Origin of the sequence: Pseudoalteromonas denitrificans DSM 6059, from assembly GCF_900112265.1 — a bacterium.
GTDB classification, from domain to species: Bacteria; Pseudomonadota; Gammaproteobacteria; order Enterobacterales; family Alteromonadaceae; genus Pseudoalteromonas; species Pseudoalteromonas denitrificans.
Genome location: NZ_FOLO01000012.1, coordinates 1 through 108,768 on the forward strand (window position 1 = coordinate 1; position 108,768 = coordinate 108,768).

The following is a 108,768-nucleotide window of genomic DNA, read 5'->3' on the forward strand; positions in this document are numbered from 1 at the left end:
GTTCACGATAAATTGGCAGGCACAGATACGACAGAAACACGCTGGTATATTAGTTCATTAGACCAAAATGCAGAGCAAGCACTCAATGCGGTACGTAGCCACTGGCAAGTTGAAAGTATGCATTGGATGCTAGATATGACCTTTAGAGAAGATGAATCGAGAATACGTAAAAAGCAAGGTCCGCTTGTATTTAATGTAATGCGAAAGATAGCTATGGCACTATTCAAACAAGATACAACCAAGTCAGCTAGTATGGCGAGGAAAAAGAAAATGGCAGGGCTAGACGATGATTATCGCTCAACCCTGCTAGAATCTGGGATTAAAATGCGCTAGCCGTGTATTTTAGCCCTGATCTGGTTAATCTGACGGCTCGTTAAATCACGTTAGTGATGTTTACTAATTTATTGATTTCAAATAAGGATCAATTATGAAGCATAGTTATATCTCAATTACACTTTTGTTTTTAGTTTTGGGTTTCAGCAACCAAAGTTATAGTCAAGATAACTTCCCTGTACTGGAAGGCCCTTATTTTGGGCAAAAAGCACCAGGATTAACACCTGAGATTTTTGCAAAAGATGTTGTTTCAATTAATGGAAGGTACGAATATGGTATTTCGTTTTCACCTGATTTAGATGAAATGTATTTTTCAGTGCAAAATAAAGGTGAATCTGCTGATATTTACTTTTCAAAACTCGTAGATAAAAAATGGAAACCGATAAAAAAAGCAGAATTTACCAAAGGTAAAAAATCCGGTGAGATGGAGCCTTTTGTTAGTTTGGATGGTAAAAAAATATATTTTACTGCCTATAACTCTGACTTTACTGACACTAAAATTTGGGTCGCAAATCGCATAAACAATGGTTGGGGCAACGCAAGAAAGTTAAACTCACCTATCAACAACGAAGAAGTTTTTAATTCAATACTCGCGAAAAACGGAGATCTTTTTTATACCGACATTTTTAAATCTAAAACATACTATTCAGCTTTCAAAAATGGTCAATACCCTAAGGTTCAGGAAGTTGAAATTGAGTTTGGTATTCACGGATTTATTTCCCCATCCCAAGACTATTTATTGGTAGATGCACGAAACAAAGAAGACAAAAATAGAAAAGATAAAGATATTTATGTTTACTTTAAGAAAAAAGATGGAACATGGTCAAAACCCATAAATCTTGGAGATACCGTTAACTCTCACTTTGGTGAAACAGTTCCAAGCGTCACTCCAGATGGCAAATATTTATTTTTTAGTCGATATAACGAAGAAGGCGAAATAGCCAATTTTTATTGGGTGAGCACACAAGTTATTGAGAATGTAAGACCAAAATTGTGAGGCTTTAATTCAAATCATAAGTGATAAGTTTTAAGTGTGGCGTTATTTTAGAAATCATTCAAAGAAAAACTTAACCATTAATATGTAATTGGATTGAACTGATAAAGTGAATTCATGCTTGGCATAAATTATGGCTAGAAGTATTAATTGATTTAAATTCAGTATCACATTAAAAATAAAATATTTTTTCTGTTGTTAGATAAAAATCAGCAATAAATCAGAGGAACGTCATGCATTATAAACGCTGCTTGTTATTGTGTGTTTACTCACTTCGCTTTAATGCAATCAATTAGCCTTCAAGGAAGTTTTTTAACTAATAAACATAATAATAATTTTTTATGGGGATGTAATTAATGAAAATTAAACCGTTAAATAAAGTAAAAACACTACTTGTATCTAGTTCAGTGTTGGTTTTTTTGTCAGCATGTCAGGTTACTGAGCCAAGTTCATCAGTTACCTATTCACTTGTTTATGGATTTAAAGAGCAAAAAACAAGTAAGTCGATTTATCTTAGTGATGAAACTGGTCAGTCTCGGATAAAAATAGCAGACGTCACAGACAGTGACGGTTATCCTGCTATGTCACCTGATGGCAAGCAAGTTGCTTTTTACGGTAAATACGACAAACGCAGAACCTGGTCTATTCATGTTGGTAATATTGATGGCACTCATATGCAGCGTTTAACCAATACAAAGCATGTATGGGATAGTGCACCGGCATGGTCAGCAGATGGAAAAACCATAATTTTTTCTAGGGAATACAAAAGTACAGATGGACAGTGGCAAGAAGAAGTTTGGTTAATGAATGCAGATGGAAGCGAACAACGTCAGATAAAAGCGCTACAAGGACGTGCAGCGAAAATGATGCCTGATGGTAGAATATTATTTCAGTCTAAAGTTGGGCCAAGTCAAATTAGTATTGCTAATCGTGATGGTAGCAATGTGATTACATTAACCAATGATGATACTAACAATATGTCTCCTAAGCTTTCACCTAACGGTAAACACATCGCATACTTATCCAATAGAGATGGTAATCAAGAAGTGTATGTAATGGATATTGATGGCGCAAACCAAAAGCGCTTAACGATTAATAGCATTCAAGAGTGGAGCCCAGCTTGGTCACCCGATGGCACTAAGATCTTCTTTTCATCTCAAAGCACCCATGGCTTTTATGATATTTATAAAGTAAATATAGATGGCTCTTCAATGGAAAAAGTACTCAATAGTGGGTCACAAGCTTCAACAGTACATTACGTAGATAATACTTATTTGCAAAAATGAGTTGAATCAAATTAAATAAGGAAATGAAAGCGACAACAAAGGCAAAGGCTTAGAGTCGCTAATTTTCTATTAATTTGAAGGTGACTGGCTTGATAATGATTAATGGGTCTAGTCAAACCGAAAAAGGTAACCCTCTATTTTTATATCTGTCATTACTCGGCTGACAGTTCTCTTCGGATGATATCTGCGCCAGCACTTAAGGCATTTAGTTTGCCTCTTGCGACTGAACGAGATAAGGGGGCCATGCCACAATTAGTACAAGGATAGAGCTTGTCTGCATCTACAAACTTAAGTGCTTTGCGTAGCGTATCAGCGACTTCTTCAGGTGTTTCAACTCTATCGGTTGCGACATCAATGGCCCCTACCATTACTTTTTTACCTCGAATAAGCTCAAGCAGTTCAATTGGCACACGAGAGTTGTGACATTCTAATGAGATAATGTCGATATTAGATTTTTGCAGTTTGGGGAAAACGGCTTCATATTGTCGCCACTGTGAGCCCAACGTTTTTTTCCAATCTGTATTGGCTTTGATGCCATAGCCATAACAAATATGTATAGCCGTTTCACATTTTAGTCCTTCAATTGCTCTTTCTAAACACGCAATTCCCCAATCATTAACCTCATCAAAAAATACATTAAATGAAGGTTCATCAAATTGGATAATATCAACACCCGCAGCCTCTAAGTCTTTGGCTTCTTGATTGAGAATTTTAGCAAATTCCCAAGCGAGTTTTTCGCGACTTTTATAATGGTCATCATAAAGTGTATCTATCATCGTCATCGGGCCTGGTAGCGCCCATTTGATTGGCTTGGTGGTTTGCTGACGTAAAAACTTAGCATCATCAACAAAGACAGGTTTTTGTCGACTAACGGGACCTATGACCGAGGGGACACTTGCATCATAGCGATCACGAATTTTAACTGTCTTACGCTTCTCAAAATCAACGCCGCTGAGGTGTTCAATAAAAGTGGTTACAAAGTGCTGGCGTGTTTGTTCGCCATCACTAACAATATCCACACCTGCTTGTTGTTGCTCTTGTAATGACACACGTAATGCATCTTGTTTACCCGTAATTAATTCTTCATCTTGTAATTTCCAAGGTGACCAAAGTGTTTCTGGTTGTGCAAGCCAAGCAGGTTTAGGCAAACTGCCTGCTGTTGATGTAGGTAATAATGTTTTCATAATAAATGTCGTTGAACCTTAGAGTTAATTAAAGCGCGTAATTCGCTGACCATTGCTCAAGCACTGTTTGGTATGGTTTGATGAAGTGCTCTTGTGCAAATTTGCCTTGCTCAATTGCTAATTGGCTACGCTCTTCTCGGTTATAAACAATTTGTGTAAGAGAGTGATCTAGGTTCTTCAAATTGGGTTGATAACATTTTCCGGCTACCGCATTTGCATTATAAATCTCAGGTCGGTAGATCCTTTGAAACGTGCCCATCGTGCTAATTGTACTGATCAACTCAAGATTCGAGTAATCATTTAGTAAATCACCAAAAAAGTAGAAAGCTAAAGGCGCAACACTGTTTGGCGTCATAAAATAGCGAACTTGCAAGCCCATTTTTTTGAAGTATTGCTCAGTCAAAGATGATTCATTTGGTAGATACTCTACACCTAATACAGGGTGCTGATTTTCAGTACGTTGATAAGTTTTGTTATCTGAAACACTCAAACATATAACTGGTGGTTTATTAAAATACTGTTTATAAGCATTCGAATTAACAAAATACTTAAATAGTTTGCCATGCAGAACACCAAAGTCATCTGGAATGCTAAAGTGAGATTGATCTTTATTATGCTCTAGCAGTAATACACTAAAATCATAATCTCGCACGTATGAGGAGAAATTGTTTCCTACAATACCTTCAATACGTTCGTTAGTCTTATGATCAACAATGTTTGTTTTCAAAACTTCGATTGATGGGAAAGTTTCACCACTACCTTGAATATCCATATCAACAGAAATGATTTCAAGCTCAACGGAGTAGCGATCGCCTTTAGGGTTATCCCAATTAGCTAAAGCATTAAAGCTATTGTTAACCATGTTTAAAGCGTTGCGCAAATTCTGTTGGCGGCTTTCGCCTCTAGCCAAGTTGGCAAAGTTAGTTGTGATACGCGTATTGTCTGATGGGTGGTAATTTTCATCAAGGCCAATGCTCTTAATCGTAAATGTAAAATCTTTATTCATGGTGTTCTGGTATCCAATTCGCTTGTATAAAACATGAGTTCATTTTTTGCTCTTTATCGATTTGTGCCTAATGGCTTAAGCTTAAGTCTAAGAGTTGTTTATATTTATACGTTTATCGGTAGGTGAATAAAAACGGTTTAATTTCACATGAAACGTGAGAAAAATTCAAAAAAGCGTTTGAAGTCAAAAAACGGCATCAAATTTCAAGCGTAAAAACGTAAAGATGTCTAGATGGGTGTGTTTCGCGTATTTAAATATGTGTTTTCTTCATATAAAACATGAGTAATATTCAAGACTTATCATACTAAAAAGGGTAAATAGCTGTTAAATATATTGATATGATAGCCGACCAAATAATAAGAGAGATGATCAGAATGAATGAATTGCTGTTGTTGATTATATATTGTGCGTTATTAGGGAGTGGTGTTGGTTTTTTGGCTGGGCTATTAGGCATTGGCGGAGGGTTAGTGATTGTGCCAGTGCTAAGCAGTATTTTACTTTATTTAGAGATTTTACCTTCTGAGCAAGTCGTTATCGTTGCAATTGCTACTTCATTGGCGTCAATATTATTCACATCAACATCTTCAGCAATTGCCCATCATAAAAATGGCAATGTACCTTGGGATTTAGCCCCTTGGATAATGACAGGGGTTGCGCTTGGTGCACTTATCAGTGGTTTTATGGCAGCTCTTTTACCAGAAAGTGTTGTTCGTTTAGTATTTGCTGTGAGCGTGACACTCATTGCGCTGAAAATGTTTTATAGCAGCACAAAAAATGGCTCATCTGATGATCGTAAAATGCCAAACAAAGGTCTACTAACGATTTTTACTACGATTACAGGTGGGTTGTCAGCCATGATAGGTATCGGTGGTGGTGCAGTTTTGGTGCCTTTATTAACGTTTTTCTCACTCGATATGAAAAAAGCGATTGGATGTGCCTCTGCTTGCGGTATTGTCATCGCATTATTTGGTTCCATTGGCTATATCAGTTCAGGTATTAGTCATTTTTCTTTAGAAGATGGGTTTGCCGGTTTTGTATATTTACCTGCGTTATTAGGCATTGTTTGCACTTCTTGGTTTACGGCACCCTTAGGGGCCAAAGCAACACATTATTTACCCGTCTCAATGATCAAAAAAATATTCGCAGCGTTATTATTAGCAATGGCTGCGAATATGATTTTTAATTAAAGGCAGGGTTATGTGTTTGTATAAATAACGCTAGCTTCTCAATTGTTTTCTAAGAACTGTCTCGTCCTAAAATAATTTGACGGTGTTAATTAAAGACCAGTAGCCTTTGCTTCTGGTCTTTTTTGTGTATTTGGTTTAGGAGCTTTTTTACCTTTAAAATAACAATCCAACTGAGACCGTTATACTTGAATATTTTATTTCAATAAGGCAGCGATGAATGTCTACTTATTATTTGAAGCAAGTTTGAAGTAAAAAATGCAACTATTTTAAAAAATACGTTCGAATAGGCCCATTTAAACGACAATACGTCTAAATTGGGGCACTTTTCATATCAAAACTGATTAACTAATAAGTGAAATGATATGAAAATTTTTGAATGGGATGGCAATCGTAAGCAACTATTACCTTTACTTTGGATTTTCCTAACGGTGAATTATATCTATTGCGATGTATTTACTTTACACGATGCCAGTTATTTAGAGGCATTTTTGTCTGGTGAAGCTGGTGGCATGAAGATCACTGAAGCGTTTTTATTGACTTTTGCCTTTGTGATGCAAGTGCCTATGATCATGATCCCCCTGTCTAGATTCTTAACTTGCACACTAAACAAATACTTTAATATTGTTGCGGGTCTCATTACTACTTCAATACACGCCTACACGGTTAGCATGGGCGGCACACTTTATTTTATGTTCTTTAGTTTTTTTGAGATCTCTACCGGACTATTGATTATTTACCTAGCCATTACTTGGCAGCAAGATACCACAACTTAGTTTCAGAAATATTTTAATTTTAGTTTGAATAGAGGTACCAAATGATTACAAAAACCGAACAAAACCTTCAACAATTTTACGCCAGACTCGCAGGCTTTTCATATATTCTTTTTACCGTCGCAGGCTTTGTGAAAAACTTTTTATTGGATACCCGACTATCAGATATTTCGACTGCGCAAGTAAACAGTTTATTTGAAAACGAAATGCATTTTCGCTTAGGAATATTGGCAGAAGCTATCATGTTTCTTGGGGTTGTCATGGCGTCAATGTCATTTTATTTGGTTTTGAAGTCAGTTAATAAACCACTCGCACAAACTGCCTTGTGTCTTAGATTAGTCGAGATAATTATAGGCAGCATAGGGGCTGTGATCAGTATGGCAATGTTGGCACTATCAAATAAAACATATTTGATAGAAATGTTTGATTTGCAACAACTACATAACATCATTGTAATTGCAGCAAGTTTTAGTTTACCCGCATATGAATACAGTTGGATCTTTATGGGATTTGCCGGAATCATTACCTTTTATTTGTTTTATAAAATGCATTTTATACCAAGAGCTTGGTCAGTTTGGGGCATGATCACATACTCAAGTTTGATCGTGTATCCGGTCGCAAAATTGTTGATAGCTGATTTACCGCGCGAAGCCATGTTTGTACTTTTCCCTGGTGCACTTTTTGAACTGGGTGTGGGGGTTTGGCTGTTAACCATGGGAATAAAGATCCCAAATGATGGCGCCAATATGCCCGATAAATAAACAGCAATGAATAAAGAGTGCTTTGGCCTACTGTGCATATAAGTGGAGCCAAGCATTACTCGCCATTTACAGAGCTAACCTGGTATTAAGTGAGCGCTAAAGTGCGTGTAATTTTTTGTAGAATATTAATAGGCTTATTTGACAGTATGTGGATTCAACTGAATTTTAGTTTTATAATGGCAAGGAGTTATAAAAATTCTTATCTTTGGTAATCACATGGTCAACCTTTTTCCCACAGTTATATACTCCTGCATGATGGGAATGACAATATTCGCTTTATTAGAGGTTTTTAATAGGCCAAAAGAAAGGCAAAACCTTTTTCTTAAAGGTCTGCTGTTATTATTGATAATACATTTGGGCGGTGAGTTGTTTATCTATTCAGGTGCTTATGTTTATGCGCCAGGCTTAGCGGGCGCACAATTTCCGTTTAGAGTATTGCTTGGGCCCGCGCTCTATTTTTATGCTCATGCAACCATGTCACCCGACAAGGCTATAAGTAAAGGGGGGTGGGCGTTGGCTTTATCTGGGCCTATGCTGGTTTTGTTAGCGATGATCCCCTTTATTTTTATGATCAGCCCAGCAGAGAAGCTGGCTTTAGCAAATCCATTAACGAGAGATCCTGAGCTTTGGAAAATCGCTGTATTTACTTGTTTATTTACGACCTTGGTTTTTATTTCTTTTACCCTTTTATTTTTAGTCATGGCTTTCAAGCTTCATAACAATCACCAACAACAACTTTTAGAGCGCTTTTCTGATATTGAACAACGTTCATTAGCGTGGTTTACACCTATACTGGTAATTTGGGGCGCTGTGTGGTTAATGTATGCGGTCGAATTTTCTCTCGGTGCGCTGGGTTGGTTTTGGTTTGGCTCAGGTAAATTATTGCCAATTTTAGAGGTTTTTGCGTTAGCTATTTTTATACAAAAAGCATTAAGTCAAAAAGTACTTAACCAATCTGAGAAAGGCTTACCTCGTGCGAGTCAACCTAGAGCCGCTTTACTTAGCGCCGATAAAATGCAATTGATTGCCACAAAACTAGAGCGTGCAATGATCGATGATAAGTTATTTTTGCAAGATAATTTATCGCTAAACAAACTATCAGAATCCATTTCTGAAACTGAAAATCACATATCAGAAACACTCTCTCAATTTTTGCACACTAAATTTTTTCAATTTGTTAATGGTTTTCGAATCGAAGAAGCAAAGAGAGCTTTACAAGATAGCGACAAACTAATTACCAGTATTGCCTTTGATGTTGGTTTCAACTCTAAATCGACATTTAATACGGCTTTTAAAAAAATAGTGGGTAATAGCCCATCAGCGTATCGAAATTCACTACTCGATAATAAATAAAAATACTTTGAATGCATGTGTCCGAATAGACTTATTTGGAAGACATGCTCTGCGCCAACCAAAAAGATCTCTTTAACCATGAAATATACTCGTAACCATTGGCTAAAGAGATACTGTGATCTGATTCCCCCTCAAACTCTGAAACCCACATTTGATAGGGTACGGATATAAGCTACAAATAAGAATATAAGATTAATTTTTCTATTCATCTTATTACCATTCTCCCTTATAGATTTACACAATTGCATAAACATATTTTTGATATTGAACGCACTGTTTGTATTTATTGTTGTTATTTATTGTTGGCAAGAGACTAGGGGACACTTATTTAATGAGTATGAATTGGCAACGAGCAAGAACAGACGAAAATAAAAATGCGCGCAAAGAGGCTATTTATCAAGCGGCTTTTACGCTTTTTAAAAATAAGGGATACGATAAAGTGAGTTTTAACGCAATTGCTGTTGAAGCGGGTTTTACCAAATCCAACATGTATCGCTATTTTAGTTCCAAAGATGAGATTTTTTTGAAGGTATTTGCCGATTTATTCAAATTGTGGGCAGGTGATTTTAGTCAGCAATTACAAACACTTGAACAGGATGTTGCGGCAAAAGATTTTGCTGATATTTGGTTAAACACTATGTTGTCACAACCCAGGTTGTTAGATTTAATGCCCATTTTGTTTACATCTTTAGAAAGAAATAGCTCGTTTGAACAATTGCTGGAGTTTAAACGTTTGTCGATGAATTTGCTTTATCGCCTCACATTGGATATCACCAGAATTTATCCTGATATTGAAGGTGATAAGGCCTTTAAATTATTGAACTTAAGTTATGCAGCCACGACAAATTCTTGGACTGCAACCACCCAAAGTGACGCATTAAAAAAACTTTATCAACTTGATGAATTTAAGGCATTAAAACCAAACTTTAAACAAGATTTGACCACCTCAATTGAAATAATTATTCAAGGTTTAAAAGTAAGTAATTAACCCTACGGGTAGAGAGCAAGCAGCACAAGTATTCCGTTAGCTAATTATTAATTAGCTAATTTATAGAAATTAAATAAATACAGGTAAATATCATGGCACATCATTGTGCAAATACATTAAAGGTTAACGTATCAGCAGAAAAAATTTGGCAGGTTCTTGAGGATTATAGCGGTATTGAAAAGTTTGCTATGACGATTAAATCATCTGCGAGCGTTAATGATATAAGCTCAGGTTTAGGTGCAAAAAGATCGTGTACATTTAATGACGGTTCAAGTCTTGTAGAAGAAATTATTGAATACCAAATCGGGCAAGGCTATAAGATGGATATTTCTAATCACTCAATGCCACTTAAAAGCATGCAGGCTGAAATGAAAGTGAACGCGATTGATGCAAATAGCAGTGAAATTTATATGTCAGCGGATTTTGTTGTTAAAGGAGGTCCGCTTGGTTGGGTGATGGGGCAATTGTTAATGCGACCAGTTATGAAAGGCATATTTAAAAAAGTGATGACAGGTTTAGCATATCATAGTGTGACGGGGGAGCTTGTTGGTAAAAAATTACCCGCTAATGAAGCGTTAACTAACATAATTATCGCTTAATATATTATGCAAGATCTAAGGACGAGATCTTCAATAAGCTGATAAAGACATACATAATGACTGATTTAGTCTGTATGTCTTTATTAATACCTAATAAATGATATTGCTCTATTATAATTTAGCAACCGTGTAGTAAAGCTAAGTGTTAGAAAACATATGGAGAAAATTATTTTACTATTGTATCTAATGTATAAACTTACCTTGAACTCAAACACTTGTAACCAATTAACACATTAAGTATGTGACTTTATTTTTCAGGTTGTCAGTAATCAAATTTTGATAACATTAATGTGTTAAGCGAATGACGGCGCTTAAATTCCTAGCATAGACAATATGAGTAATGGCCTAACAACCTAACAACCTAACAACAATCAACACTGATGGGATTAGATAAAGTAAACCAAATAAAAATACACGCCAATTTGAATGAAATTCAAAATCATTCGAGTCGGCAATCGCTAATTTTGTCATTTAATATTTTTCAGCTATTAGCTAGCTGTCATGATATACAAAATTGTAAATGGTGTACTTGGTATTTCATCTGGTAGAAACGGTAAAGTGATAATAAGTCGCATTACAAAATATTCTGGTTTAAGACGACTGGGTAGCGCAAGAGAGAGTTTAACCTGCTAAGCCAAATGAATTGGCAAGTAATCTAAGGTGGATGAATTCTGTTTCTTTAGCCGGGTTAGGCGAAACAATAATTTCTTCAAAGACTTTATCATCATATAATCAAACATTAATGTAAAAATGAACTTTGTATTGTGCTCTTAATATTTCTATTTTTTGATAAATAGCTTAATAATCCCTCATATTTGATAATAATACAGACTACGCAATTCCATAAGCTATTAACTATAATTGCTGACATTATCAAAATGTTTTAGCTAATTTTCACACTAGTTATAGACGTTGACCAATCAATTAACCATTCTAAGGTAGTGATTATGTCAGTTGAAAATGTGTCATTTTTTTCTAGTTTAAAAGGGCGAATTTTACTTAATCTAATTTTGCCCACCATCACTATTACGATTCTCATTGTCTTCATCAATGCTGTTAATTCATTCTCAGCCGCTAGCGAAAAAGCCGAGCTTATATTAAGGCTTACTGTAGATAAGGTTGCTCTTGAAATAGAAAGACGAAATGCCAATGCAGTCAGAACAGCAAAATTAATGGTGTTGGCTCAAGAAGAGTCATTATTTGGTAATAGGGAGGGCTCTAGTGACTATGCCCGTAGGGTACTTATAGAGCATCCTGAATTTACCGGTGCATATTTTGGATATGAGCCTAATGCGGACCAGCAAGACAGCAAGTATACTGGTTCTGAATATGCGGATAAGCTCACAGATAAAAGTGGTCGTTTTTTACCTTATTGGTATAAAGATGATAAGAATAATTTTGTTGTAGCGCCACTACAAGATATGGAGTCTAGCCTTTATTATGATGGCGTAAGAAAGCTATACCAACAAAGTGGCAAACCTTTAGCATTAGTAACTGAACCTTATATTTATGAAGGAAAAATGATCGTTGAGCAAGTTTATCCTATCACCAAAAATGGCCAGTTTATTGGTATAGGAGGAGTTGATAGAGCATTAACTGATATTGAAAAATTACTCGATAATATTAAAGCAAAAACAGGTCGAGACTTATTTTTAATTAGTAAAGGCGGCCGGTTTATCGCAACAAGCCTTAAAGGTGTTGAGTTAAATACAAAGTTAATTTCACAAACGCCATACGCGCAATTGATTGGTGAATTTTTTAATAAAAGTGAGGATGGTGGTTTACGTTTAACTGAAGATCCTATCGTAAATGAGCCTTATTATTTTGCCAGTAAGCAGGTTGCTACAGGTCAGTGGTTACTGGTTATGAGAGAGTCAGAAAATCAAGTTCTGGGCCCCATAAAAGAGCAGTTAATGAAAACTATATTTATTGCCGCAGCTGGCGTACTTATTGTCATCGTATTGTCATTGTGGTTTATCAAATCGATTAGTTCTCGCGTGCAATATGCGATGTTAAAAGCTGAACATGTTGCTGTTGGTGACTTATCAGATCAGGAGTTGGACCCCTCGCAAATACATGATGAAATTGGCGCCATGGAAGAAAGCTTAGACAAGGTGACAAAATCGTATAGCCAAATATGTCAGCTTTGTGGCTCTATCGCCGCAGGGGACTTTAACGTAAAAATGGAAAAGCGCAGTGAACATGATTCCGTTGCTGACTCAATAAATACCATGTCAGAAAGGCGCCGGTCGATTGAAAAATCAGTAGCAGAGCGCTCTGAGCTTATTAACGGCAGTATTCAAAAACAAAGTGCAGAGATTGAAAATGTTGCTACGTCAATGAATCAGATGTCGGCAACAGTCAATGAAGTTTCCAGCTTAGCGACTAACTCAGCTGACAGTGCGCAAAAAGCCTTAAATTCGGTAAAAAGTGTTCAGGAAAAATTGGCTGAGGCGCTAGGGGAAGTACGAACATTATCAAATGAAATAGGTGCAGCCAGTAATGCTATTGGAAAAGTTGCTTCAAGTAGTGAAAATATTAACCAAATAGTGGATGTGATCAACATGATTGCCGAGCAAACTAATTTGTTAGCACTCAATGCTGCCATTGAAGCCGCTCGTGCAGGAGAGCAAGGTCGTGGTTTTGCTGTTGTTGCCGATGAAGTACGAAACTTGGCGGCAAAGACACGCGACTCTACCGAAGAAATTAACGAACTTATCCAAGAGTTGGAAGTTAATGTTAAAAGCTCGGTAAATATAGTTGAACAAGGGCTAGAGCGAACCGACCACAGCGTGAACAGCACTGAAGCCGCCAACTCTTCATTGGCTCAGGTAACAGAAATGATAGATAGTATTAGTCTACACATGACCCAAGTGGCTACGGCCGTTGAACAACAAAGCTTTACCTGTGAAGAAATTAATAAAAATATTACCGTAATACATGATGCTTCAACTCAGCTAACCAGCTTTGCGGCACAGTCAATTGAAGAAAATTAAAGGGAAGGGGTCAAGAGAACAAGAGAAGGGGTCAAAACAAGAGAGGGGGTCAAATCACTTGCTTCATAAAAGGGAAGGGGTCAAATCACTTGCTTCATAATACTCATTAAAAACACTGTTATATTATGAAATAAGACAAACATAAATACCTTGCTTTTTGCAGGGCATTTTTTATAAAAAAAAATAGACATATATGGACACGAACCACTTTGCAAGCACGATCGGTTTAGCTCTTGTAAAAAATACAAAATAAATATTTTATTCTTTTTGTTCGTTAACATTTGCTAATGTAATAAAAAAAATAGACATATATGTCTATTTTTATCGTGCTATTTCTACTTTTATTTCTAGTATTTACTGGAAAGGGATGTTGCTAGTTTCTATGAAATCATCTATCTCGGCATGGTTCATATTTTTGTTATTCATAAGAAAGTGTTCTAATCCTTGTTTGCATTTTTCTGTTGTTTTGGTTGTTCGAATTATTATTTTTTTTACATCCTCATTACCGAAACAATATCTATAATAGGGTATAAACGCTCCACCTTTAGATCTATAGCAGGGGTTTTGGTTGTAGTTACTATCAAAAGTAACAAAGAAACGATATTCATGTTCTTCTTTAAATGTTTCGTTTTTGAATAAGTACTTATAATAAATATATTGCGCTAACCAGACATCATCACACTCAAGTCTTTGCATGAACTCTTTAGTGTTGATTTGACAGTTATTAAGGTTCTCCAATATTTCAGGCATGTCACTTTTTAAGCGTATGTATTTTTCTTCCATGCGTAATGCCATACTTTGACTTACTTTTTCTTTTTCTTCTTCTTCATAAATACATGCTTCAAAGCCATGAGAGTGCCTTGATAAGCAGTAATGTTCACCTTTAGTCTGCATACCTTTGATTGATACACCTTCATCACACATAATGCCCCTAAATTTTTCAGGTGATTTAAAACCAATCGCGTAACCTTCTTCTGGTGGGCAATACCCTCTCCATTGGCTTAATAAGTCTTTTTTCTTTGAAAAAGAACATGTGTATGCTTCTGTTCTAGAATCTATGAATTTCAATAACTTTAATATTTCTTTATTTTTAATGTAGCGTTCAAGGTAGATGAGTACATCTATTCCTTCATTTGAATCATTTAGATATTTTGTGTGGGTTAACCACAACTCATTATTTGTTAGGATTTTTAATGCTGTCGATGCGTCGGTATAGTGATAATAAAGTTGACTCATTTTGCGCCTTTCATTTGGTAATTAGCTGATTAACTAGCGTTATTTAAAAACACTATCCCCTAGTAACAAAGAAACAGATATTAGCAAGCCAAAATAGCCAATATGGAAATCTGAAGTCTAGATAATAAAGCTCTTTAGTAATAGCCTTGTACTCGGATTTTATTATTTCGAAATACTGAGTTAGTTTTATTGACTGCTTTACAAGAACATATTCATTTTCTTTGTCATAGTATTTTAACTCCCATCTAGGTATGTGTAGTGGTCAAGTTAATTTGGCCACTACATACTGTAGTGGTACAGTATAATTTATCCACTGAAAATGTTACCTATAATTTTGCTTGAAATATTGTACAAAGTGATTTGGTTATTGGTAGTTGCGTATCCTTTATGGTCAGTTGGGCAGCTAGAAGGTTCTGATGCAGAAGGTCTATTTTTACCATTTGTATGGGTTATCCTTCCAATAGTCGTGGTGCCGTGGAAATATGTATTTAGAAAGTATATATACTTCCAAAAAAAATAGAAAATGTAGCGGTTGTCAGTACATAACAAACAAGGAGGTGTCGCGCAGTCGATACCTTATCTGGGCGAATATTAGTTATAGGTTCATTATTTATTTTCACTTATTATTTGAAACCAAGAAGTATATAAAATCAATTAGAAATTAGTAATGCAACTTAACAAAAGCCTTAATAGTAAACTCTTGGGGTGTAGCTATTTCTCTGTCTATTTAAAAAACCCCTTCATTAAATCAGTCATTTTTTGTTCGTTCAACATGAATCGCTGTGGCAAAATGTCGCAGTTATTTAAACAGGTATTTCATATTTTATTTTGTTAATTAGAATGCGCTCGACTCGTATATAATTATTTGGAATATGTTATGAATTTTTCGTTTTTATCGCATTCAATTGCTGTTGCTCTCCTTTTATCAAGTTCCCAATTAATCGCTGATGACATATCAACAAAATGTGTTGAAGAAAGCTGTTTTGAAGTAATCGTTATTAGTGCTGAACCTATGCAATCTCCTTTATCTACGGTTAGTGATCCAAAACAACCTCGTCAACCTTTGCCGGCATTTGATGGTTCTGGTTTCTTAAAAACATTGCCTGGATTTACAGTTGCTCGTAAAGGTGGCTCAGGGGGGGATGTGAGCTTAAGGGGACTGGGGGGATCTCGCATTAATATCGTTAATGATGGTAAGCAAATGGGTGGAACGTGTGGTGGACGCATGGATCCGCCAACCAATTATATATCTCCTGAAACTTATGAGAAAGTAGTGGTTATTAAAGGCCCTCAAACGGTAAAGTATGGCCCCGTTGGCAGTGCTGGTACTGTATTATTTGAACGTGATCACTATGGATTAGAAAAAGCAGAAACATCAGGCAGAGCAAGTATGACTTTTGGTAGCTTTGGTCGCAAAGACTACCTTGCAGAACTGACAACAGGTGATACGACAAACTATTGGAGCATTGATGTTAATGGCTCTAAAAGTGATGATTATGAAGATGGTGAAGGCAGAAAGATGCAGTCAGAATATGACCGTCAATCTGTGCATACTGCACTTGGCTGGACACCTGATGTAGATAGTGTTGTTGAATTAAATTATGGCTACTCAAGTGGTAGTGCAGAATATGCCGACCGTGGTAATAAAGCTAGAACTATTGATAATGAAAACATTAGCTTATTAGTAAAATCCAATCTTCAGCATGAGCAGCTTAAAACTTTAGAATTTCAAGTTTATGGCAATGAAAATGATCATATTATGGACCGTTTTGACCGACCAATAACTGACATTGACGCATTACCCACAGGTGCTAACCCGCGTCGAACTAATATTGGCGGCTATTTATGGTTGGATTTTGAGCTAGCAGAAAATTTTTCAGCAATGTTTGGTCTTGATTACCTTGATAGTAAACAAGATATGCGTTCAGGGAAAAGTCTTGATGAGTTAAAAATGGCTAGTTATACAGACCTTTACAGTAAAGAAAATATTGGTCTATTTATTGAGTCTAATTTTGATATTGCTAGTGGCACACTTTATTCAGGTTTGCGTTGGGACAAGTGGCAAACAAACTTATTAGAAGGGTGGGCACAACCCACAAAAGACAATACTCGAGATCAAGACTTGATTAGTGGCTTTGCTCGCTATGAAATGACTCTTGATGATCACAGTTGGGTTGCTGGCTTTGGTCGTGCTAAACGAATAGCTGATTACTGGGAAGTAATGAGAGCTGGAAGAATGCTGACACTAGAGCCTGAAACAACAGATCAAATGGACTTAGGCTGGATGTTGGAAGGGGATGTTAAGCTAATGGCATCAATCTTTTATGCCGATATCAAAGACTATATCTTAATTGATACACAAAGCAGGCCTTATGCGCGTAATGTTGATGTAACCTTGTGGGGGGGGGAAGCAAGTGCTGAAGTTGAGTTGCCCTATGGTTTATTGTGGGTGACAACAATTGCCTACAGTCATGGAGACAATGACACTGATAATTTGCCTTTAGGCCAAGTTTCACCACTAGAGGCGAAATTGGCACTTAACTATCAGAGCGAAGATTGGAGCTTTGGTGCCTTATGGCGTATCGTTGATAAGCAAGATCGTGTGAGTGTAGGTCAGGGTAATATTGTTGGTCAGGATTTAGGTAAAACTTCAGGTTTTGGGGTGTTATCTATCAATGGAGCTTGGGTTACGGCAAAAGATATTAAAGTTAGCTTTGGTGTGGATAATCTTTTTGATAAAAACTATGCCGAGCATGTTAGTAAGTCAGGTGGCGGCAATGATTTATTACCGTTAGAAGATAGAACCATACAAGTTAATGAACCAGGACAAAATTTCTGGGTGAAACTTGATTACCAGTTTTAATACAAAAAGCTGAACACCAAGTAATTTATGAGGCTCTTTTTTCTTTTGAATAAGGGCCTTATCTATTGTTAAGTTATGTCATACTTGTACCTTAATATTCCCAATTATTATTTACAGTTAATTTTAGAGGATCTCCCCTTGAAGAAGATGAATTTTAGTTTAGCTTTAGCTATTTTGATGGTTGCGATAACAAGTTTTGTTGCTGTGGCTGAAGATCATAATCATCACCATGAGAATAATGCAAAACAACTGAGTCTTAATAATGGAAGTAAGTGGATGATCGACAAAAGTTTACATACAGGCATGAGCCATATTAGGGAGGAAGTAATGAGCAATTTAAATGCAATTCATTACAATAACTTCTCAGACAAACAGTATGATGAGTTAGTGCCTGTATTGGAAAAGCACCTTACTTATATATTTGAAAATTGTAAACTTCCAGTTCAAGCTGATGCACAGTTACATATGTTATTAGCTAAAGTTATGCAGGGGATTAATAAGATAAAAAATACAGTAGACAAAAAGCAAGGAGCAATTTTAATTGTTCAGGCATTAAAGGATTATCCTACTTATTTTAATGATCCTAAATGGCAAGTTGTAGAACATTAGATTTTTAAAATTTGAATCCATTTAGTTGCAGAAGATAATATTTGGTTATTTTGCACTGTGAATTTGGGAAAATGAAGCTTGCTTGTCCCTAAATAAGTGTGACTCATTTTTTCATATCATCTGTTTGAGTTTGATTGATAAATATCGTATTTAAAGTTGCAAAGCTTTATGAAAAAAACACTACAGGGCACTCCTTGAGTTGCCTTTGTTACGCTAACCTCTATTAGACTTAATCGGTGTTATATTTGGGCCATTTATTACAAAAGAATGATGACCCACTTTATGATGTTTTTATTTAAAAATGCGCGTTAAAATTCAAAAGAGAGTTTAGCATGAATACTACGCCCTGCAGCAAGCAAGCTCTCTGAAGCTGGGGTATATGGTTTATCGGCTAGATTAGTACACTCAATTGTGAGCATCATAGTGTCATCTTTGCCAAAATTACGACCTATTGCTAAGTTGAATGTTCCCCAACCTGCATAATGTGTCACTACATTCGTATTTTTGTCTTGTTCTTGAGCGTCACTTGCAGCACGAAGATAAGTATCAAGCCAGTAATGACCTAAAAAATCATTTTCACCAAAGAATTTGATGCCAATTTTACCATATACGTCTGGAAGACCAACCTTATCAGTTGTAAAATTATTCATAGTGGTTTCACGATCAGACCAAGTTGCATTGGCGTATAAATTGACCTGTGAAAAATCAATAGAAGCATCAAGTTCTACACCTTTGCTGATTGCTTTATCTGCATTGATATAGATATCATCTTTTTCAGGACTAATACATTGGTATTGTTCATTGGCACAAGAAATTGTTGTTAAGTATTTATCGGCATCAGTATAAAAAGCGGTTGCATCAACCACAATATTTCCATCACGAAAACGATAGCCTATTTCATAGTTAATTGACTTTTCAGCTTCAAGTTCTGGATTAGGGTTAATATATGTTCCTGCAGCTGTAGCACCCATAGCCATTTGCAATAGTGTAGGGTAGCCATAACCTTGAGAGATAAGCGCTCTTATATTTTGATCATGAGTTATTGCATAGTTTGTAGCGAGTGAGCCTACAAGTTCATTATCATTACTTTTGCCTGATGTTAATCCGCGAGTTGAAGAAACTAGATCACTTTCAACCCAATAATGACGAGCCCCTAAGGTTACTAGCCAATTTTCATTTATATCCCACTCATCTTGAAAGTAAATTGCTTTTGTTGTGAGTGATGCTTCTTCAATATGATTTTCCTCAGTGACTTTAATTACAACGGGTTTTGGTTCAGGCATATACAGGGTCATTTGATTTTTATTGCTGGTTTTTTTATTTACATCATCTTTTGTATATTGCAGGCCCGCAATGAAGTAATGACTGTCATTTAAAGTGAAATCAAATTGTCCATTGAGGCCTAGGGTATCTAATTGTTCAGCTATATCTGTATTTACTTTCATATCAGCTGTAGTAGGTGGACGTAATTGCATATCAAATACTTCCATATGCTGCACAAATTGCCTATTAATCGTTTGCTGATATCCATCTATTTGTATTTTTTTTAATATTTCAGATATATGATCTATTTGATAAAAAGTAGCTAGCTTTTCTCTATCTCGTTGTGGCATATCTAAACTGAAATTGGGTATACCAGTTGCGATTTCAGAGTTCATATTGTACTGATCATAAGTCAGACCTATCGTCTGATCTTCAAAATTGTAGGCGGTATAAGCCATAATGCTATCATTAGCAAAAGCAGTGTCATCAAGCTCACCTGTGGGTACTTCTCTATTGTCATGTTTACTATCTGACCAAGATAATCGGTAATCAAAACCACCAAAAGCGCCATAAGCAGAAGCACTATATTGCTTACCTTTTGTTGCAGAATCATAACTTGTGGTTATGTTTGCTTGAAGTGGAGTATCACCTCCTTTTTTAGTAATAAAATTTATCACTCCTCCTAGCGCCTTTTGACCATACAATACAGAGCCTGTTCCTCTAATAACTTCAATTCGCTCAACCATAGTTGGGTCAAGCAATAGTGGTGCACCATATGTTGAATGGTCTGTAAGTTCTTGACCATCAATTAATATGGCTACACGACGAGATGACTCCCCTCTAATTTTAATTCGCTTCATGCCAGCAGTTGCAGCATCAGCAACTTCAACACCGGGTACATCACGTAATAAATCTGCCAAGTTGGCTGCTGAATTAAGCGCTATCTCTTCGCTGGTGATAACGGTAGATGATAGTGGGCTGTCCATAATTCGACGTTCAGTTCTTGTTGCTGTTACCGTAATCGTTTCAAGGCCAATCTTTTGAGCTTTTGAAGTTAAGGCTGTTGTTATTGCAGTGTCAGCTAGTGCTGGAAAAGTGAATGCTGTAAATACAGCTAAAGCGGTGAGAGATAAATGACATGATTTGATCACAGAGTTGTCCTTAATAGTAAGCAATACAAAACTAAACATGATTCATGATATTTAGTGTTAGGTATACGTAAGCAACTTTAAATGGTAATTGTTCTCACTACTATGTTCTGGATCAAGTTTCTATTATTTCATTTTTAATGCGATTGATTGGGCACATTTGCCATTTGATTATTGAAAAAACCTAATACTCAGTTTGGGAGTATTAGGCTTGCTATAAAGCGTGTTTAAATTTTAATTTAATTGTTTTAGTTGATTTGCCAGACTTAAAAGGTCAATGCCTTTGCTAATATCGAATTGCATAAAAGCGAGAATACCGTGCATTAAAATGAGAATGCGTTGATAAGCTTGTGGCTTTTGTTTTAGTTCTGTTTGTGCTGCTTCAAAACCATTGGCATCATATGTCATTAATAGTTCGATAGCGTGTTCTTCTGGCGTACGTTCTCTGGTTTTAGGTTGATAGCCAATTTCAGCAACTACTTTTTCAGCAAGCGTCCATACAGACCAAGGGTTTTGACCTGTGATTAGCTTGCCATCTTGCGTGACTTTTTCTAAATAGGTTGTGCCAGCGTTAAATTGAGCGCCCTGTGCTTTTAATTTATCTTCAAGTAAAAAAGGAAAAATCTCCTTTGCATCAGGAATTAAAAACAGCTCTTCATCATTAGTAAATCCACTGACTTTTTTGTTTGCAAGTAACATGTCTCCATTGTCTAAGGTTACATTTACAAGTGCTGAAGGGCCATGACATACAGCACTGACGACCTTGTTATTTTGATATAGTGTTTTAGCAATGTTTTTCACATGAGGGTTGTCGGGAAAGTCAAACATAGTGCCTTTGCCACCTACAAAATATACAGCCTCGTAATCGTTAGGGTTTATCTCTGCTAAGGCGATAGAATTTGCAACTTTTTGTTGAATAGATTGGTCATTTAAAAATGCATAATCATACGCACCCATGTCTTCTCCATCAATCACAACAGGTGGTTTTCCACCCTTTGGACTTGCGATATCAACGTCAAAGCCATTTGCAATGAATACCCAATAGGCTCTTGCAAGTTCAGTATGTTCATAGCCAGTGTCTTTGTCTTCGCCCATTTTATCTACGCTGGTAACGACCGCTAAGATTTTACCTCTATATGTTGGAATATCTTGAGTAATATAAGGTAAGTCACTTACTTGTGTTTGTTTTATTGCAGTAAAGTGGGCTTTTTCAGGTAATAAACTTTTAACCCAAGTTTTAGCGCCAAATGCTAAACCAACCAATAAAATAGTTAAGGTCACTAAGGTAAATATTATTTTCTTAAGCATGAGCAAGGCTCCTTTTTATTTTGTTGGAGCCAGTTTAAAAAACACTAAGTGAAATAAATGTGAAATGCTTATTTAAAAGGGCAGAAAACAGTTGGCTTTTGATTATTCTTCGCTATTATAGCCAACAATTTTAGCCGCTAATGGCGTTATGTTTTAAGATTGTTGATGTTGGGAGTTAATAAGTGAGATCAGAGTATGATTCATTTTAATTATGTGTATTTAAGTGTTTAGCCATAATCATTTTTACTTTCCTTTCATCAGGTCCCATATAAAAACTTTAATCAATCCAAGGAATGTATATCTATGTCTTTTTGTTCTTTAGGCTTATGTGATGAGCTACTGAAAGCTGTTTCAGAACAAGGTTATACAATGCCTTCACCAATACAGGTTGAAGCTATTCCTGCGGTGTTTAAACAACGCGATATGATGGCTGTAGCGCAGACTGGAACTGGTAAAACTGCTGGTTTTTCGTTACCTATGGTGCAGCTTTTGTCCGAGGGTGAGCGTCCTCAACCTCACTGTGTACGTGCTTTAGTGATTACGCCGACCCGTGAACTTGCAGCTCAAGTTGCTAAGAGTGTTGAAAACTATAGTCGCCATATGAATTTGCGCTCTGGCGCTGTGTTTGGTGGTGTTAGAATTGAGCCTCAGGTATCTTTTCTAAAAGACGGCATCGATGTACTTGTTGCGACACCTGGCCGTTTAGTTGATCTGTATAATCAAAAAGCAATTAACTTTGATCAACTTGAAATATTAGTTTTGGATGAAGCTGATCGCATGCTGGATTTGGGTTTTATCGATGATATTCGCCATATAAAAAACCTACTGCCTAGCAAGCGACAAACCTTAATGTTTTCAGCGACATTTTCACAAGAGATAAAATCGCTTGCAAGTAGCTTATTAAATAATCCTCTGTTAATTGAAGTGACTGCTGCAAATAGTACTGTAGATAAGATCAAGCAGAAAATATATTCAGTAGAAAAAGCACGTAAAAGTGAGCTATTAATTCACTTGATAAAACACAATCAATGGCATCAAGTTTTGGTCTTTAGCCGTACTAAGCATGGCGCTGATAATTTGGTATCTGAACTTGAAAAGGCAGGAATTACTGCAGCATCAATTCACGCTAATAGAACGCAACATGCACGCACCCTTGCTTTAGAGGGGTTTAAAAATGAAGATATCGCAGTATTGGTTGCCACTGATATTGCGTCTCGTGGCATAGATGTAAATCAATTGCCCTATGTGGTTAACTTTGACCTGCCTTATGTGCCAGAAGATTATGTGCACCGTATAGGTCGTACAGGGCGCGCAGGTAAACTGGGTTTAGCTGTTTCATTGTTCAGTATGGATGAATCTAAACAGTTACAGGCTATTGAGCGTTTAATTGAACGTAAGTTTGAACTAGAAACCATTGCAGGATTTAAGCCTAATAAAAAGGCAATAGCACAGGCCGTTGCTAAAGAAAAACATAAAAATTCTAATACTCAAAATCGAGGGAAATCGAAAGGAAACAAACCTGTAGATGACGAGTATGGTAATTTTGAGGCTGATCCAGAACCTCGCGGTCGCGGTAAATCTAAAGGACGTAAAAAGCTGAGGCGCTAAGTGATGTTTGTCTTGTTTTTCTTTATTGTTAAATAAATGCAATATAGGTAAAGTTTACCAATTATAAAGTATGGGTGGAAATGAGTAATTCAAGAGGCTTACTAGCGGTCAGTATTACTCACTTAATATAATTATTTATGCCAGAAATAAAATTGTTCACAAAATGTAGCTTGATCAAAAAGATTATTATTACTACCTGTATTGCTTTCATGTTGTCGTCATGCACCTACATGAAATATTCGGCTATTCAGGCGGAATATACAAAGCTTCAAATTTCTGAACCGAGCCAAGTAAACTTAAAGCATATGATAAATCAGGATACTTTTTTTATTTGGGGGAAAACAACAGCCAAGTCAAAGATATATTCTGACGTGCCTATGGTTATTGCTGCCTATTCTAGTAAATTCAAAGATAATGAACGAGTTGATACTATGTTCTTTAAAGGCACCGGGACGCATTACGGTTTAACCCTGCCTGAAGGCGGTTACACTTTGCTGATTTATGCCGATATAAATCAAGATCAGGTGTTTCATCCATCTGAAATCGTTGCAAAGAAGAAACTTGTTTTAAATACAATTAATTTCCCTGAAAAAACGGTTAAGAATATAGATTTCAAAATAGCGCAGAATTATAAGGTTGATTGGGCTGAAACTATTTTAATGCCTGACATTATTGAGATAGAGCGACCCTTATATTATCCTGCAGGAACCATTCGTAGCCTTGAAGATCCAATCTTTGATGAAAAAATGGCGACTATGGGCATGTACGATCCAGCTTCATTTCTCGAGTATGTGCAAACAATGTTTTATGCACTAAAAGAAGGTGTTGCACATAAAAACCCTGTTATTTTTGTGCATGGAATTGGGGGAAGTTCAAGATCATTTAAACCCATTATTGAACATATGGATAAAGACCGCTATCAAGCCTGGTTTTTTTATTATCCCTCTGGAGGAGATTTAGAGCAGTTAGGTGATTTTTTTTACAATATATTTTTGTCAGGAAAAGTCATACCGCTAGGAGATATGCCGATAATTGTGGTCGCTCATAGTATGGGAGGGCTTGTAGTTCGTGAAGCATTTAATAAATACCAAGGAAAGCCAAAAGAAAACAAAGTTGAATTATTTGTTAGCATTGCAAGTCCATTTGGCGGCCACCCGTCAGCCGCTTCAGGTGAGAAACATGGTTTAATTGTATTACCCTCATGGAAGGATTTAAACCCAGCTAGCCAATTTATAAAAGAACTTTATAAAAAGCCATTACCTAAGTCTGTCAACCATCAACTTTTTTATGCCTATAATAATTCTAGCACGTTAAAATTAGGTGAAAACAGCGATGGTGTAGTGCCTCTATCGAGTCAATTGTATCCGGAAGCACAGAGGCAATCTCATGAGCAATTCGGTTTTAATAGTAGTCATGTTGATATTTTAGAAGATGAGAAAATGATCACTCATCTGCTAAATAAGATGGCACAGGTGAAAAATATTTTTCCAGAATCCCATATAAAATTACTTAAAAATGGTGGTTTCGATATCAAATTAAGTGATGATTATAGTCCTGTGACCCGACATTTAATCAGTTATGCTGGCAAGTACCTTGTTTTATTAGTTAATGAAATAATCCTGCCTATTAATCAGGAGCAGAATCGCTACATACAAGCAGTTAAAGGTGAAATCGCTGCGACGAGAGATGTGGAAAGAGAGTTTATGCAGTTTATGAAAGAGTATCCAAAATTGGTAGAGGGTGTTCTTAAAGCACATGCTAATAAAGCCTTATAAAAAGAAGTAAGTTGACGATGTAAGTCAAAATCCACAAATATCATCTTATTAATATTTGTGGAAAACTCATTAGCCTTATATTACATACAAGTTAGAGGCGCTCTGATAATACTTTTACCATGATTATTCTCACCCAACTGTTCATTAAGTGATTCTAGTTCAACGCAAGGTATTGCGTTGTTACCTTCCAAATCAATTACATACGCTTGAGTAAAGCCTGATAATACAGAAATGTCCGTTATTTGATTGTTTTTCAGATAAAGGGAGTTTAACTGTATCAGTGAAGCTAACGTGGAAATATCATCCGTTTTTGTTTCTTCTAAACCTAACATAACCAATGATTTTAAATTTGATAAGCCATTAATATCACTAAGAGGATTCTTATCAAGTAGTAATTCATTTAAAGAAGTGAGACCACTGATCGCAGTAATATCACTAATATTATTTTCTGAAAGATAAAGAAATTTTAACGATGCCAATCCAGCGATAGGGCTTAGATCAATAATACGAGTACTAGCTGCATTCAGCTTGATTAAGTGAGTGAAATTAGCCAAAACATCTATATTTAATGGAAAAGTATTATTTACTCCCCGATGATTGTTATTTTTAATATTTAACGATGTTAGCGCGGTTAGATTACTGAGTATTGAGATATCATTAATAAAGTTATCGGCTATTGATAATTCGGTTAATGTTGTCAGATTAGCGATATTATGCAAATCATTTTCCTGAAGCAAATTAGCGGTGAGGCTTAAACTTTCTAAAACAGTTAAGTTAACCAGCGAGGAAATATCACGAATTTGATTATTTTCAAGAATGAGTAGTTTCAAGGATATATTGTTACTTATAGGAGCAATATCAACAATATTATTATTATCTAAGAGCAAATTGACTAAGCTGGTCAAGTCAGTCAGCGCTGAGATATCTTCAAGGCTGTAATTATGACCTAAGTCTAAAGTTTCTAATACTGTAAGGCTTGAAAAGTCGGTCAGAGTTTCAATTTCGTTACTAAATAGTCGTAATTCTTTTAATTGATTTAAATAGGATATAGGTGTTATATCATTGATTTTATGAAAATTTAAATTAAGTTTGGTTAATGAGTTCAGTTGCTCTATACCTGTTAAATCGACAATTTCGTTGCCTTCTACATGCGTGCAAAGCAGTTCATTCATTTCGCTGATCAATGTCCAGTTGGTTTTAATGGCCATTTCAGTGACGCAATTTTTTAAGTTATTATCAGTAAAAACTACTTCACTGATCAAATCAGAAGTTGTAGGTGGAATAGGCTGCTCATTGGGGGTATTTGAGCTTTTGCTACCACCACAACCATTTAGAAAAAGCACTGTGGTAAGAATAGCCGTAACAGGTGAAAATTTGAACATGTAAAATACTTCCTTATGTAATCTTACAATGAAGAGTTAAACTGACTATTTAAAATTCAGTCAGATTGTCGTTGTTTTGATAGTTTATAAATTTTAATGAGCAGATGAAGACTTAACATTCGAACTGGATTTTCTTATCCATAACATTTTGTTCGTGGGTAATAAGTCGCATCTGTATGTCGAAGAGTTTACCGTTTTGACAATGAGAATATTGTAATAAAATGTATAAATTAAGATACATACAAACGATAGGTTTTAATGTATGGCGATGGTTTTGTAATAAACTATTCCACATTTAAAGGGTATTATTTAAATATTTTATTGTCACTTATAACAATTAACATCATGTGTGCTGTTTTAGTTTTACCTGAGAGAAAATTTATAGAAGCTGCATTAAAGGATATGAACCTTGAAGAGACAGCTATTTGTTATCATCTTTTTCAACAGTGGCAACGCTTAATTTCTTCAATGAGCGCATTCGCTAGTGGTGAAGCAGGGTTGTTTTTCGAAGAGATTAAAACAACGGGTATTTGATAAGCATATTTTTCGGGCAAAATAGTCTTAAATAATCCTTTATCGACCCAGTAATTGGCGTAGTGATCAGGCAAATAACCTATAAACTTTCCAGATAATATTAAGTGAGCGATACCTTCATCATGATAGGCAATGGCACTATTTTGATAATTTAAACCGTCATTTCTGGTTTCTTTATCACGCATATAGTTACTGGTTATGACTTCGGCATCTTGTAGCAGTTTATTGACTTCAGAAGGTTTGCAGTCGAATAAAGGATGGTTATTAGCACAGTACAAAAAATTGTTTTCATTATGTAAAGGGTAATAATCTAGCCCTCGCAAGTGATGTCGACTTACCCCAATTCCCACTAAAGAACGTCCATTAACAACTGATGTTTCCACTTCTCTTGCTTCACACACGTTAATATCGAACTGAATGTTATCGCTTTTTGTTTTTAATGCGGCAATGGTACGCGCAACACCGCAGCGGGGATCGCTGACCATAGTATCAATGGTGGCTATGGTTACACGGCCAGATAGCTCATTTTTAGAACTTGCTACTGTCGTTGTAAATGCTTCGCATTGTTGTAATAGCTCTAAAGAGGCTTGATAGGTGACTCTTCCAGGTTCTGTTAACTCAAAACCACTTCTGCCGCGTTTACACAGTTTAATACCTAAACGCACTTCTAAATCAGATAAATGAGAACTTATAGTTGAACGTCCAATATTTAAACGGGACTCCGCAGCCGACAAGCCGCCACATTCTACTATGGCTACGAATATTCTGAGTAAACGTAAATCTACATCATGCACTTGCACGTATTTTTTCTCTTTTTTGTTAGTTTGATAAAACCGGAATGAATTACGATTATTATGCATTTGTAAAACATCATGTTCAAGCTAAAATAGCGCTATTGAAAGCACTTTTGTGTTCAGAAAAATAAATAGTACTTAGGAGTATAAGATGACATTTAAATATGGTGTTGACCATCTAAATCTTGATATCGTAAACAGTATTGCTCAAGGAACTGTTAAAGCAGAACTTTGCCAAGATGCTTTAGATAAAATCAATACAAGCCGCCAAAGAGTAGAGAAAATGGCCGCTTCCGATGAAGCTGTATATGGCATTAATACAGGCTTTGGGCCATTATGTGATACTCAAATCTCACCTGAAGATACTAATTTATTACAAAAAAACTTACTTATTACCCATGCTGTGGGTGTGGGTGAGCCAATTGCAAAGTCGATTTCAAAACTGATGTTGATCACTAAGGTTCATGCATTAAGTCAGGGTTTTTCAGGTATTCGTTTAGAAACTGTTGAAAGAATGTTAGCGTTTATCGAACTTGACCTTATTCCTGTTGTACCTGAGCAAGGTTCTGTTGGCGCATCGGGTGATTTAGCACCTCTGTCTCATTTATTCTTACCACTTTTAGGTGAAGGAGAGTTCTGGCAAGATGGTAAAACAGTTCCTGCAGCTAAGTTATTAAAAGAAAATAATCTAGAGCCAATGGAGCTTCATGCTAAAGAAGGTTTAGCGTTAATTAATGGTACGCAATTTATACTATCTCATGGCATCACAGCATTAACTAAAATGCGTTACTTATTAGACTTAGCCGATATGACGGGTGCAATGAGTATTGAAGGCATGCAAGGTAGCGAACAGCCATTTAGAGATGAGCTACATCAAACTCGTGCATTTAGAGGTAATCTTGAAGTTGCAGCACGTATGCGTAAATTCTTTAAAGATTCACAAAATATGGCTGATCATGAAGAATGTGACCGTGTTCAAGACCCTTATTCATTAAGATGTATTCCACAAGTACATGGTGCATCACGTAATGCGTATTACCACTTAGAAGAGTTAGTTGAAATTGAAATGAACTCTGTCACTGATAACCCAATTGTTATCAGTAGCGAGGAAGCCATTTCTGGCGGTAGTTTCCACGGTCAACCACTGGCTATGGTACTTGATTATGCATCAATCGCAGCTGCTGAGTTAGGTAATATCTCAGACAGACGTTGTTACCTATTATTAGAAGGTTTGCACGGTTTACCAAGATTATTAACCTCTGCAGGTGGTTTAAACTCAGGCATGATGATCCCGCAATATGCAACAGCAGCACTTGTTACAGAAAACAAATCTCTGTGTTTCCCACCATCAGCTGATAGTGTACCTACCTCTATGGGTCAGGAAGATCACGTATCTATGGGAAGTATTTCTGGTCGTAAATTAAATCAGATATTGGGTAACCTTGAAAAAATACTTGCTATCGAGTTAATGTATGCGGCACAAGCTATCGAATTTAGACGCCCTAATAAGTGTTCTGATATTATTGAGAAAAACTTCCAAGTGATCCGCGCTAAAGTAGCTAAGCTTGAAGAAGACAGGCTGTTAAAACCTGATATCGATGCGATGATCACACTTGTTAAATCACAAGCGTTTACTGTTAGCTTTAATGCTGATGACAGCAAATAATTAGAGGGAGCCTACCATGGAGACAATAATGAATTTTCAAGAAGAAATAAAACAAGGGATCCCAAGCGTATTACCACAAGCAAAGGCTTACCCAGCAAATGCTAATCGCGCGCCTAAACGTAAAGATATTTTATCTGCAGATGAAAAACAGCTGGCGGTAAGAAATGCGCTACGTTATTTCCCAAAAGAGTGGCATCAAGAGCTAGCTGTTGAGTTTGCTCAAGAGCTAAAAGATTTCGGTCGTATTTACATGTATCGTTTTAAGCCTAGCTATGACTTAAAAGCACGTTCTGTTACCGATTATCCGGCAAAATGTGAGCAGGCAGCTGCAATCATGCTAATGGTTGATAACAACCTAGATCCAGCTGTTGCACAACATCCAGAAGAGCTAATCACTTATGGTGGTAATGGTGCAGTATTCCAAAACTGGGCACAGTATTTATTAGCGATGAAATATTTAAGTGAAATGCAAAGTGACCAGACTTTACATATTTACTCTGGTCATCCAATGGGTTTATTCCCCTCTTCAAAAGATGCGCCACGTGTTGTTGTCACTAACGGCATGATGATCCCAAATTACTCAAAGCCAGATGATTGGGAAAAGTTTAATGCCTTAGGTGTCACGCAATACGGTCAAATGACTGCCGGTTCATTTATGTACATTGGTCCGCAAGGCATTGTTCATGGAACCACTATTACGGTAATGAACGCATTCCGTAAAGTACTTAATAAAGGTGAGAACTCTAAAGGTAAGATATTTCTAACAGCAGGTTTAGGTGGCATGAGTGGTGCACAACCTAAAGCAGGTAATATTGCTAATTGTATTACTGTATGTGCAGAAGTGAATGCAAATGCAGCAACAAAACGTCATCAGCAAGGTTGGGTTGACGAATTAATTGATAATATGGATGAACTGATCGCCCGTGTTACTAAAGCACAAGCAAGCGATGAAGTAGTATCAATTGCATACATAGGTAATATTGTAGATGTATGGGAAAGCTTTTATGAGAAAGAGATTTTCATTCATTTAGGTTCAGATCAAACGTCATTGCATAACCCTTGGTCGGGCGGTTATTACCCAGTAGACATTAGTTATGAAGAATCTAATCGTTTAATTCGTGAAGAGCCTGAAGTATTTAAAGTAAAAGTACAAGAAACGCTTAAACGTCATGCTGATGCCGTAAATAAACATACAGCTAAAGGTACTTATTTCTTCGATTACGGTAATGCATTTTTACTTGAAGCGTCACGTGCTGGTGGTGATGTAATGGCTGAAAATGGCATTGACTTTAAATATCCTTCTTATGTTCAGGATATTCTAGGTCCAATGTGTTTTGATTATGGTTTTGGACCTTTCCGTTGGGTATGTGCTTCTGGTAAACCAGAAGATTTAGATAAAACCGATGCGATTGCTGCAAGCGTTCTTGAAAAAATCATGGCGGATTCGCCAGAAGAAATTCAGCAACAAATGCAAGATAACATTACTTGGATCAAAGATGCGAAACAAAACAAACTAGTTGTTGGCTCACAAGCTCGCATTCTTTATGCTGATGCACAAGGCAGAATGGAAATTGCTAAAGCCTTTAACGATGCAATCAGCAGTGGCGAAATTGGCCCAGTAGTACTTGGGCGTGATCATCATGATGTGAGTGGCACAGATTCACCGTACCGTGAAACATCAAATATTTATGATGGCAGTCGTTTTACAGCAGATATGGCTATTCATAATGTTATTGGTGATAGCTTCCGTGGCGCTACTTGGGTTTCTATCCATAATGGCGGTGGCGTTGGCTGGGGTGAAGTAACTAACGGTGGTTTTGGTATGTTGCTTGACGGGACTGATGACGCTGAACGCAGACTTAAATCTATGTTATTGTTTGATGTAAACAATGGTATTGCGCGTCGTAGCTGGGCAAGAAATGAAGAAGCCAACTTTGCAATTAAACGTGAAATGGCAAGAACGCCTAAACTTAAGGTTACACTTGCTAACCTAGTTGATGACGATATTTTAAATAATTTATCGCTGTAATTCAGTTATATATTTAAGCTATTCTGCTATCTGTGGAATAGCTTTTTCAAATAAAGTAGAACATTATTTATTACAGTTTATTATTCGATAAATATGTAGCTTGCACTATAAGTTGGCATAAAGCTACCACGGATCTGAACTCTTAAAATTAAACGAGTAATATAATATTGTTGCTGAAATTTAGATGCCTCATGTCAATTTAGGACCTATTGCAGTCATTAGGCTTTTGTAAATTGATGATCATATTTGAGATAGTTTTAGCTAAAATCATCTGATTGTTTCTGAGGCTGGTTAAAGCTCACTGAGGACATTAGCTTGTCTATAAATATATAGTGCTCTTTTACGTGAGTTAAACGCATAAGTCTGTCAATAATTAGGAAACTTGCTACAATGCTATTTTTGATTTTAGGTAGACTATGAATAAAAGTAATGATCCACTACACGCCGTTAAACTTGAACAGATCCTAATCGAACTGGAGAAGAAAATTGGTTGGGCTAAAATGGGTGAGTTACTTAATATCCGTTGTTTTACCAATAAACCGCGTCTTAAATCAAGTTTGAAATTTCTGCGTACAACCCCTTGGGCACGCAGTAGAGTTGAAATTTTATACTTAAAAACATTTTGTAGTAAGCATAAAGAAACGGGTAAATTGATCAGGGCGATACTTGCCCAGAATACAGCAGTAGCAGAAAAGACTTCCACCAAGCCAGCTCCCTTTATTTGGCAAACATCAAAAAATAAATAGACTTTCCCATAAAGAAAACGTTAATTTTTGAGTTCTTAACATCAACTGTGAACTTATTGCAGATATTAGGCTTTTTTACTTTTAACTTTGATTAGAAAGAAAAACCAAATAGTCACTAAAAAAAGTTTTTTATCAATTCTTGTATGCTTTTTCATAAATTATTTCATAACAACACAGTCATCGCACGGTTTACTATTTTGTAGTGCAGGCTTTGTCTTGTTGGTAAAAAATAAAAGTTGTATAGTCAATGATATACGAATATATGCACTGAGATAATAGGTGTATATAAATTACAAAGCGTGCAAGCACACTTTATTTAGTTAAAAATTTTATTCATGTTATTGATTTTAAATAAATAAAATTTACTTTGCTGCGGTGGTCTAACCAGGGGGCGTGCGCGCCGTTTATACAAATTTCATAAACCAGTTAGGATACATCCATGAGAGGCACTTTGTGCAATAAATGCAATTGTAAAATTGTTCCTCAAGAAAAAAGAATATCAGGTGGAAGAGCTTATTACGTATGTCCTGTATGCGGGGTTACTTTAAGTACTTTTAAAGTTAAATATGTATTTATTGCTTTAGCTTCAGCTTTTATTCTTTGGGCCGTGCAGTTTTTTTATTATCATTCATTGAACGGTAACTTAAAGTGGACACCTGAAATAAAAGCATCCGTATTCTATTTCATAGTTTACACATGTTTAGGAGTGTTTGTAACTTTGAAGGGGATTAAGCTAAAAAAAGAGTCACCGAATATTGTAGGTGAAAAACTTATCAAAAAGCCAATAACGTTTTTTACTATCGGAGCACTTTGTATATTAGTCTTGGTTTACGAAATAATAAAGGTGGCAAAAAGTGTTTGGGGTTTATAACAAGTGCTATCACTCAGAAAATTTAGTCGTTTCGCTCCCAAATTTCCGGTGTGGCAAGCGTTATGGTCTTTAAAGTATGACTGAGGATTTCGTAACGATTCATGGTGATCAATGGAAGTTGGACGATGTCCAGGAACCTATTGAGTGGGCCAAAGGTGAGTCGTGGAAAAAACTACAGTGGACATCGTTAAAGCACGGAGACAATCACGAGCACTGTCAAATTTGTTGGTGGAGTTTGTTCGATAGCGAAGTTCCTGAAAATGGCGAAGGCTATATTAGCGGTAAACATAATTGGCTGTGCACGGAATGCTATGAACAATTTATTAAATCGAAACCATAACAAACGCTTGAATATTGATTCCAAAATAATGATTATAGACAGGTATAAATATATCTTTGAGATTTGAAGAATTTGATGGTCTGACTATATTTTAATCATTGGTATATCATTATTGGTGATTTGCATGGCTAGGGCAAGAGAGTCTTTAATCGATTTAGATGCAACGCTTGCTCTTTATATCCCAAATAAGTCACTGTATTAATCTTTACATTCAGCCAAATAAACGCGGAGCTGTTTCAAGCGAGATACCAAAAATATTAACAGTGCTCAATATTGAAATTGATTCATGGATAAATACAATTCAACACTTTAGGCGACAATATGCGAATTTTTCGGGTTCAAAATCATCACTCATGAAGTGCGCACAGAGTCATAATTACAGCTGGTATAAAGGCTGTGCTTAGAAAGTTATGTTTTAAAAATTACTCACTTTTAAATACAATTAATAAATCAAATTAACTAGCTGTTTAATTTGTTATAACTGTGATTCGTCAAAACTCATTTTTTCTTTAAAACCTCCCCTTAGTATCACTTTATTCATATGAATTTAAGGCATAAATATTTATTTTTATGAAATTAATAATAAAGATGATATTTTTAAATCAATAAGATTTTTATGCCTGTCTATTTAATCCTTGTTCACATACATCATTTTAATCAATTTGATATAATCGAAAAGTTACTTCAAATCTAGTTATAACTTTGTTGCTGTATATTTGACTCCTGTTTTTACACCGCAAAGATGCTTTTTAGTGTTTTTGAAAGTAATCGGTACTGTTTGACCACACGGTAATTGATTATAGTGTGGCGGTAAATTTGGTCCGCATTTTTGTACATCAAAATGTAAGTGAGGGCCACCACTTTGACCTGTATTGCCACTTAATCCAATGATATCTCCCGCTTTTACGATATCGCCTTGCTCTATAAAGGCACCATTATGGGTTAAATGAAAATACCTCGCTACTGTGCCATCATCATGCTTTATAAAAATGTAATTTTCTTCTAAATCAATATTATTATCATCTTGAAAATGCTCTCTGATACTGACTACTTCACCAGCTCTTGCTGCAAGCACTTTTGTACCTATAGGCATTGGAAAATCAATGGCGTATAAACCAACACCATTATTTGATTTACGATAATGTTCAGTTGATGCATATACCTTTTGGGCTGTGCCTATTTCATAAGGTAATAAATAAGGCGTGTTTTGCTGTGTTTCAAATACTGCACAATCAATTTCAGGTTTAGAGCATGCAGTTGAAGATATAGCCAATAATAAAATAGTTAAAAATTTGTTTTTATTCATTCATTTTCACCTCTTTTAAAATAAGTTAGTTGCTGATAAATAAAGAAAGGTTTAAATAGAGATAAAAATAATTATATTTTCAGTGGTTGTTAAATAGTATTTAGAGTAAATATTAGGGCGTTAGCAACATGCTGAATACAGTCCTTTAAATCAACTATATCAATGACCGTTATCTCGTTCCTAACAGACTCTAAAAATGGTGATGGAGCCATTATTACCTTAAACCAACTAACTGTGTATGTGTACAGTTGTAATTCAATGTTTGTTATTTTTTAAACATCTTGCACGAGATGTAAAATATAATTTTGCGCGATTAAATAACCCTGAAATCATAATGTTTTGTTTTTATGGAATAAAATCTATAAGGAAAAGTTACATACCGCGAAAAATAACTCTCATTATCTAAATGCTCAGTTTCATCTGATACGGGTAAATTACCTCTAAAATATTTAAAAGGTAAATTGTTGAAATTATTAATTATTATCTTTAATTTTGGGTTTGGCTTTTTTGCAGTTAACAAATTACGTACCCAGAATTCATTGTATTAAGTTATTATGGCCAATGAATGATGAACATCTGTCAATCTTTAAAAAATTCGGCCAATCGGTAAAGTCACTTGTAGTGTTTATCATGGTAGCCAAGTTTTGCCTAAGAAAGTGAGATTAAAGAAGAGTGGGTTTTACGCTCTACCTGAATAGTTTTGGTTGTTAATTGGTACTGAAGACTCAAAGAAGCTATTAATTGAAGCATCTGTTATCATCTCGACGATGATGAAAATATCATCGAAGAAGAGGAGGTGTCCATATTGGTAAATGCTTTTATAAATGGATTCTCAAAAGAATGTAAATTTTACACAAACTATGATGGCTCATTTGCATGTATCTCAAATTCATTCTTAGATGTCGCAATCATAATGGAAGATAACGATGGGGTTACTGGGTTTGTGTCTCGAAGACTGTCAGCAGCCATAACAAGGCAAGCATGTGACGGTTTTTACGTGCTTACGGCGTTATAGCGCTGAGTTACATCAACATCGCATTAAAGGATAAATGAATTGAAACAATCAATAGTACACATTGCAATAGTAGTTAAAGACTATGATGAGGCAATTGATTTTTATGTAAATAAACTCAGATTTGAGCTTGTTGAAGATACTTATCAACCAGAGCAAGATAAACGTTGGGTTGTAGTTTCACCACCAGGCTCTAATGGTGTAACACTATTATTAGCTCGTGCATCTAAGCCTGAGCAAAATGACTTTGTGGGAAATCAAGCTGGCGGTCGAGTATTTTTATTCTTAAATACTGATGATTTTTGGCGTGATTATAATCGTATGTTATCTGAAGGTATAAAGTTTATTAGAGAGCCTAAAGATCAAGATTACGGCACTGTAGCAGTATTTGAAGATCTTTACGGTAACTTATGGGATTTACTTCAATTAAAACCAAATCACCCTATGGCATCAAGAACGCTATAACAAGAGACTGTCGCTTAAAAAAACCTTACTTAAGCCTATTTTTTAGGCCAGTTGAATGTCTGCTTTGTCGAAGAAGTTGTCGTTAGTGAAACTGCTCCAACGGCTGCTCCTCGCTCTGAGCCGAATTTCGCAAAAGTGCCATTAGCGGACCTTTGCTATTTATTCATGGATGGCAACATTGAGCCTATAGCGGACTAAATGGGCAGAATAAAAACTCCGAATCTAACGATCACTTTGATACGAAAGCTGACGTTTCATTAATTAATTTTGAACACTTACCTGTGCCACAAAGCGGTCTGTTTTTAATAAGATAAAGCCGTATAAAACTACGGCGAAGAGCTATTATTTAGCCCCTCGAAAGTAATGAAGCATCATATTTTAGCAATCAACGGTTGATGTTTATTGGTTATTTTAATTACCACTAACATTAACGAATTAACCAACATACGCCTACTCACTTTGAGGTATTGAGTCATCAAGAATGACCGTATCCCACAAACGTTCTATTTTATAATCGTTAATATTAATTAATAGTTTGTAATTTTGCTTTATTAGTAAATAAGCATACTATTAAGAAGTTACTTCAACTTCTGTACATAAAACATTTTTTAGTGGAGAAAGTCATTCAAACTAAATTTAATAAAATAAAAATTGGTGTTAGTAGTTGTCTACTTGGCGAGAACGTTCGCTTTGATGGAGGCCATAAGAAAAACCAATACTTATTTAATACATTGAGCCACTATTTTGATTTTCATCCTTTTTGTCCAGAAGTTGCTATAGGGCTAGGCATTCCCAGAGAGCCAATACGCTTGGTTGCGAAAGACGAAAAAATAAAATGTGTCGGCACTAAAAATGAAACTTTAGATGTTACTGACAAACTGAAAGCGATAGCAGATGAGCAAGTAAGTTGGCATACAAACATATCAGGTTATATTCTAAAAAAAGACTCGCCCAGTTGCGGTATGGAACGGGTAAAAGTTTATAACGGAAGTATGCCAGATCGAAAAGGTATTGGCATATACGCTAAAAAGCTTATGGATAATTTCCCAGATTTACCTATTGAAGAAGAGGGGCGATTAAACGATTCAGTATTGAGAGAAAACTTTATTCAACGTGTTTTTGTCTATCAACGCTGGCAAATTCTAGCCTTAAAAAAATACTCACTAAAGGATATCCAACAGTTTCATGCGCAGCATAAGTATATTTATATGAGTCACAATCAACTTGATCTTAAAAAATTGGGCAACCTACTTGCCAAGCCTTGCGACAACATCACCTTACTTGCTAAAGAGTATTTATCACAAGCAATGACACTGTTAAAAAGTAAAGCCACAAAATCTAATCATGCTAATACCTTGCAGCATATACAAGGCTATCTTAAAAAACATATTGATCAAGATGACAGACAGGAACTTTGTGAGACGATAGAGCAATATAGCAATGGCTACGTACCGCTGATTGTTCCAATTACTTTATTACGTCATCATTTTAGAAAATATCCAAACGACTATATTACCGATTCTTTTTATATGTGCCCTCACCCAAGCGAGCTAATGTTGCTCAATAATGTATGAAGAGGATTCATGTTTCAGACAAAATGCAATATGACTACTTTTATTCACTAGTAGAAAATGAAGGTGAGAATTTTCACGAGCTTTTTAAACCCGAGCTAACACCTCAAGAAATGCTTGCCTTAGGTGTATTCGGAGGGAAGTATTTAACTGACTGTCAAAATGAATTTCCGAGCGCTTGGTTTGTACAGGCAAAATTAAGCGCTAATCACAAAGACATCAGTTTAAATTATTTTTCTGTTGATGCATCACAAAGCTTGAAAAAATGGCGAGCAAAAGGATGGATTCACCCCCAAGACCCTCGTGGTTGGTTTCAATGGTATTGTCGCTATTATTTAGGGCGTAGAACTCACGAAGAAGATTTGAGGCAAATTAAACGTTGGCGATCCTTTAAAAGACATTGCGGTGCGGTTATTAAGTACTGTGAGCCTTATAATTTCAGCTGTCGGAAAAAGCAGCGCCAAGCGTTGTTGCATTGGGCATATGATTCAAGAAGAATTTAATGATTAAATTGCCACTTATTATAAGTGAGAACAATTGATTGCTGATCTGTCTTGGTCATTTGACTCAACACCAACATACACAAATTATTCATCATGCGCTCTATTTAACCGTGAGGGATTGAGTCATCCAATATCACACTGTTCCATAATTTTTTATATGATAACCAGCTACGTTCATCCTAGCGTGGATTTTGGTTGAGTCTACTTTTTGTACAAAGTGGCCGTCTCTGAAAGTTTTTTCTAATATTAAATAGTCCGCTTCTAGCAAGGAGTTGGCCTTAATAGCTGCTACTGCCTAACGTCAGCTAATGGCTAAATGAAGTCATAAGGTATTCATTGATGCTAATGTCCGCTCTGTCTAAAAAGCAGCCTTTAAACCAGAGTAAAAAAAGGCTAAATTACTTTCATGACAATATATGTCATTTATTAGGAGAAATTTGTTAACTTATAGTGCAAACAAATAAAATTTTAACTATCAAATAGATGAAGTTCTAAATCCATTTATTAAGATATTTTGTTAATAATTTAGAGTGGCATTTTATTATGCGTATTCACACAATTAAAAATTATATCTACTCGTTTATTTACAAGGTTTTTGCGAATTGTTGGTACCACTCAAATTCACTGATTAAATCTTTTGTTGATTCTAATTGATCAATAAAAGTTAACCCGTTTAAATGGTCTAATTCGTGTTGAAAAATACGTGCAATAAACCCTGTTAACTCTTTTTGTTGCTCATGACCTTGTTGGTCAAAATAACGAACAGTGATTTGACTATGCCTAGGTACTAAACCGCGCATACTGGGTACACTTAAACAGCCTTCCCAGTCTTTTACTTTCTCACTAGAATAATGCAATATTTCAGGGTTAATAATCGCTGTTGGTGGCATTAAGGGTGCATCGGGATAACGGACATTTGGCTTAGAGCACATAATAAAAATACGCAAACTATGATGGATTTGTGGTGCTGCAATACCGACACCTCCGGCTTCTGACACCGCCAGCATCATTTTATCAATTAATTGTTGGCAATCATCAGAAAGTATATTTTCAACCTCAAGTGCTCTTAACCTTAATACAGCGTGTCCTAGCTGAGCAATGGTATATGTATTATTTTTTGCTTGATTCATTTCGTTTTAGTCTTTTGTTTTAATTGTTACTTCAATATTTTTATGATTGCCTGCAAACCATTTTTGCACGTAGATAGATCCTAAAATAGGAGGGGAGTCGTTTTGAGGCACTTCTTTGTATCGAGTACTGTTTTTATTGTGTTTTTCAAATTCGAATTTAATGACTTTCTCAGACATGACTCGTTCAACCTTAACTTAACGTTTGAACAACATTGTATAAGTGCGCATAAATAAATTCTAGTTATCAATGAGGACTATCATAAATTTTTATATGGCTTTTTATAGTCAATCTAAACCTTTAACTTTTTTCCTAAAATATCTGATTATTTATTTAAACGTAAGTAAGAAAATATTTCATTTAAGCTTAAAAAATCAAAGACACTTAAAATATGTTTGTAAAAAAATACCGCTATCACAATGTTAAGGGTGTGATAAGGTAAGGTTTTTATGGATAAAATAAAGGCATAACATGTTAGTTAAAATTGGTCTGTTAATGATTTTTTTCATTACGTTTTTGTTTTCATCTTTTAGTACAGCTCAATCTCTTTGGTTGCGAGACTTCAATTTAATTGATGGCACAGGAGCACCTGTTATTAAGATAGATCAAATGAGTATTGTTGATGGGGTAATTACTGAAATTGCGCTTAAATCATCAGAGATGCCTACGGTTAATGGGAGGGAACACCAAGTTATAGAGTTAAATGGTGCTTATGTTATGCCGGGGTTAATTGATACACATGTGCATGTAGCCCATTACCCTGACACCATGAAAATGGCTAAACATATATTAACCCAAGCGATCCATGGAGGGGTTACTTCTGTTCGGGATATGGGGGGAGATGCGAGGGTATTGGCAGAGATTAACAGAGAAATACAAAGCGGTTCATTTATCGGTCCGACACTTGTTTATTCTGCTACTATGGCTGGTCCGCAATTATTTGAGTCTCCCTTAGTTTCTAGTTTTTCAGTTGGTTATAACGTAGGGGCAGCTCCTTGGACACAACTTATCACAAAAAATCAGCGGATTGATCTGGCAGTTGCTCGGGCGAAAGGCAGTGGTATTCATGGATTGAAACTGTATGCGGATTTAGACTTTCCTTTATTAAAAAAAATAGTTAATGAGGCCAATGACCAAGGGCTTTTAACTTGGGCGCATTCTACTGTGTTTCCTGCAAGTCCTGAAGAGTTGGTTAATGCTGGGGTGAACTCTTTGTCTCATGCTCCTTATTTGGTTTGGCAAGCTCAAGATGAAGTATCTGCAAATTATGCCGACCGGATCTCAGGAGCATGGGATGAAACGCCAGCAAATCATCCTAAAATTATAAACCTGTTCAAAAAAATGAAAGAAAATCGTGTTTCTTTGGATCCTACCCTATATATCTTTAAAAACATGGCAAACTTTTCTCCTAAACTTAAAGCTGACTGGACAAAAAAAGCATACGCTTGGTCTAAATTAGTGACAAAAGTAGCACATCAACAAGGCGTATTGATCACAACCGGAACAGATTGGTTTGCGCCTTCCGATAATGAAATACTGCCCCATACGCATGATGAGCTGAGTTTATTAGTAAAAGAGATTGGGTTGTCACCTATGGAAGCAATTATTGCAGGGACAAAAAATGGAGCTGAGGCATTGGGGTTGTTAGGAGAACGCGGTACTTTAGAAATAAATAAAGCGGCGGACTTATTAATTCTTAATGAAAACCCGTTAGATAATATAAACAATACGCGAGATATACGTTTAATCGTTAAAAATGGTTTGTTAATAGAACCACAAGCTGAAAAACAAATAACAGACTAGATTGCTAGCTTTTACTTCGTCACATAATTTTTAGTAAACTATAACAAGCCCATAAATGGCCACGGTCTAGGATGAAAATGTACATTGGTGAAGTAGCGAAAAAAACAGGGCTTTCAATTAAAGCCATTCGTCTGTATGAAGAGAAAGGTTTGATCCTGTCTTTGCCTCGAAAAGGAAGGTATCGAGTTTATAATGGGTCACATATAGAAATTTTAAATCTGATTAAAGAAGCAAAGTTGTTAGGATCAACTTTATCTCAGCTGAAATCTGCACTTGTTTATAAAAATGGAGAGCTTGACTGGTCTTATGTCGAAGCATTTCTTTCAGATATTAAACTTCAATTATCAATGCAAATTAATGACTTGAATCTTAAACTGCAAAGAGTTGATAAGTGCTTGTTGGAAATCGACTCTTGTCCATTGAGTCTTGACTCTCCCCCTAAGGACAGAGATTAGAATCGTTATCGAACTCACATAATTAGGAAATGAGTAAGATGACGAAAAAAATACTAGTGCTAGATGGAAACCCAAAGTCGAGAAGTTTTTGTCAACATTTAAGTGATCTATATGAAATTGAAGCAAGCGAATATTTCAATATTAAACGTTTTAATTTATCACAGATGGTATTCAATCCAAGTCTAGAGAATGGTTATGAAGCTCGCCAAGAGTTAGAACCATGCTTAGTCGATTTTCAAAAAGCGATATTATGGGCTGATCATATTGTGATTGTTACGCCCATATGGTGGGGAGGGATACCTGCAAAATTAAAAGGCCTATTTGATAGAGTATTTCTACCTGACTTTTCATTCAAATATGAGGGGAATAACCCTTTACCATTGCAGTTACTAAAAGGTAAAACGTCTAGAATTATTATGACTATGGATGCACCATCAGATTATGCACAGGAGCAAGCTGCCCCAGCTATCGCACAACTCGATCTTTATACTCTTCAGTTTTGTGGTATTGAAAAAGCAAAAATTAATCTTTTAGACTCTATGATATCTGCTAATTCGGATAATAAATTATACTGGGAAACACAAGTTAAAGACCTAGCTAGTAAAGGGGAATAGCAAAAGTTAATTTGGTTAATTAAATAATTTCAAGGCGCTCAGTAGGATGTAGCGCCTTATGAATAAAGCTATAATCTAGTTTTTAATCATTGATGAATAGAGATTATCTGTGACGATGACGAAATTTTGTCGCTGCGTTACTTGTTGCTTGCTCTTCACATACAGCCATAACTCTTGCAGGGCCTCCTGTTCCACCTACATGATTTAATGCGCCAACCATTAATGAGCAATCACCTTGCTGTTGTGCCAATAATGATAAATTTGTTAGGTTTTCAACAATTAAAATATCACGTTGATATAAACGAACATGTGCAGGCCAAGCATTTCTCCATTTATCATCAACGCCTTTGGCTCCTTGGCCAGAGTCAGTACTAAAACTGTCGGCGGCAATACCCGATATTTTGATTTTTTTCTCATCCATAATTTTTAGAATTTCTTCAATGGCTTCGCTGGTAAAACCTGGGTGATTAAGGCCATTAACATACTGGGATGTATCCCAATCTTCAGTGCCTGAAAAATAAAATTGCTCCCAGCCAACACGACCAACTAACCATGCGCCATCCGTTATTTTATCTGCAACGGCTCGAATATCAGATGCTCTGATCGTTGCAGAAGACGTATCTGAAAAATCAGTGACTTTTAGATCTGAGCTAGGTTTTCCACCATTTTTAGCAAGTTCGGCTTTCACTCTATGTGATACGTCTATTAATACAATGTTTCCTGTTAATTGTTCACTACCTAGCTGATGTGCAGCTTTACGTTTATTAAAAGGAATAGCGCCTTTTTCTGTACTTATATCATCATTGTAATAGTGATTTGGGGCATTAAAGCTAGTACCGTTGTGCTCTTGAATTAAAATAGCTCGGCTGTTGAAGTGACCTTGGCTCGTTGCCCATTTATCGGCTGGGAATAAAATTGCTTGTTGATAAAATCCAGCGATTGGTGTGCTGTTATTAATCGGCTGAGTAAGATCAGGCTTGGTAGCGTCGCTTTTTTCTGGCGCAAATGTTGGAATTGGGTGGCTAAGGTCGATAAATTCAAAATTAGCAGGTTGTGAAACCGTAGCACAACCTGTGGTAAGTAAAATGGTACAGCCTATCAATAATGTTTTCATTTGGTTATCCCTTAAAGGATTTAATTCACTGCGAGCATAGTAACCCTCCTTTGGGTGTGATTAAATACCACTAATTTCATAACTATTGTGACAAAACTTCACCTATGGATAAATTGAATTTACTAAAGCTATTTGTGAGTGCGGTTGATCATGGTGGCTTTGCGGCTGCTGCAAATCATTTAGGCTTGTCAGCATCAACACTGAGTAAAGGAATGGCACGTCTTGAAGATAATATTAATATTAAGTTGTTTCATCGCTCAACTCGTCAGGTTCACTTAACGGATGCGGGTTCTCGTTATTTAATTACCGCACGGCGAATCATATTGGAACTAGAACAATGCGAACAAACGTTAAAGCAAACGAATGATCTGCCGTGTGGCAAAGTTAAAATAAATCTACCAGTATCTTATGGTCGTCTTTATGTGATGCCCTTGTTACAAGAGTTTAATCAGTTATATCCTGATATTGAGTTGGAAATATCGTTTAATGATAGCTATGTTGATATTTTAGAGCAGGGTATTGATTTGACCATACGCACAGGGAAGTTCGATGATCAACGGTTAGTGGCACGAAAACTTAGTCCAATTGATTTGCTTATTTGCGCCGCACCTGATTATCTCGCTTCCCATGGTGTTCCTTCTTGTGCCGCTGAATATTCTCAACATACTTGGATCCGTTTTAAATATCGCCAGACTGGTCGGTTAATGCCTATTACTGTCAATGAAGGTCAAGAGGAAGAGGGATACGATCCCGGTAGGCAGTTTATTGTTGATGATGGTGAAGCATTGGCTGAGCTGTGTGCTCAGGGCCTTGGTTTAACCCAAATGCCGCATTTTATTGCCCGTGACTGGTTGAAGCGTAAACAAATTGTTTCTATTTCACCTTATCTTCGTTCATCACAAGGTGTTTATTGTATTTATCCAAAGCGAGAGTTTTTACCCGCTAAGGTAAAAGTTTTGATTGAGTATTTAATACGTAAAGTTGAACAAAGTGGCGAGAATACTTATCACTCCTGGGCTGAAACCCTGCAACCAATATCAGATGATATAAATCTAAAAGGCGTTTAGTTGGGGCTATTTTTGTTAGTTGTCTTCATATAGACTTCATCATGTAATATTTAATTATGACGTATTCCAAAATACTCAAGCTTAATTGGTAACACCTTTTTATCTCTTTTTAACATGACAGAAAAAAAATGAATGATATAACGATAGCAACTCACAACGGTAATTTTCATGCAGATGATGTTTTTAGTATCGCTGCACTTAAGACTATTTTTCCTTCTTTTAAACTCATACGTACACGTGATTTAGATCTTATTCGCAAGGCAGATATTGTAATAGATGTAGGTGATGAGTATGAGCCTGATGCAGGTCGTTTTGATCACCATCAACGTGGAGGTGCCGGTGAGCGAGAAAATGGTATTCCTTATTCTTCATTTGGTTTAATTTGGCAGAAATATGGCTTAGAAATATGTCAGGGTAACCAAGAAGTCGCAAACGCTGTTGATGCTGGTCTAGTATCAACAATTGATGCGATAGATTGTGGTCATGTCAAAGGTGTTTCTCAAGGTATTAGTCTCAGTCAAACTATTTCAATGTTTAACCCGACTTGGCAAGAAGAGAGTAATTTTGATTCATGCTTTAATGAAGCTGTGGACTTTGCATCTCGGGTTTTAACACGGTTCATAGCATCTGCGAATGGTGGTATCAGTGCAAAAGACATTGTGGCTAAAGCGATTGAGAATGCACAAGATCCAAGAGTGATCGTATTAGAAAAATATACCCCGTGGAAGAGAACCGTTCACGCTTTATCAGAAAAAGCTTTATTTATGGTTTTCCCATCTCAGTCTGGGCAATGGAGAATTCAAACAGTGCCTATTGAATTAGGCTCATTCGAAGACAGAAAACCACTGCCTAAGCAATGGGCTGGCTTATCCGATGATGCCCTTCAAGAAGTAACTGGGATTGATGATGCCATGTTTTGCCATAATGGTTTATTTATTGCGGGTGCAGAATCATTTGAAAGTGTGATGAAAATGGCGTCTATTGCCCTTAAAGAATAATAACATCACTTAAAAATAACAACTCAAACTATTATGGAAATTTTGTGACCCTATATCTAAAAACTTAGGTGGTTTGGGTTTTATTTGAATTTTTATCATGACAGGGAGCTGAAATGTATCAAATTGGCATTGTTATATTTGATGAATTTACGGATGTAGATTTTTTTCTTATGTATGACTTACTTGGAAGAACACTTGATAGTTGGTCGGTGAAAATACTTGGTACAAAAGATGCGCATTATTCTAGTTTAGGCATGTCAGTAAAAACAGATGGGCATGTTTGTGAAGTAACAGAGCAAGATGTGGTGTTAATTACAAGTGGTAAATTAGGAGTCCCAGCAGCACTAAATGATCATGAATTTATGTCTGCTTTGAAGTTAGATCCTAATAAACAGCTTATCGGTTCTATCTGTGCAGGTTCGTTCATTATTCATCAATTAGGCTTATTAAATGGTTGTAAACTAACAACAAACCCAGCTGCCAAAGCTGCTTTAACAATACAAGGGGCTGATGTGCAAGACTCCCCTTTAGTGATTGAAGGTAATATAGCAACTGCTGGAGGTTGCCTTTCATTAATGTATTTAATCGGGTGGGTAGCGGAACGTTTATATGGCCCAGAAAAGCGTAAAATGATTCAAAACCAATTAATCCCTGCAGGACAGTTAGTGCTTTTTGAAAATTTGATCAGTTCTACAATTAGCTCTGCAGTCAATCAATAATTTGCAAAGCATTTAAAGATAGGTGCTATAAAATTAGCACCCATTGTGTAGTTGTCATTTTAATCGCTCAAAATTTAGATTAAAGTTTTCGTTAAATAATGTGAGGCGTGGCCTTTTGGACGCTCGGGTAAAGTGGCAACATGCTCATACCCTGATTTTTCATAAAATGGTTTTGCTTGCCAACTAGTGGTCTCTACAAAGGCTTTTTCACACCCATTTTGTTTCGCAAAAAATTCGGCTTTTTCAATTAATTTTTTACCTATACCTTGACCTCTACACTCTTCTGAAAGCCAGAGTAATTCAATATGCAAAGTATTCCAGTAGCAAATACAGCGAATTCCCCCCGTGATTTTATTTGAATCATTTCGTGCAAAGACTGAAAAATTCACTTCATCTTCATTGGGTTCTAAATCAGGAATACAGTGTTTGTTAAAAGCAATAATACCTTGGCTCACTATTTTTTTATCTTCTTTAGAGGCTGAAGTTGTTAATTCAATATTCATTTTGCTTCCTTATCTATTATTCCTTTATGCTGAATAACAGTTTAACTTTAAGATTTGAAATGATTATAAATAAGACAAAAAAACAAAACAGTGGCAGAGTTGGTAAATAAAATCCAATACAGATAAGTTTCAATTAAAATAAGTGCAATGTTAGCGACTTTATATTCATACCTGCCTACTTACAGAAAAATTGTAAAAGCCACTTTTATTTAAACGCTCTTTTTTAAAGAAGAAAAGTTAAGTACAAACCTATTACTTGGTGTATCGTAACCTGCTAAATCAAACACGCCCTCGTTACTAAAACCGAGTTTATTTAAAGCGTTCATGGAATTGTTATTATCTGTAGCTGTATAACCTACAATACGATTCAGTTGTAACTCGTTTTTTGCATAATTCAGAACTGCTATTGCTGCTTCTTGTAAATAGCCTTTTTTATGGTATTTGCTTACGAGTGCATAGCCCAAATCAATGTCATCAATATTATCTCGTTTTAATAGTCCACATGTCCCTACAGGAGTATTTGAGTCTTTAAGTAATACGATAAACATACCAAACCCATTTTCTTGATAACTTCTTTGTGGACCATCAATAATAAATTGTTTTGCAGCTTCAAGGCTTTTGATCTTTTTATCGGCTATGTTTTTTATAAATAATGGCTCGTTAAAGTGATGTAAAATAAATTCACCGTCATCAATTGTCATTTGACGTATCATTAACCTTTGGGTTATCGCTATCACTTTACTCATTTTTTACGCCTTATTTTTTAGTTTTATTATGGTTATTCTTTAACTCGTATCGATACTAAGTGCATTTAAATAATACAGTTTTAGATAACATTATTTAAATGCACCATATAACATGTTTAGTCAGACAAATAATGAAATAAATTGTTTTGGTATGAATATAACTAATACTAATGAGAGTCAGCACGGGAATAACAAAGTTAGAAAACAATACGCTGTTTCAATATTTGATTTGAATGATTATGAAAGAGAATATTTAAGATTCAGGCTGATTATTACTCAAAGGCAAAGATAATAAATTAAGGTGAATATGAGGCAATTGAACAATCACAATGCCTCAGCTTTAATGTTTTTAATCCTGCTTTATAGTGGCTGTTATTAAACCAGCACTAATAAGCATGGAACCTGATGTTTTGTTCATTATCTCTATTGCTTTAGGGTGCAGTAACAAACTTTTCATTTGAGCTGCTAATAAAAAATAACCACCAAGAACAATAAAAACGATACTCAGAAATGTAATGACAAGTACAATTAATTGAAGGTATAAAGGGTGTTCAAGTGTTATAAATTGAGGCAAAAACGCTAAAAAAAATCCGATTAATTTAGGATTAAGTAATGTGACTAAAAAGCCTTCCGTAAACATTGTTTTTGCATTTTTTACTTTGCTGTCTGCTGAGACAGACTTCACAATACTAGGCTTAATACACCATTGTTTTACGCCTATGTAAATAAGATAAATAACACCTAAGTATTTCATCAAATGAAATGCAATTTCAGAACGATAAAGTACAGCACCAACACCTATTAATGATAAAAAAAGTAAAATACAATCGGCCAAAATGATACCCGATACTGTAATTAAAGTTTTTTTTGATCCTGAAGTCATTGCATGACTAACAACTAATAGCATAGTAGGGCCTGGTAAAATGGTTACGATTGTTGTTGCAATAATAAATGTAATCCAAATATCAAATTCCATGAGTTTCTCTTTAATGTTTATTAAAACAAGTCATTTTTTAAACTTAGCCAGAAGCTAAAATATCGCTGGTGGTTGCCAGCGTGCAAAACTCATTATTGAGACTGGCTAAGTGAACGAGATGTATCTGCTGAGCTGTGTAGTCGACGCCGTTAAGTTTTTTATTAAAAGTCGCTGTTGCGTCAGATACTAAAGTGACTTCAAAACCAAAATTTGACGCCATACGCACTGTTGTTGAAACACAGTGATCTGTGGTTAACCCTACAATAGTGAGTTTTTCAATTTTATTGTCGCGTAAATATCGCTCTAGTTCGGTACCAATAAAGGCACTGTTTACTAACTTTTTAAACACAACTTCATCAGGAACTGGACGTGCTTGCGACTTTGGTTCATGTCCAATTTGGCTTGGATGAAACCTTGATTTTTGCATTTTAGAGCTATGATGAACATGAATGACAGTACCTTGCTTTTTTCGCCAGAACGCTAGTAAGTCAGAAATATTCGTTTCTGCGTTATGATTGTTTCTTTGTCCCCAATCAGGCTCGTTAAAAGCTTTTTGTACATCAATCAAAATAAGTGCGCAATTTTGCATAATTCACCTTTTTTAAAAATACTAATAGAGAAGAGAGCGTTAGTTTATTACAATTTCAATTGGCGTAAATGACACTTAAGAAACGATTTATGACATGATTTTAGAGTGATTAAAATTAGTTTTTTAGTTGAAATAAAGTAAATAACCTAAGTTCAGGTTCAATAAGGAAGTATATGCAATACATTAAGAAAGTCGCTTTTATATGTTTCCCTGGGTTTCAGGCGTTAGATCTTGTAGGGCCAATGGAAGTATTTTCTTTGGCCAAAGGGGCTGAAGAATCAGGTTATGAATCTTGCTTGTTGTCTTACCAAGGAGGGCCGATAACAAGTGCTTCAGGAATGACAATAACAACTGAAAAATTTATGTCGCTTGAGGGTTTTGACAGCTTAATTATTGTAGGTGGACATCAGGTTACACAACATAATCCACACCAATATTTGATACCGTATATTCAAGAACAAAAAACCAAAGTTAAACGCATTGTTTCTATTTGTACAGGTGCATTTTTATTAGCAAGAGCAGGATTGTTAGCGCATCAAAAAGTAACAACGCACTGGAGTTGTACCGAACAGCTCAAGGCATTAGTACCCAGTGCTGAAGTGATAGAAGATGCCCTATATATCAAAAGTGGTAATATTTATACCTCGGCAGGTATTAGTGCAGGTATGGATTTGGCATTATCTCTTGTTGAAGAAGATCATGGAAAATCACTGAGCATAAGTATTGCCCGAGAATTAGTGCTTTTTTATCACAGACCTGGTGGACAAAAGCAATTTTCTGATTTGCTTCAAGCGCAAAGCGTGACACATGATAAAGTTAAGTTGGCTTGTGTGTATATTCAAGAAAACTTAATACAAGAGTTAACAGTTTCCTCTTTAGCGGAATATGTGAATATGAGTTCCCGTAATTTCTCTCGTCAATTCACCGAACAACTGGGCTTACCTCCCGGGAAATACGTACAGAAATCAAGGGTAGAACGTGCAAAGTATTATTTAGAACAAGGGCAGCTTTCAATCGCTCAGGTGGCAAATAAAGTAGGTATTAACAGTATTACAGTGTTGAGTCGCCTTTTTAAAAAGTATTTAGCAATCAGCCCTAACGACTATAAAAAAAGGTTTTATAAGACATCAAAATAATAAGTTACATTCTAAATTTATCAAAAAAGTCGATAATAAAGGTAATAACATAGATAAATTGATGGAGAAGGGGATAAGATAGTGGCTTTTTAAATTAACCTCTCATTCGAATCCATGTAAGTATTTGTTTATTAATGAAGTTATTTAATTTATCAAGGGAATTGAAATTTTCATTTCGAGTATCAAAGAAAGCCCGTTATTAACCATTAGGCTGAGATATTACCAGCCTAATGGTATAACCTGTAATTTAAAGTCGCTTGGTTAGCTGTTTTAAGTTTTTACCATTAATATCCATTGAGAATATTTTAAATCCATCTTTCCAATTACCTGATTCAAATAGTAATTTACTATCGTCACTTGAGGTATCAGCAAAATGCTGCATCGCATTACTGTTTTTAGTTAAGTTTTCGATTGCACTACCATCAATGTTTACACGAAATATATCTGGTTTTTTTCCACCCAGTGGAGATGCAAATAAGACGAAATCTCCTTTTGAACTCCAATCTGGCATCATCACATCACCCTTAACATCAGTTAATTGCTTAAGGCTTTTAGTTTTAAGGTTATATAGAAATAGGTCATCATCTTTCCGCTCGTTGCGGTCTGAAGTAAAAACAATTAAGTCTAACTTAGGGTGCCATTTGGGTGAGCGAATATGCTTAGCCTTATTTTGTGATGAAAAAACCGTTTGAGGTTGTGCTTTATTATTTGCATCAATTGGAGTGAGCATTAAATCTGCACTACCAGAACTTGAATTAATACTATACACGATGCGCTGGTCTTTCGAGTCAACAGAGTAGCCATCAATACCTTTGCCTTTAGGTGCAAAAGTTTGCTGCTTAGGAGTGCCACCTTTGGCTGAAATTTTATACATGTTTAGACTTTTCATATTAATCCCTGAGCGGTAATAAACATATTGACCATCGGCTGACCAAGTCGGCTCGATATCCCATAAGTTGGTATTAACTGTGAGGCGCCTTTCTTCAGTGCCATCGGCTTTAGATATAAAAATATCTGGGAGCGTTTTTCCTCGGTAAGAGTAATATACGATGAGGTCGCCATTTGGTGAATATTTTGGAGCGATGTCCATAATCACCGGTTTTTCTTTTGCTTGAACGAATGACATTGTTTGAATTAATACACTTGCTGATAATAATGTGTTGGTAATGAATTTTTTATACATTTTGACTCTCCACTAATTTATTCATTTAACTCAATCTTTTTGTCTTGTGACTCTGAGTTAGTTCAGATTAGTGGAAGTTTAGTGTGAATAGAACGTCTATGAGACCATAAACACGTTATGTGACAAAGTGATAAAAATGATGTATTTCATCCCTTAAATTGTTATAAAAAAGAGATAAGATCTTAAAAACCATAGTTGGCTTTAAGCCACAAAAGTTGGTCATTCATGATATTAAGTTAAAGTCATTTATTTACAGTGAGCCAGTAAACATAGCATGTGAGTACATCTAATTGTTTTGTATATGACTCTAAACCTCTCAATGATAAATCTAATTAGACTCAAATGACCTGTCGCAATCTAACCTATGAACAAACATTAGTTAATATATGGGTGTGTATACTCCCCCGTATATTTAAGAAAGCCCTATGCTAAATGAGGGATTTCAAATTATGACATGATCACTACATCAATGTTTTATAGTAATATTTGTTCTTCAACTATGTATGCGGCAGATTTTGAATGGTCAATAAAGTTGCTTTCGTCAGTTTGTAATGCAGTGGCTATTTGCTGTCCTTCTGCGGAACTCATTCCTTCAATTAACGCTTGTTCAGACTCAAACCATACTTCAGCCACCCCATCGAACTGCGCCTGCATGCCTCTTGATTCTCTCAGTCCTTGATTAATTGGTGAGTCAATTGTAAGAGATTGAACATATTTTTTTGCTCCCAGCTTTTTTGCATTTTTTAAAAATAAAGGTGCATGCTGTTGTTCCCAGTATTCTTTGAAATCTACGAGACTCATTTTTGGGTGGCGAGTTAAGTTCATTACAAATTTAATCATGATTGAAATCCTATTTTTAGTTTCATGGTAGTTAATTCATTGTGATTAGTGTATATGTATCCTATAAGTTTACTAGATTGTTAAAATGCACAAGTGTGTTCACTAAAAGTGAACGTAAATGTGAGGATTGATGGATGGAAGAGCTAAAGCGAATTGGTATTTTTACTAAAGTCGTTCAAGCAAAGAGTTTTTCAGAGGCTGCTCGCCAACTTGGAGTGGCAAAATCGGCAGTAAGTAAACAAATAAGGTTACTTGAAGATCAGATAGATGTGCGACTTTTTAATCGTTCGACTAGAAAACTCAGTCTTACAGAAGCGGGTGAAATATACTATCGACATTGTGAACATATTGTAAATCGTGCTGAGTTTGCTTTAGATGAGTTGCACAATTATCAAAATCAACCAACTGGAACCTTGCGAATTTCTGCGCCAATTCCATTTGGTCGTACAATTTTAATACCTGTTATTAAGCAGCTTAGAGAGCTGTATCCAAAATTAAATGTTGATCTTCAATTGGACGATAAAATTGTTAATGTTGTAGAGCAAGGCATTGACCTGACGCTTCGTGTGGGTGCTTTACAAGATTCAAATCTCATCGCTAAAAAACTTTGTGATACGCCAGCGGTCTTAATTGCTTCTCCTCAGTACCTTGTGAATTACGGGTTACCCAATAAGCCATCAGCGTTAGTTAATCATCAATGGTTGGCTTTGTCGGTGCAGGCTTCACCATATGCTAAGACTTTCTTTCACAAAATAACGGGAGAGAAAACATCTGTTTCATTACAAGGAAATTTATCAATTAACTCTGTAGAATCTATTATTGCCGCAGCACTTAATGGGTTAGGTGTTGCTATGTTAGCAAAAGTGACAATTGAAGAGCTTCTTAAATCAGGTCAATTAGTTTCGTTATTATCTGATTATCAAGCTGCGCCAGTTCCAATATATGCGGTGTACCCTCATCGAGAGTATTTACCCTCTAAAGTAAAGATATTTCTGAAGTTATTAGAGAAGTATTGCGCGAATGCGAGTTGGACTACTTTGACTTAGTTTTTAATTTATAAAGTGAACCTTTAAAAATTTTTTACTAATGCAAACGGTGCTGCACTAATCTAATTCAGTACTGATTTACTTAGTGTTAATTAATATATAGATAATTATGATGTTAAAACCTCCAAATGTGTCCGGAGTTATCTATAACATTACAAGTTGCAAAGATAGCCCAATACTGTGCTTGTATTTTGAAAAGGTGAATCTATATAATGCTGTATGGGGTGTAAGTAAATAATAGGTCGGCGTTTAATGTTAAAAAAAATATTGTTGTTACTTATATTTATAAGTTTAATTAGCTGTAAGAACACCGAAAATCTCGCCTCAGTACGCAGTGCACAAACGTTAATTAAGCAAATAAATTCTGACGATGCAGATCTCATTACCATAGCGCATCAAGCAGTCAAAACGAATAAACTGATTAAACAAGATGTAAATAGCATTAAAGTTTTGCTCGATGAATTGAGTAAACACATCGAAGATGTATGGGGGGAAGATAAGCCCAAAGTACCTAATAATAAAAAGTTGGTTAAATATACCAACAACTACAAAGCGCGTGCCATTGTTGATTTTGAAAAAGGGACTATTTTAATCGAAACTTTAGCGGATAGATCTCAGGCTAAAACGCTGGACAATTTACAAGGTGCAATAGTCACTACTTTATTATCAACCTCAGACCCTCAAAAAACGGATATATTTTCAAGTGATGCGCCCCAACTATTGGGAAAACCTTATTTATACCAACAGGTGGTTGATCATGACAATATGCCTATTCAATATTCGTGGCGCGCTAATCGATTTTCTAAATATCTAACTGAATTTAAATTACAAAAATATCATAAAAATAAAAAACAAATTTATGCCGTTAGAATTACAATGGTTGAGAAACATCAACATTTACGCGAAAAACAATATAGTAAACATGTACTCTCGGCAGCTAAACGTTATCAAATATCACCGCAATTAATATATGGCATCATTGAGACCGAAAGTAGCTTTAATCCGTTTGCTGTAAGTACATCGAATGCCTACGGATTAATGCAAGTAGTACCAAAAACAGCTGGGGCCGATGTTTTTCAACGTATTAAAAAGAAAAAGGGCATACCAACCAAGCAACAATTATTTGACCCTGCATTTAATATCGATATTGGCTCAGCCTATTTACATATTCTCAATAACAATTATTTGAAAGGTGTAAAAAATGCAACCAGCCGTCATTATTCCATTATTTCTGCGTATAATGGCGGTGCTGGAAATGTTTTAAAAACGTTTCATAATAATCGTAAAACTGCGATGAAAGTACTTAATACTAAGTCGTCTAAAGATGTTTATTATTTGCTAACAAAGAAACATCCCAAAGCAGAGTCTCGTCATTATTTAGAGAAGGTCACTAAAGCTGAAAAAACGTATTTATAAATGCGAGCTTGAAATGTATGAATGGCATTTAAGGCATCATTTATTTAATGACGCCATGGGTTGATTATTTTCAGTTCTAATAAGGTGAACAATAATATTAAAATGGAAATCTGTATGATACCAACCAATAAACAACAGAGGCATTGCATTTGTCAGGCTTAGAAGCAGTCATACTCCTTGTTACAATTTTCACTGGGGGGTCCATTGTCTGGAGCACGCTTACTTTAGGTATTTCACCTATGCCTAGCTCAAAGAAAGCGCGTCAAGCTATGCTTAATTTGACTCATAATACTGGAACAGGGCCAATTTTTGAATTAGGGAGTGGTTGGGGAAATCTACTTGTTCCACTTGCAAAAACTTACCCTAAGCGAAAAATAGTCGGCTATGAATTGTCGATCATGCCATGGCTAATAACTTTAATACTAAAAAAAATGTTTGGTTTAAAAAACTTGCAAGTTTATCGAAAAAATTTTTTGCATGCGGATCTTACCAATGCCACAGTGATACTATGCTATTTATTTCCAGGTGGAATGCAAAAGATAGAGGCTAAATTGAATGCACAAGGCGGAAAATGTGAATATTTGATAAGTAATAACTTTGCATTTATATCACACAAACCCATCAAAACGATTCTACTAAATGACTTATTCAAATCGCCAGTTTATTTATACGCGTTAAAAAACAAGATTTAGAATAATACAGGTTTATAGTTTAAATCTTGTTTTTATTCATGCAGCGTTACTAATGCAAGTGAATTTAAAAAATGAGGTAAGAATATTAACTCCATTAGATAAACATTTATCTTAAATAGTTAAATAAAGCTCCCTGTTCAAGTGATTTAATTCTAGCGCTTTCTTCATCAAATACTTTTAATGATATCATTTCGTTGTTTGATTTCAGTAGTTTATACGCCTTTTGGTTAATCTCAACCCCAGCGGTGTCATTTTCACCTACGAGTAATTGAACAGTCATATTATTAAACTCCTTAAGTCGCTCCTCTTTCCAGTTATCCCATGAATAGTTGCCAATAGTTGTTATGCCTAAAACATAAGACTGAGACATTTGAGAATATGTTATGGCTGGTTGTCCTCCGCTTTGGTAGCCTAAAAAATGAAATTTATTGTTCTTGATTGAGTATTTATTTCTGACGTGTTTCATTAAGTCATTGAGTGCGTGGTGCGCAGGGTGGTTAATCAATCCCTTTTTGGGAGCAGTCACCACGGTAATTATCCAATCTTTGTTTGATTTATAATTAAGTAGTGAATTAATCATCCAATCAGCTGAGGCTTTACCAAAATTTCCTGAAGGGAATGCAATCATACCTTTATATGTTTTTGATGCGTCGAAGTTTTCAGGTAATAAAATTTTATGAGGGATATCAATACCATTATGCGCAGTGAATGATTGATATTGCTGCTCTGGTGAAAATTCAAAATAACCCGCTTCTCGTAAATAAGTCAGTGCTTTTTCATTTTTTAGTCGGTCGAAATTAAGGTATCCCAGGCTAAACGCTTGGTTAACTGTTTTTAATGCTAAATTATTTTGCCCTTTTAACGCATAACCTACGCCTAAGTTAAAGGTGGCATATGAACGATATCCATGAAAGCTTGCAGATCTTTTACTGGCAATTATGGCTTCGTCAGCTTGTCCAGTTTTCAATAAAGCCAAACTATACTGATACCAAACATCAGCATCATTAGGATAACTTTTAATTAGCTTTTTTAATTTTATTACTGCAGCTTGATAGTTTTTGCTATTCATTAAGCGATAAATTGAATCTAGGTTCGCTTTTTGTGCTGCGTATATCGATATAGAAAAAACCAATGTAGTTGAAAATAGTAAGCTCTGTAACATTCTCATTTTATAAACCCCTCAGTAAGATAAATTAGCAGTGAATACAACTAAGTAAACACAATAAAGCGTTAAACATAGCAAGAGATTAATTGACTCACCTTGATTGAGAAAACAATATGGTAACAGTGGCAAAAATAGTGATAAGCAGTAGAATATTTTTGGTAATGAACACTAAAAATGGTATTTGTCCCATTAAACAATTCAAATGGGCTAACATTGATTATTATACAAATATTAAAAATAAATAAGATATTTAATGGTGAAACAAACAGCGCAATCAAATAGAAGCATGCCATTTTCCTATGCAATGTTATTTTCTGGCGGTATGATTATTTCGATAGTATTTACAATGCAAGCTGTAATTCCTTATCTGTATGCTGGTGTGCTTGAAAAATTTAGTTGGTTATTTGAAGGTTTGCCAATCATTACTCGATACTTTTTATGGGTCGCACTTATCCCTTTAATTTATCATTTTAGTAATTATTTTACATGGCATAATAATCAATCACTTATACGTAATTTATTGCACGTTTTTACTGGTTTAATACTCGGAGCTGTGCATAGCTTTGTTTCTTACTGGTTGTTTATTGGTATCTATCTATTGTTCGATGACATGGATGTCGGTAGTGCAATGTCACATATTTTGGCAAGCATTTATGCGGGAGCTGTTGGGAGTTTTGTTGAGTTATGGGTAATACTCGGCCTCTTTAATGCCATTAACTATTATCAGAAGTTTCAACAACAGGGCATTGTTATGGCCAATCAGGAAAAAGAATTAGCCAATGCCAAACTTACTGCTTTTAGAATGCAATTACATCCCCATTTTTTATTTAATGCTCTTAACTCAGTGATGTCATTAATTGATGTGAATAAACTTAAAGCTAAGGATATGTTAGTTGAATTATCTACTTTAATGCGACGTTTGCTGGAGCAAGATAATCGACATACGGTTACGGTAAAAGATGAATTATCTTTCATACAAAGCTATTTAGAACTGGAAAGGTTAAGGTTTGAAGACCGCTTAGTGATCACCTATCACATTGAACCAGAACAATACTCAGCATTGGTACCTAACTTGATATTACAACCTATTATAGAAAATGCGATTAAACATGGCTTTTCTCAATCAACAGAAAGTTGTGAGATCACGCTGGAAATAAAAAGCCAGCAGTATGAGCTTGTAATACTTATTGAAGACAACGGCATAGAAAGTCCATTTATCCCTAGGCTACCTAATTCAGGAGGTGTTGGCTTAAAGAATGTTTATCAAAGGCTGGAGCAAATGTTTGGAGATGAGTTTAGTTGCTCAACTTATGCGGTGAAACCAAAGGGTTTTGGTGTACAGTTAATTTTCCCATTAATTCGCTCTCATTTCTCATGAAAATTACCACTGTCATTGTTGATGATGAACCGCTGGCAAGACAAAGGATCTGTGGTTTATTAAATGAAATAACAGAGATTGAAATAGTTGAACAGTGTCGAAATGGTAAAGAAGCTATTGAAGTGATTCATTCACTAAAACCTGATTTAGTCTTTCTTGATATTCAAATGCCTGGTATCGATGGCTTTGGTGTATTAGATCAACTTGAAAAGTTGCCTGTAGTCATTTTTGTGACTGCCTATGATCAGTATGCGATGCAAGCATTTGACTATCATGCAATTGATTATTTGTTAAAACCATATAAAGACGCTCGTTTTTACGAAGCACTCAGTTATGCAATTAAACAAATTCAGCTGCAAAATTTATCTGGGATACATCAGAAACTCGAATCACTGCGTTCAGTGAAAAGAGATGAACCAATCGTATTTCAAGGACTAAACTTTGAAATTAAGCATCAGGGGATCACAAGTATTATAAGTTCCAATCAAATAGACTGGATTAATGCGGGTGGGAATTATGTTGAGTTGCATTGTAAAAATAAAATGCACTTATATAGAAGTACTATTTCAACACTGGAGTTTGACTTACAAAAAAATGGGTTTATCAGAATTCATCGCTCGATCTTAATTAGAAAGTCTGCGATTAAACGTGTCAGTTATCTAAATAGCAATAATCAGTATAGATTTACTCTACAAGATGGAGAAAAACTATTGTCTGCCCGTTCATACAAAGAGCGGGTGGTTGAGTTTTTGGAGCTAAACAGTCAGCTGTTATCATAAATAAATGTATTTATAGATATAAATTTAAGCTTATTACCATATGCTAATACGGATATTTTAAATAACAATTATATGGTTTTTAAAAGATAAAAATCATCGACGTTTTTTATTGTTAAAACAAATAAATGCCGTTACAGTGTCCCGATAGTAAAATACACATTAAGGTGAGCATTTTATAGGCTCATTATGTTTCTTCTGGATACTGATTATGAATTTAGATAAATCAACAAAACGTATAGCAAAGAGAGTCAAAAGCGGGTTTCAGGGTTATCCTCAAATTACACTTGCTTATTTTGGTGTATCTGCCGAGTGTGCAACTGAAGTGGCTGTTGGTTTTACTTCAGAACAAGGCGCTGAGGTATTAGAAGAAAGATTTTATAGTAAAGGTGATGCTAAAAAAGATGAAGCGATTCAAACTACATTATTAAAAGTCATCGAGCGAGCAAATGCAAAAACAGTTATAGAAGTTGCGGGTGTTTCAATTATTAAATAATCAGTATGATTAAAAGATAGCACGCGTGTTAAAACCTGTTTTTAACAAAAACTAAGTATAAACACCCATTCATATCAATAAGATAAAATGGGTGTATTTAAAATAGCTTACTACTTGTAAATGCAAACAGTATCAGCTCTTTAATCAGTTAAACCTATCTTAAAGGTCACTGGCATTAATCGCTGCTTCCATTGATTTTTCAGCAACTTGCTCTAACCATTTAAGGTCCATTGTTTGATGTGCTTCGCAAATAAACCAAGGTTCACGTGAATCAGGTTCTAACATTACTCCATTATCAATTAGATTAAGTGCGAATTGTGTATAAAGATCGCTGTTAGTTTGTTTCCAGTCACGGTAGTTTTGTGGAACAGAAGGACCAAAATGTACACCAAACATAGCGTCAGGGCCTGCAAAACAATGTTCAATACCAAACTTTGTAAATACACGAGAAAGTAGGGCTTGAATTGCTTGGCCTGTTAGGTTAATTGTTTCAAGTGCATCCGTTTCTTTAAGTACTGTCAATGTGGCTTTTGCAGCACTTAGTGCAACCATATTTGCAGTGTAAGTGCCGCCATGTGTTACGCCATTTTTATCAAATGAAATGGTATCCATTACATCAGCGCGACCACCAAAACAAGCGACAGGGTAGCCGTTACCAATTGCTTTCGCATAAGTGGTTAAATCAGCATGAATACCATATAAGGATTGTGCGCCGCCTTTGGCAACACGAAAACCTGTTTTTACTTCGTCCATAATAAGCAATGAGCCGTTTGCATCACATATATCACGTAATTTTTGCATATACTCTTGAGTTGAAGCAATTGAACCACAGTTGCCCATGATAGGTTCAATTAAAATAGCTGCGATATCATTGCCATGCTTAGCAAAAACAGCATCAATAGCATCAGAGTCATTAAGTGGCACACTTACTTGGTGCTCGCGGGTGCTTTGCGGGATACCACCACCAAAAGGAATGATATTAGGTACTTCTTGTGCATTTACATCCCAGTTATCAACATCTGACTTCCACATAACTTCATCATGCAGACCATGGAAACCACCTTCTACAACAACAATTTTATTTCGTTTAGTAAAGCCACGCGCTGTGCGCACTGCGCCAATAACCGCTTCAGTTCCTGAATTGGAGAATCTCATTTTATCGATATTAGGACAGAGTGATTTTACTAATTCAACAACATCAGAATCAAGGCCAGTAGAAAAACCTGAAATTGTACCTACACTAGTAATTGCATTAATCACTTCATTGTCAACACGTTCATCACGATAGCCAAGTATAATAGGGCCATAGGCTAATCGAAAGTCTACAAATGTTTGACTATCACAATCGGTGATAGTACAGCCTTTCATGCTGCTTAAAAATACGGTATTTTCTTCACCCCAGTAACGGTAGCTATCAGCAACGCCAAGTGGCATATTGTCAATGGCTCTTTTGAACATGGTGGTACTATTTGGTTTGTGTATCTTAGTCATGGAGGAGCTCTTAATTTTCTTAAATGTTATTTCAATATTAGTTGTAAATTTAATGAATGCGATATTGTAGAAATATGCGCATAATTTAAAAATGGCAAATTAAAAAATAATTTGCCATTAATATCACAAGGAGATTAAAAATAAAAACCGATTAGAGCCGGTTTTTATTTTCTGAATTACCTTGAGGCAGTAAATGATAGTTATTATAAGCTAAAGGTACGAGATACTGATAAAACGATACGAGAGTCAGCAGTGTTTATGTCCATGCTCGTATTTTCAGCAGCTAGGTCAAAATCAAAACCTTTCCAACTTGTCATGTATGCAATACGATAATGATTGTAAGCATCACCACCATCCCATGCCCATTTTTTCTCATCAGATGAAGTTGAACGATCAAAGCTTACCTTAACGCTATGACCAGGTGTAACTTCTACTGTATGAGCAATCATTGCAATATAGTGATTTACGTCTAAACCGAAATAATCCCAGGTATACCAAAAGTTAAACTCGGTATCGCCCATTGAAGAGTTATAAGCAAATTTAGCGTAAGCTTCAGGATAGTTGTAGTCATCTGATGCTGAATCACCATGATAGGTGTAATATGCAATACCTGTATCTAGGCCTACTTTTTCATTCAGTTGAAAATATTGACCGATATAAGTATCCCACTCAATATTAGTATCGTCACTGGCACCAAAATCAACATTAGATGCCCAAGTTCCAACATAAAACCCACTATCATCAGCATAATCTAGGCTTGCCTGTAGTGCAGGATCATTGGTTGTTTGGCTTACACCGTTAAATGTATAATCAGACGCTAAATTAACGGTTGCAGATACAGCCGCTTGTGAAGCTGCAGATGCTGTAAGTAAAGCAGTCGCTGCAATAGCAATGATATTTTTATTCATTATTTTAATACTCATATTAATTAACTAGTTCAATTTTATTAAAGTCTATTTTATTTTCTTTTGGTGAGCACTCTATCTCACTAACCACTTTGAACTTGGTAAATAAAATATAACCAAAACAAGTGAAGAATAACCCTATAACAACAGCACCAACCCATTGGATTTGTAAGAAATCCAGTTTAAATAATAAGGTAAGCAAACTTAGAGCAAACAAGTTACCCAATAAGTATTTTACTTTACCTAATCGTGCCACGCTTAAATTTAGGTTGTCGGTATATAATCGAATCAAGGAATCTAAAGAGTTGATCACAAAAGTTATCCCGACTATCGCCATGGCTAAATTATAGAAACCAGTGGTTTCTAATCCATTCGCGCTGTAGTAATACAAGACTGTAAACCATATTGCGATTGGAATTGATGGGAAAACCAACATCGCTGCCAATACTTGGTAAGTACGAAGGCCACCAACAAAACGTGCTGTAAATTGGCCAATCATAATGCTCCATGCAAACCACCAATATAGGTAAAATTCATGGTAGTCATTTAAAGGTAAGACAAATTCATGGATATTACCAAAGTAACCACCAAGCAGTGCAAATGTGTTTGCAAACTCACCAATACCTGAGTTTTCTGAAAGGAAAGCACCGGCCCACATTAATAAGATTAGCCCAATGAACATCCAGCTGGTTGCTAGGCTTAGTAGGCGCACGTAACGTATGCTAGTACTTGAATAAACAGCTGCTGCAATCACTAAAAATACGATTAAATAGAAACTGCCAATAATCGATTTACCATCACCAAGCTCAGGTACGTACCAAGGCAAGTTGGTTAACAATAAATATGCTGTAAAGGCACAAGTGCCAATAATAACAACGTTATTAATTAGCTTGATCAGCGGAAGCTCAAAAAAGCGCACTCTTGGTTCAATAACACAGAAATAAAAACAGGTTAGAAAGTAAAAACCCCAAATGAGAAATGCCCAAAAACCAAACTCAATAGATAATGGGTTAGTAAATGCATATTCAGGACTGGTTGCAAGGTCGGCATAACCCGCAAACTCAGTGAGAGGGAACATAATAAGGCCTACATCAAGGCCTGAAGTAAACAAAATAGCAATAAAGGTAAATGTTTTAACTGGCGTTACGCCAACACAGCGAATATTTCCCCAGCGGTATAAAACAAATGCGATGGCTGCAAAGGTAAATAAGATACCAGCAGATAACCAAGCGGTCATAGCAGCCTCCTTTTTATAATTTTAATGGGTGTAAACACGTATTACTCCTGTTTCTTTTTATAATTAGAGTATTTTTAATTATTAGGTTAAACCCTAAATATTAACTTTTGTAATTATGACTCTTGTTATAATAGTCATGATTGCGAAAATTAATGTCTTAAAAATACCCACGAATGAATTTAGTCTGTTTTTCTATTTGGCTTATTTGTACGTTGTTGCTGCTGCCAATCAGGTGCAAGCGTTACTGGGGCTGTGGATGGTGGTAAAGTATCTCGTCCGCGAATTAAATCGGCAGCACGCTCTGCAACCATTATTGTAGGTGCATTAAGATTTCCGTTTGGAATAGTAGTAAATATTGATGAATCAACTACTCTTAATCCTTCAATACCATGGACTTTAGTTTCAGGGTCAACAACTGCTAGTTTATCCGTGCCCATTTTACATGAACAGGATGGGTGGTAAGCACTTTCAACAAATTGGCGAACAAAGGTATCAATCTCTTCATCAGTTTGAACATGTATTCCTGGTTGAATTTCTTCACCGCGGTATTCGTCTAGCGCTGATTGATGAATAATTTCTCGCGTTAAGCGCACACAGGCACGAAAGCCTTCACGGTCTTCTTCATGCTCAAGATAATTAAAACGGATTTGAGGATGCGCTTTAGGATCAGCAGATACCGCTTTTATAAATCCACGACTCTTAGGTTTATTGTGTCCGATATGTACTTGAAATCCGTGACCAGCAAATGCTTCTTTACCATCATATCTCATTGCTGCTGGTAAAAAGTGATATTGCAAATCGGGCCATTGGACATTTGTTTTAGAGCGAATAAAACCACAAGACTCAAAATGATTGGTCGAACCTAAGCCTTTTTTGGTCAAGATCCAACGGGTGCCTATCAGGAACTTACTCCATAAACCTAACTTACCATTAAGGGATATTGGTTTTTTACATTTAAATTGAAAATAAAACTCTAGATGATCTTGTAAATTTTCACCTACACCAGGTAAATCATGTTTCACTTCAATATTGGCATCATCAAGTACTGATTTTGGGCCAATTCCAGAAAGCTGCAAAATATGCGGGGAGCCAATGGGACCTGCTGATAAAATGACTTCTTTATTAACTGTTACGTCAATAACTTTGCCTTTACGCTCATATCGTACACCAACAGTCTTTTTGCCTTCTAATAAAACTTTATGTACCAACGCATGGGTGATCACAGTTAAGTTTTTACGTGCCATAGCCGGGCGTAAATATGCATTCGATGTTGAGCTGCGCACACCATTTTTTATTGTCATGTGCATTGGGCCAAAGCCTTCTTGCTGGGCACCATTGTAATCTTTGGTTTCTAAGTAACCGGCCTGAACACCCGCATCAACAAATGCTTTATAGAGTGGGTTTTGCATTTGATTGCCATTATTTACACCTAAAGGCCCACTTTCACCTCGATATTCATCAGCATTAAATGCCCAAGTTTCGGCTTTTTTGAAATATGGTAGACAATGTGCGTAATCCCAGTTTGTTGCACCATGCTCTTGCCATTCATCAAAATCTTTAGCATGACCGCGAACATAAACCATGCCATTAATTGATGAAGAACCCCCTAACACTTTACCGCGAGGGCAGTGCATACGGCGATTATCAAGGTGTGGTTCAGCTTGTGTTTCAAACTGCCAGGCATATTTTTTTGTATTCATTGGAATAGATAATGCCGTTGGCATTTGAATAAAAATGCTTTTATCACTACCACCAGTTTCAAGCAGTAATACTTGATTATTACTATCTTCAGTTAGGCGGTTTGCTAATACACAGCCAGCAGAGCCTGCTCCAACAATAATGTAATCAAATTTTTCTTTTATCATGTAAAACTCGTATTTACTACTTTAGTGACCAAAACGCCTGTTTTGGTAATTATTAAATCTTTAACGATTGAGAACTAGCTGTTGAAAAAGAGCCCCATTTAAAAAGGGCTTTCCAAAGGTTGTAACCCAACATACACAGCTTTAAGTTGAGTATAGTGGTTAAGTGTCGCAAGGCCATTTTCACGACCAATTCCAGATTGTTTGTAACCACCAACTGGCATTTGTGCCGGTGATAAACCATAGCTATTAATCCAACAAATTCCCGCTTCCATTTGATGAATAACTCTATGGGCACGACTTATATCCTGAGTAAAGACAGCCGCTGCCAGTCCAAACTCTGTTGCATTAGCGCGGGTAATGACTTCGTCTTCATCTTCGAATGTGAGAAGACTCATTACTGGACCAAATATTTCTTCACGGCAAATGGTCATTTCATCTGTGCAGTCTGTGAAGATAGTGGGGGCTATAAAATAGCCATCTAGGGCATTTTTAGGTGCAAGTGCTGTTCCGCCATAAAGTAGCTTTGCGCCTTCCTTAATACCAACCTTGATATAATCTAATACTAAATCGAAGTGCTTTGAAGAAATAAGCGCACCAAAATTAGTTTCAGGATCCATTGGGTCGCCAACAATAATATTTTGACTTGTTCGTTGGATAAGCTTTTCAATAAATTTTGGGTAAACTGATTTTTGAATGAATATACGGGTTCCGTTGGTACAAATTTCACCTTGGGTATAAAAATTACCTAACATAGCAGCAGAAACTGCATTGTCGATATCCGCATCATCAAAAATAATCAGTGGTGATTTTCCGCCAAGCTCCATAGTGACATCTTTCAGTGAACTGGCGGCTGCAGCCATCACTTTTTTGCCTGTGCCTACTTCACCGGTAAAAGATATTTTTGCAATTTCAGGGTGGCGGGTTAACCAAGAACCAACATCACCAGCCCCTTGAACAACATTAAATACCCCATTTGGAATACCAGCTTCAGTGAAAATTTCTGCAAGTTTTAATGCACCTAGAGGTGTTTCTTCTGATGGCTTAAAAATCATCACATTACCGCAAGCAAGTGCGGGAGCAGACTTCCAGCAAGCGATTTGTAAAGGGTAGTTCCAAGCACCAATACCTGCACAAATACCAAGTGGTTCACGACGAGTGTAATAAAAATCACCATCAACTGGCTGCTGATTTCCTTCAATACCAGGAGCAAGTCCAGCAAAAAACTCGATAGAATCAGCCCCTGAATGTACATCAACTACAGAAGCTTCTTGCCATGGTTTACCTGTATCTAATACTTCAATTTCTGCGAGTTCATCATTACGCTCCCGTAATAAGTTTACTGCTTTGTGTAAAATACGGCTGCGTTCAATCGCACTCATTGCTGACCAAATAGCAAACCCTTGTTTTGCACTTGTTATTGCGTGTTCTTTAATTTTTTCATCTGCAGTTTCAACTTGATAGATTACTTTCCCTGTTGCAGGATTAATCACATCAAATGTTTCGCCACTGGCGTTTGCCAAATAGTCGCCATTGACATAGTTTTTATAGCGTTTTAATGACATGTAATATCTCCGTACTGCTTGATTAGATCATCTATAAAATTTTTACATAATTGCTCGGCTTGCTTAAACTCTTCTGCAGGCATTGGGCTCAAAGCACTGCGCAACCAGAAACCATCAATCATTGCCGCGGCTTGTTTAGATGCTATTTTTGCTAAATCATCCGCGAGGATCTGACGAAAAGAGAAAAGTAAATTGCTGTATAAGCGTTTGCTATTGATATGCTGCAATCTGGCTAAGCCGGGATCGTGCATAGACTGAGCCCAGAAGCTAAGCCATGTTTTTGTTGCGGGTAAAGAACGTTGTAGTTGGGTGAAATTAGCTTCGATAACCATTTTTAGTCTATCAGATGCTGTGAGAGGATATTGAGTCACACGCTCTAATAAAGCGAGCTTTAGTTGATCAAGAAGGTATTGCACCGTAGCCTCGATTAATCCCTGCTTTCCACCAAAATAGTGACTAATAATACCAGACGATAAACCCGCTATTTTACTAATGGTAATGATAGTGGTTTTTTGTAATCCATACTGCGCCACAGACTCTAATGTCGCATTAATTAGCTGTTGCTTTCGCAGAGGTTTCATTCCGACTTTTGGCACTGATTACCTTAATTATTTTTAATTGAACGTTCAATCAATAATAATTTTACTGGTTTGAGCGTAAATTTTCAACTAGCCTTACCCGTTTTAATAGCTACACTATAGAATTAGTTTCTACTTACTAATTTTAAGTCAGGAAATTAATAAATATAAGTTTTTAGGTTTTAAAACTTTAAATTGATGAAAGTTATGAAATAAAGACGGTTATTATTAACATTTATAACCTTGCTTTTAAAAGCCAATATATTGATAATTTTTTACTTCTATTTTTTCGTGTATTTATTATTTGTCGGCTGTTAATAATAACTTAATGTTTTTTTGTATTGGTAAGTAACGAAATGGTAATTCTATATATCGATGAGAATATATTGCGGATATTAGGGTAAGAGTCATAAAGGTTACGATATAAAAACCTGTTTGAGTAATAGAAAGTGATTTAATTAACCAAGCGTCTTTTAATATGGGTAATACGAACCAAAAAACCATAAACCAAACACCATGCATTAAATATATAGAATATGAAATCCGACCTAAATACTGTGGGATTGGCTTAGACAATAGGCATAAAATAACTTGTCGATTGAATGCAGCACAAAGCACTAATGTAAAAAATAGAGGGATGGCGAGTAAATCATTTAATCGCAAATGAAATATAGCAAGTAAAGCTAATAAAGTTATTATAAAAGTTTTGTCTTGTTGAAATATATTTTTTGCTAAATTCAGCTTAAAGACCTGATAACTCGTTACACCTAAGGAAAATTCGAAAAAACATCTTAAAAAACCAAAATCAAAAGTAATATCCAGATTATTTTTTTGATGAAAATAGACTAAACATGTTAAACAGAAAAATGAAACCGCAGCGATAATTACTGAGTGTTTCTTATTATTGGCTACATAATATAATAATCCAATTCCAAATATGTAGGCCCACCATTCAGCACCAATAGACCAAGAAACGATATTCCAAGATAGATAGGTATGTTGATTCATCGCATTAGTTAAGAAAATATTACTAAGTAGTGCTTGCCAGTCAAAGTATAGATTCCAGCTGTCATCTATCGCAATGGGTATGAAATTCGATATGACAATGACAAACCCTACTAGGATCATTATGGTAAATAAATGCAATGGATATATTCGAAAGAACCTCGCAAGAAGGTACTTTATAATATGACTTGTTTGAAAATTGCCACTGAATTGTTCTCCATATATATGACAAATAATAAAACCGCTTAATATGAAAAAGAAGTCGACCCATAGATAGCCTTGGCTGATAAGTCCTGACCAATCATGAGGGAGTATAGAACCTAATTCTCGATAAAAAATAATGACATCCATGTGAAACAGTACGACCCACAATGCTGCAATACCACGAAGGGCTGTGAGAGCGCCAAGATATTGATTAGTCTTATATGTTTCATTTTTATTTAGAAGCTTTTTTGCTCCTAAGCTATCCTTAGAGGGAACTGTCATTTTGATTTTAAATTTAGTGACTTCTCATATTTTTATTATTCATTAAAGTAATAAGGAGAGATAGATGTGTGCAAACGTATTCATCAAGTTTGGTTTAACGACAAAAAGAGGGGAGAGAAGTTGTTTCCCTAAGTTTTTTTGTTGTCCACTAATGTGCACAATGTGGCATTTATAATTGCTCTTCCAGTCTTTATATTATTATTTCCCTTGTATCTTATTAAGTGCATTTTGCAGCTTTAAAATTGTTGATTTAGGTGTATCTAAACTCATGGCCATACAGGTTTGCCTTTCTTCGTTAGATAAAATTGAAAATACTTTTTTTAATTTTGAAATTGGCAATCCAACTTGTTGCATTCTTAAAGCTAAAGGTTCCTCTTCTTGAATAATTAAATCGACTCTTCCTTTAAATAATTTTCGAATATTGGCGAGTTCATCGGTTGCAATATCTATATTTATATTAGTTTCAAACCCTTGTGATATTAGATAATCATATGTCACACCACTGCCTACCGCCCCCAAATGGTACGATTTTAGATCTTCTAACTTATTTATTTTAATATCATTTCGATTCTTTAAACTGTAAATACTGACCCCTTGTGTTGAGATTAATGGACATATCCATTGAAAGTCAGGTTCTCGGCTATCAATTTTAAAAATGGTATAAATTAATGTGTTCTTATTGTTTTTAGATAAGTTATACGCACGATTCCAGCCATATACTTTTATTTGGTAATCAAAACCAGCTTCTTTCATTACTTTTTTAAGTACTTTTGTAGAAATCCCAACAACTTGATTATTCTTGTTTATATAGTTAAAAGGCGGCCAAGGTTCAGTTACCACTAAAATAGAATTATTTTTAACAGCATGTTCGGTTGATGCAAATGAATTAGGAAATGTAGAAAAGAGGCTATATATACTTATTAAAGAGATTAGTATGATGCGTAAAATTATGCTCATAGCAGTCTGTTTTTAATTTCAGAAATAATATTTAATTATGGGTACTATTAGTTTAAAAATCCAATTAAGCGTTAAGATTATGTGTTAAAGCTTGGCTTAATGACTCTAGCTAGTTTGAAATAATAAAACATATATATTTTAAAGTTTGTGAGGTTCTTTTTATTTCTATTAAATGTTTAGACGCCGGAGATAGAAATTAAAATAAGCACAGCCACCAATGTTTGAGTTTTGATGGCTGTGCTTATTTATTCGTTATATTTAGAACCTTAATTGTTCAACGCATAACCACCTTTTAAATGACCAACATTTTTATAACCTAAACGTGCTAAAGCTTGTGCTGCAATATGAGAGCGGCTACCGCTGCGGCACACTAAAACTAACGGCTCAGATTTATCTTGATGTGCACTAATAAAGTCAACTAAACGTGTTAGTGGTACGTTTAAACCAAACTGCTGATCATGGCCTAATACATATTCATGTGGTTCTCTAATATCAATTAAAGTCATGTCACTAGATTGCGACATGGCATCAGACAAAGTTTGTGAATTATAGTCAGTTACCTTCTTTTTATTACATGACTTTATAAAAGCACCACACATGATTTCGCTACCAACTTCATCATTAATGTTCTTATCTAAACCCACTTTTTGTGCTACGAAATCTGTCACTGGAATATCATTATTGATAACTTGCGCCAATAAAGTATTGCGGTCCATTTCAGCGGAAATTGTGGTTACAAACTCATTGTTGTAATCATGACTTGCGCACAATAAGCTTTCATTTCCTATTATATTATGAAGTAGTTGTATACTGTGGTGCATATGTTCTGAGCTACTTGTTGCAAAGTTAGTACGGCCTAAGCTGCCCATTAAAATCATATCGCCACAAAAAACGTAATCAATTTTAAGTTCAGTATCGGCTTCTGAGCATAAAATTAAACTAATACTGTCATCGGTATGACCAGGTGTTGCTACTTTCACTAAGTATTTTTCACCCACTTTGATCATTGGATAACGATGGCCATTCAATACTTTATAATTACATGAAATAGGCCAACCTAATGGATCAGTTTCTTGTATTGGTGTTAATTTATCAGCTAATCGACCCCGATCAGATACATGATCTGCATGTCCATGCGTATCTATTACAGCTGTTAAAGTTAAGTTTTGGCAATTTAATATAGTCGATAATCGCTCGGTAATTTCAGCTAAAGGATCAATAATAATTGCTGATTTACTGGTTTGATCTACATATAGCCAAGTACAGCTACCCCCGACTTTAAATTGCACCAAACCGTTAAGGTTTTCTTTAGGGCTTATTTGGTTAGAATCAAAGGTTAAACAGCTACGGCCAAGAGCTTTCGCTGACTGAATGATACGCTCACAGGCTGTATCAATTTGTATTTGTGTCATGGCAGGCCCAAAAGACATGCGAATTGCTGATTCACTTTGCCATGCAGGTAAGCCCATAGCATCTAATACAAAGCTTCGGGTGACTTTGGAGCTACAAGCAGAGCCAGAACTTACACGAATGTTAGCAGCATCAAATAAATCCATCATTTCTTTAGAGCTAAACCCTGGTATCGCAAAGTTTAACGTTGTTGGTACGCTGTTCTTGAAACTGTGATTAAATACGACTTCAGGGAAAGATTTTTTTAGCGCAGAAGCTAGCTGTTCTCTAAATTTATGTAGCTGAACCACATCAGTAAATGATTCATCATTATTTGATAACAGCATATCAAAAATGATATTAAGTGCAGCTAATCCGGGTAAGTTTTCAGTACCAGAGCGCAAACCACCTTCCTGACCACCACCAGCAATAAAAGGCGTAAAAGGGGCATTTTCACGTATATAAACAAACCCTATGCCTTTAGGGCCATATAATTTATGGCCACTGAATGGAGCGTAATCAATACTTGTATTAGCTAATTCTAAAGTTGTTTTACCTAGCGCCTGAACACAATCAACCATCCAATATACGTTAGTATTATGCTTACGAATTACTTGTTCTAAGTGTGATAAATTTTGAAATACACCCGTTTCGTTGTTAACCGCCATAGTACAAATCATTAAGGCATTAGGGACTTCATTAGCGATAAATTCTAAATCAAGATCGCCGTCACGATTAACTGGAATTGCTTTTATTTGTGCATTTATTTCTAGAATGGTATTCCAATGTTTTAATGATTCAGGTACGGCTTTATGTTCAGTAGCACCATATAAAATAGTATATGTTTTGCCAGTTTCCATTTGTGATTTTGCGCTATAAAGAGCAGATAATATACCTGTTTGAATACCCTCAGTTGCGCCACTGGTAAAAATAACAGACCCATTACCTGAGCCTAAAACTTTTTGTGCTTTTTCTCGGGCGTTATCCATGATTTGTTTGGCTTGTAGCCCTGAAATATGACTACTACTTGGATTACCGAACATCGTTTCCATCGTTGCCAGTGCGGCGGCGGCAGCTTTTGGCAATACTGGTGTAGTTGCGTTTGCATCGAGATAAATTTGGCTTAAAGAATTTTGTGTATTCATATACGGGCTCTTTATATTTAACAAATCAAATATAACTAAATGATATAAGTAATTTCATATTATTATATTAACAAGATAACATAACGATTCAAGCTTTAATTTTTGATTAAAATAAGTGCAACTCAAACAAGTCATATAAAACAATCGTATAGCGGATAAGATATAAAAATAAAAATGAATGAATTTTAGACTTCAAGTTTTAGGAGTTTGTTAGTAGGTATTTTCTGGTGTGCTTTAGGCTTATACTTTGCTACATATTGGATTTTATTTGGGTAAACTAAATCGATTTACAATGTTATTGAGTGCTAAATCTATATTGGTAACTGTTTTATATTTTTTCAATGAATTGTTTTGATCATGCTATTTTTTAGTTTTTAGTTGTGGGCATGACGATTACACCCAAAATTACTTAATAGGTTGGCAGAAAAAGGATCAGAGTTTGCTCATACTCGATTAAAAATATTTAGTTAGCTATATAGAGTGAGTTCTGGAAATAAATATCTTTATATTTTATAAGTTTAACAAGTTGAACGGCTTTTAACTTTTGAGCACCACTTTTCTCAGGGTAAGGGCGATACGTGCTGCTGGGTAAGTAATGCGTTAACTAAAAAGGCTCCAAACTATATTATTTGGAGCCAATTGAATTATTTTATTATCTTTGAAAGTAGATCAGGGTTAATCACTAGGTTTCTGACACCATGTGCATGGTCTTCTTTAAATACATTAGCTTTAAACCATTCATCAACTGTATTAATGTCAACTTTTGCCACTTTAGGTCGTACGCTCCATGATACTTGTAAAGGAGATGCCTTTTCGTTGTAACTAGGGCCGGTCGTTGAACCTGTATATTGAACTGCAGTTCCTGTATTGCTTGGAATGTTTAAAGCTTGATGTACATTGTTTTTTAGATTATGTGCTGTTAACTTTGTGAAATCGAGTGCACTTTTATCATTTACTAAAACAAACACTTGAGTTTCAACACGTAACTGAGGATTCATGATTGAATCACTTAAACATGAACCTAGTGTAGGGCCTGGTTTTACCTGGGCTGATGAATGTACATAATGCACTTCAATCGTATCCCCAGGGTAAAGGCTTCCATGTTTACTCTCGCCAATTTTCTTGTCTATTTTGGTTAATTCGGCAGTACTTAATTGACCTGAATATTTATAACCTGATTGATATCCATGACCATCTCCGTTGCCCGCATATTTAGTAAACTCTCCACCTTTATGCTCAGCATTTTTATGAAAGTGAATATTACATAAGTTCATTTTTGTATAAGCGGGAGCAGCACTGAATATACGTTTGTTATTACCTTCAACTGAGTCGATATCTCGTGGAGATTGCGGGCCAAAGCCTTTACCATCTGTATTTTTTGCAAGCTCGACTCGCTGTTTTTCGATAACCTGATCTGAAACGTTTGAATGACTGTTTCCAGCAATAGCGGTAACTGGTAATAGCGTCGATGTTGCTAACAAGGTAAGAACAATGTTCTTCATAGTTTAACTCTCATATTATAATTTAACTTTCACATTATAGGCGGACCTAAAATACTTAGTTATGTTGATGTCTAATATTTTAGGGTACTAATAACTCACTAAAAGCATTTTTCATAAATAAAACGAGTTCATTGGTGAATTTGATTACTCGAAAACTTTTCAATATAAAGGCGTTTATATTAAACCAACAATGCTCTTATTTGCATTTTAGCCAGGGTTAAATTAACTGAATTTTAATGTGTTATCAATGATAGACTGTTAAATACATCAGAGAAAAAACAAAAAAACAGTGGAAGTAAACTTGGGTTAAAAGGCAAATGAAATAAGAGTAAAATATAACTAAATATAATGTAAATGAGTTTTTATTTTGCGTATTTTATAAGGGAAGGAATAAAAATATTTTAAAACTTATTGAGAAACACGTTTAAGGTTTGCAAAAATAAATTTTATTTTGGTTAAACAAGGATTATTCATTGATGTAACTAAATAAATAGCTTCAGAATTTAACTTAAGTGGATGAATTTTAAATTTGTCTTTTAACTTATGCTGACTCAGGTAAGTTTCCACCGCAGTTCTAGGGAGTAGCCCAAAATCGGTATGTTGTTTTAATATCATGCCATAAATTTGTTCGTGATGAACAATATGTTCTGTTTTAATATGGGATTTAATTGCTGCAAATTTCTTTCCTGTTGCCATACCAAATGGGTAAGAAACCTCTTTATTGTAGAGTTCTTCAATACGTGTAACGTCAAGGATGTCATTTAATGAAAATAATACCAGCTCTGAGTTTGCAAGTGGTTTTGAAAAGTACCATGTTTTTGCTCTTTGTGGGGTGTGAAATGCGCCTAAAATAATATCTACTTTGCCCTTGTTCAGTTGTAGCTCAGCTCGCTTCCAGGGAAGATCTGACCAATGACTTAGAGAAATACTTTTGTCTTCTATTGCATCTTTAAGTGAATTTATCAATAACCCCTGATAATACTTGTTACCTTCCTGAACATAAGAATAAGGAAACCATGATTGTGCGCCTGCGATAACTAAATGATCACATTGCATACCTTCGCTTGCATAACTGCTTGATTGAGAAGTTAAAGTTGAAATAATGACAAGTAAAAACGAAAGTGAATAAATGGATTTGAGCAAATTCCCGCCTTAACACTTCTTATAACAATAGTATTGTTGTGATATTGCTAAAAAAGCTTACTTTACGAATGAAGCAATTATACCCCTAAAACTCAATAAATGGCGAAACTTCTAAACTTTTGGATCTCATATCAAAATATTAACCTTTTATAGGTTTGTGGGTGAGTATATTGGAAATGGGTAATGTAATAAAAATTAAGAAATATAGCACTCATATTGACGGTATATTGTATGCAATGTGTTTTGTATTAGTGCCTTTATTAGGTGCTAATCATAAATTTAATACATAAAGGATTTAAATATGAAACTTGCATTGAACAAAAAAATTAAAAAACTTATCTAGAGATAGTGCTATTTTAACACAAGAAATAACTGTTCATATTGCAGGTGCTGGACCTAAAACGGTCAGAGCTTGTAATAGTGATAGTTGTGACAATAGTCGAAATTGTACAGGATTAGAAGTGTGTTGAGATCATACAACGCCTGATATGGCAACATGCAAGTGTGTTGATATGTTCAATTTTATAATGCAGCTTTAGGTTATTGTATTGTTAATGTTTGGCTGCCTTTTCTGGAAGTGTGTATGAAACTTGTGATAAGGGTAATATTAATTCGGTATTAAATTATTAAACTTTGAAATTTATATCAAAATAGTTCATATGAAATTAAATATCAAAGTTCAATTGTTTTGTTTCTAAACAACGTTATTGTAATCTGTATCAGGTGCACCTGAACCTGTTGAGCTTGTATTTGTCCCTCCAGCTATCATAGGTGTCATCGCCTCTGGCAATGCTTTTTTATCTTGAGAGAGGTTTTTAATTTTCTTTTTTTGTAATCTAAGTTTCATTCCATATCCTTATTTATCGTTAAACCAGCAGTATAAAATAATAAATCAGGTATTAAATATTTGTAGCTAATTTCAAGATAATGTTAGTTAAATACCAGACAAACTTGTATTCATTATGTGGATATACGAAATAATAAAGCCCATTTTCATAGGCTTTATATTTTTAGTTTATTTTTGAATATCAAAAGTACAGCAAAGTTCAGGTGAACTAGCGCCACCACCAACCATAGGTGTCATCGCTTCTGGTAATGATTTTTTATCTTGAGAAAGGTTTTTAATTTTCTTTTTATTTAACTTAAATTTCATTTCACTGCCTTATATATTTATGTTTAAAACAGTTAATATCATATCGTAAATATTGACTAGTTCTAGGTGGTTTTAAGACAGAACCATCTAATAATCAGCCATAAACAATTCATTTTTTTGTTATTTTTTTTCGTTATGGAGCTATAAACATTGGATCCAAGATTAAAGCCGAGAGCTTAACTTTTTTGAATTGGATTATTACTTATCAGTCATAAATTGATAAAAGAAAGGAAGGATTATTCAATAGACCTTGTTAGTATTTATGTTAACCTGCCCACATTAATAAAAAATTAATAGGAAGAAAAACAAATGGATGTTTTTATACCGCTTATTGGAAGTCCTCTTTTATGGGTGACAATTGTTGTTTTATATACGCTTAAAAAAGGTATTTATTTTGTGCCACAAAATAGAGGTTATGTCATTTATACTTTAGGTAAATATGATAAAACTTTGTCAGCAGGTTTGAATTTCATTATCCCATTTATGCAATCAGTTGCAGCAGATAGAAACCTAAAAGAGCAATCATTGGATATTTCATCTCAAGCAGCTATTACAAAAGATAATATAACGTTGGAGTTAGACGGTATTTTATTTATGAAAGTGACAGATGCGGCAGCTGCAACAAATAATATAACTGATTATAAATTATCGGTTACACAACTTGCGATGACAACAATGCGTAATGCAATTGGTTCTATGGAGCTTGATGAATGTTTTCAATCAAGAGATGCAATCAATGCCACCATTTTATCTGCAATGACGGAAGCGACAGCGCCTTGGGGTGTGATGGTAACACGTTATGAGATTAGAGATATTAGCCCACCGCAAAGTATTCGTGAAGATATGGAAAAACAAATGACTGCAGAGCGTGAAAAACGTTCGGTTATTCTAACTGCTGAAGGTGTTAAAACTGCCGCAATTACAGAAGCCGAAGGTTTAAAAGCGGCGAGGGTACTTGATGCCGAGGCGTCAAAGGCTGAGCAGGTTTTAAATGCAGAAGCTGAAAAAGAAAAGCAAATTCTAGAAGCCACAGGTAAAGCAGAAGCGATTCGTTTAGTGGCACAAGCAGAAGCCGGTGCATTAACAACTGTTGGTGAAGTTGCCGCAACTGATAGTGGTAAAGCTGCTGTTACACTTACATTAGCTCAAGATACAATTGCAGCCCACCAAGCAATTGCAGCGCAAAGTACCGTGGTATTAACAGACGGTAAAACGGGTGATAATGTGGCTAATACTGTTGCCAAAGCAATTGCAGTTTCAAGTTCATTAAAGCTACCAAGCTCTGATATATCTGAAATTTAATTTTTAAGGATTATATTATGGATATCATTCACTATTTCACCCAGCATCATGCTCAGTTATTTTATTTAATAGCAGGAGTGAGTTTTACAGTTGAATTAGCTGTACTAGGCTTTAGCGGTCCATTATTATTTTTTGCAATTGCCAGTGTTTTTACAGGCATTTTAATACATTTAGGCATCATTTCAGGTTGGGAAAGTGAAATTTTAACTGTGGGACTCTTAACTGGGATCATTACATTATTATTATGGAAGCCATTTAAACGTTTTCAAAACGCCGGTGGGGGTCCTGATACTAGTAGTGATATGATAGGTAAACAAGTACCTAGTGCAACACAAATCACACATGTAAAAGGCCATATTCGTTTTTCAGGCGTTGATTGGAGTGCGCGATTAGCTGCTGATTGCCAAGTAAATATAATTGAAATTGATACGCAATGTATCATTACAGGTGTTGACGGCAACATTATGTTAGTGAAACCTGTGTAAATCTTAGAGGGAACTTTATTCCCTCTTTTATCCCCCCCGACATTTATTCATTCAATATAAATTTTTAACAGTGAAATGACTGATTTATTAATTGTAAACTGATCTTTATCACAGCTTTTTCTTCCCTTCATTTTCTTTTGTTATTTAAACAAGTTGTTTGAAAATTCAGAATGTTTTTAAGTATTTCTATTATCTGAGTATTCTTTTAAGAAGTTTGACCTTGCTTAGCAATAGACAATATTGTTTTTCTCATCCACTTATGGGCTGGATCATTATGTTTAAATGGCCCCCATAACATACTGATTTCAAATGGTTCTAAATTCACTGGTGGGGTAATGAAATTAATTTTTGATGTGTCTGATGAATATTGTGCAAGACGTTCTGGCATTGTTGTGATCATATCTGAGGTTTCAATAATCTCAATGGGTGTATTAAACAAATGAGTTGTTAACATCACATTTCGTTTATAACCGAGTTTGGCTAGTTGTTTATCAACGAGTGAAGTACCCACTCCTGTTGGACTTATCAATATATGTTGTTCATTTATAAACTCATTGATTGAAATGGTTTTATTTCTAATTCTTGGATGGTTTACATTTGCTAGTGTAATGAATTTGTCATGCCATAAAGTTTGTTGATATAAGTTTTCGGCTGGGTTTGAATATCGGCCAAAAACAAAATCTACATTTTGTAATTCTTTTGATAACTTAGTGTCGTCATAATTAGTACATTTCAGTTTAATATTGGGGGCTGTGTTACTTAAATACCGAACTAATTTAGGGAGAATGAGTTTCTCAAGATAATCTGAAGTGCCTAAGACAAAAGTGCGGTGGCTAGCCAAAGGATCAAAAACGTGTGTTATTTGTAATGCTCGCGTTAAATTCTCTAAAGGATCAATGATAGTTTCATAGAGCTCTTGAGCCCTTATTGTAGGTTCCATACCGTGAGATGTTTTATGAAATAAAGGGTCATCAAATTGAGCTCTTAATTTATTTAATACATGGCTCATCGCCGATTGTGTAATACCTAGCTTTTGTGCAACTTTACTCACACTTCTGATTTGCATCATTAAGCGAAATACATTTAAAAGATTTAAATCATAGTTATTAATATTTTTCATAATCGATAGTAGTAACATTAATTATATTAAAATGAAAATAAATGTTCTTATAACGCGGGTTTAAAAAGCATTTTAGGAGCAATACATGGTACTTAAATTAGATCATATTACACTTTTGGTGACTTCATTTGAAAAGAGCATGCCATATTACAATATTTTATTGGAGCATATTGGTTTTCAAAAATTAAGAGGTCACGTTTGGAGTGATGGTAATGGTTTTTTCATTCAATTTGGTCAAGCGAATGAAGGAACTTCAAAATACGAAAGATATGGTGCGGGTATGAATCACATTGGTTTTGCAGCGCCAAATAAAAAGTTTGTAGAGCAATTGCAAGCTAAAATGATAAATGCTGGTTTTACAGCACCAGAGATCCAAAATCTTGGTGGTGTACAAGCATTATTTATGAAAGACAGTGATGGGATTCGGTTTGAAATATCTTATTATCCAGAAGGTGCAAACGTTGTTGACTAATGCAACTCAGATATTAAATCTTATCATAAAGCTATGTCAGAATAGACATAGCTTTACAAAGGGAATTAAGCGACTTGTTGAGTTAGCGCTAAATTAGACATATATTCATCAAAAGTACCTTGGAAATCGACCACTTCTTTATCTTTGATATCGATAATACGTGTTGCAAGTGAAGATACAAATTCACGGTCATGACTTACAAATATTAAAGTACCTTCATATACTTTTAATGCATTGTTTAGCGCTTCAATTGCTTCCATATCCATGTGGTTTGTTGGTTCATCCATTACTAATACATTAATATCTTGCATCATTAATTTACCAAACAATAAGCGGTTTTTCTCACCACCAGAACAGTTTCGAGCTTTTTTATTGGCGTCATCGGCAGTAAATAATAAACGTCCTAAAATACCACGTACTGCTAAATCATCATGTTTAGTGGTACGCCATTGAGAGATCCAATCAAATATCGTTAAATCGTTATCAAAGTCAGCTGTACTATCTTGTGGACAGTAACCAACAGATGCATTTTCTGACCATTTAATTACACCATGATCTTGTTTTAACTCATCAACTAAACAACGAAGCATGGTTGTTTTACCTACACCATTCTCACCAATAATAGCCAATTTTGCGCCTGCTTCTAATATTAGATCGCCATTCTGGAATAAGGTTTCACCGTCAAAGCCATGGCCAAACTCTTCTAGAATAAGTGCTGAGCGATACATGGTTTTGCCTGGAGAAAAGCTTAAAGAGGGCTTTAAACGGCTTGAAGACTTAACTTCGTCTAGCTTTATTTTATCCATCTTTTTAGCACGAGAACTTGCTTGTTTTGCTTTAGATGCATTAGCACCAAAACGATTTACAAAGTCTTGTAATTCACTGATCTCAGCGCTTTTCTTGGCATTTTCAGCTAGTAATTGCTCTTGAATTAAGCTTGATGCTTCAATGAATTTTTCGTAGTTACCTGGGTAAATACGTAATTCACCATAATCAATATCAGCCATATGTGTACACACTGAGTTCAAGAAGTGTCTATCATGGGAAATAATAATCATGGTACATTTACGTTGATTTAGTTCACCCGCTAGCCAATTAATTGTATGAATGTCTAAGTTATTAGTTGGTTCATCAAGTAACAAAATATCAGGATTTGAGAATAATGCTTGTGCTAAAAGTACGCGTAATTTCCAGCCTGGTGCCACTTGTTCCATTAAACCAAAATGTAGTTCTTCTTCAATGCCCGCATCCAATAATATCTGTCCTGCACGGCTTTCAGCTGTGTAACCATCCATTTCTGCAAACTGACTTTCAAGTTCAGCTACAGCCATGCCATCTTCTTCACTCATTTCTGGTAAAGAATAAATACGGTCACGTTCCTGTTTTACTTCCCATAAAGCAGTATCACCCATAATCACAGCATCAATAACACTGTATTGCTCAAAAGCAAATTGGTCTTGACTTAAAGTACCGACTTTTAAACCTGGTGTGATTGAAACATTACCCGCGCTTGGTGCAAGTACACCACTTAGGATTTTCATAAACGTTGACTTACCGCAACCATTTGCGCCGATTAAGCCATAGCGGTTACCGTTACCAAATTTAGCAGAAATGTTTTCAAATAAAGGTTCAGCGCCAAATTGCATTGTAATGTTTGCGGTAGATATCAAAGAAGTATTCCTAACGGTTTTAGTATCAGGTATTTATTTTGATCACTTTTAAAATAACAAAGGCTATCAAAACAAAAAATGTACAATTGTGAGTTTCAAGGGCGCGGATTATACAGAGGTTAGGTATGTTTTGTCGAGCTCTGGAATTAACCAATGGACTATTTATTATCAATAAATTGCGAGCATTAAGGTATATTAAAAGTTAGTTGCAGTGTATATGCGTACTTATAGTATTGAAATTCAGATTAAAAAACATACAGCTCAAAGTGATTTTAAATGATTTTAAGTATTACTCAATTACAAATAATTTTGGTGAATTTTTCATTTCTGCTTGGATCCAATCGGCAAAAACGCGGATCCTTTTAATTTTTGTTGAGTTCTTATTAAATGCTATATACTTTTTCCAATGAACTGGGTGTTTAATTTTGAATGGAACTATCAGCTGCTGAGTTTGAATATATTGTGAAAATAATGCCGTTGAAACGAGCGCTACACCATGGCCACTTAATACTGCACCTAAAGCCATATCACTTGAAGTAACTTCCGTTTTTTGATTATGAAGCTCATATCCTTGTACAGCAACATGTTCAAACCATTCTTGCCAGGTAACTACTTTTTCATTTGCATAACACACTAAACTGCAGTTCATTAAGTCTTGTGGTGAGTTAAGTTTTACATGGTTTTTAAGTTCAGGAGAACATACGGGATAAACAAAATCTTCACCCAAATATTCGTAAATAAGGTTGCTATTGGTATCATCAAATGGTTTTGTACTAAAACGAATCGCTAAATCTATTTGTTGCGTTTCTAAATTTTCTATTTGATTGGAGCCCATTATTTTTATGTTTATATCTGGATGTAATTGATTAAATCGATATAACCTTGGCATGATCCATAAAGCGCAAAAGGCGTGAGTGGATGTGATTGTGAGATCGCCAGCCAGACCTTCACACTGAATACTATTTAGACCCTTAACAATAATACCCAATGCTTGATGAATTGATTGATATAGTTTTTCACCACTTTGTGTGAGCTGCATGTTTCGACCGTTTCGAAAAAAAAGTTTAATATCTAAAGCGTTTTCTAACTGTCTCATTTGTTGACTGACGGCTGCTTGAGAAACAAATAGTTCATCAGCAGCTTTGCTATAACTTTGGTACCTAGCGGCACTTTCAAAACAGCGTAATGCATTTATATGTTTAAGTCTTTTATCCATATTAAGCTCGTGTGAATCTATATATAAGTTTTACTTATGCTAACTGTAAATTCTTATCGTTGGTTTGTCATGTTTTTATTCGGCAAAATATCACCATATTATCTATGAGGTGACAATGATGGAAATACTTAAAGACAAGATAAATTCAAATAAAACAATGAAAAACCTAGCTGAAAGTAAAGAAACTTCTAAAAAAGAGAATAATGCAAAGAGTTATGTTTTTAATAAGAAGCACCACTTTCTAGCAAATATATCTAATAAGCTGGGGTTAAGTTCAGTAATTTATTTTAAATAATAAAAAGCTAAAAATATGATGTGAAATTTTGATGCTTGATCAATCACAACTTTCAAAGGTGACATAATATGTGTCAATGATTTTATAATTACTTGAACTTATTATTTCTTGTATTGATTTAATTAAATTTAGCCCCAATTAGCTAATATCAAACAAGGGAGTCATTATGAATCAGTATCCACTTAATAATATCAAACCAGAGGTTTTAAAAAAAATTGCGCAAGGTGTTTTAAATACTTATCAATTGGACTCTTTAAAAGAGATAAATATAATTAAAGCCCTAGAAAATGAAATGGTTGATCTTGAAGCATTAAATGAGGGAAATGACGCACAAAGTTTAGCTGCGGTGAGAGTTAGACGCGCTTTAGATGAATCTGTTACAGACGAAATGTTGATGCCAACAGTATTTGAATACAATGACGGTTTATTAATATTAGCTCGGGTATGTAGAAATGATGCGGATGAAACTTTAATAGAGGTTTTTAGTGATCAGGTTTTAAATATTGAAATATTAAAAAAAGTGATGCCAAGTATTATAACTGCTTTTTCTTGGTGTACAGCAAAATATATTTCTGTTTGGGCCAAACCAAACTCAAGTGCTGAAAAAGAATTACTAGCGCTTCCTGGTAGTCTTGGCTGTGATAGTTTCATTGCTGCAGATAAACACCAAGTATTATTAGAGACTGACTCTCAACTCAGTATTCGTGCCTTCAATTTAGAAAATGACTGGCCTTGGTATGAAAATGAATATAATGCGTTTCTAAAGGAAAACCCACACATGAAGCATATTGTGCCTATTAGTGAAAAGGATGAAATAGAAGAGGCGGTTGATAATAATTTATGTGCCTGTGCTTTATTAGGAAGTACAGTTATTGGTATGGTTATGGCTGAAGCGTCACAAGAATTGGGTTATAAAGGACTGTTATTTAGTGATATATTTATAACAGGTGCATTTAGAGGTAAAGGGCTTGCTTCTCCCATGCAACGTTTGTTTATTAAAGAAAAACTTGCTGAATTTGAATTATTTTCGGGGTTTATCGATAAGAATAATCTTGCTTCTATTAAAAATGCTGCTAAACAAGGTCGACAGCTATTGCGACAGGAAATTTGTTTACCTACGCAGCTTCTTGTTTAAACTGTAGTAGTATCAACTTTGTGTGTGTTTTGCGTCAAAAACAGAGTAATCAATTTTGTTTTGACGCAAAAAAATATCGTTGTAAAGATAAAAATTTTATTTAATTAAAGTTAAGTTTGAATACCACCAAATAAAGATGCTATCGCTAACTCTGATGCTGATTTTGCATCAAGATGTCCATCTTTGATTGACCACCAACCTGCATATATTAAACAGTCAATTAAGGTAACAATCCAAGTTGTTGTCATATCAGACTTAATCTCACCTGCTCGCTTGCCTTGCTCTACTAAAGTATTGATTTCGTTCAATTGTCTATCATAAATTTCTCTTACTTTTGTATCTTCATTAGCAATATTCCAAAGTGATAATAAAAAATGAAATCTATCGGCCACTGGCATAGACACTTCAAACATGGCTTTGATTGCGAAAGACCCTTTTAGGTTTTTCTCATATATAGGGGCCATGGCTTTATCAATTTGTATCAGAGATTCCTTAGCCATTTCTTGTATTAATTGCTCTCGAGTTTCAAAGTGACGATATAGTGTTGCTCTGCCAACACCTGCAAAAGTTGCGACTTCAGTTAGGCTGGCATTTGGGTTTTGTAAAAAAGCTTGGATCCCAGCATCAAGTAATGCTTGGCGAGACCTACTTGCTCTGGGATCTTTGATATTCATTTTGTTTTTCATGTTATTACCTGTCGAGAATTACAAGCTTGTGAGACGAGTTTGTCTTACACTTAATGTTGCACTATGATACATCTACGTTTCAAAGTTAACATTTTTTTATACCGAATGCTTTAAAGACTTTATCTGATAACCTCATTTTTTGGTTATTGTAATGATTTGTCTCGTGTGTGGTGTTTACGTAGTTTCTATACCAATATTAAATCTTTAGGGGGTGTTATGAATCATTTATTATCTCAATATAAAGAAATCGCTTCGGCGTCTCTTGATAGTGCAAAGTCATTGCCTTTTGGGGCATATATAAATGAAAGTGTATTCAATTTAGAGGTTGAGAAGATATTTCATAAAGAATGGATTTTTGTATGTGCAGAACAAGCAATGAAAAACTCAGGTGATTATTTTGCATTTGATTTAGCTGGGGAGTCTGTCGTTATTATTAAAGGTAAAGACGGGGCTTTACAGGCTATGTCTAATAATTGTCGCCATAGAGGCACACCCTTATTAGATACCGGCTTTGGTCATATAGCTAACAATATAGTATGCCCTTATCACGCTTGGACATATGATGATAAAGGAGAATTTAAAGGAGCGCCTTTTCCAGGAAAAGTGAAAATAAAAAAAGAGCAGCATTGTTTGCCTCAGTTTAAGTTAGAAACTTGGTTCGGTTTGTTATTCATTAATTTAGATAAAGGCGCAGCACCTCTAGCGGATAAACTTAAAGGTATTGAAGTTTATACCTCTATTTATAAGCCGGAGCGTTTTGAAATGTATACACCAGGTTTGACTGAATTTTGGGATGCGAACTGGAAGCTTGCAATGGAAAATGCCCTTGAGGGCTATCATGTATTTAAAGTACATAAAGATACTTTAGAAACCGTAGGTCCAAGTAAGTTATCATATTATGTGGCGGGATCTTCCAAGTGGACGATTACAGGAGGAGCCTCTGAAAATGCTTCTGGAAAACTAGCGAAATGGTTCAGAGGCAGTTACCCTGAAGCTTATAATCATTACCAAGTGATCATTTTACCACCTTCATTTGTGGCCATATTGAATTATGATTCATTATCTTGGATCCATGTATTACCAGATGGCAAAGGCAAGAGTGAAATTTGTTCAGGTTCTTTATCACCTAAATCTATGTTTAAAGAAGATAAACAAAGTAAAGCATTTACAGAAGCATTTTTTGCTGAAGATAAATGGATTTGTGAAAGAGTGCAAAAGGGTATGCATTCGAAACTTGGTTTAGGAGGTAAATTGGTAGAAATGGAACTCAGTGTTGTTGATTTCCATCAATATCTTAGTTCAAGGTTATTTGATACCGCTGTTGATGACTTTTTTGAAGATGAAAATGCAAAACGTTTTAAAATAGAGTAGGTTATATATCAAAATAAATTTAGTTTGGATATTAAAGGCTTAATAAACATCGAGCATAAATAGCGTGAGTCACTTTAGGAGAAAACGCAGGAAATGGGATAATAAAAGGAACTTTATTGCAAAACTATTCAAATATATTCATGGCTTTATTTGAATGTTATATGCCATCTCATTTTTAGATTATGCATTTGTATTAAGTGATTATTTAAACTTTAAACAATAAATTTTTCTAATAAAGTTTCTTGCTGATTCACTTCATTTACTAATTGTTCATTACATTGAAATTGTGTTTGTGAAAAGTCCGAAACTTGACTGCTAATATCATTAATTTTTGTGGTATTAACATTTATATCTTCTATTACAACACTTTGCTCTTCGATAGCTGCGGCAATCTGAATATTTCGATCCATAATATCTTTCACGGCGAAAGATATTTTTTCTAAGGTTTGGGTCGCTATTTCAGTATCAGAAACACATGCATCAGCTTTAATTTTACTGTCATTCATTGCAGTTTGTACTTGGTTGGATGACGCTTGTATTTGATCTATCATTGTTTTTATTTCAGTCGTAGCTTCTTGTGTTCTCGAAGCTAAGGTTCTAACTTCATCGGCAACAACTGCAAAACCTCTTCCTTGCTCACCTGCTCGAGCTGCTTCTATCGCAGCATTAAGTGCAAGTAGGTTTGTTTGCTCTGCAACACTATTGATCACCGACAGTATTTGCTCAATATTGGCACTATATTCTGCTAGCTGATTACTTAACAAGTGAGTGGAAGCAATGCTTTGAGATAGCTGCTCAACATTATGGCTGGTATTCGTAAATAAGTCCTTGCCATCATCAGCTTGTTGATTAACTGCAGTGATCGAATTCGCGGCATCTTGGGCACTAGATGCAATATCAGATGAAGTTGCACTCATTTGATTCATCGCAGTCGCTAAACATTCAACTAAACTAGCTTGATGGTTCAGTTGCTCACTCGATTCAGTTGAAAGTTGTTTTGTCGTATCACTATTATTAACGACTAAACTTGCTTTGTGCTTTATATCCGTTATCAGTTGCTGCATAGTCGTAAGAAAAACATTAAAATTATTGGCTACGGCACCACATTCATCATCATTTTTTACTGTAAGTCTTTGTGTTAAGTCGCCACCGCCGGAAGCAATATTTGCAATGGCATTTTCTAATTCATTTAAAGGGGTTAATAAGTTTTTGACTAATTTCCTTAATATAAATATACATAAGGCGATACTAATTATTGCAAATAAAAATGTGCGCCAGGTGAGATCTGATAAGGATTGATAGACTTTACTTTTATCTAGCACTATCCCTAAATACCAATTCATTCCAGGTTTTCTTGCTAATGGATAAAAATAAATAAGTTTAGTAACACCCTGATGCTCTATTGTTATCAATTTAGAATTATTATCAGGTGATTGTTTATAGATTGATTTAGTATTTTTATTATTTAGTTTTGCGTTAGGATGGCTAATGATATTACCATTAGAGTCGGTTATAAAAGCCAGACCTGTGTTGTCAAAATTAATCGTATTTAAACTTTTAGCAATCGTATCTAAGCTCAAATCTCCCCCTATGACCCCTTTAAAATTATTACTGTCGATTACTGGGGCGACAATTGAAAGTAATAGCTCTTGTGTTGCAGCATCAAAATAGGGCGCAGTAAAAATAACTTCTTTTTGAGACTTTGCAAGTTTGTACCAAGGTTTATCTTGAAAATTCACGCCTGGTGGATTTTGTCTATTAGGGTTGTTTGAACGTAGGTGAGTTTCAGTTGCTAATGTACCAAACATTAATAAAAAGTCATTTTTTAGAGCTTGATTATCTAATCCTGTTTGATAATTTTTTTTTGAAAAGTTTTCTTCAATAATACTTTTAATTAAGTTTATTTGTGAACTTTTACCTTCTAACCAATTATCGATATTTTTTGCAAGTAATGAAGCGCTATCTTGCACATAAGAACGGGTTTTTTCTTCAAGAGTTTTATTGACTAAAATATAGGTTGAAAATGATAATAATGAAATAATAATAAATACGACGATACCTGATGCAACTGAAAACTTTGTTCTAATTTTCATTTATGACCTTACTTAAGGTTAACTTTATAAGCATGAGAATAATATAGTCTATACTTAACAAAATATAAAATTACAAGCAGATAATTACATGCAATATTTAAAAAATTATTTTTTTGTTTTTTGTTTTTTGTTGATGTTTATCAATAATTGTATCGCGGATGAGAGAGCAGCTTTATCTGATTTAAAATCACAATTGCTCATTTTAGAAAAAAAAATTGAAGCTTTAGAAAAGGCACAAGTAAAAAAAGATAAAATCCATAAGCTTAAAAAATTAAACAATTCACCTGCTAAAACAGCTGAAAGTGTAAAATTGTACGCGACGCTTCGCCCAACATTTGGCTATATCAATGAGAGTAATGAAAATAACTGGGATGTTAAAGATGCGCTTTCACATGCAGGTATTAAAGCGGTAAGTAAATTTAATGGGAGTTGGAGCGCGGAACTTCAAGGGGAATGGGGTATTGATCTTTCAAATAATGGTGACTTTGGAAAAGCAAGGCAAGTTTATGTTGCTCTGAATAGCCCAATAGGAAGAATAGGAATTGGTAAACAAAGGCCTACACAATATTTATTTATTGCTGAATATGTCGATATTTTTAATCATGGCAATAGCCCGTTTTCATATGATCCTGAGAGTATATTTTTTGTCGATAACTTATTAACTTACCAATTAAAAGTTCAAAATTTAACTTGGATGGCTGTTGCGCAATTTAATGGTGATAAAGGAGATAATAATAGTGACTTATTTAATCTAGGTGTCAGTTATGATTATGCTGGATTACATGGTGCAGTTACTTATTTAAATGAAGATACAAATCAAGCTGATATAAAAGAGGGAGAAAATGAAATTTATGCAGCCTCACTAGCGTATTCATTTGAAAATCTATATCTTGCTGCCAGTTATCAAGATAAAACATATAAACTAATGAACAATCAATTTGAGCGGGAAGGTCATACTTTTGACTTGTCGGCGGCATATCAAATTTTATCAAATTATAAAGTTAAATTAGGTTATTTTGATTTTTCTGATGGTTATCAGTTGAGCAAGAGTCAAGATCATTCAGGATATAACGCGACTTTTGAGTGGTTACCCACGAACGCTTTACGGTTTCACTTAGAGTACCTGTATAGAGACTATGATTTTACTGACAATTTCTCTTCATGGTCAATCGGATTTCGATATGATCTCACGAGAAAATGGTCTTACTAAATTCATATTGACGAATATGAAATTTAGAAACATACAACAATTTTTTATTTTTGTATTCTGTATCTTAAGCCAAGGTACGACTTCTGCTGAGGACTTAAAAATACCTGTTGTCACTATCTTAGTTGATGATGCATATCCCCCATATACTTATACTATCAATAATGAATTGAGGGGAATTTATGTTGAAATAGTCAGGCTTGCAGCAAAGAGTTTAAGCACTGAATATAAACTTGAATTGATCCCAATGCCATGGAAAAGGGCGCTTTTAGAAACTAAATTAGGTAATGCATTAGGTATCTTGCCCCCATATAAGCATTTAACAGCAAGGCCTTTTATTTTTCCTTATTCAAAACCTTTAATGACTGAACATGTAATCGCATTTTGTAATAAAAATATAAATATAAATCCATATCTAAATGGCGAAAGCATAAAACCAAAATTAAACATTGGCATTAACGCTGGATTTTTAATTTTAGGTGATAAATTAACCTATGCAAAAAAAATTGGTACGGTTAAAGTTTGGGAAAATAAAAATACACAAGCAAACATATTTAAATTAATATCAAATAGAATCGATTGTTATCTCAATGATAAATTATCGACACTGTGGCAATTTCAAAAAATGAAAACACAAAACTCAAGCTTAAACTTTAATGATATTAAAGAGTCTTATTTGATTATGAGCCAAAATGCATATATTGGTTATGCTAAAAATTATATTAAACTTTCTTCAAAGAATGACTTTATAAAACAAATGGATTTAGCGCTAGATAAATTAAAAACTTCAGGTGAAATGGAGCTGGTAATAAATCGATATATAAAATAAATGTACATATGAATTATTTATTTTTAGGTTATTAACTAATATGAATAAAAAACCCATTGCCCCTAATTTCTAGAGCCTTATATGGGCTTTCGGTGTATTAATTTAGTTGCGTTTAATATTATATTCCTACAATATCTCCACGCATTACTGGATAGCCAATTTTCATCCAGCCAAAAATGCCTTCCCACAATACAGCTGTGCGCGTGTAGCCACGTTTTCTTAGTTTATTAATTGTATGCTCTGCGGCTGCGCGTGGGCATGAGCAATATGCAATAATTTGCACATCTTTTGGAATACCAGCAACGGTTTCATCTAAATCTGCATAATAGGGAAATGGAATAGAGCCAGCTATATGCGCAGTTTGCCAAACAGACGGAACACGCGTATCAAGTAACACCATTCTTTTATTTGCATTTAAAGCGCTATTTAGGTCATCTGAAGAAACATACATGCCATTCGTTAGCTTAAAGTTTGGATCTTCACCTTGTTGATTTATTACATATTTATCAGGTGTGGGTAAAGCTTTAAGTACAGTTTTTTCTAACTTCCATCCACTGGCTTTGCTTCTTAAAAAAGCCGTTATATTATCTATGTCAGCTGCTGGTAGTTTATCCTTAAAAGCTGGCATAGGTGTATCTTGTCGACCATTTTGAATGGCGTGACGAATAAATTCATCTGTATTGTGAGCGAGCGCTGACTGATTACCTAATGCAGGTGCTGTCACGCCTTCCCCATTTGTGCCATGACAAGTTGCGCAATTTTTTTGATAAACATGTTCGCCTCGCTTAACATCTCCTTGCACAGGGTTAGTTGATAGCCTTAGGCGTTCAACGCCAGCTTGTTCAAATAACCAATATGTTAAATCCCATGTTTCATCTAAGGTCATAGGACCACCAACTTCATCCAGATATCCGCCCATAGCGGTGCCTTTTCGACCATATGACATAGGCCTTAAAATAGCGTGTGGTACACCAGACTCAAATAGACTTTTGCTGCGCAATGAAGGGGCGTGATCATTTACATGACCTTGGCGGTCTTCTCCATGACATAATGAACAATATTTTTGATAATTAGCTTGTGCAACTTTGACTTGAATACTTGTCAGTTTTCTAGGTGGAGGCAACGTACTATGTTCATTTTGTTGAGCAAATATTGCATAAGATGTTGAGGCTATCATTAAACCTAAAATTTTAAGACCGAGCTTTTTATATAGTGTCATAATAAACTTTTTCAGTAGCTGATAATTTAGATTACTGGGCTTTATTGATAGAATCAATCTGATTTACAGGTTTGAAAAATCTCGTAACAAATCAATTATTTTGTAATTTAGTCATAGCTTTATTTAAGGGCATTGTTTAATTGGGGTTATGGTGCCATTTTTTTCTGTACTGTAGCACTCATCTAACATCGAACAATTCCAAATTTTTAATTCCAAATCCCAACGAGCATTATTTAATTTATTCCAAAAGCTGGGTTTATTATCGCTTTGATTGATACTTAAAAATTTTTGTGAAGAGTGTCCTGATAAAATAGTATTTGTGACTAGAAAGCTAATAGAAGCAATCTGGGACAGAATGTTTATTTTATCAGTATTAGACTTTACCTTTTGGTTTTTAAAACAACAGGCGGCATAAAAACTTGCAGTATTGTCATAGCGCGTGTTTTTATCTTCTAATATGGCAGACTTTATAAGTGCGGGACTAATATCTGTATGATTGAGTGTTAAAGTAATGGCTTTTGCATTTTGTTTTACATCAAAATTACCATGTGTAAACTGTAATAAAGACATCGTCATCGCTTTGACTTGTTTTTATGCAGCGTTGGCCTGTAGTAGGTTGCATAAAAAGAAGCAATTGAATTAATGATGGCGTATATCGACAAAGTTAAATTGAGATGGTTTGAGCTAATGACGCTAGTTGTTTTTTGTTTGTCATTACTATCCTATTTGTATCACTACTGCGCTATTTTAAATATTCATTTATTTTCTAGCTGCTATTCTTAATTTACCGTCAATATTTGAGCATTGGTATGTTTAATTTTACATTGTTTTTTGTGTTGATAGTTACAAATGTAACGGCCATAGAGCTTAATTTTGTAACTGAAAATGCACCACCTTTACAGTACATTAAAGATGGTGAAATATCAGGAAAAACAACTCGTATCATTAAAAAAGTACTGGAACACGCACAGATGCCTGCAAAGATAAGTATTTATCCTTGGGCACGAGCATATCAAAAAGCGTTAAATGGAAAAAATATATTTATTTACCCATTAGTTAGAACGGTAGAGCGGGAAAATCATTTTATTTGGATAGGTGAAATTTTAACTTTAAATTTAAGTTGGGTAAAATTAAGTCATAAAAAAAATATTAAAATTTCAAAACTTGAGGATGTTAAAAGATATAAAATAGGTGTCATGCGAGGCGATGCGACACACACTTACTTGTTAAAACACGGCTTTGAAAAAAATAAAAATTTCATCGTGGTAAGTGAGTTACCGAAATTATTAAACCTATTATATGCTGAAAAAATTGACAGTTTTATTGTTGATCTTGATTTATTAAAAGAAATGGCACTTCTGAAAGGTTATGATGAAAAAAAGCTGATTTCAGCATTAGAGATACCAGAATTAAAATTTACAGTTTACCTTGCTGCTAACATTGATACTGACCTTGTTCTGATTGATAAAATGAAGCACAGTTTATGTTGGGTTATGAAGTGTAATTAAAAGATTATTTAGATAGTCAAAATGGAAAAATTGAACGTCGTAACAATTTAGGCTTTTATACGCAGATTAATAAAAAATCAGATAATACATATGAAATAGACATTGAGGATAATGGCTTAGCTTATTTCAGAGTAATGAGACTTCAATCTAATGGAAAAGTACGGGTACATAATCTTTTTGGCGTTCCAGCTGGGCATTGCATTACTTTAGATTCAACACAACTCCTCAATGATAAAACCTCTGGATTAATAGCCTCAGCTTTTAAATTTTATGTGTTTTTTATAAGCAATTTAAAAATTAATTTACGACTATCTAAAGTAAGGGAAACTATGTTAATGTTTCATATGTTAATTTTTTGATTTTGTTTTAATAAATAAAATAAGGTGTTTGTTTACAAAAGCTAACCCGCAAAATTAAAAGTTAATACAAATATATCTAGGCGGTAAAGTTCCCGACTGCCTTGTTTATTTAACCGGGGATTAACATGGAGAAAGAAAATGGAATGGTATTTAGATGTTTTAAAAAAATATGCTGAGTTTTCAGGCAGAGCAAGACGTAAAGAATATTGGATGTTTATGTTGTTCAATTTTATCGTTGCGTTTGTCATAGGTTTTGTTGAAGGAATTATAGGAAGCGGTGGTATCGTAGGGGGCTTATATAGTTTAGCTGTTCTATTACCTGGTATTGCTGTTTCTGTTCGACGATTACATGATACTGATCGCTCTGGTTGGTGGCTTTTAATTGGTTTAGTACCTATTGTTGGTGCTTTGGTTCTTCTTTTCTTTATGGTTCAAGAAGGTAAAGAAACTGAAAATGATTTTGGTTCAAATCCTAAACTTGTCACTGCGTAAGATATAATAAGTCAAGGTGTCGCCAGTCGACACCTTATCAAATTTTAATCATCGCTTATTAAAATGTATAAGATAAATCCATATAGAAAGTCCGCCCCTGAATAAATGATGTATCCGCAATATAATATGGCCACCCTAATGCTTGATTACTTGGAGGGTCTGTGTTGAAAAAGTTGAGTACACCAAGGGAGGACGATATTTTTTTACTTATTTGATACTTTGTATAGAAATTAGCGAGTATAGTGGATTTTAATTTAATATTATTATCTTTAGTTTCTGGTAAAAAATCAAAACTTAATGATGTTTTCCAGTCATTAAAATGCCATCTTATAGAGGTATTAAGACGACTCTCTGTATTACCTAAATTACCATTAATATCATCAAAGCCTTGCCCTGGAATAATTTCAACTTTATGAAATAATACACCTGTTACTTCTGTTGACCATTTGAATAATCCATAAGCTTGAGTTTGAAAAATGAGCTCATATTCAATATCCATACCAGCCGTTTTAGAACCCGAAAAGTTACCGTAACTTTTGAGTATGCGTGTGAGGTTACCTTGTTCATCACGGATAATTTTATTAGCGTCATTAAGATTGCCTTCACGTTCGAGTATATCTTCATTGCTTAATAGGCTAATTTCATTGTCAAAGTATTGATAGTACAAGTTCATATGAAAGCGAGTATCATCCGCTACTTCATAGGTAAATCCGCTTGTAAATGAACCTGACTTTTCAGCTTCAAGCTTATTATTTCCTGAAATGATGGTTTCTATATTAACTGGCTGGCAAGGATGGCTATTTGCTAACGTGCTCACTTCTTGATATGTATCTTTTATGCCATTATTATCTAAATCACCTATTGCTTTACATGGTGTTGCATCACGTATAAACGAAAATGTCTGATTAGGTTGGCTAAACATTTCATATAAACTAGGGGCTCTAAAGCCGGTACCAATTGAGCTTCTAAAAATGATATTGGGAGAATAGCGGTAGGTTAAGCCAATTTTAGGATTAATACTTGAACCAAAATCGCTATAGTGATCATAACGAGCAGAGAAGTTTAGATTTAATTTTTTATTGAAACCGTACTGAGTTTCAGTAAATATTGAGAATATTTGTCGTTTTCCTTTTGCACTACCACCACCGCTTCGACCATCAATAACGTTATCACTAAATTCATCTTGATAGTGGCTGAAATAGTCATGTTCTATATATTCTATGCCATATACAGTGTCATATTCAGAATTATTTTTACCAAAGGAATTTGTATGTAGGGTAAAACGGCTGCCTAAGTTCTCATATTTTGCCTTAAAATCTGAATCTACTGAAAAACTACGCGCCAATGTTTCATCTGTAGTCTGATTTATAGCAAAGATATCATAGCTAGCATCATCTATGGCAGCTTGTAATAAATCGCGTCTCATAAGTCCTTTGGTTAATGAGTTTGACTGATTGCTGTTAAAAAAAGACATAAATTCATAGTGTTTCTCATCGGAGAGATCTCCTGAAACCCCAGTATAAAAATTCAACATTTTATCGCTGTTCTCAGTTTTTCTTAAACCGCCATGAATGTTGCGATAGAATAGTTCTAAATCAAACGGACCCGCTACAAAGATATCATCAATGCCATCAAAATTTTTATCAAATCCTAAAGTTTGGTTTTGTGTCGGGTTATTAGGGTTATTGGCTGACATTGTTGGTAAAAATACAGTTCCTCCTGCACTTGGAGTTGGCGCCCCTATGCCGTCTGTTTCATTTATGCTGTAGTCCAAATGCGCAAAAACAGAGGTATGTGAATTGTATTGTAATTGGCCATCAATCATGGCTGAATTACTGTGTGAAGAAGGTTGTAGTTGAGCGTGATTAGCAAAATTGAATTTACAATAGTCGCCTTCAATTTTTGAATCTGGTGAGATAGCTTGGTTTAATAATTGTGGACACCTAGCGTCCGGAAAGGTTTTTGTTAAAGCCAAACCTGTTTGGGAGTCTAAATTTGTAATGCGATAACTTGCAGGATTGCCGTAGCGACTCAGACCTTCTTTAGTTAAAGTATGATCTCGTGCAAATATGGCTGATTTTTTTTGATGCTCTGCTGAGTAAGTGATATTGCTAGCGTTATTTGTAATACCACCATAGACACTAACATAGCTTTCATCTCCTCCAGCTATATTTGTTTGCGCCCGTGAAATTTTAATATTATGAGTATTAATATTTTTCCGTAAAATGATATTAACGACACCACCAACAGCATCTGCACCATATATTGATGATGCACCGTCTTTTAAAATTTCAACAGACTCAATTGCAGATAATGGAATTAAATTTATATTTTGCGCATCTGGAATTGCAGCAGAGTTAGCGATACGGTGACCGTTAATCAAAATTAATGTACGTTGCTCTCCTAAACCTCTTAAATTAAGTGTTGCCTGCCCTTGTTTTATACCACCAGCGGACTCTTTTCGAGAGCCAAAGGTATTCACTGTGTTTGCTCGAAGTACATCAGCTAAACGCGTAGCACCACTATTATCAATATCTTCACGCGTGATCACTGTGACTGGAGATGAAAATTCAATATCGATACCTTTGAGTCTGGTACCTGTTACTGAAATACGCTCTATGTTTTTCTGTTCTACTTGCTCATTGGCGTTTACGGTAAAAACCATATTAACCAATAAAGACATTAACCCTATTAATTTTGTCAAAGTCTTTTCCTTCTTATTTGAATCGGAGTGATTAACTCCGATATTTATTTTGTCATTTTAAACCATCATATGTTTACTTTTAATCAGTATTTACCTTACCAAGGCGATGAGGTGCCAAAAAAAGAATCAAAAATATTTTTGGTATGATCATTCTTCACTGCAACATCAACAGGCAAAGTTTTAGCTGCACATTGGCTATCAAGCTCTTGATCTGAGTTTGCAATGAATTTTTGTATGATATTAGCCACACAATGAGGCTCTTCGATATTGTTTTTTAGAATAACACCATGAGAGAACCCCGGAAAAACCACTAATTTTTTTTGATTTCCTGCGTAATTGTTAAATACTTTTTGTGTCATGATATCTGTTGATTGAGGATCTAACCCACCATTAAGTAAAAGCAAAGGAATAGAAGTTACAGGTAATGTTGTTTTTAGTGGCTGAGCTTCCAATGGCCATATTTTCGCTAATTCAAAAAAAACTTGATTATCTAGATTTGTAAATTTTAATTGATTAATGTGTTGTTCATATTCTAATTTACTCATAGTGGGTCTAAACATATTGGTGCTATTGATAGTGGCTGTGACTAAAAGGTTATCACTTGTAGAGAAAGGTGCACTGCTTAATGTTTGTGATTCATTGAGTAGTGGTTGAACATAACGCAAGGCCTTCTGATCATTATAACTGCACCGATTAAGCATCTTTATAATACCCGGTACAATATCAATATACTCAGTCACAGCAGAATCTAGTAATGACTTGGCAAAATTGACTGTAACAGGCATTGTCTTACCTTCATCAAAAAAACATTCACCAAGAGATAACTTATTATAAGTTTGCTCAAGAAATAACTTTGCATCACCACCTAATTGCTGGTGGCAAAATACATTTTCATCGCATAAGTTGAGCACTCTAGCACCGATAAAGTCGTAATTGATACCCATATTAATAGACTGAAAATCTAAAGGGGCGCTGCTATCTAAAATCATACCGTCAATTTGATCTTCACCAAAAAACTCAGTGTGTTGTTGTAAGTATTTTTGTGCTAAAAAAGTACCGTATGATGCACCGAAGACGATGTCTTTTTCTCCGGCTTCACTTACTTTTCCAATAATATCGGCTAAGTCATACGCCGCATTCTCTGTATTGAATGCAGCTAAATTACTATCATATTGCATTTGTAATTCATTAAAACATTGCAAACTTGGAAAGTTTATTTTATTACTACAATTTAATTTATTTGGACCTTCAACACCTCGGTGAATAGGAATATAAATATCCCATTCATTGGCATTGAATTTTTGCTGAATTTCTTCTCTCATAGCCCATTTAGCATTACCACCTGGGCCGCCATCTAAAATCCAAATTTTTCCTTTTGCGGGTTGTTGTGGCGCAAGATAGCGCACAATTAAATTTTCTATTTGAGTAGAAGATGAGTTTTGCCATTGTAAAGGCACCTTTTGATGTAAGCACTCTTCACCTGTTTTTTTGTTTTCAATCGAAGGTAAATTACAATCATACCAATCTAATAAAGCTGTATTAGTTACTGTTACTTCAATACTTTTGTTTGATGATAAGTTTTGAGAATCTGTTACGGTTAATTTAAATGTGTATTTACCAGCAATTTTAGGAAAGTTCACCTGAGTATTTAGTGCATTGTCATTTAAGATGTTAGCTATTTCAGGCCCTGTAGTTTGTTGCCAAAAATAGCTTTTAATATCATTATTTTCATCAAAAGCTTTAGCTGTTAATTTAAAATTATCTAGGCGTTTAATATAGTTTTTTTCGCTGAGGTTGATTGTTGGTGCTGTGGCATTAGTTGTAACTGGCTCAGCTTTAGAGACGCTATTGGAGCCGCCACACGCACACAGAGTAGATGTTAAAAAAATAGTGATAATTGGTAGGTGAGGGATTTTCATAAATATTAATCTCTTTTTTGGTTTGAGCGGGTATTTTAAAGAGAAGACTATTGTTATTCGACTATGCTTAGAAGTTAGTACGTTTTTTTGTTGTTTATTTTCAGTGTGTTATATTTTTGTTTCTTTTTTGTATTGGGAAGGTGTTAAACCTGTAATTTTTTTAAATGTTTGGTTAAAAGTACTTTTGGCATTAAAACCTGCACCCATAGCAACTTCTAATATGGTTTTTTCAGGTTCATTCAATAAGATTTCTTTTGCGTATTCAATGCGATATTTTGCAATAAGCTCATAAAAATTCATTGTGCGATACTGGTTAATTGTTTGTGATAAATACTGGGAAGGGGTATTTATTTTTTTTGCTAACTTTTCAATATTTAGGCTGTTATCTAAGAAGCACTTCTGTGTTTGCATAATCATATCTATCGATTTTAAAATTGCCAAAGCTTGCGCTTTTGATAAGGCTGACTTTTCGTATTTTTCAGAAATTTCACATATTTCTATAGCGGGAGTATCTATCGGTTTTTTGCAGTACATTACCGTTAGTATCGTTAAACTAAATAATACAGAAATATCAATGAAACTGGTAAAAATATCAATTGTCTCCCAAGAGATATGAATCACTTCCCATGGAATATCAATAATGCCAGAAATCATATTATGTATTAAAGATAACCAAATAAAGGTCATAGTACACCAAACCCCTTTTAACCAAAAGTAGCTTTGTTCATTGTAACCAACAGAGTATAAAGCGCCTTTTTTAAACTTAATGATCATGCTAATAAAGTGGTAACTACTGGTTGTTACAAATAAAAACACAAAAGTATAAAGGCTAATCGCTAGCAAGTTAGGCTGTTCATGGATGGGCAATTGTGTTGCAGGGTAGGGGTAAATCAGAAAAGGTGAAATTAATACGTAACCTGAGATCAATAAAATAGAATCTTTAATATCTAATAAGGTTTTCTTTTGCATTAAAAGGCTTGATTGAGTAAAACCGGTCATTAAAGGCCCAACCAATAAAATAATAGGTAATGAACAGGCATACAACTTAAAAGCTGTTTCAATATCCAAAAATAAAAATGTAAAGGAGATCAACTTTACAATTAAAAAAAGACTTAAAAACAAACTGATTTTATTTCGTGCAGGTAGCCACTTTAACCCAAGATTGACTAAAGATATGAGCATGACTAATAAAATTACCGAGGAAAAATCTAATGCTAAGGTAAAAACTTTAGACCAATTATCTATGTTCACTCAATCCCCAGGTTTATTTTAAAAATTAACATTATTGCACCAAAACAATATATTAAAGCAAAATTTATGTTATTTCAGTAAATAACCTTAGCCTAATTTAGTTTAACCTTACATTACGCTGTTAAAAGACTAATCTTATATATTTGAGTATGAAATAAAAATTATTTAACAAAGTTGAATTTTGATAAGGGAAGTAAAACAATGGCTCAATATATTATTATTTATTTGGGTGGAGACCAGCCAGAAAGCGCTGAAGCTGGTAAAAAGCATTTTGCTCAATATCAACAGTGGTTATTGTCTTTAGGTGATAGTGTCATAAGCCCTATGAACCCGATTAAAAATACACAAACAGTAAACCCTGATACATCAATATCATCACAAAGTAAGACACTTATGTCGGGTTATACCATTATTGAAGCTGAATCTATGGACGTTGCATTATCAATTGCAAAATTTTGCCCTTTTTTAAAACTTAATGGTTCATTAGAAGTCTCTCAATTGATAGAAATGACAGCTAAATAGTATCGTTAATAGAAACTGTTACATATTTAAAATTGTAATATGTATTTTTAATGCCCACATTTAAACAAGGCTAAATATGAGTAAAAGATTAGCTGCTTTATTTTTACTTTTAACATCTGAATATTTAAGTGCACAGTGTCTTTTTGTAGAAGCTGAAGAAAAAATTAAAGATGTCGTATTAATACGAAAACAGGCTCTATCCGTTATGGATGCTGAAGCTAACAAGTGTGATGATTTGACAGATAAAAAGATACGCACTGCATGTCAATGTCAGTATCGTAAAAAAGAACTGAATAAATTTAGAGAAGTATACAAAGCCATTTTGGCTAAATATCCTGAATATGACAATCGTTTAATTTGTTACTCGAAAGAAGGAGAAGGTATTTCGGTTAATTTTATTGGTTATAAACAGATGAATACTTGGTGTCTATAACTGATTTTTAATGTTCTTATGACGTTTCTGGGCTGTAATTTTACCTTAAGAGATCGATAGCGCTTAACACACTAAAAGAGTAGTTTTTATATATGATGGCAGCTCACCCTAAAATGGCAATTGAAACGACTCGGGAGCTTTTTAATACACTTGTTTCCTATGGTATTAGTCAAGAACAGCTACTTACAAAATCAGGCATTAATCTTAAAGAATTGCAAGAGTCGGATAGTCGATATCCCGTAGCCACTCACTTGAAACTTTGGCAAGCCGCGGAGTCATTATCAAACCTTAGTGCGATTGGTTTAATGATGGGGGCAAAGTCGGATCCCTATAATCGTGGTATTGTTGGTTTGGCTTTTACTGCGAGTAAAGATTTACAACAAGCTGTATATAATAAGCTGAAATATACTAAAATTCTTGCTGATCATATTAGTCTTGAATTTGAAAAAAATGCGCAAGAATTCTCAATTACATATTCAATTCTTGAAGGGTACTTTCATAGTTACGAAATTGAACGGGTTTTTGCCGGTTTTCTTAATTGGGTCCGCACTTTCATTCACTTTAAAGTAAACCCGATACGAGTTGGGTTACAGTATCGAAAACCTGAGCATAGTGAGGCCTATAAAAAGCACTTTGAATGCCCTATATTATTTGACCAAGCTAAAAATACCATTACCTTTCCAGTAAAAATTCTGTCTTATAAAAACCCTAAATGTAATGAATATTTATATCAAATCATTAAAGAGCACGCTGATAATATTTTAAGTCAAATTGATACAAGAACTAATATTGTAGTTGAAACCCGTAGCATGATTGCAAGTAGGTTATGCCACGGTCATTTTTCAGTTGAAGAGATTGCCTTATCTTTAAAAATGAGTAAACGCACTTTGAATCGAAAACTCAGTGATGAGGGAAAAACATATCAAGCTATTTTAGACTCTACTCGCAAAGAAATGGCCATTTCTTATCTTAAACAAGGGGAATGTGCTCAGCAGACACTGCCTTTTTTACTAGGTTATTCTGACAATCGTTGCTTTTTGAGGGCGTTTAAACGTTGGACAGGTCATTCCCCGAAACAATATTTAAATACAATTGAATAGGTTTAACTGTTCAGTTAAACATAGGGGGTGCTGATTTTTTAAAGGGAGGTTTGGCATGTTAGAAAATATATTTCATATGTCTCGAATTGTTCACTATTGGCGCAATCTGTCATAGCGATACAATCGTTTTTTAAGCTAGGCTATTGAGGTAACGCATTACACGTAGTCAATTTTTAAATGGAATAGGAATTGGAATATGTTATCTCATACAATGTTTAAAAAATTAGTTATTAAAGTGTTTGTCGTTTTGGTTACTTTAATTATGCCTAATAGTATTTTGGCAAGCCCAACAGTAACAAATGATGTCAGAGCTGTTTTTGTGGGGCATAGTTTGATCAATTATGATATGCCCTATATTTTGCAGCAGCTAACGCAAGATGCGCAAAACCTAACAATGCAAAATGCAGTGCAGGTAATGAATGGGGCTCCTTTAAGATACAATTGGGACTTTTGCACTGAATCCTCTTTTACTGGTCAGTGGCCACCTGAATCTTTTGCTTGTGATGCCATTGAAGCAGGAACAGTGCAAGGGGCTTATAATACGTTAATTGTGACGGATGCAAATAACTCTATACACAGTAATCATGAATGGAACCACCCCCAACTTCATATAAATAATTTTCTTGAGTTAATGAAAAACAAAGATCCTCAAAGTCGTGCTTTTTTTTATACCAGTTGGGAGGCATTGGATTATCATACTGGAGAGTGGACTGATGCAATTGCCTTTGAATTAGCTGAATATGAAGAGATTATTGCTCAGGCAAAACAAATTTCGGCAGACTTAGGTCGACACGCTGAGTTTGAGCTTATTCCGGCTAATCTAGCATTGAGAGAACTTATATTACAAATTGAAAGTGGTCAAATAAGTGGTTTAAGTCAAAGGGCAGATATTTTTGCTGATAATGTGCATATGAATAATCTTGGTAATTATTTTATGGCGAATGTGGTATTTTCAGCAATTTTTAAACGCTCGCCAGTTGGTTTAACTAACCAAGTTAATGCAAAAAATGGCGTAAATATACATGTTGACTCTGTTTTAGCACAGCAGCTACAAGCGTTAGCTTGGCAGGTTGTGAGCAATTATTATTCAGATGACGGACAGGTAAATCAAGCTCCAAATGGTGAAATAATTGCACCGTTAGGGACACAAACAATCACAAAAGGCAGTCATTTAACTTTTAGTGCTTTAGCAAGTGATCCAGACTCAGATGAAGCACTTACTTATTTATGGGATTTTGATGGGGTAGCACCAGTACAAACAAGCTTAACAAGTTCATCTATTTTGTTTGATCAAGTGGGGGTGTTTGATATTCAATTTTTGGTTACAGATAGTTTAGGTTTGTCAGACACCACGCCAGCCATTATTCAAATAATGGTTGAAGATGATTCAAGTATAGATATAAGTCCGAATGAAAAATCAGCTTTAGGGGTTAATCTGACCGGGTTAAGCTATTGGTCTACCCAATGGATGATGCTTGATGTGATGAAGCAAGCTTCAAATGGTAATGGTGAAATTTGGGCAACCAGTAACGCACAAACCTATGTATTTAATACAGGACATCAATCTAGACTTGATTTAGATGATCAAGGTTGGCCAAAAGCGTTACCGCCCTCAGATGATCCGGATTTTCATTTTGTAAGCACGATTATATATCAAGATAATCAAGATTACGCCGTTGGTGAGTATGTTGTGCTTTATGAGGGGGAAGGTGAATTAAATTATAATGGTGCAACTAAAATTACAAATAAATCATCCAAAGGAAGAGATATTGTTCAGCTCAATGAAAATGCGCATTTTCATTTACAGATCAGGCAAACGGACCCACATAAAACAGGTAATCATTTAAGAAATATTCGAATTATTGTTCCTGGGGGAATTTGTGGTACCGCGCCAACTGCTTATTCACAAGAGGCATCCGATTGTGTACAGGCATCAGATTTTAATCGTTTTGAGCAAATTTATCGCCATCAAAATTTTCACCCCTTATTTCTAGAAGATATGAAGAAATACCGTTCAATTCGTTTTATGCAAATGATGAATACCAATGTGAGTGAGCAATATACTTGGTCAGATCGGGCGAAGTTTGACTTTGCTAGCTGGGCTATGCCTGAAGGTTCGCCTTTAGAGCTGGCAATCGACCTAGCAAATAAGACTCAGGCTGAGCCTTGGTTAAATGTACCTGCAAGAGTTGATGATGATTATATGCGCCAGTATGCCCGTTTGGTTAAAAATACTTTGGATACACATTTAAACGTGATTATTGAACTCGGTAACGAAGTCTGGAATAACGCCTATCCCTATAATCAAGATGCAAACTGGATGGAGCAACAGGGTCGATTACTTTGGCCTGGTGCAAATGTATCTTCTTTTGAATTCAGGCTAAATTATTATGGTAAACGTACTTCAGATATGTGTGAGATATTTAAGCAAGAATTTGCCGAGCAAGCTAACAGAGTTAAGTGCACGGTTGCTTCACAAGGGGGTAATGTTTGGGTAGGTGAACAGATTTTAGAATGTAAATTATGGGCTGAGCAAAATAATGGTCAAAATTGCGCTGTTAATATAGATTCATTAGCCATAGGTCCCTATTTTGGTGGGTATTTATATCAAGATAAATTTGTACCTTTATTAAAAGAGTGGGCAGATGAAGGAGTACTTGGATTAACTAAGCTGTTTGATGAAATTAATTCAGGGATTTTGCGTGATTTGACTTATGATCCTACTGAACCTGACTGGGTACAGGCACCGATTGGTGGGGCTTTATTACAAACAAAAGGTTTCATAGAACAAAATAAACTACTCGCAAATCGTTTTGGACTTAAATTAACTGCCTATGAAGGCGGCCAGCATCTCACATTTGCTGGAAATTTAGCAGGTGACAGATCAAGCATAAACGATAACATTTTTATAGCGGGTAACCGTGTTCAAGCAATGGGAGATGCTTTTAATACACATTTTCATGATTGGAAAAATGCAGGTGGTTCTTTATATATGGTGTTTGAAAGTACGGCAAAATGGGGCGCTTTTGGTGCTTTTCCTTTAAAGGAGTATCAGCAGCAACCTATGAATGAAACACCTAAATTAGCAAGTACTTTAGCGTTTATAGATTCAAATCCGTGCTGGTGGGAAGGGTGTGATCGTATGACACATCATTATGGTAAAGTTCAAATTGATGATTTACCTGACGTGCCTCAGGTGGGAAGTATTAGTTTAACAAGTGAAGTTAGATTAGATAGTTGGGGAGTTGCCTTAAGCTGGTCTGAGATAGATGGCGTTCAATACTATCAAATATTCCGTGATGATGTGTTTGTGGGTCATACTAATGCTGATATACACATATTTAATAATGACTGGCTTGAGTTACACCGAGAATATCATTTTCAAATTAAAGCGGTAGATAGTAATGATAATGTTATCGCTGAGTCAAATATTTTGACATCACTGGCAGGAGACTCTATAGCTCCGACCCAAGTAACAGGTTTAAGCGCAATATTTAATGGTCAATATGGTTTTGAATTAAATTGGACTGCTTCAATAGATGCAGGTGGTGTTAATGTGTATGTTATATATCGAAATGGCGAACCTTTTACCAATGTAACTGAAACTAGATTAGTAGATGACTGGCCACCACAAGGAGCTGTAACGTACCAGGTTTTTGCTCATGACACTGTAGGCAATATTTCACAAGGCTCTGATATTATAACAGCACAGATCCCCTCAACTGAGTTTTTGATTTCAGCAATGACCAGACCTGAAAATAGAGGTGTCGCATTAAATTGGAGTTTTACACATTCTGACATTAAATATTTTAAAATATTTCGTGATAATGTATTTGTTGGTCATACGAATGCAGATGGCACTCATTTTAATAATGATTGGCTTGAACTTGGCATTGATTATTTTTTTGTTGTAATAGCAGTGGATGAACAAGGCAATATTATTTTAGAGTCAAATACAGTATCGTTACAGGCTGGAGATTCTCAAGCACCTAGTAAGCCTGAGAATCTTAAAGTAACCTTCGATGGTGCTTATGGTTTTAATATTAGTTGGAATGAATCCAGCGATAATACTGGGGTTGATTATTATAAAATTAAACGTAATGGTGAAGATTATACAACAAGAAATTCAACGCAACTCATTGATGAATGGCCACCCGAAGGAGATGTGAGTTACCAAATTTTTGCTGTTGATAAATATCACAATATTTCTCCAGCCTCTGTCATTGTGACTGGAAGTCGACCTTAGGTTTTATGTGTTTAAAAAAGATGGGCGCCAAGTGCCCACCTTTAATTATTTAACCGGATTGTGTCACTTTCGCCACCAGAGGTTTCCAACTTTTTTAGTTTGTGCCGTGATAACTTGCCCCATAATTGGCGTTGTTAATTCTACCATGTTTAATTTTGCTTGTGCTGTGATTTGTTCAAATGGGTCATACCAAGCGTGAAAAGCTAAATCAAAAGTGCCATTATGAATTGGCATCATTATTTTACCTTGTAAGTCTAAATGTGCACGCATACTTTGTTCCGGTGTCATATATATGAACATCAGCCCAATCTTTATCATAAGTACCCGTTTCTATCATGGTAAGATCAAACGGACCGTATTTTAGTCCTATCTTTTTGAAACCATCGAAATAACCTGAATCACCACTGAAATAAAGCGATTCATTGTTTGTTTTTATGACCCAAGAGCCCCATAAAGTTTTATTTCCATCAGTTAGGCCACGGCTAGAGAAATGTTGTGTGGGTGTAAAAGCAATAAGTGAAGCGCCTATATTGGACTCTTGCCACCAGTCAAATTGTTTTATTTTTATTGGCTCCCCATGCAGCTAAGTCTGCTTTAACGCCTAATGGCACATAAAATTTGTCGGTTTTATTTGCTAAAGTTTTAATACTTGATTTATCTAAATGTTCGTAGTAATTATGTGAAATTAGCACAGCTTTAATTGTTGGTAATTCATGTAAAGAAATAGGGGGAGCATGAAATCGTTTTGGTCCAATAAAGGAAAATGGTGAGGCGCGCTCAGAAAATACTGGGTCGATTAACCAAAACTCACCATATACCTTTAATAAGATTGATGAATGACCTAGTCTGATCCAATGTTTTCAGAATCAGTAACTCTAGTGAAGTTGGTTGTCAAAGGTATTTGAAATTATTTTTGCATCAAGCCATTCATTCAAATAAGCTCAAGATTGATAATATAGAATTGACAATAAAACAGTTTATATATTAGCTTAAATCTTTGATTTTTTATCCTAAACTTTATGGGTTTGCTAAAGTATCCCAAAACGAAATTGATAATATAATTAAAGAAAGCGTAATTATGTGGTTAGCGAGATATCAGGTTTAATATAAAATAATAAAGTACTAAGGAGAGTAATTAGTGGATGCGAAACAGGTTTCTCAGTTAGAAGCACAAGCTAGAGTTGATCAAATTCAGTCATTTAAAAAAGAATTAAATACTTTACAAAGTGAAGATGTAATTCAATTAACACAAACACAAAAATTAAAATTAAATGATTACCATAGTGCACTACAAAAAAAATTATCCTCACATTATGAGATTGATATTTGCATCGAGTCAAAGCAACTCACATGGGGAATGAAAATAGCTTCGTTATTTGGTGCTCTAACGATGGCGGCAAGCATTTTTTTCTTATTTTATCAATTTTGGGGCCTGATTGGCACTTTCACTCAAGTAAGCCTTTTGATTTGTGCACCTATATTATTACTTTTAATAAGCTTATATTTAACCCAACAAGAAAAACATGCTTATTTTTCAAAAATTGCAGCTTTTGCAAGTTTGTCTTGTTTCGTATTAAATCTATCTATGCTTGGGCAAATTTTTAATATAACCCCGTCACCTAATGCTTTTGTCATTTGGGCTGCATTTAGCTTTTTACTTGCTTATGCCTGTAATGCTAAATTAATGCTATTTTTTGCTTTGGTGAGTATTAGTTGTTTTATTTCAATGAAGCTGGGTACTTTTAGTGGTATGTACTGGATTAACTTTGGTGAGCGACCTGAAAACTTTTTCATTCCTGGACTGATCATTTTTTTATTGCCTCAATTTATTACCCATAAGAACTACTTAGGTTTTGAGGTTATTTATCGTGTTATGGCTATGATATCTGTATTTATACCTATTTTGATTTTATCAAATTGGGGACGCGTAAGTTACTTAAACTGGTCATCAGGTATGGTTGAAGGTTTTTATCAAATCATAGGGTTTGGATTGAGTATTAGTGCGATTTTTTTAGGTATAAAGCGTCATTGGCATCATGTAACACATACCGCAAATGTATTTTTTATTTTGTTTTTATATACCAAATTTTTTGATTGGTGGTGGCAGTGGATGCCAAAATATATATTCTTTTTTATTTTAGCTTTATCTTCTTTATTGGTTTTAATAATATTTAAACGGCTTCGTTTAACTAAAGTTAACGTAGGAGCTGTGTTATGAAAAAGTATTTACTTATAGGCCTATTCATCATTTTAACGACAAATATGATTGTTTTAGCAGGTGTTGTTTTTAATCGAAGTGGTGAACCAAGCTCAGAGCTGACTTTAACTGAACGTGAGCTAAGCTTTCCTTATTCATATGATAAAGGTGAAAATTCAGGAATATCACTTAATTTACATTGGCGAACACCAAGCAAAAAAAATGAAGACTCTTATGCTTATAGTTCAAAAGAAATTGAAATATCACAATCAAAATTAGTTGAATTAGGTTTTGAACCTTTCAATAGCGAAAATAAATTCTGGTCAGAATCTCAAACGTTATTTTGGGCACTAGAATTTGATGGTAACCTATATGAGTCAGAACTCAGGAAAGTACAACTAAACTACCAAACTGCACTAAAAGAATATGAAAGTTTATCCAATAAACCGAATAAGCATAAAAAAGAAAAGTTAAAAACACGCTTAGACAGAGAAAAAATAAGCAATAGTCGTTTATTTTTTGTAGATGTCGCTGCTGATTATGAAGCATTAGCTAGCCAGTTCTCAGATCAAAAGAATATTCTCATAGTGAAAGGTCTCACCAAACCTTATTTCAATAAAAAAACAAAACAGTACTCGCTTTTATTAAGGCAACTTGTCATTAAAAAAATAATGATATCTGTTGAATATGCAAATATTTTTAATAGTTTAAGCCAAAAAGATTGGAGTGGTATTAAAGAACCGCGTTATAAAGTTGATTTAAAATGGGGTAAGCGTTTAGAACCTTGGGTTCTTAGTATTAATAAAATGGGCAAACACATAAGTGAAAACCAAAAATAATAACCTATTTAACCTGAGATCTGGTTAAGCATCGCCATTTATTAGTCTGGCATCATACCAAATACATCTGCTGATAGTTTTATACACGGCTTCTGTTTCTTTAAGCAATAAGCCACTATTCCAGATATCAAGTTGAGCATGAAACTTGTTTCACTGCGATGGCGACTATGTTCTATTTGAGATATATTCTTCAACTGGTTATTGATAGTTTCAATGATGTATCTCTTTGATAACATGGCTCTATCGAAGGCTGACATGGCTTTCGACTTCATGTTTTTTCGAACTGTTGTAATCAAATCTACATCGAGTTCCTTTAGTTTTTCATTTAACTCTTTGCCGATATAACCTTTATCG

The 108,768-nt window shown here is 35.1% G+C and carries 94 protein-coding genes and 1 pseudogene; 52 read left to right on the forward strand and 43 right to left on the reverse strand.

All coding sequences use genetic code 11. The features are described from left to right. From BM088_RS09730 to BM088_RS09740, 3 genes are all read left to right on the forward strand, one after another. Positions 1-333 (forward strand): ISAs1 family transposase (locus tag BM088_RS09730; RefSeq protein ID WP_143085057.1); only part of this gene is annotated, 333 nt, incomplete at its 5' end. 94 nt (positions 334-427) lie between these two features. Continuing rightward, the gene (locus BM088_RS09735) at positions 428-1,330 is read left to right on the forward strand and encodes a TolB-like translocation protein (protein WP_091983228.1); all 903 of its coding nucleotides are present in this window, start codon (positions 428-430) and stop codon (positions 1,328-1,330) included. A gap of 353 nt (positions 1,331-1,683) precedes the next feature. Then, complete coding sequence (locus BM088_RS09740; RefSeq protein WP_091983230.1) at positions 1,684-2,613, forward strand: TolB family protein; 930 nt, start codon at positions 1,684-1,686, stop codon at positions 2,611-2,613. 152 nt (positions 2,614-2,765) lie between these two features. On the opposite strand, the gene BM088_RS09745 is transcribed toward BM088_RS09740, so the two are convergent. Further along, positions 2,766-3,797: a methionine synthase gene (locus tag BM088_RS09745; protein ID WP_091983232.1), complete on the reverse strand. Its 1,032-nt coding sequence runs from the start codon at positions 3,795-3,797 to the stop codon at positions 2,766-2,768. A 28-nt stretch (positions 3,798-3,825) separates the two neighbouring features. Continuing rightward, a complete protein-coding gene (locus tag BM088_RS09750) occupies positions 3,826-4,803 on the reverse strand; it encodes a DUF1852 domain-containing protein (protein ID WP_091983234.1) in 978 nt (325 codons plus the stop codon). A 374-nt stretch (positions 4,804-5,177) separates the two neighbouring features. Here BM088_RS09750 and BM088_RS09755 point away from each other — a divergent pair, with 374 nt between their 5' ends. From BM088_RS09755 to BM088_RS09785, 8 genes are all read left to right on the forward strand, one after another. Then, a complete protein-coding gene (locus BM088_RS09755) occupies positions 5,178-5,990 on the forward strand; it encodes a sulfite exporter TauE/SafE family protein (RefSeq protein ID WP_091983236.1) in 813 nt (270 codons plus the stop codon). Between the two features lie 362 nt (positions 5,991-6,352). After that, positions 6,353-6,763: a DUF6326 family protein gene (locus BM088_RS09760; protein WP_218156490.1), complete on the forward strand. Its 411-nt coding sequence runs from the start codon at positions 6,353-6,355 to the stop codon at positions 6,761-6,763. A 41-nt stretch (positions 6,764-6,804) separates the two neighbouring features. Continuing rightward, positions 6,805-7,521, forward strand: coding sequence for a DUF4386 domain-containing protein (locus tag BM088_RS09765; protein WP_091983238.1), 717 nt, complete (start codon positions 6,805-6,807; stop codon positions 7,519-7,521). A gap of 342 nt (positions 7,522-7,863) precedes the next feature. After that, on the forward strand, positions 7,864-8,874 hold the full coding sequence (locus BM088_RS09770) for a helix-turn-helix domain-containing protein (protein ID WP_245763792.1): 1,011 nt from the start codon (positions 7,864-7,866) through the stop codon (positions 8,872-8,874). Positions 8,875-9,205: 331 nt separating this feature from the next. Next, on the forward strand, positions 9,206-9,862 hold the full coding sequence (locus BM088_RS09775; protein WP_218156492.1) for a TetR/AcrR family transcriptional regulator: 657 nt from the start codon (positions 9,206-9,208) through the stop codon (positions 9,860-9,862). Positions 9,863-9,954: 92 nt separating this feature from the next. Further along, positions 9,955-10,461: an SRPBCC family protein gene (locus BM088_RS09780; RefSeq protein ID WP_091983241.1), complete on the forward strand. Its 507-nt coding sequence runs from the start codon at positions 9,955-9,957 to the stop codon at positions 10,459-10,461. A 501-nt stretch (positions 10,462-10,962) separates the two neighbouring features. Further along, positions 10,963-11,094 carry a hypothetical protein gene (locus tag BM088_RS27900; RefSeq protein ID WP_281247158.1) on the forward strand — a complete coding sequence of 44 codons (132 nt, stop codon included), beginning with the start codon at positions 10,963-10,965 and terminating at the stop codon, positions 11,092-11,094. A gap of 314 nt (positions 11,095-11,408) precedes the next feature. Then, the gene (locus tag BM088_RS09785; RefSeq protein ID WP_091983242.1) at positions 11,409-13,457 is read left to right on the forward strand and encodes a methyl-accepting chemotaxis protein; all 2,049 of its coding nucleotides are present in this window, start codon (positions 11,409-11,411) and stop codon (positions 13,455-13,457) included. A gap of 354 nt (positions 13,458-13,811) precedes the next feature. On the opposite strand, the gene BM088_RS09790 is transcribed toward BM088_RS09785, so the two are convergent. Next, positions 13,812-14,693 carry a DUF2971 domain-containing protein gene (locus BM088_RS09790; protein ID WP_091983244.1) on the reverse strand — a complete coding sequence of 294 codons (882 nt, stop codon included), beginning with the start codon at positions 14,691-14,693 and terminating at the stop codon, positions 13,812-13,814. A gap of 877 nt (positions 14,694-15,570) precedes the next feature. On the opposite strand from BM088_RS09790, the gene BM088_RS09800 reads away from it, so the two are divergent. After that, entirely contained in the window at positions 15,571-17,556 is a 1,986-nt protein-coding gene (locus BM088_RS09800) for a TonB-dependent copper receptor (RefSeq protein WP_091983247.1), read from the forward strand. A 138-nt stretch (positions 17,557-17,694) separates the two neighbouring features. Next, on the forward strand, positions 17,695-18,165 hold the full coding sequence (locus tag BM088_RS09805) for a hypothetical protein (protein ID WP_143085058.1): 471 nt from the start codon (positions 17,695-17,697) through the stop codon (positions 18,163-18,165). Between the two features lie 308 nt (positions 18,166-18,473). On the opposite strand, the gene BM088_RS09810 is transcribed toward BM088_RS09805, so the two are convergent. Both BM088_RS09810 and BM088_RS09815 read right to left on the reverse strand, forming a co-directional pair. Further along, positions 18,474-20,579: a TonB-dependent receptor plug domain-containing protein gene (locus BM088_RS09810; protein WP_177208004.1), complete on the reverse strand. Its 2,106-nt coding sequence runs from the start codon at positions 20,577-20,579 to the stop codon at positions 18,474-18,476. 231 nt (positions 20,580-20,810) lie between these two features. Further along, positions 20,811-21,884, reverse strand: a complete 1,074-nt coding sequence (locus BM088_RS09815) for a type 1 glutamine amidotransferase domain-containing protein (protein ID WP_091983253.1) — start codon at positions 21,882-21,884, stop codon at positions 20,811-20,813. Between the two features lie 303 nt (positions 21,885-22,187). Between BM088_RS09815 and BM088_RS09820 the strand changes: the two genes are divergently transcribed. Further along, positions 22,188-23,492, forward strand: coding sequence for a DEAD/DEAH box helicase (locus BM088_RS09820; protein WP_091983254.1), 1,305 nt, complete (start codon positions 22,188-22,190; stop codon positions 23,490-23,492). Between the two features lie 230 nt (positions 23,493-23,722). Further along, positions 23,723-25,267, forward strand: coding sequence for an alpha/beta hydrolase (locus tag BM088_RS09825; protein ID WP_245763793.1), 1,545 nt, complete (start codon positions 23,723-23,725; stop codon positions 25,265-25,267). 80 nt (positions 25,268-25,347) lie between these two features. Here BM088_RS09825 and BM088_RS09830 read toward each other — a convergent pair whose 3' ends face one another. Then, positions 25,348-26,649 (reverse strand): leucine-rich repeat domain-containing protein, encoded by a 1,302-nt coding sequence (locus BM088_RS09830; protein ID WP_091983258.1) that lies wholly within the window; start codon positions 26,647-26,649, stop codon positions 25,348-25,350. A gap of 440 nt (positions 26,650-27,089) precedes the next feature. Further along, entirely contained in the window at positions 27,090-27,983 is an 894-nt protein-coding gene (locus BM088_RS09835) for a LysR family transcriptional regulator (RefSeq protein ID WP_091983259.1), read from the reverse strand. 145 nt (positions 27,984-28,128) lie between these two features. On the opposite strand from BM088_RS09835, the gene hutH reads away from it, so the two are divergent. The 4 genes from hutH to BM088_RS09855 all read left to right on the forward strand — a co-directional run bounded on the left by hutH (position 28,129) and on the right by BM088_RS09855 (position 33,289). Next, positions 28,129-29,643 carry a histidine ammonia-lyase gene (gene hutH, locus BM088_RS09840; protein ID WP_091983261.1) on the forward strand — a complete coding sequence of 505 codons (1,515 nt, stop codon included), beginning with the start codon at positions 28,129-28,131 and terminating at the stop codon, positions 29,641-29,643. A gap of 28 nt (positions 29,644-29,671) precedes the next feature. Continuing rightward, complete coding sequence (locus BM088_RS09845; protein ID WP_425439298.1) at positions 29,672-31,672, forward strand: urocanate hydratase; 2,001 nt, start codon at positions 29,672-29,674, stop codon at positions 31,670-31,672. 416 nt (positions 31,673-32,088) lie between these two features. Beyond that, entirely contained in the window at positions 32,089-32,418 is a 330-nt protein-coding gene (locus tag BM088_RS09850; RefSeq protein WP_091983264.1) for a VF530 family protein, read from the forward strand. A 439-nt stretch (positions 32,419-32,857) separates the two neighbouring features. Next, complete coding sequence (locus tag BM088_RS09855) at positions 32,858-33,289, forward strand: hypothetical protein (protein ID WP_091983266.1); 432 nt, start codon at positions 32,858-32,860, stop codon at positions 33,287-33,289. Between the two features lie 1,034 nt (positions 33,290-34,323). On the opposite strand, the gene BM088_RS09865 is transcribed toward BM088_RS09855, so the two are convergent. Beyond that, positions 34,324-34,935 (reverse strand): M23 family metallopeptidase, encoded by a 612-nt coding sequence (locus BM088_RS09865; protein ID WP_091983269.1) that lies wholly within the window; start codon positions 34,933-34,935, stop codon positions 34,324-34,326. 805 nt (positions 34,936-35,740) lie between these two features. Here BM088_RS09865 and BM088_RS27015 point away from each other — a divergent pair. The 4 genes from BM088_RS27015 (at position 35,741) to BM088_RS09880 (ending at position 38,486) form a co-directional block, all read left to right on the forward strand. Continuing rightward, positions 35,741-35,950 (forward strand): hypothetical protein, encoded by a 210-nt coding sequence (locus BM088_RS27015; protein ID WP_218156495.1) that lies wholly within the window; start codon positions 35,741-35,743, stop codon positions 35,948-35,950. A 39-nt stretch (positions 35,951-35,989) separates the two neighbouring features. After that, complete coding sequence (locus BM088_RS09870) at positions 35,990-36,412, forward strand: VOC family protein (protein WP_091983270.1); 423 nt, start codon at positions 35,990-35,992, stop codon at positions 36,410-36,412. A 611-nt stretch (positions 36,413-37,023) separates the two neighbouring features. Continuing rightward, positions 37,024-37,986: a YbgA family protein gene (locus BM088_RS09875; protein ID WP_245763794.1), complete on the forward strand. Its 963-nt coding sequence runs from the start codon at positions 37,024-37,026 to the stop codon at positions 37,984-37,986. Next, complete coding sequence (locus BM088_RS09880) at positions 37,983-38,486, forward strand: hypothetical protein (protein ID WP_091983272.1); 504 nt, start codon at positions 37,983-37,985, stop codon at positions 38,484-38,486. Before BM088_RS09875 ends, BM088_RS09880 begins: the two co-directional genes overlap by 4 nt. Before the next feature lie 584 nt (positions 38,487-39,070). On the opposite strand, the gene def is transcribed toward BM088_RS09880, so the two are convergent. Both def and BM088_RS27190 read right to left on the reverse strand, forming a co-directional pair. After that, the gene (def, locus tag BM088_RS09885; protein ID WP_091983274.1) at positions 39,071-39,616 is read right to left on the reverse strand and encodes a peptide deformylase; all 546 of its coding nucleotides are present in this window, start codon (positions 39,614-39,616) and stop codon (positions 39,071-39,073) included. A 6-nt stretch (positions 39,617-39,622) separates the two neighbouring features. After that, positions 39,623-39,793, reverse strand: coding sequence for a hypothetical protein (locus tag BM088_RS27190; protein WP_177208005.1), 171 nt, complete (start codon positions 39,791-39,793; stop codon positions 39,623-39,625). Between the two features lie 292 nt (positions 39,794-40,085). On the opposite strand from BM088_RS27190, the gene BM088_RS09890 reads away from it, so the two are divergent. The 3 genes from BM088_RS09890 to BM088_RS09900 all read left to right on the forward strand — a co-directional run bounded on the left by BM088_RS09890 (position 40,086) and on the right by BM088_RS09900 (position 42,486). Continuing rightward, positions 40,086-41,417: an amidohydrolase family protein gene (locus BM088_RS09890; protein WP_091983275.1), complete on the forward strand. Its 1,332-nt coding sequence runs from the start codon at positions 40,086-40,088 to the stop codon at positions 41,415-41,417. A gap of 77 nt (positions 41,418-41,494) precedes the next feature. After that, positions 41,495-41,872, forward strand: coding sequence for a MerR family transcriptional regulator (locus BM088_RS09895; RefSeq protein WP_091983276.1), 378 nt, complete (start codon positions 41,495-41,497; stop codon positions 41,870-41,872). 38 nt (positions 41,873-41,910) lie between these two features. After that, the gene (locus BM088_RS09900) at positions 41,911-42,486 is read left to right on the forward strand and encodes an NAD(P)H-dependent oxidoreductase (RefSeq protein WP_091983278.1); all 576 of its coding nucleotides are present in this window, start codon (positions 41,911-41,913) and stop codon (positions 42,484-42,486) included. A 103-nt stretch (positions 42,487-42,589) separates the two neighbouring features. On the opposite strand, the gene BM088_RS09905 is transcribed toward BM088_RS09900, so the two are convergent. Further along, positions 42,590-43,600 carry a cyclase family protein gene (locus BM088_RS09905; RefSeq protein WP_091983280.1) on the reverse strand — a complete coding sequence of 337 codons (1,011 nt, stop codon included), beginning with the start codon at positions 43,598-43,600 and terminating at the stop codon, positions 42,590-42,592. 104 nt (positions 43,601-43,704) lie between these two features. Here BM088_RS09905 and BM088_RS09910 point away from each other — a divergent pair, with 104 nt between their 5' ends. The 3 genes from BM088_RS09910 (at position 43,705) to BM088_RS09920 (ending at position 46,384) form a co-directional block, all read left to right on the forward strand. Continuing rightward, positions 43,705-44,667, forward strand: a complete 963-nt coding sequence (locus BM088_RS09910; RefSeq protein ID WP_091983282.1) for a LysR family transcriptional regulator — start codon at positions 43,705-43,707, stop codon at positions 44,665-44,667. Between the two features lie 128 nt (positions 44,668-44,795). Further along, positions 44,796-45,665: an MYG1 family protein gene (locus tag BM088_RS09915; protein WP_091983283.1), complete on the forward strand. Its 870-nt coding sequence runs from the start codon at positions 44,796-44,798 to the stop codon at positions 45,663-45,665. A gap of 113 nt (positions 45,666-45,778) precedes the next feature. Beyond that, positions 45,779-46,384, forward strand: coding sequence for a DJ-1/PfpI family protein (locus BM088_RS09920; protein WP_091983285.1), 606 nt, complete (start codon positions 45,779-45,781; stop codon positions 46,382-46,384). A gap of 74 nt (positions 46,385-46,458) precedes the next feature. On the opposite strand, the gene BM088_RS09925 is transcribed toward BM088_RS09920, so the two are convergent. From BM088_RS09925 to BM088_RS09940, 4 genes are all read right to left on the reverse strand, one after another. Beyond that, positions 46,459-46,887: a GNAT family N-acetyltransferase gene (locus BM088_RS09925; RefSeq protein WP_091983287.1), complete on the reverse strand. Its 429-nt coding sequence runs from the start codon at positions 46,885-46,887 to the stop codon at positions 46,459-46,461. Positions 46,888-47,096: 209 nt separating this feature from the next. Next, positions 47,097-47,633, reverse strand: a complete 537-nt coding sequence (locus BM088_RS09930) for a GNAT family N-acetyltransferase (protein WP_091983289.1) — start codon at positions 47,631-47,633, stop codon at positions 47,097-47,099. Between the two features lie 349 nt (positions 47,634-47,982). Continuing rightward, entirely contained in the window at positions 47,983-48,609 is a 627-nt protein-coding gene (locus BM088_RS09935) for a LysE family translocator (protein ID WP_091983291.1), read from the reverse strand. A 43-nt stretch (positions 48,610-48,652) separates the two neighbouring features. Continuing rightward, a complete protein-coding gene (locus BM088_RS09940) occupies positions 48,653-49,198 on the reverse strand; it encodes a cysteine hydrolase family protein (RefSeq protein ID WP_091983292.1) in 546 nt (181 codons plus the stop codon). Positions 49,199-49,371: 173 nt separating this feature from the next. Between BM088_RS09940 and BM088_RS09945 the strand changes: the two genes are divergently transcribed. Further along, entirely contained in the window at positions 49,372-50,334 is a 963-nt protein-coding gene (locus tag BM088_RS09945; RefSeq protein WP_091983294.1) for a GlxA family transcriptional regulator, read from the forward strand. Positions 50,335-50,581: 247 nt separating this feature from the next. On the opposite strand, the gene BM088_RS09950 is transcribed toward BM088_RS09945, so the two are convergent. Continuing rightward, positions 50,582-51,517, reverse strand: a complete 936-nt coding sequence (locus BM088_RS09950) for a TolB family protein (protein ID WP_091983295.1) — start codon at positions 51,515-51,517, stop codon at positions 50,582-50,584. A gap of 474 nt (positions 51,518-51,991) precedes the next feature. Then, positions 51,992-52,357 (reverse strand): EthD domain-containing protein, encoded by a 366-nt coding sequence (locus BM088_RS09955; RefSeq protein WP_091983297.1) that lies wholly within the window; start codon positions 52,355-52,357, stop codon positions 51,992-51,994. A 134-nt stretch (positions 52,358-52,491) separates the two neighbouring features. Here BM088_RS09955 and BM088_RS09960 point away from each other — a divergent pair, with 134 nt between their 5' ends. The 3 genes from BM088_RS09960 (at position 52,492) to BM088_RS09970 (ending at position 55,511) form a co-directional block, all read left to right on the forward strand. Further along, positions 52,492-53,403 carry a LysR family transcriptional regulator gene (locus tag BM088_RS09960; RefSeq protein WP_091983299.1) on the forward strand — a complete coding sequence of 304 codons (912 nt, stop codon included), beginning with the start codon at positions 52,492-52,494 and terminating at the stop codon, positions 53,401-53,403. A gap of 252 nt (positions 53,404-53,655) precedes the next feature. Then, complete coding sequence (locus BM088_RS09965; RefSeq protein WP_091983300.1) at positions 53,656-54,819, forward strand: murein transglycosylase domain-containing protein; 1,164 nt, start codon at positions 53,656-53,658, stop codon at positions 54,817-54,819. A 149-nt stretch (positions 54,820-54,968) separates the two neighbouring features. Beyond that, complete coding sequence (locus tag BM088_RS09970) at positions 54,969-55,511, forward strand: class I SAM-dependent methyltransferase (RefSeq protein WP_245763795.1); 543 nt, start codon at positions 54,969-54,971, stop codon at positions 55,509-55,511. 106 nt (positions 55,512-55,617) lie between these two features. Here BM088_RS09970 and BM088_RS09975 read toward each other — a convergent pair whose 3' ends face one another. Continuing rightward, a complete protein-coding gene (locus BM088_RS09975) occupies positions 55,618-56,679 on the reverse strand; it encodes a tetratricopeptide repeat protein (protein ID WP_091983302.1) in 1,062 nt (353 codons plus the stop codon). A gap of 250 nt (positions 56,680-56,929) precedes the next feature. Between BM088_RS09975 and BM088_RS09980 the strand changes: the two genes are divergently transcribed. From BM088_RS09980 to BM088_RS09990, 3 genes are all read left to right on the forward strand, one after another. Continuing rightward, the gene (locus BM088_RS09980) at positions 56,930-58,054 is read left to right on the forward strand and encodes a sensor histidine kinase (protein WP_091983303.1); all 1,125 of its coding nucleotides are present in this window, start codon (positions 56,930-56,932) and stop codon (positions 58,052-58,054) included. After that, complete coding sequence (locus BM088_RS09985; protein WP_091983305.1) at positions 58,051-58,833, forward strand: LytR/AlgR family response regulator transcription factor; 783 nt, start codon at positions 58,051-58,053, stop codon at positions 58,831-58,833. Before BM088_RS09980 ends, BM088_RS09985 begins: the two co-directional genes overlap by 4 nt. 208 nt (positions 58,834-59,041) lie before the next feature. Next, positions 59,042-59,326, forward strand: coding sequence for a hypothetical protein (locus tag BM088_RS09990; protein ID WP_091983306.1), 285 nt, complete (start codon positions 59,042-59,044; stop codon positions 59,324-59,326). A gap of 159 nt (positions 59,327-59,485) precedes the next feature. Here the strand turns inward: BM088_RS09990 and BM088_RS09995 are convergent, their stop codons facing one another. From BM088_RS09995 to BM088_RS27200, 13 genes are all read right to left on the reverse strand, one after another. Further along, the gene (locus BM088_RS09995) at positions 59,486-60,817 is read right to left on the reverse strand and encodes an aspartate aminotransferase family protein (protein ID WP_091983308.1); all 1,332 of its coding nucleotides are present in this window, start codon (positions 60,815-60,817) and stop codon (positions 59,486-59,488) included. Positions 60,818-61,020: 203 nt separating this feature from the next. Continuing rightward, positions 61,021-61,725, reverse strand: coding sequence for a TorF family putative porin (locus BM088_RS10000; protein WP_091983309.1), 705 nt, complete (start codon positions 61,723-61,725; stop codon positions 61,021-61,023). A gap of 16 nt (positions 61,726-61,741) precedes the next feature. Beyond that, positions 61,742-62,959 carry a choline transporter gene (locus BM088_RS10005; protein WP_091983311.1) on the reverse strand — a complete coding sequence of 406 codons (1,218 nt, stop codon included), beginning with the start codon at positions 62,957-62,959 and terminating at the stop codon, positions 61,742-61,744. A gap of 179 nt (positions 62,960-63,138) precedes the next feature. Beyond that, a complete protein-coding gene (betA, locus tag BM088_RS10010) occupies positions 63,139-64,824 on the reverse strand; it encodes a choline dehydrogenase (protein ID WP_091983312.1) in 1,686 nt (561 codons plus the stop codon). Positions 64,825-64,922: 98 nt separating this feature from the next. Beyond that, the gene (gene betB, locus BM088_RS10015; RefSeq protein WP_091983314.1) at positions 64,923-66,386 is read right to left on the reverse strand and encodes a betaine-aldehyde dehydrogenase; all 1,464 of its coding nucleotides are present in this window, start codon (positions 66,384-66,386) and stop codon (positions 64,923-64,925) included. Then, entirely contained in the window at positions 66,377-66,982 is a 606-nt protein-coding gene (gene betI / locus BM088_RS10020; protein ID WP_091983315.1) for a transcriptional regulator BetI, read from the reverse strand. Before betI ends, betB begins: the two co-directional genes overlap by 10 nt. 282 nt (positions 66,983-67,264) lie before the next feature. Further along, positions 67,265-68,455: an acyltransferase family protein gene (locus BM088_RS10025; protein WP_091983317.1), complete on the reverse strand. Its 1,191-nt coding sequence runs from the start codon at positions 68,453-68,455 to the stop codon at positions 67,265-67,267. Between the two features lie 198 nt (positions 68,456-68,653). Continuing rightward, a complete protein-coding gene (locus BM088_RS10030) occupies positions 68,654-69,412 on the reverse strand; it encodes a substrate-binding periplasmic protein (protein WP_091983319.1) in 759 nt (252 codons plus the stop codon). A gap of 266 nt (positions 69,413-69,678) precedes the next feature. Continuing rightward, positions 69,679-71,946, reverse strand: coding sequence for an aminotransferase class V-fold PLP-dependent enzyme (locus BM088_RS10035; RefSeq protein ID WP_091983320.1), 2,268 nt, complete (start codon positions 71,944-71,946; stop codon positions 69,679-69,681). Between the two features lie 644 nt (positions 71,947-72,590). After that, a complete protein-coding gene (locus BM088_RS10040) occupies positions 72,591-73,448 on the reverse strand; it encodes a delta-class carbonic anhydrase (protein ID WP_091983322.1) in 858 nt (285 codons plus the stop codon). Between the two features lie 408 nt (positions 73,449-73,856). Continuing rightward, positions 73,857-74,591, reverse strand: coding sequence for a substrate-binding periplasmic protein (locus BM088_RS10045; protein WP_091983323.1), 735 nt, complete (start codon positions 74,589-74,591; stop codon positions 73,857-73,859). A gap of 694 nt (positions 74,592-75,285) precedes the next feature. Beyond that, positions 75,286-75,438 carry a hypothetical protein gene (locus tag BM088_RS27195; RefSeq protein WP_177208006.1) on the reverse strand — a complete coding sequence of 51 codons (153 nt, stop codon included), beginning with the start codon at positions 75,436-75,438 and terminating at the stop codon, positions 75,286-75,288. A 168-nt stretch (positions 75,439-75,606) separates the two neighbouring features. Continuing rightward, positions 75,607-75,744 (reverse strand): hypothetical protein, encoded by a 138-nt coding sequence (locus BM088_RS27200; protein ID WP_177208007.1) that lies wholly within the window; start codon positions 75,742-75,744, stop codon positions 75,607-75,609. A 309-nt stretch (positions 75,745-76,053) separates the two neighbouring features. On the opposite strand from BM088_RS27200, the gene BM088_RS10050 reads away from it, so the two are divergent. Next, entirely contained in the window at positions 76,054-77,046 is a 993-nt protein-coding gene (locus BM088_RS10050) for an SPFH domain-containing protein (protein ID WP_091983324.1), read from the forward strand. 17 nt (positions 77,047-77,063) lie between these two features. Then, entirely contained in the window at positions 77,064-77,531 is a 468-nt protein-coding gene (locus BM088_RS10055; protein WP_091983326.1) for an NfeD family protein, read from the forward strand. Positions 77,532-77,736: 205 nt separating this feature from the next. On the opposite strand, the gene BM088_RS10060 is transcribed toward BM088_RS10055, so the two are convergent. Then, on the reverse strand, positions 77,737-78,669 hold the full coding sequence (locus BM088_RS10060; protein WP_091983328.1) for a LysR substrate-binding domain-containing protein: 933 nt from the start codon (positions 78,667-78,669) through the stop codon (positions 77,737-77,739). A gap of 67 nt (positions 78,670-78,736) precedes the next feature. Between BM088_RS10060 and BM088_RS10065 the strand changes: the two genes are divergently transcribed. Further along, positions 78,737-79,123 carry a VOC family protein gene (locus tag BM088_RS10065; protein ID WP_091983330.1) on the forward strand — a complete coding sequence of 129 codons (387 nt, stop codon included), beginning with the start codon at positions 78,737-78,739 and terminating at the stop codon, positions 79,121-79,123. 65 nt (positions 79,124-79,188) lie between these two features. Here the strand turns inward: BM088_RS10065 and BM088_RS10070 are convergent, their stop codons facing one another. After that, a complete protein-coding gene (locus BM088_RS10070; protein WP_091983331.1) occupies positions 79,189-80,793 on the reverse strand; it encodes an ABC-F family ATPase in 1,605 nt (534 codons plus the stop codon). 289 nt (positions 80,794-81,082) lie between these two features. Beyond that, on the reverse strand, positions 81,083-82,009 hold the full coding sequence (locus BM088_RS10075) for a LysR substrate-binding domain-containing protein (RefSeq protein WP_091983333.1): 927 nt from the start codon (positions 82,007-82,009) through the stop codon (positions 81,083-81,085). 118 nt (positions 82,010-82,127) lie between these two features. Here BM088_RS10075 and BM088_RS27205 point away from each other — a divergent pair, with 118 nt between their 5' ends. Together BM088_RS27205 and BM088_RS10085 are read left to right on the forward strand one after the other, a co-directional pair. Then, positions 82,128-82,304, forward strand: coding sequence for a hypothetical protein (locus BM088_RS27205; RefSeq protein ID WP_177208009.1), 177 nt, complete (start codon positions 82,128-82,130; stop codon positions 82,302-82,304). A 166-nt stretch (positions 82,305-82,470) separates the two neighbouring features. After that, complete coding sequence (locus BM088_RS10085) at positions 82,471-83,439, forward strand: hypothetical protein (protein ID WP_091983336.1); 969 nt, start codon at positions 82,471-82,473, stop codon at positions 83,437-83,439. A gap of 110 nt (positions 83,440-83,549) precedes the next feature. On the opposite strand, the gene BM088_RS10090 is transcribed toward BM088_RS10085, so the two are convergent. Further along, positions 83,550-84,125 carry a TetR/AcrR family transcriptional regulator gene (locus BM088_RS10090; RefSeq protein ID WP_091983337.1) on the reverse strand — a complete coding sequence of 192 codons (576 nt, stop codon included), beginning with the start codon at positions 84,123-84,125 and terminating at the stop codon, positions 83,550-83,552. A 216-nt stretch (positions 84,126-84,341) separates the two neighbouring features. Between BM088_RS10090 and BM088_RS10095 the strand changes: the two genes are divergently transcribed. Beyond that, positions 84,342-85,496, forward strand: coding sequence for an aromatic ring-hydroxylating oxygenase subunit alpha (locus BM088_RS10095; RefSeq protein WP_091983338.1), 1,155 nt, complete (start codon positions 84,342-84,344; stop codon positions 85,494-85,496). A 212-nt stretch (positions 85,497-85,708) separates the two neighbouring features. Here the strand turns inward: BM088_RS10095 and BM088_RS10100 are convergent, their stop codons facing one another. Continuing rightward, positions 85,709-87,589 (reverse strand): methyl-accepting chemotaxis protein, encoded by a 1,881-nt coding sequence (locus BM088_RS10100; RefSeq protein WP_091983340.1) that lies wholly within the window; start codon positions 87,587-87,589, stop codon positions 85,709-85,711. A gap of 133 nt (positions 87,590-87,722) precedes the next feature. Between BM088_RS10100 and BM088_RS10105 the strand changes: the two genes are divergently transcribed. Together BM088_RS10105 and BM088_RS10110 are read left to right on the forward strand one after the other, a co-directional pair. After that, complete coding sequence (locus BM088_RS10105; RefSeq protein ID WP_091983371.1) at positions 87,723-88,799, forward strand: porin; 1,077 nt, start codon at positions 87,723-87,725, stop codon at positions 88,797-88,799. After that, complete coding sequence (locus BM088_RS10110; RefSeq protein ID WP_218156496.1) at positions 88,771-89,625, forward strand: substrate-binding periplasmic protein; 855 nt, start codon at positions 88,771-88,773, stop codon at positions 89,623-89,625. Before BM088_RS10105 ends, BM088_RS10110 begins: the two co-directional genes overlap by 29 nt. A gap of 118 nt (positions 89,626-89,743) precedes the next feature. Here the strand turns inward: BM088_RS10110 and BM088_RS10115 are convergent, their stop codons facing one another. Both BM088_RS10115 and BM088_RS10120 read right to left on the reverse strand, forming a co-directional pair. Further along, entirely contained in the window at positions 89,744-90,844 is a 1,101-nt protein-coding gene (locus BM088_RS10115) for a c-type cytochrome (protein WP_091983343.1), read from the reverse strand. Between the two features lie 123 nt (positions 90,845-90,967). Beyond that, positions 90,968-91,414, reverse strand: coding sequence for a hypothetical protein (locus tag BM088_RS10120; RefSeq protein WP_091983345.1), 447 nt, complete (start codon positions 91,412-91,414; stop codon positions 90,968-90,970). A gap of 239 nt (positions 91,415-91,653) precedes the next feature. On the opposite strand from BM088_RS10120, the gene BM088_RS10125 reads away from it, so the two are divergent. Both BM088_RS10125 and BM088_RS10135 read left to right on the forward strand, forming a co-directional pair. Then, entirely contained in the window at positions 91,654-92,352 is a 699-nt protein-coding gene (locus tag BM088_RS10125; protein ID WP_091983346.1) for a substrate-binding periplasmic protein, read from the forward strand. Positions 92,353-92,849: 497 nt separating this feature from the next. Continuing rightward, positions 92,850-93,203, forward strand: a complete 354-nt coding sequence (locus tag BM088_RS10135) for a DUF805 domain-containing protein (RefSeq protein WP_091983349.1) — start codon at positions 92,850-92,852, stop codon at positions 93,201-93,203. A 58-nt stretch (positions 93,204-93,261) separates the two neighbouring features. Here the strand turns inward: BM088_RS10135 and BM088_RS10140 are convergent, their stop codons facing one another. The 3 genes from BM088_RS10140 to BM088_RS10150 form a co-directional block, all read right to left on the reverse strand. Continuing rightward, positions 93,262-95,907 carry a TonB-dependent receptor plug domain-containing protein gene (locus tag BM088_RS10140; RefSeq protein ID WP_091983351.1) on the reverse strand — a complete coding sequence of 882 codons (2,646 nt, stop codon included), beginning with the start codon at positions 95,905-95,907 and terminating at the stop codon, positions 93,262-93,264. Positions 95,908-96,002: 95 nt separating this feature from the next. Continuing rightward, positions 96,003-97,826, reverse strand: coding sequence for an alpha/beta fold hydrolase (locus BM088_RS10145; RefSeq protein WP_091983352.1), 1,824 nt, complete (start codon positions 97,824-97,826; stop codon positions 96,003-96,005). 108 nt (positions 97,827-97,934) lie between these two features. Beyond that, positions 97,935-99,077, reverse strand: coding sequence for a helix-turn-helix domain-containing protein (locus BM088_RS10150; protein ID WP_091983354.1), 1,143 nt, complete (start codon positions 99,075-99,077; stop codon positions 97,935-97,937). 201 nt (positions 99,078-99,278) lie between these two features. Between BM088_RS10150 and BM088_RS10155 the strand changes: the two genes are divergently transcribed. The 4 genes from BM088_RS10155 to BM088_RS10170 all read left to right on the forward strand — a co-directional run bounded on the left by BM088_RS10155 (position 99,279) and on the right by BM088_RS10170 (position 105,378). Next, positions 99,279-99,599, forward strand: coding sequence for a YciI family protein (locus BM088_RS10155; protein ID WP_091983356.1), 321 nt, complete (start codon positions 99,279-99,281; stop codon positions 99,597-99,599). 76 nt (positions 99,600-99,675) lie between these two features. Beyond that, on the forward strand, positions 99,676-100,032 hold the full coding sequence (locus tag BM088_RS10160; RefSeq protein ID WP_091983357.1) for a hypothetical protein: 357 nt from the start codon (positions 99,676-99,678) through the stop codon (positions 100,030-100,032). Between the two features lie 92 nt (positions 100,033-100,124). Next, on the forward strand, positions 100,125-101,132 hold the full coding sequence (locus BM088_RS10165; protein WP_091983359.1) for an AraC family transcriptional regulator: 1,008 nt from the start codon (positions 100,125-100,127) through the stop codon (positions 101,130-101,132). A 196-nt stretch (positions 101,133-101,328) separates the two neighbouring features. Then, positions 101,329-105,378 carry a PKD domain-containing protein gene (locus BM088_RS10170; RefSeq protein WP_091983360.1) on the forward strand — a complete coding sequence of 1,350 codons (4,050 nt, stop codon included), beginning with the start codon at positions 101,329-101,331 and terminating at the stop codon, positions 105,376-105,378. Positions 105,379-105,441: 63 nt separating this feature from the next. Here BM088_RS10170 and BM088_RS10175 read toward each other — a convergent pair. After that, a pseudogene (locus tag BM088_RS10175) lies at positions 105,442-106,235 on the reverse strand (MBL fold metallo-hydrolase); the annotation flags it as partial. 281 nt (positions 106,236-106,516) lie between these two features. Here BM088_RS10175 and BM088_RS10180 point away from each other — a divergent pair. Together BM088_RS10180 and BM088_RS10185 are read left to right on the forward strand one after the other, a co-directional pair. Next, on the forward strand, positions 106,517-107,596 hold the full coding sequence (locus BM088_RS10180; RefSeq protein WP_091983362.1) for a DUF2157 domain-containing protein: 1,080 nt from the start codon (positions 106,517-106,519) through the stop codon (positions 107,594-107,596). Further along, positions 107,593-108,414 carry a DUF4824 family protein gene (locus BM088_RS10185; RefSeq protein WP_091983363.1) on the forward strand — a complete coding sequence of 274 codons (822 nt, stop codon included), beginning with the start codon at positions 107,593-107,595 and terminating at the stop codon, positions 108,412-108,414. Before BM088_RS10180 ends, BM088_RS10185 begins: the two co-directional genes overlap by 4 nt. Positions 108,415-108,455: 41 nt before the next feature. On the opposite strand, the gene BM088_RS10190 is transcribed toward BM088_RS10185, so the two are convergent. After that, positions 108,456-108,768, reverse strand: a 313-nt coding sequence (locus BM088_RS10190) for a transposase (RefSeq protein ID WP_143085060.1), incomplete at its 5' end; no start/stop codon positions are given.

Excerpts from the sequence above, each read along its gene's own strand:
- BM088_RS09975 (WP_091983302.1), bottom strand. The coding sequence starts at position 56,679 with ATGAGAATGTTACAGAGCTTACTATTTTCAACTACATTGGTTTTTTCT.
- BM088_RS27900 (WP_281247158.1), top strand. The coding sequence starts at position 10,963 with ATGATATACAAAATTGTAAATGGTGTACTTGGTATTTCATCTGGTAGA.
- BM088_RS09745 (WP_091983232.1), bottom strand. The coding sequence starts at position 3,797 with ATGAAAACATTATTACCTACATCAACAGCAGGCAGTTTGCCTAAACCT.
- BM088_RS09910 (WP_091983282.1), top strand. The coding sequence starts at position 43,705 with ATGGATAAATTGAATTTACTAAAGCTATTTGTGAGTGCGGTTGATCAT.
- BM088_RS09735 (WP_091983228.1), top strand. The coding sequence starts at position 428 with ATGAAGCATAGTTATATCTCAATTACACTTTTGTTTTTAGTTTTGGGT.
- BM088_RS27190 (WP_177208005.1), bottom strand. The coding sequence starts at position 39,793 with ATGTCTGAGAAAGTCATTAAATTCGAATTTGAAAAACACAATAAAAAC.
- BM088_RS09995 (WP_091983308.1), bottom strand. The coding sequence starts at position 60,817 with ATGACTAAGATACACAAACCAAATAGTACCACCATGTTCAAAAGAGCC.
- BM088_RS09785 (WP_091983242.1), top strand. The coding sequence starts at position 11,409 with ATGTCAGTTGAAAATGTGTCATTTTTTTCTAGTTTAAAAGGGCGAATT.
- BM088_RS27205 (WP_177208009.1), top strand. The coding sequence starts at position 82,128 with ATGGAAATACTTAAAGACAAGATAAATTCAAATAAAACAATGAAAAAC.
- BM088_RS09740 (WP_091983230.1), top strand. The coding sequence starts at position 1,684 with ATGAAAATTAAACCGTTAAATAAAGTAAAAACACTACTTGTATCTAGT.
- BM088_RS09790 (WP_091983244.1), bottom strand. The coding sequence starts at position 14,693 with ATGAGTCAACTTTATTATCACTATACCGACGCATCGACAGCATTAAAA.
- BM088_RS27195 (WP_177208006.1), bottom strand. The coding sequence starts at position 75,438 with ATGAAACTTAGATTACAAAAAAAGAAAATTAAAAACCTCTCTCAAGAT.
- BM088_RS09830 (WP_091983258.1), bottom strand. The coding sequence starts at position 26,649 with ATGTTCAAATTTTCACCTGTTACGGCTATTCTTACCACAGTGCTTTTT.
- BM088_RS10120 (WP_091983345.1), bottom strand. The coding sequence starts at position 91,414 with ATGTCTTTATTACAGTTTACACATGGTAATTTTGATGTAAAACAAAAT.
- BM088_RS09895 (WP_091983276.1), top strand. The coding sequence starts at position 41,495 with ATGTACATTGGTGAAGTAGCGAAAAAAACAGGGCTTTCAATTAAAGCC.
- BM088_RS10005 (WP_091983311.1), bottom strand. The coding sequence starts at position 62,959 with ATGACCGCTTGGTTATCTGCTGGTATCTTATTTACCTTTGCAGCCATC.
- BM088_RS10000 (WP_091983309.1), bottom strand. The coding sequence starts at position 61,725 with ATGAATAAAAATATCATTGCTATTGCAGCGACTGCTTTACTTACAGCA.
- BM088_RS09915 (WP_091983283.1), top strand. The coding sequence starts at position 44,796 with ATGAATGATATAACGATAGCAACTCACAACGGTAATTTTCATGCAGAT.
- BM088_RS09935 (WP_091983291.1), bottom strand. The coding sequence starts at position 48,609 with ATGGAATTTGATATTTGGATTACATTTATTATTGCAACAACAATCGTA.
- BM088_RS10110 (WP_218156496.1), top strand. The coding sequence starts at position 88,771 with ATGATCTCACGAGAAAATGGTCTTACTAAATTCATATTGACGAATATG.
- BM088_RS09850 (WP_091983264.1), top strand. The coding sequence starts at position 32,089 with ATGAATAAAAGTAATGATCCACTACACGCCGTTAAACTTGAACAGATC.
- betB (WP_091983314.1), bottom strand. The coding sequence starts at position 66,386 with ATGTCATTAAAACGCTATAAAAACTATGTCAATGGCGACTATTTGGCA.
- BM088_RS10170 (WP_091983360.1), top strand. The coding sequence starts at position 101,329 with ATGTTATCTCATACAATGTTTAAAAAATTAGTTATTAAAGTGTTTGTC.
- BM088_RS10035 (WP_091983320.1), bottom strand. The coding sequence starts at position 71,946 with ATGAATACACAAAATTCTTTAAGCCAAATTTATCTCGATGCAAACGCA.
- BM088_RS09960 (WP_091983299.1), top strand. The coding sequence starts at position 52,492 with ATGGAAGAGCTAAAGCGAATTGGTATTTTTACTAAAGTCGTTCAAGCA.
- BM088_RS09755 (WP_091983236.1), top strand. The coding sequence starts at position 5,178 with ATGAATGAATTGCTGTTGTTGATTATATATTGTGCGTTATTAGGGAGT.
- BM088_RS10155 (WP_091983356.1), top strand. The coding sequence starts at position 99,279 with ATGGCTCAATATATTATTATTTATTTGGGTGGAGACCAGCCAGAAAGC.
- BM088_RS09765 (WP_091983238.1), top strand. The coding sequence starts at position 6,805 with ATGATTACAAAAACCGAACAAAACCTTCAACAATTTTACGCCAGACTC.
- BM088_RS10055 (WP_091983326.1), top strand. The coding sequence starts at position 77,064 with ATGGATATCATTCACTATTTCACCCAGCATCATGCTCAGTTATTTTAT.
- BM088_RS10065 (WP_091983330.1), top strand. The coding sequence starts at position 78,737 with ATGGTACTTAAATTAGATCATATTACACTTTTGGTGACTTCATTTGAA.
- BM088_RS09825 (WP_245763793.1), top strand. The coding sequence starts at position 23,723 with ATGAAATATTCGGCTATTCAGGCGGAATATACAAAGCTTCAAATTTCT.
- BM088_RS10040 (WP_091983322.1), bottom strand. The coding sequence starts at position 73,448 with ATGAAGAACATTGTTCTTACCTTGTTAGCAACATCGACGCTATTACCA.
- BM088_RS09990 (WP_091983306.1), top strand. The coding sequence starts at position 59,042 with ATGAATTTAGATAAATCAACAAAACGTATAGCAAAGAGAGTCAAAAGC.
- BM088_RS09980 (WP_091983303.1), top strand. The coding sequence starts at position 56,930 with ATGGTGAAACAAACAGCGCAATCAAATAGAAGCATGCCATTTTCCTAT.
- BM088_RS09925 (WP_091983287.1), bottom strand. The coding sequence starts at position 46,887 with ATGAATATTGAATTAACAACTTCAGCCTCTAAAGAAGATAAAAAAATA.
- BM088_RS09865 (WP_091983269.1), bottom strand. The coding sequence starts at position 34,935 with ATGAATAAAAACAAATTTTTAACTATTTTATTATTGGCTATATCTTCA.
- BM088_RS10185 (WP_091983363.1), top strand. The coding sequence starts at position 107,593 with ATGAAAAAGTATTTACTTATAGGCCTATTCATCATTTTAACGACAAAT.
- BM088_RS10125 (WP_091983346.1), top strand. The coding sequence starts at position 91,654 with ATGTTTAATTTTACATTGTTTTTTGTGTTGATAGTTACAAATGTAACG.
- BM088_RS09750 (WP_091983234.1), bottom strand. The coding sequence starts at position 4,803 with ATGAATAAAGATTTTACATTTACGATTAAGAGCATTGGCCTTGATGAA.
- BM088_RS10050 (WP_091983324.1), top strand. The coding sequence starts at position 76,054 with ATGGATGTTTTTATACCGCTTATTGGAAGTCCTCTTTTATGGGTGACA.
- BM088_RS10030 (WP_091983319.1), bottom strand. The coding sequence starts at position 69,412 with ATGAGCATAATTTTACGCATCATACTAATCTCTTTAATAAGTATATAT.
- BM088_RS09880 (WP_091983272.1), top strand. The coding sequence starts at position 37,983 with ATGAAGAGGATTCATGTTTCAGACAAAATGCAATATGACTACTTTTAT.
- BM088_RS09945 (WP_091983294.1), top strand. The coding sequence starts at position 49,372 with ATGCAATACATTAAGAAAGTCGCTTTTATATGTTTCCCTGGGTTTCAG.
- def (WP_091983274.1), bottom strand. The coding sequence starts at position 39,616 with ATGAATCAAGCAAAAAATAATACATATACCATTGCTCAGCTAGGACAC.
- BM088_RS10025 (WP_091983317.1), bottom strand. The coding sequence starts at position 68,455 with ATGACAGTTCCCTCTAAGGATAGCTTAGGAGCAAAAAAGCTTCTAAAT.
- BM088_RS10160 (WP_091983357.1), top strand. The coding sequence starts at position 99,676 with ATGAGTAAAAGATTAGCTGCTTTATTTTTACTTTTAACATCTGAATAT.
- BM088_RS09965 (WP_091983300.1), top strand. The coding sequence starts at position 53,656 with ATGTTAAAAAAAATATTGTTGTTACTTATATTTATAAGTTTAATTAGC.
- BM088_RS09855 (WP_091983266.1), top strand. The coding sequence starts at position 32,858 with ATGAGAGGCACTTTGTGCAATAAATGCAATTGTAAAATTGTTCCTCAA.
- BM088_RS09760 (WP_218156490.1), top strand. The coding sequence starts at position 6,353 with ATGAAAATTTTTGAATGGGATGGCAATCGTAAGCAACTATTACCTTTA.
- BM088_RS10165 (WP_091983359.1), top strand. The coding sequence starts at position 100,125 with ATGATGGCAGCTCACCCTAAAATGGCAATTGAAACGACTCGGGAGCTT.
- BM088_RS09985 (WP_091983305.1), top strand. The coding sequence starts at position 58,051 with ATGAAAATTACCACTGTCATTGTTGATGATGAACCGCTGGCAAGACAA.
- BM088_RS10105 (WP_091983371.1), top strand. The coding sequence starts at position 87,723 with ATGTTTATCAATAATTGTATCGCGGATGAGAGAGCAGCTTTATCTGAT.
- BM088_RS09900 (WP_091983278.1), top strand. The coding sequence starts at position 41,911 with ATGACGAAAAAAATACTAGTGCTAGATGGAAACCCAAAGTCGAGAAGT.
- BM088_RS09780 (WP_091983241.1), top strand. The coding sequence starts at position 9,955 with ATGGCACATCATTGTGCAAATACATTAAAGGTTAACGTATCAGCAGAA.
- BM088_RS09815 (WP_091983253.1), bottom strand. The coding sequence starts at position 21,884 with ATGCTTAAGAAAATAATATTTACCTTAGTGACCTTAACTATTTTATTG.
- BM088_RS27200 (WP_177208007.1), bottom strand. The coding sequence starts at position 75,744 with ATGAAATTTAAGTTAAATAAAAAGAAAATTAAAAACCTTTCTCAAGAT.
- BM088_RS09930 (WP_091983289.1), bottom strand. The coding sequence starts at position 47,633 with ATGAGTAAAGTGATAGCGATAACCCAAAGGTTAATGATACGTCAAATG.
- betA (WP_091983312.1), bottom strand. The coding sequence starts at position 64,824 with ATGATAAAAGAAAAATTTGATTACATTATTGTTGGAGCAGGCTCTGCT.
- BM088_RS10090 (WP_091983337.1), bottom strand. The coding sequence starts at position 84,125 with ATGAAAAACAAAATGAATATCAAAGATCCCAGAGCAAGTAGGTCTCGC.
- BM088_RS09890 (WP_091983275.1), top strand. The coding sequence starts at position 40,086 with ATGTTAGTTAAAATTGGTCTGTTAATGATTTTTTTCATTACGTTTTTG.
- BM088_RS10085 (WP_091983336.1), top strand. The coding sequence starts at position 82,471 with ATGAATCAGTATCCACTTAATAATATCAAACCAGAGGTTTTAAAAAAA.
- BM088_RS09905 (WP_091983280.1), bottom strand. The coding sequence starts at position 43,600 with ATGAAAACATTATTGATAGGCTGTACCATTTTACTTACCACAGGTTGT.
- BM088_RS09955 (WP_091983297.1), bottom strand. The coding sequence starts at position 52,357 with ATGATTAAATTTGTAATGAACTTAACTCGCCACCCAAAAATGAGTCTC.
- BM088_RS09920 (WP_091983285.1), top strand. The coding sequence starts at position 45,779 with ATGTATCAAATTGGCATTGTTATATTTGATGAATTTACGGATGTAGAT.
- BM088_RS09845 (WP_425439298.1), top strand. The coding sequence starts at position 29,672 with ATGAATTTTCAAGAAGAAATAAAACAAGGGATCCCAAGCGTATTACCA.
- BM088_RS09950 (WP_091983295.1), bottom strand. The coding sequence starts at position 51,517 with ATGTATAAAAAATTCATTACCAACACATTATTATCAGCAAGTGTATTA.
- hutH (WP_091983261.1), top strand. The coding sequence starts at position 28,129 with ATGACATTTAAATATGGTGTTGACCATCTAAATCTTGATATCGTAAAC.
- BM088_RS10095 (WP_091983338.1), top strand. The coding sequence starts at position 84,342 with ATGAATCATTTATTATCTCAATATAAAGAAATCGCTTCGGCGTCTCTT.
- BM088_RS10115 (WP_091983343.1), bottom strand. The coding sequence starts at position 90,844 with ATGACACTATATAAAAAGCTCGGTCTTAAAATTTTAGGTTTAATGATA.
- BM088_RS10075 (WP_091983333.1), bottom strand. The coding sequence starts at position 82,009 with ATGGATAAAAGACTTAAACATATAAATGCATTACGCTGTTTTGAAAGT.
- BM088_RS09820 (WP_091983254.1), top strand. The coding sequence starts at position 22,188 with ATGTCTTTTTGTTCTTTAGGCTTATGTGATGAGCTACTGAAAGCTGTT.
- BM088_RS09940 (WP_091983292.1), bottom strand. The coding sequence starts at position 49,198 with ATGCAAAATTGCGCACTTATTTTGATTGATGTACAAAAAGCTTTTAAC.
- BM088_RS10145 (WP_091983352.1), bottom strand. The coding sequence starts at position 97,826 with ATGAAAATCCCTCACCTACCAATTATCACTATTTTTTTAACATCTACT.
- BM088_RS09775 (WP_218156492.1), top strand. The coding sequence starts at position 9,206 with ATGAGTATGAATTGGCAACGAGCAAGAACAGACGAAAATAAAAATGCG.
- BM088_RS10135 (WP_091983349.1), top strand. The coding sequence starts at position 92,850 with ATGGAATGGTATTTAGATGTTTTAAAAAAATATGCTGAGTTTTCAGGC.
- BM088_RS09800 (WP_091983247.1), top strand. The coding sequence starts at position 15,571 with ATGAATTTTTCGTTTTTATCGCATTCAATTGCTGTTGCTCTCCTTTTA.
- BM088_RS10100 (WP_091983340.1), bottom strand. The coding sequence starts at position 87,589 with ATGAAAATTAGAACAAAGTTTTCAGTTGCATCAGGTATCGTCGTATTT.
- BM088_RS10060 (WP_091983328.1), bottom strand. The coding sequence starts at position 78,669 with ATGTTACTACTATCGATTATGAAAAATATTAATAACTATGATTTAAAT.